Here is a 112,328-nt window from a genome sequence, read left to right on the forward strand (position 1 = left end):
GGCGCCGGGCGACCTACGAAGAACGATCGAACGAACGAACCGGCCTACGAAAACCTAACGAACGAAGCCGCTTACGAAGAAGAACAAGAAGAAACGCCCCGCCCTACGCCAGCACTCCCCGCCCCCGAGCCCCCGCATGCTCCTCCGGCAGCCTCCCCCTGCCCGCCCCAAACAGCTTCTCCCGCAAAGACCCTTCCGCATACGCCGTCTTATAAGACCCCCGGCTCTGCAACTCCGGAATCACCAGATCGATGAAATCCCCGTAGCACTCCGGCGTCACCGTCCGCGCAAGATTGAAGCCGTCGATGTCCGTCTCGGCCACCCAGGATTCCAGTTCGTCCGCGATCTGCGCGGCGCTGCCGACCAGCGCGGGGTAGCGCCCCCCCAGCGCCATGTCGGCCAGCAGATCGCGCACCGTGCGGTCCGTCCGCGCGACCGTCAGGTTCTTCACCGCCGACTCGATTGCGTTGTTCTTCACGTAGCGGATCGGCTCGTCCTGCGCGTAGCGCGAGAAATCGATGCCCGTGGAGCTGGCGTAGTGCGCCAGGCCCGCCTCGGGATTCGCGTAGCGCAGGTATTCGGCGTGCTTCTCGCGGGCTTCGGCTTCCGTTTCGCCTGCCACCGCCGTGACGCCCATGAAGAACTTGATGTCGCGCGGGTCGCGGCCTTCGCGGGCGACGGATTCGCGCACGCTTGCCACCAGCTTGCGCAATCCCTCCTTCGTCTGGCTGGACACGAACACGCATTCGGCGTGGCGCGCGGCGAAGGCCTGGCCGCGGCCGGAGGACCCGGCCTGGTAGAGCACGGGGGTGCGCTGGCGCGAAGGTTCGGACAGGTGGTAGCCCTGGACACGGTAATACTTGCCGGCGTGGTCCACGCGCCGCACCGCCTCGGGGTCCGCGTAGATGCGGCCGCGCTTGTCGGCGCGGACGGCGTTGTCGTCCCAGCTTCCTTCCCACAGCTTGTACGCCACCTCCAGGAATTCGTCGGCGCGGTCGTAGCGCTCGTCGTGCGCGATCTGTTCCGACAGGCCCATGGCGCGCGCGGCGCTTTCCAGGTAGCCGGTGACGATGTTCCAGCCGATGCGGCCGTCGGTCAGGTGATCCAGCGTGGAGAAGCGGCGCGCCAGCAGGTAGGGGGCTTCGTAGGTGAGGTTAACCGTCACCCCGAAACCCAGGTGGCGCGTAGCGGCGGCCATAGCCGATACCGTGAGGAGCGGGTCGTTCACCGGAAGCTGGATGGATTCGCGCAGCGTCAGGTCGGCAGAGGCCTGGTAAACGTCGTACACGCCGACGATATCCGCCAGGAAGAGGCCGTCGAACAGGCCGCGCTCAAGCAGCCGCGCCAGGTCCGTCCAGTAGTCCAGCGTCTTGTACTGCACGGACGTGTCGCGCGGATGCGTCCACAAGCCGTGGTTGATGTGCCCGACGCAGTTCATGTTGAACGCGTTCAGCAGGATTTTCTTCTTCGCCATGGCGGACCTCCGACGGGTTCAGGTGGTGCCCACGCGCGCGGGCGCGGCATCGTTCAGGTAGTAGTTGCCGACGGCGTGCAGCTTCCAGCGCACGGGGTCGTGCAGCGTGTGCGTGCGCGCGTTGCGCCAGTGCCGGTCCAGGTTCAGGTGGTCCAGCGTGGACTGGGTGCCGGCCAGCTCGAACAGCTTGGTGCCGGCGGCCAGCGAGGATTCTGTGGTCAGCGCGCGGGCCTCGGCCACCGCGATAGCGGCGGCGGCCACGCGTTCGGGCGACGGGTCGGCGGTAGCGATGTCCAGGATCTTGCCGGCGCGCGCGACCAGCGCCCGGGCCGCTTCCAGCCGGACGGACAGGCGGCCGAACTCGCTGATCGTCAAGGGATCGTCGGAGGCCCGCTCGACGCCGGCGTCGATCCAGGGCCGCGAGCGTTCGCGCACGAAGGCCGCCGCATCCGCCAGCGCCGCCTGCCCGATGCCCAGGTCGATGGCCGCATGGATGATCTGCGCCAGCGGCTTGATCGTGTTGGCGGGCGCGGACGGGTCCGCGAGCAGCAGCACGTCCTCTTCCGGCACCGCAACGTCCTTGAACACCACCGTGCCGCTGCCGGTCACGCGCTGGCCGAAGCCCGACCAGTCGTCGATGACTTCCACGCCCGGACTGTCGCGGCGCACGAACGCCAGGCGCTGGATGCCGTCCTCGCCGACGGTGGCCGTGGGGATCCATTGGGCGTAGAGCGCGCCCGTGCAATAGAACTTGCTGCCGCTGATGCGCCATCCGCCCGCGGCGTCGGCGGTCAGGCGCGTGCGGCGCTCGGCCGCGGTGCGCGTGCCGATCTCGGCCAGCGCATTGCCGAAGCGCTCGCCCGCCAAGGCCCGGGCGTAGAAGCGCTTCTGCTGGCCGGCGTCGCCGTTGACGCGCAGCACTTCCAGCGCGTAGTAATGGTTCTGCGGGATCTGGCCCAGCGAGCCGTCGGCGCGCGAGATGATTGCCGTGACCTCGGCAAGCGTCACCCGCGACACGCCGGCTCCGCCGTGCTCGCGCGGCACCGTGATGCCCCACAGGCCGGACTGGGAGTAGCGCTCGAGCTCCGGCAGGGGCAGGCGCCGCTCGCGGTCGCGCTGAGAGGATTCGCGGGCGAAGTCGGCCGCCAGCGCATGGGCCGTCTCTAGCGCCTGCGCGTCGGACTCGATGATGGCGGCGCGGCGCGGCGCCAGCGTGGAGATGTTGTCGTGGGACATGGCCTCAGATCCAGGAATGGCGGTTGGGACGCTGCCCGTTCAGCACATGGTTGCCGATCGCGTGATACTTCCAGCGCACGGGGTCGTGCAGGGTGTGCGTGCGCGCATTGCGCCAATGGCGGTCGAGATTGAACTCGGACAGCGACGAGCGCGCGCCCGAGAGTTCAAACAGCTTCTCGCTGGCGGTCAGCGCGATTTCGGTCGTCAGGGCCTTGGCGCGCGCCACCACGATGGACGCGGCGGCCACGCCGTCCGCATCCAGCGCGCGGGCCGCGGCCTCGTCCAGATGGCTGGCGGCTTCGGCCAGCAGGGCTTCGGCGGCGTGCAGGTCGGTGTACAGCCGGCCCACGTCTGCGATCACATAGGGGTCTTGCGTGGCGCGCTCCACGCCCGCCTCCACCCATGGGCGCGAGCGCTCGCGCAGGAACGTCACCGTGTCGCGCAGGGCGCCCCCGGCGATGCCCGCGTCGATGGCCGCCTGCATCAGCTGGGCGTAGGGCCCCAGCAGCACGGGGCTTTCCTGCACGGACCAGGCGGGCAGGATGCTGTCCGCTTCCACGCGCACGTTGTCCAGCAGCACGGTGCCGCTGGCGGTGGTGCGCTGCCCGAAGCTGGACCAGTCGTCCACCACCGTCAGGCCCGCCGCGCCGCGCTCCAGCACGACGGTCGCCAGGCGGCCTTCGGCGTCCAGCACCTTGGACGGAATCCAGTGCGCAAAGAGCGCGCCGGTCGAGTAGAACTTGCGCCCACTCAGGCGGAACCCGTCGCCGTCGGGCGTCAGGCGCGCCTGGATGTCGCGGGTGTGGCGAGTGTGGCGCTCCGGCCCCGCGTTGCCCAGCCGGCGGCCGGCCAGCACGCCGTCGTAGTAGCGACGCTTTTGCACCGGCGTGCCGGTCAGCCGCAGCAGGTTGAGCGAGCCGAAGTGGTTCTGCGGAATCTGGCCCAGCGACGGGTCCGCCGCGCTGATGATGCGAAAGACCTCGGCGAGCGTCACATGCGAGACCTCGGCGCCGCCGAACTCGCGGGGTACGGTGATGCCGCCCAGCCCGCTGGCCGAATAGCGTTCGATCTCGCGCCACGGCAGGCCGCGTTCCAGGTCGCGCCGCGCCGCGCCCTGCGCGAAATCGGCGGCCAGCGCATGCGCGGCCTCGATGGCTTGCGCGTCGTCCTGGATGCGGGCGGCCGGCACGACTCTGGGCGCTTCGTCGCCTTCGTGCGTGGAATAGGTGCTTGAAGCTTGCGGCATGTGGCGCCCCGGCGTTGAGGAAAACATGCAGCCTACGGCCGCGGCCGGCACCGCGGAAGAACTGATTTCGCATGGGGATATTTGAAATCGGTATATGTGGAGCGGGCCTCTGCGCCCCTCTGTTAGCGGCGCGCGGAGCGCATAACGAAATCACCAAAGAATGTTTGTGGCGCGCCCCGGCGCTTGCTTAGAGTCGAGACTTTCCGCTCATGGCGGCCGCCAGAGAGCGGTTTCGCCAGCAACCACCCCGCCGCCATGCCCGAACTGGATCTGCCTCTTTCCCTGCATTACGACGGCGCGCTTGAGACGCAGCTGTTCGACAACATCCGGATTGCCGTCGCGCCCAACATTCCCGCGGCGCGCATCGACGCGCCGCGGGACCTCGCCGACGCCGTCGAACGCGAGGCCGCGGGCCGCTATGCCGTCTGGAACACGGTCCATGACCTGTTCATCGCGCAGGTGGCGGCGCAGGCCATCGCGGGCCTGTTCAAGGACGACACGGAATTCCAGTTTGCCCTGGCGCGCCAATTGGGCGACGACGCCGCGCATGCGGAATTCTCGCGCGGCCGCGCCGCCGCGCTGCTGGGCGCGGACCCCCTGCCGCAGGTGGAGCAGGGCGTGCGGGACGCCTGGGACCTGATCGGCGGCTTTGCGCTGCGCAACTGGCAGAACTTCCTGGCCTGGCAATTCCATTACGAGCACTACATCCTGGCGCGCCTGTTCGTGAACCGGCGCACGGCGCGGGTGCTGGACTTCGGCCACCGCGAATTTGGCGAGAACCGCATCCTGCCCGACGAGGAGGCGCATCGCATCCGCATCACGCAATGGTGGCTCGCGAAGCTGGAGCGCGCGGCCCCCGCCGACCGCGAGGATTGGGTGGAGGGCCTGATCCAGGCCGACGAAGACGCCCAGCGCATCCTGGGCCCCTACCTGCTCGACTCCTGGCAATTGAACCAGCGCGCCACGGGCCTGGACACCCGCAACCACGTGGCGCTGTACGACGCTTGGCGCCGCGAACTGCTGGCCACCCTGCTGCGCCGCGATTCCGTCGATCTTCCCGCCCTGACCAGCCTGGCCGCCTGAGACGTCCTCCCCATTTTTCCGAACGCCCTCCCTGACAGAAGGACACCTTCATGACGCAGTCTCCTCCCCCCGCCGCGGACGAACACGACTCCCCCGCCAGCCCGCTGCGCCGCTGGCTCATGAGCGCGGGCGCGCTGATGGGCGCGGGCGCCCTCTTTCCCAATGTGATCTTCGCGCCGGCGCATGCCGACACGCAGAGCCTGCCCAACACCGTGGAGGGCGCCACGCGCGGCGGCGTGCTCAACGCGGTGGTGCACCCGGAGCCGCCGACGCTGGCGTTCTACCTCAACTCGTCCACGCCCACCGGCGCGGTGGTCAGCAAGATCTTCGACGGCCTGGTGGAGTACGGCCCCGATCTGAAGCCGCGCCCTGTGCTGGCCGAAAGCTGGACCGTGTCCGAGGACGGCAAGACCATCACGTTCAAGCTGCGCCAGGGCGTGCTGTGGCACGACGGCAAGCCGTTCACCGCCGCCGACGTCAAATGGTCCGCGGAAGAGGTGTGGCTCAAGCACGCGCCCAGCGCGCGCCGCGTGTTCCAGCACCTGCGGAAGGTCGACACGCCAGACGACCACACCGTGGTGCTGCACCTGTCCCAGCCCACGCCCGTGGCGCTCAACGCCATCGACTCGCTGGGCGCGCCCATCCTGCCGCGCCATCTGTTCGAGGGCACGGACATCCAGAACAATCCCTACAACAACAAGCCCGTCGGCACGGGGCCCTTTGTGTTCAAGGAGTGGAACCGGGGCAACTACATCGTGCTGGAGAAGAACGAGAAATACTGGCAGCCCGAGCGCCCATACCTGGACCGCATCGTCTGGAAGATCATCCCCGACGTATCCGGCCGCGCCACGGCGCTGGAGACCGGCGGCGTCGCCTACGGCGAGCGCAACCCGGTGGCGTTCACGGACGCCACCCGCCTGTCGAAGCTGCCCAAGCTTTCTGTCGACACCTCGGGCTACAACGGATTTGCCGCATGGCTGTGGCTGGAAGCCAATCTGCGCGACCCGATCCTGTCCAACCTGAAGGTTCGCCAGGCCATCGCCCACGCCGTCAACAAGCAGGTGCTGGTGAAGACCGTGTGGAACGGCTACGCGGAGCCCTTCGTCAGCCCGGTGCCCTCGCTGGTCAAGCCCTATCACAACCCCAACGTGCAGCAGTATCCCTACGACCCGGCGCTGGCCGAGAAGCTGCTGGACGAGGCCGGCTATCCGCGCAAGGTGGACGGCTGGCGGTTCGCGCTGACGCACGACTACATCCCGTTTGGCGACGACTACCGCCGCACCGGCGAGTTCGTGCGCCAGGCGCTGCGCAAGGTCGGCATCGACGTCACGCTGCGCGGGCTGGACCTGGCGACCTGGACCCGCAACGTCTTCACCGACTACAACTTCCAGCTCATCAGTTCCTGGGGCACCGTGCTCATCGACCCGCAGCTGGGCGTGGAGACGCGCTACTGGAGCAAGGCCGAGGCCAAAGGCACGCCCTGGTACAACGTGTCGGGCTACAACAACCCCGACATGGACCGCGCCATTGAAGCGGCGCAGGTCGAGACCGATCCGAAAAAGCGCATCGAGCAATACAACGAGGTGCAGCGGCTGGCGCAGCGCGACCTGCCGCTGATCGGCCTGTTCGAGTTCCGCTGGTTCGGCGTCTGGGACAAACAGGTGCGCAACGTGACGGACGCCTCGTCGCACTCGCGCAACAACTTCGCCAACGTCTGGCTGGGCAAGGCCTGACGGCCCCGGGAGTCATCGCCATGTCCCTGCGCCTGCCCCGCCCGTTGCGCTATCTGCTGCAAGTCCTGTTCGTGGTGGGCGTGACCGCCGTGGCCAACTTCTTCCTGCTCAAGCTCGTGCCCGGCGACCTGGTGGACGTGATCGCCTCCGAGAACAGCGGCATCACGCCCGAGCATGTGGCGCAGCTGCGGCAGGCCTACGGCCTGGACCAGGGCCTGCTTGCGCAACTGGGCTACTACCTGAAGAGCCTGCTGTCCCTGGACCTGGGCTATTCGTTCCGCTATGGCGAGCCGGTGGCCGACCTGATCTTCGGGCGGCTGCCGGCCACGCTGGCGCTGATCGGCGCGGGGCTGGCGCTGTCGGTGGCGCTGGGGGTGCTGCTGGGCGTGCTGGCCGCGAGACGGCCGCAGGGCCTCCTGGACACGCTGCTGTCGGCGCTGGCCACGGCGGGCTATTCCGCCCCCATGTTCTGGACGGCGCTGATGCTGATCGTGGGCTTCGGCGTGCACCTGAACTGGCTGCCGGTGGGCGGCATCCGCGATGTGGGCGCGGCCCACCAGGGCTGGGCCCTGTGGCTGGACTATGCGCGCCACCTGGCGCTGCCGGTGGCCACCGTGGCGATCTACTACGTCGCCATCTATGCGCGGCTGTCGCGCGCGTCCATGATCGAAACGCTGCAGGAAGACTACATCCGCACGGCGCGCGCCCGCGGCAATGGCGAGGCGCGCGTGATCTGGCGCCATGCGCTGAAGAACGCGATCCTGCCCGTCATCACCATGCTGGGCCTGCAAAGCAGCGCGCTGCTGGGCGGCAGCATCGTGGTGGAGACGGTGTTCGCCTGGCCCGGCCTGGGGCAGCTGTCGTTCGAGGCCATCGCCAGCCGCGACGTCAACCTGCTCCTGGGCATCCTGCTGATGAGCGCGGCGCTGGTGGCCCTGATGAACATCGCCGTGGACGCCTGCTACGGCCTGCTCGACCCCCGTGTGAGAAAGACATGAAGAGGCTGTTGCTTGCCGCCCTGCGCCTGTTGCGCGCGCCCTCCGCCGCCGTGGGCGCGGCCATCCTGCTGGTCGTGCTGGGCGCCGCGGCCTGCGCCTCGTGGCTGTTCCCCGACGACCCGCTGGAAATGGTGGGCGCGCCCTTCACCTGGCCGGGCGAGGACCCCGCGTTTCCGGCGGGCACGGACCTGATGGGCCGCGACATCCTGGCGGGGCTGTTCCATGGAGCGCGGGTGTCCTTGCTGGTGGGCGGCGCCTCGGCCGCCATCGCGCTGGGCATCGGCCTGCTGGTCGGCGCGTTCGCCGGCTATGCCGGGCCGCGCACCGACGCCGTGCTGATGCGCATCACCGAGCTTTTCCAGACGGTGCCGTCCTTCCTGCTGGCCATCGTGCTGGTGGCGATCCTGGGCCCGTCGCTGTCCACCATCATCTTCGCCCTGGGCATCACTTCATGGACGGGCATCGCGCGCCTGACGCGCGGCGAGTTCATCTCCCTGCGCGAGCGCGAGTTCGTGCGCGCCGCCCAGACGCTGGGCGCGGGCCACGCCCGCATCATCTTCCGCGAAATCCTGCCCAACGCCCTGCCCCCCATCATCGTGACCACCGCGGTGCTGGTGGCCCACGCCATCCTGTCGGAGGCCGGCCTGTCGTTCCTGGGCCTGGGCGACCCCAACGTGGTGAGCTGGGGCAGCATGGTAGGCGCGGGCCGCGAAGCGCTGCGCACCGCCTGGTACATGACCGCGCTGCCGGGCCTGACCATCATGGCCACCGTGCTGGCCCTGAACCTGCTCAGCGACGCCATCAACGACGCGCTCAATCCGAAGCTGCGCCGCCGCCGCGTGGCGGCGCCCGCCCCGGCGGCCCCCAGGGCCTGAACCGGCCGCAACCCCGCAAGGACACATGACTACGCTGATCGACATCCAAGGACTGGACGTGGCCTTCCCCGGCCACCAGGCCGTGCGCGGCCTGGACCTGCAGATCCGCGCCGGGGAAACCCTGGCGCTGGTGGGCGAGTCCGGCTGCGGCAAATCCACCACCGCGCTGGCCCTGCTGGGCCTGCTGCCGCGCCATGCCCGCGTGGCGGGGCGCGTCCTGTTCGAAGGCCGGGACCTGCTGGCGCTGCCGGAACGCCAGCGCTGCGCCCTGCGCGGCGACCGCATCGCCATGATCTTCCAGGAGCCGATGACCAGCCTGAACCCGGTGCTGACGCTGGGCGACCAGATCGGCGAAGCCCTGCGCCTGCATCGCGGCGCGTCCGCGCGCGCCGCCCGCGCCCGCGCCATCGAACTGCTGGACCTGGTGCGCGTGCCCGAGCCGCAGCGCCGCGTGGACGACTACCCGCACCACCTGTCCGGCGGCCAGCGCCAGCGCGCCATGATCGCCGCCGCCATCGCCTGCCAGCCCGCGCTGCTGGTGGCCGACGAGCCCACCACCGCGCTGGACGTCACCGTGCAGGCCCAGATCCTCAGGCTGCTGGACGACCTGCGCGCCGAACTGGGCATGGGCCTGCTGCTGATCACCCACGACCTGGCCGTGGTCGGCGAATGGGCGGACCGCGTGGCGGTGATGGTGGGCGGCGAAAAGGTGGAAGAAGGCCTGGCGTCCGCGCTGCTGAGCCAGCCGCGCCATCCCTACACCCGGGGTCTCCTGGGCGCGTCCCTGCGCCTGGACGACGCCACCCACTACAGCACGCTGCGCCTGCCGGAAATCCGCACCCGGCTGGACCCCGCCTCGGGACGGCCGGTGTTCGGGCTGGTCACGCCCGCGCGCGCTGCGGCGGCCGCCAACGACCCCGCCCCGGCCGTGTCCGCCCCCCTGCTCCAGGTGCAGGACCTGCGTGTGCAGTATCGGACGAGCCGGGGCGTATCCACCGCGGTGGACGGCGTGTCGTTCCAGGTCGCACCGGGGGAAACCCTGGGCCTGGTCGGCGAATCCGGCTGCGGCAAGTCCACGCTGTCGCGCGCGCTGGTGCGCCTCTTGGCGCCGGCCTCCGGGCGGATCCTGCTGCGCGGCGAAGACACCGCCCGGCTGGACGCGCGCCGGCTGGCCGCCTATCGACAGAGCGTACAGATGATCTTCCAGGATCCATATGCCTCGCTCAACCCCCGCCATACCGTGCAGGACATCCTGGAAGCCGCGCTACGCATCCATCGCGTGGCGGACCGCCAGGAGCGGCGCCGACGCATCGCCCACATGCTGGACGCGGTGGGACTGCCCCGCGAGGCGCTGGCGCGCTACCCCAGCGAGTTCTCGGGCGGCCAGCGCCAGCGCATCGGCATCGCGCGCGCCCTGGTGCTGCGCCCGGCGCTGGTGATCTGCGACGAGCCGGTGTCCGCGCTGGACGTATCGGTGCAGGCGCAGATCCTGAACCTGCTGGTCGACCTGAAGGCGGAGTTCCGGCTTTCGTACCTGTTCATTTCGCACGACCTGTCGGTCGTGCATTACCTGGCCGACCGGGTGCTGGTCATGAATGCGGGCCGCATCGTCGAAGAAGGACCCAACGCCACGCTGTGGCGCGACGCCCGCCATCCCTATACGCGCAGCCTGATCGACGCCCTGCCCCAGGGACTGGCCACGCGCGACGAGGCGCTGCGCAGGTCCGCCTGAGCGCCGGCCGCCTCCTCCTTATGCGGGACTGGATTGCGTCCGGCGGCGAGCCTATACTGGATTCGCCGTTGCTCGACATTCCTTTTCCTAAAGGAGAGGCAACATGTACAGGCACTTGCTCATCGCCGTGGACGGCTCCCTGCTGTCCGAATCGGCATTCAAGCGCGCGCTCGTTTTCGCCAAGGAAATGGGCGCAACCATCACGCTCATCCGCGCCATTCCGGAGGACCACCTGCTGGTCTATCAGGCCGAGATGCTCGGCACCACGCAGACACACCACACCGACCAGGCGCGCAAGAACGCGCAGGCGTACCTGGACGGACTGGAAGGCGAGGCGCGCCACGCGCTGGTGCCTTGCGAGGCGGTCGTGGTGGTCAACGATCATCCGCACGAAGCCATCGTCGAGGCGGCCCAAAAGCTGGGCTGCGACCTGATCATCATGGGGTCGCACGGGCGGCACGGCATGACGGGCTTCCTGCTGGGCAGCGAGACGCAGCGCGTGCTGCACCGCACCCGCCTGCCGGTGCTGGTGTACCGCTAGCGGATCGCCGGACCGCCGGATCGCCGGCCGCCGGACCGCCTGCCGCCCGCTCGCCGGCCGGTCACCCCGCCGTCGCCAGCGCGTGCTGGAAGGTGAAGCTGTCCGCGTACATGTGGTCCAGGCTGGCGCCGCGCGCCGCGAGCAGGCCCTTGGCCTCGTGGATCATCGCGGGCGCGCCGCACAGGTAGATGGCATGCTCCGACAGGTCTTCGTGGTCTTCCATGACGGCCTGCTGCACATGGCCGCGGCGCCCCTGCCAGCCCGCGCCCGCGCGCGACAGCACGGGCACGAAATTGAATTCATACAAGCGCCCCGCCCAGCTTTCGATCACGTCGCGCAGATACAGGTCGGCCTCGGTGCGCATGCCCCAGTAAAGCGTGACGGGCGGGCAATCGTCGTTGTCCAGCAGGGATTCCAGGATCGCCTTGATCGGCGCGATGCCCGTCCCCGTGGCCATCATGATGAGCGGGCGCCAGTCTTGCTCGTGATAGCTGAAGACGCCCAGCGGCGCCTCGATCTCCACGTCCGCCCCCGCCTGCGCCTGGCCCAGCCAGTGGTCCGTGTAGCGGCCGCCGGGAATGCGCCGGACGTGGAAGTCCACCAGGTTGCCCGCCGGCGGCGAAGCCATGGAGAAGCTTCGCGTTTCGCCGTCGGGCAGGACGACGTTCATGTACTGGCCCGGCACATAGTCCATGTCTTGCGCGGACAGCGCCAGGGTCAGGTGGATGACGTCGTCGCAGTAGCGTTCGATACGGTGGATGGTGGCGGGGATGCGGCGCGGCTCGGGAAACGCCTGCCGGCTGCTGGCCACGCTGATGCACAGGTCGGCCACCGGACGCGCCTGGCAGGCCAGCGCATAGCCTTCTTCGGCCTCTTCGGGCGTCAGCGCCATGGGAAATTCCTCGTACCGCACCGCGCCCGAGGCGAGCTTGATGCGGCAGGTGCCGCAGCCGCCGAAGGTGCATTCGTGCGGCAGCTTCACCGCCGACCGCTCGGCGGCCTCCAGCACGGATTCGCCTTCTTCGACGTGAAAGGCCTCGTCGGTTTCCAGGATATGCACGCGGTATGCCATGGCGGCCTCGGCTATTTCTTGATGTCCGCTTCGACCAGCACCTTCATGCCGCGCGGCTCCAGCAGCGCGGCAAGCGCCGCCAGGGCGGCCACGCCCGCCTTGGTGTCCTGTTCGCCGTTGCCGCCGCTCAGGCCCACGCCGCCGATCACCTCGTTGTTCACGACAATGGGAAAGCCGCCCACGAACACCGCGAACTTGCCGTCAAAACTCCACTGGATGCCGAAGGCCTCGTTGCCGGGCAGCGCCGGGCCATTGGGCGGCGTATTGAACAGATGGGTCGAACGCTTGTGCCCCGCCGCCGTGAACGCCTTGTTCCACGCGATCTGCGGCCCCGTGATGCGGGCGCCGTCCATGCGCTCCAGCGCGATGGGATAGCCGCCGTCATCCACGATGCAGATGGTTTCCAGCACGCCGATCTCTTCCGACTTGGCGATGGCCGCGCGCACCATCACGCGCGCTTCTTCAAGTTCCAGGCGATAGATCTGTTTCATGGGTAAAGCCTCTAGTGGTGTGGACGCCGTCAGCCGGCGCGGTAGACGGTCTTGAGCTGGGTGTAGAACTCCAGGCCGACCCGGCCCGACTCGCGGAACGTGGACGTGCTGGAGTGCTTCAGCCCGCCGAACGGGGCGTTGATCAGGTTGCCGGTGGTGGTGCGGTTGATCTTCACCGTGCCCGCCTGGATGTCGCGGGCGAAGCGGTGCGCATAGCGCGCGTCGGTGGTGGCGATGGCGGCCGACAGGCCATACTCCGTGTCGTTGGCGCACGCGATGGCGTCTTCGTAGCCGTCCACCTCTATCAGCGCGATCACGGGGCCGAAGATTTCCTCGCGCGCAATGCGCATCCCACGGGTCACGCCGGTGAACAGCGCGGGCGACACGTAATAGCCGCGGTCAAAGCCCCCGCCCTTCAGGCGGTCGCCGCCGTGCAGATGCGTGGCTTCCTGCTTGCCGATCTCCACGTAGCCCAGCACGTTGTCCAGCTGCCTGGCGGTGGCCAGCGGACCCAGGTCGAAATTGCCTTCCAGGCCATTGCCGATGGTCAGCGTCCTGATCTTGGCCAGCAGCTTGTCGGTGTAGGCCTGGCGCACCTTGGCGTCGACCAGCACGCGGCTCGTGCCGGTGCAGGCCTGTCCGCTCAAGGAGAAACCGCCCTTCACCGCCAGGTCCACCGCGCGGTCCAGGTCCGCGTCGGCCAGCACGATCAGCGGGTTCTTGCCGCCCAGTTCCATCTGAGTGCGGGTGGTCAGGCCGGCGGTGCGATGGATCTGCTCGCCGGCGGCCGTGGATCCGGTAAAGGAAATCGCCCGCACCGCTTTTGCGCCGGTGATGGCTTCGCCCACCTTTGCCGCCGGCCCGGTCAGGAAGTTCAGCACGCCCGCGGGCAAGCCGGCCTGCACGAAGGCCTCGGTCAGGCGATAGCCGGACAGGGGCGCATCCGAGGACGGCTTGAATACCACCGTGTTGCCCATGATCAGCGCCGGGGCGATCTTGCGCGCCGGAATGGAGATGGGGAAATTCCAGGGCGAGATCACCGTCACCACGCCCAGCGGCTCGCGCTGGCTGTAGACGATCATGTCCGGATCGTCGTTGACGAAGGTCTCGCCGGTGAAGGACTGGCCCTCGACCGCGTAGAAGCGGATCGTCTGCGCCGAGCGCAGCACTTCGTCCCGGGCCAGGTTCAGGCTCTTGCCCTCTTCGCGGGTCAGCTCGCGCGCAAACGCGTCGGCGTGGTCTTCCAGGTATTGGGCCGCCCGGAACAGGATCGCCGCGCGCTTGGAGATCGGCGTGTCGCGCCACGCGGCAAACGCCGCGTCGGCCGCTTCCACCGCCTGCCTGGCGTCCTCGGCGTCCGACACCTGGAAATGGCCCACGATGTCGCCGGTATCGGCCGGGTTGATGTTCGGCGCCGTCTTGCCGGTGACGCTGGGCACCCAGGCGCCGCCGATGTGGTTCAAAAAGGCTTGCTGCGAGAGATCGTCCACGGGAGCGCTTCCTTGGTCTGGGTCCGGCTGCGCCGGACATGGGGCGTCTGAGCTAAGTTCAGAACATTGTATACTTTAATCAACTTGGGGCGATACGTGGAAACCCCAGTCGGAGCTCAAGAAAAAGGGCTCCCGGGGAGCCCTTTTCGACGGGCCGCGCGCCGCGCTCAGCTCCAGATCAGCACGGCGCAGATGGTGGACACGAACAGCGCCAGCAGCACCGGCAGCAGCAGGGCGCGCACCAGCGACAGCACATTCACCCGGGCAAAGCCCGCCACGGCGATCAGGGAAGACCACGCGATCAGGGTGCCGCCGCCCGTCCACACCGCGCCCATCTGGCCCACCGCCGCCAGCGTCGCGGGGTCCACTCCCACCACCGGGCCCAGCGCGCCCGACAGGGTGCCGGTCAGTGGCAGCCCCGCGAAGCCCGAGCCATCGATGCCGGTAATCATGCCCACGATGAGCACGCCGAACGCCACCAGATAGTGGTTTTCGGGTATCAGGTGCTGCGCGGCCGAGATCACCTCGAACAGCAGCCCCGGGGCCTGCGCCTGGGGCACGCCCAGGATCTGCGCCGCGGTTTCATTGGCGCCCACGAAGAAGAAGCCGGCGATCGGCAGCACCGAGCCCATGGCCTTGAAGGCGAACACGAAGCCGTCGGTCACGTGCTCCGGACAGACGTCCAGCATCTTGCGCGGCCCCTCGGCGGCCAGGGTGACCAGCATCATCACCACGAAGGCCACGCCGCCCACCAGCGCCGCCGCGTCGCCGCCGCGCAGGGCGGGCAGGGACGGGAACAGGCGGGGCAGCACCATCACCGCGATCACGGCCAGGAAGGCCAGCGGCGTCACCACCGCGAACGTCTTGGACCAGCGCACCCGGCGGCGCTCCTCCTCGCTCAGCTCGGGGCCGCGGGGCAGCGCGGGATCGGCGCCCATGGTGCCGCGCGCGAGTTCCGCCTTGTCGAAGGAGCCGGCCTGCTCCATGCGCGCCAGGCTGCCGTCCTGCGCGCGGGCCTGCCAGGCCGACAGCAGCGCCGGATCGGCCGGCACGATGTGCTTGCGCACCAGCAGGTAGGCGGCGACCAGCGCCACCGCCCCGGTGATCAGCGACAGCACCAGCGCCCGGTCGGCCACCACGGCCGCGCTGACCGCCGCCCCCGCCGCCTTGGCGCTGATGCTCGGCGCCACCCCGATGACGTAGTCCGAAGACAGGGCCATGCCCTGGCCGGCGATGGCGATGGCCATGGCGCCCGCCAGCGGCGGCAGCCCGGCCGCGATGGCCGCGGGCAGGAGGATGGCCGACACCAGCGGCACGGCGGGCGTGGGCCAGAAGAACAGCGAAATCACATACGTACAGAGCGCGATGATCACAAAGGAAGAATGCCCGCCCCGCATGACCCGGCGAAACGGCTGCACCATGCGCACGTCCGCCTGCAGGGTCTTGAGCGCATTGAGCAGCGCCGTCATGAAGGTGATGACAAGAAAGATGTTGAAGAGCTCCTTGGCCGCCACGAAGCTGGCCGAGAAGATGCCGATGAGGGCGCTGATCGGGTTGCCCGTAATGGCCAGCACCACCAGGAAGGTGCCGATGACCGAAGGCACCACCACATTGGCCCGCAGGATCATCGTCAAGATGATGGCGGCCACGCTGATCAGGTATATCCAATGAGCGGCATTGAGCACCACGTCCGATTGCATGCGCTATTCCCCTTGTATGCGTGGCTGTTGGGTCGCCACAGTCGGTATACTATATTTCGTTGTGAGCCATACCAACCGAAATATGCATCGCCTAGGGAAAGCGATAATTCTGAAATCTCGATGAATAATGCCTAAAAATCAGGGGATTACCCTAGGTTTTAGCGCGCTTCGTCCATTTGGTCGAAATCATCGATAGACTATCGTATACATAATTTACAAACGCGAAGCATGCCGTCACTTCTTTCGTCCCCCGATCTCTGGCACTACGCCGCCATGGCGGCGGTGGTGTTTGGCGCAGCCGTGGCGCAGGGCGTGGGCGGCGTGGGCTTCGCGATGTTCGCCGCGCCGGTGGCGGCCATGTATTTTCCTCAGCTGGCCCCCGGACCGCTGCTGACGCTGGGCGGCTTCATCTCGCTTCTGACCGCGCTGCGCGAGCGCGCCGCCATCGACTGGCCGGCCGTGTCCTATGCGCTGGCGGGCCGCGCCGTGGGCACCCTGATCGCCATCTACGCCATGGCGCGCTTTGCGCCCCAGGCGCTGGGCGTGCTGTTCGCCTGCATGATCCTGATCGCCGTGGCGCTCAGCGTGGCCGGACTGCGCTTTACGGCCACGCCGGGCCGCGTCTCCGGCGCGGGCGTGGCCTCGGGCATCATGGGCACGATGACCTCGGTGGGCGCGCCGCCCATCGCCATCGTGCTGCAGCATTCCGCGCCCCCGCGGCTGCGCGCCACGCTGGGCATGGTGCTGTTTCTGGGATCGATTTTTTCGCTTGCCATGCTCGCGCTGGCCAAGCGGTATACGGGTTACCACGCCGGGCTGGCCCTCAGCCTGGCGCCCTTCCTGCTGGCCGGTTTTGCGGTCTCCAACCGGCTGCGCACCCGGTTGCCTGCGCGCGCGGTGCGCGGCGTGCTGCTCGCGGCCTGCGCCCTGGGCGCCGTGGGGGTGCTGGTCAAAGCCTTCTCGGGGGCCTGATGCGTCACGCTCCCGACTGCGTTCGGCTACACCCGGTAATACAATGGAGACTGTATCCATTACGCCAACCCTGCTCGCCATGACAACTTCTCCCGTCAGCCCGCAAGCCGTAGAGACGCAGTCTTCCGCTCCGCTGAAGATCGGCGAGCAGCACCCGCAGTTGTTTGCCGTCATCCGCGACAAGCTGCGCGAACGCATCCTCAGCGGCGAGTTCACCCCCGGCGACCGCCTGGTCGAAGGCCGCCTGTCCGAGGAAATGGGCGTGTCCCGCATCCCCGTTCGCGAGGCGCTGCGCGCGCTGGCCGCCGAAGGGCTGGTCACGATCGAGCCGCGCCGCGGCGCGTCCGTGTCGGTGCTGTCCGACGCGGTCGCCTATGACATGGTGGAGGTGCGCGCCACGCTGGAAGGGCTGAACGCCAAGCTGGCGGCGCAGCGCCGCGACGAGAAGACCGTGGAACGCCTGCAGGCCTTCCTGCGCGAGGGCACGGAAGCCGCGCGCAGCGAGCAGCTGGACAAGTTCCTGGCGCTGAATTCGCAGTTCCACGAAATGCTCGCCACCATCGGCGGCAACGTGGTGCTGACCGACCTGATGCGTTCGCTACGCGACCGCACGGCGCTGCTGTTCGCGCCCAGCAACATGCGCCGCGCCAAGCAGAACTGGGACGAGCATTCGCAGATCCTGAACGCGGTCATCGCCGGCAACGGCGACCTGGCGGCGCTGCTGGCCAGCCAGCACGTGCACAACGCCGCGAAGGCCTACACCGAGGCCCAGCAACCGCAAGCGTCCGTGGCCTGAGGGGCCGCGGGCCGGGCTGCGGCGATCAGGTCGCCGCCGGCACCGGATCGGGCGCCGCGCCCACCACCACGCCCTTGCCGTTCTGCACCACCCACGACACCTTGACGTCGCCGTTCACGAAGGTCTGGCAGGCCATGCGGTAGCCGGCCTCGAAATCCTCGGGCCGCAGGTGCTTGCGCTCCTTGGGCTTGATCGCGTCGGTGTGCTCCAGCCCCTCTTCGATGCGGCACTTGCACGTGCCGCACAGGCCGCCCCCGCACTTGAACGGGATGCCGCCTTTTTCCTTCAGCGACACGCGCAGCAGATTGCTGTTTTCCGGGGCCGTCGCGACTTTGCCGCCGTTGGAAATGAAAGTGATCTGGACCATGTGTTCAGTGCTCCGCGGCGATGGCGCCGGACCTCAGCGTCAACGTCGACTCCATGCTGCCAAAGCGCGTCAGGTGGGCCAGCTCCTTGCGGGCGGCGTCAACCGACGCGAACTTCTCCAGGAACTTGGACGGCACGTGGTTCACCACGTACGGCGGCGTTTCCTCGGTGACGACCAGCTTGATGTCGCGGCGCAGCCGCGCGATGCTGAACACCGCCAGCGCCCGGCCGTAGAACACGTAGTCGTAGGTTTCGACGATGTCCGCGCCGTCGCCCGCTTCGGTGCGGAACACGCCGGGCTTGGTGGTGAGGATGACGTATACGGGTTCCATCGCCGCTATGCCTCCACGTCCTGGACCAGCTCGATATCGCTGCTGAGCCAGAGCTGGCACGCCAGCCGGTAGCCCTGGTCGATGCGGTCGCCGAGCTGCTTTTTTTCCTTCCAGTTCACCGGCGGCAGGTGCTCGGCCCCGGCCAGCACGCGGCAGGCGCACTTGGCGCACTTGCCCATGCCGCATTCATAGCGCAGATGCGGAAACGGAAACTGCTTGATGCCGGCCCGCACCACCAGGTTGGTGTTGTCCTTCACCACGTCGGTGTAGGTCTGGCCGCCTTTATGAAACACAACGGTAGGCATGGGTCTGTCATCCAGGATCTGCGGTCCGGCGGCCGCCCGGCGCCAGGCGCCGGACGGCATGGCCGGGGAATCAGGCGGCAAGGCCCAGTTCGGGCAGCTTGATTTCCTGCTGCACGTAGTCGGTGTAGAGCGCCGTGGTGTAGAGCAGCCGCATCTGCGCGCCGATCTCACAGATCTTCAGGCAGCGCTGCTGCAGCTCCACCGTGTTGGCGTGCTCCAGCACGATCTGGTAGCCGCGTTCGCCGTGGATCTCGTCGGACACGATGTGCAGGTCGAAGAATTCGACTTCCTCGTCGGTAAAGCCGTACTTCTCGCGCAGGGTTGGCGTCTGCTTGCGGTAGATGGACGGCACTTGCGACTCCAGGCCCACGACCAGGCCGGCCACCGCCACGATCGGATCCTCGCGCATGGCCACGGCGTAGCACCAGCTTTGCAGCGCGCGCGTCGTGGGCGACATGTTGTCGGGGTTCGTCACCCGTTCGCGGGTGGTGCCGCAGGCTTCGGCAAAGCGGATCAGCAGGTCCGTATGGCGGTCGCCGCCGATTTCCTCTTCGTACATGTTGGCCAAGAGGAAGTCCTTGGCCTCGGTGTAGGTGTCCGGCGTGCGGGCGTACAGGTAGCCCAGGTAGTCGGCGAACGGGCCCACGTAGTGATAGTGGTTCTCGGCCCAGCGCGACAGGTGCTCGCGGCTGAGCTTGCCCTCGGCCCAGGCAATCGAAAAGGGCGAGGCGTTCGCGCTCTTGCCCTTGATCGCGTTTTCCAACGCGGTACGGAATTCATCTCGGTTCATCAGTTCTGCCATGACGCGCTCCAGGTCCAGTGGGGAGGGATTCCAGGCCTGTGTCAGCCCGGGCATGATGAACATTGTATACCGTCTACTGTTTTGGACTGCTAGGGCAATCCCGAAGAAAGCCATTCGAAATAGGGACGGTCTCTTTTGGATCAAGCACTTGCGGGCCACGGGGTGGACTGGACCAGCCAGGCGGATCGACGTACAATGAATACACTTTCAATGCAATACGGAAATACCATGAATACCCGCCATCCCCTTGGAGACGCCCCCATCGGCCAGCAGCTGCTTGGCCATTACGCCCGCCGCGATGCCGTGCGCCACGCCACTCCCTTGTTCCCCTCGTCCTGGGCTGAATGCCTGGCGCCGTTCCGCAACGCGCGCCTGCAACCGCAGCGCGCAGCGGCGCCCGCCGCGCGCTCGCAGGGCGACGACACGGTTTGCCACGCAGGTTGACCCGATAGGATGACGTCCGGGGACGGCCGCCCCGGGCAGCGGCGCGGCCGCTAGCGCCTTGCGCGCAGGCTGGCCTGCATCCGGGCGTGCTGCAGCGCGGCGCCTTTCTGGCGGCGCGCGGCGCCCCCGGCCAGCACGAGCACCAGCGCGAAGCCCACGGTATAGGCCAGCACGTCCCACCAGTCCGGCACGCTGCCCAGGACGACGCGCAAGACCGGCTGCTCCAGGCGCCAGCCGAAATGCCGGGCCAGGTACTGGCCCAGCTCCACCGCATACCCCGTGAACAGCGCAGCCAGCGCCAGCGGCAGCACGCCCGCGCGGATGAAGCTGCGGTACAGCAGATACGCCCAGCCCACCGCCACCACGTCGCCCACGAATCCGCGCAGGAAAGGATGGGGCGCGCCCAGGGTGGCGATCAGCGCCAGCAACGCCGTCACGGCAAGCAGGGCGGCAAACGCGCGCCCATTGAAAGTCAGGGTCATCGAAACAGAAATCGCAAATAGTGGAACGGCGGCATGCGTCGGCGGACGCGCTGCCGGGTCAGGGCGTGCAGCCTTGAACGGCGGCACCCGGGGCAGGGTACTAGAAAAGCATGAGACGCCCCCAACCCCGCCCCCTTAGGCGTACCATTGTCCGACCCAGACTAAGCCCGGAAAGGGCGCCCCCGGGGCGCCCCGAACAAGCCCTTATGCTGCAACCCGTCTCGGCCACGACCGACCTGCCGGCCGACCCGCCGGCCGCCCCCGCACCTGTCCTGCAGGTCAGCACGCTTTCCCCCTTCGCTTTTCCCGCATTCCGCATCATCTGGATCGCGAACCTGTTCGCCAACCTGGGCACCTGGGCGCAGTCCGTCGCTGCCGCCTGGATCATCACCACCGAACAAAGCAGCCCCCTGATGGTCGCCATGATCCAGGTGGCCGCCGCCTTCCCGCTGGTCGCGCTGTCCATCCTGACCGGCGTGCTGGCCGACAACTACGACCGCCGCAAGGTCATGCTGACCGGCATGCTGCTGGAGCTGGCCGGCGGCGTCTTCATTACCGTGCTCGCCTTCGCCGGGCTGCTGCATCCCATCACGCTGATCGCCTCCGTGTTCTGCATCGCCATCGGCAGCGCCGTCGTCACCCCGGCCTGGCAGGCCGCCGTCGGCGAACAGGTGCCTCGCGCCCACGTCGGCAGCGCAGTGCTGCTCAACAGCGTGAACTTCAACGTGGCGCGCGCGGTGGGCCCCGCCATCGGCGGCCTGCTGCTGGGCGCCATGGGCGCGCCCTGGGTCTTCCTGCTGAACTGCTTCTGCTACGGCGGCCTGATCTGGGCGATCTGGCGCTGGAAGCGCGACCTGCCCCTGCGCCGCCTGCCGCCCGAAGGCATTTTCGAAGGCGTGGTGGCCGCGCTGCGCTACACCCAGCACTCCACCGTGACGCGCGTCGTGATGCTGCGCTCGTTCGCCTTCGGCCTGTCGGCCAGCGCGCTGTGGGCGCTGCTGCCCCTGCTGGCGCATGAACACGAAGACGGCAACGCGCTGCTGTACGGCTACATGCTGGGCGCGCTGGGCGTGGGCGCCATCCTGGGCAGCGCCCTGGTGCGCCGGGCGCAGGCCGCCTGGGGCGCGAGCGGGCTGATCAGCGTCGCCGCCGCCTTGCTGGCCGCCTGCCTGCTGGCGCTGGGCCTGACCGAGACCCTGTGGGTCGCGTTTCCGGCGCTGCTGCTGTCGGGCAGCTGCTGGATCGGCGTGCTGGCCACCTACAACACCACCGTCCAGATGCTGGTGCCCGACTGGGTGAAGGCGCGCGCCCTGGCGCTGTACCAGACGGCCATCTTCGGCGGACTGGCGGCCGGCTCGTTCATGTGGGGCCACTTCGCCGGCACCATGGGCGTATCCGGCGCGCTGTCGGCCGCCGGCATCATGCTGGCCGTTACCGTCGCCCTGCTGTACCGGTCGCGCCTGCCCGAGCAGGTCGACACGCAGTCGCTGGCGCGCGCCGACGATACGGAGCCCGCCATGGCCGCCGCCGGCTTCAACACCCAGCACGGCGCCGTGCTGGTGGCGGTGGAATACCTCATCAGCCAGGACAAGCTTGCCGCCCTGATCCACGCCGCCCGCCCGCTGCGGCTGCTGCGGCTGCGCAATGGCGCGCAGCAATGGCAGCTGTTTCGCGACCTGGAGCGGGAAGGCGTCTGGCGCGAAGTGTTCCTGGTGGAAAGCTGGATGCAGTATCTGCGCATGATCGACCGCATGACGCTGGCCGACAAGATGGTGCTGGACGAGGTGCGCGCGCTGCACGTCGGCGATAAGCCGCCCGTGGTGTCGCGCAACGTCAGCTATCTGGCCATGAACGAAGCGCAGGGCTTCTCGCTGCGCCGAGACCCCGAATCCCTATGAACCGCGAGGCCCGCCCATGCTCACCTCTCTCTGGCGCAGATGGCGGGCCTCGCGGCATGGCGGGCCCCAGCTCGACGTCATCCTGTCCAACGCCGACCCGCAAGCCCCGCTGGGCGAGCGCAACCTGTGGATGGTGGACCTGTGCCGCTGGCTGAACCGGCCGGGCAGCGAGCCGGCTGACAACGGCCGCCACCCCCAGCACGCGCGCCTGCGCTATCTGCTGCAAGTGCTTGAGCACAACCCGGGGCTGGCCGGCCCGGCCGCCGCCACGCTGCGCTCGCTGCTGGCCGACAACGACCCGACCTCGCTGCTCTGCGATACCGGCGTGGCCTCGCACCCGGGCTTCTGGGGCGAATTCTGGGAGCGCGCGCAGGCGCGGCTCTTGCCGCCGCCCCCGAACCGCGGCGACATGTTCAGCCTGTTCGCCCTGATCTTTCGCCGCGCCGGCGATGCGCAATGGATCGAGACCCTGGACGACGCCACGCTGATGCGCCTGCGCGCGCTGCTCCGCCTGGGCGACGGCATGGAACGCCCGGACCCCGCCGCGCCCGCGCCGGCGTCCCCGCGCCTGGAGGAGGCGCTGACCAGCAGCATCCAGGTGCTGGTCAGCCAGGTGCGCGCCACCGGACTCAGCCAGGACATCCGCTCGCGCCTGCCCGGCCGCGCGCAGGACACGCCGTTCTTTGCGCTGGCGGCCGCCGCCGCCGAACTGTGCGCCAGCCCGCCGGACACGCCTCGCGAGGTCTTCGGACGGCGGCTGAATGTGTTCCGGGCCCTGCTGGACGGCTGTCGCGCCGCCTCGCAGGGCGTGTATGACGAGCTGGAGGAGAACGGCGTCTCGGTCGAAGTGGTCTTCCAGATCGAACGCATGAAGCTGCGCCTGGCGCGCATCGAGCTGCTGCTGAGCGTGTGGGTGGATCCGACGCAGCGCCACAAGTACGTGCACCTGATCGCCGAACTGGTCCGCTCCACGCAGGCGCGCGGCAGCATCCGCCACCTGGCGGCCTCGTCCTTCGCCCAGCTGGCGCGGCGGGTGATGGAACGCACCGCCGAAACCGGCGAACACTACATAGCGCGCGACCCGGTGGAATACCTGGACATGCTGAAGGCGTCGCTGGGCGGCGGATTCGTCATGGTGTTCACGGTGTACCTGAAGTTCTTCGTCGTCTCGCTGCACCTGGACAAGTTCATCGAAGGGCTGCTGGCCTCGGTAAATTACGCGGGCGGCTTCCTCGTCATCCACTTCGCGCATTTCACGCTGGCCACCAAGCAGCCGGCGATGACCGGCCCGGCGCTTGCCCACCGGCTGGACGCGGCCCACACGCCGCAAGGGCGCGACGCTTTCGTCGACGACACGCTGTCCATGATCCGCTCGAACGCGGCGGCCATCCTGGGCAACCTCGCCGTGGTGTTTCCCATGGCGTGGGCGGTCCAATGGGTGGCCATGCATGCGCTCGGCCATCCGCTGATCGGCGCGGACAAGGCGCAAGAGACCCTGGACTCGTTCTCCATCTGGGGCCCGACGCCCATCTACGCGGCGGCGACCGGCGTGCTGCTCTGGCTGTCCAGCCTGATCGCCGGCTGGGCGGACAACTGGTTCGCGCTGCACCGGGTGCATGACGTAATGGCCTACGACCGGCGCGCGCGCCACCTGTTCGGCGAACGCGGCGCAGTCCGCTGGGCCGGGTTCTGGCAGCGGAATGTCTCGGGCATCGCCGGCAACGTGTCGCTGGGCCTGATGCTGGGCATCGGCCCGGCCATCGTGAGTTTCTTCGGGCCGCACGTGGAGGTTCGCCATGTGACGCTCAGCGCGGGCCAGATCGGCGCCGCGCTCGGCACGCTGGGCTGGGAGGTCGTGCATACGCACGCCTTCTGGATGGCCGTGGCGGGCGCCGCCGCGACCGGCGTGCTCAACGTGGTGGTGAGCTTTGCGCTGGCCTTCAACGTGGCGCTGCGCTCCCGGGACCTGCGCCGCGGCGACCGCGACTCCCTGTCGGCGGGCGTGCGGCAGCGCATCTGGCAGCGTCCCGCCACGCTGTTCTGGCCGGTCAAGCCGCGTCCGGCGCCCGGGCAACCCTAGACGCCGGCCTGCGCGCCGGATGCTGACGAAGCGTTGAATCCCGGCGCCGCATTAGAATCAGTGCTCACGATTCCGGACGCTCCGCCCGGACGCCCTCGCATCGCGGCCACTTCATGCTCTCGTTCTCCCGCAGTACCGTCTATCCGGCTGGCGTCGGCCTGCCTGCCGCGGAGCGCCTGGGCGCGCTCCTGGCCGTCATGCTGGCGGTCTGCATGGCCAGCCTGGATACGGCCATCGCCCACACGGCGCTGCCGACCATCGCGCGCGACCTGCAGGCCAGCGAGGCGGGCTCCATCTGGATCATCAGCGGCTATCAACTGGCCATGGTGGCGGGCCTGCTGCCCGCGGCCGCGCTGGGCGAGATCCTGGGGCACCGGCGGGTCTACATGGTGGGCCTGGCGGTCTTCACGCTGTCCTCGCTCGCTTGCGGCCTGGCGCCCACGCTGCCCACGCTGGTGGCGGCGCGCGTTCTCCAGGGCCTGGGCGCGGCGGGGGTCATGAGCGTGAACGGCGCGCTGCTGCGCTTCATCTATCCCTCGCACATGCTGGGCCGCGGCCTGGGGCTGAACGCCATGGTGGTGGGGCTGTCCTTCGCCGCGGGCCCCACGGCGGCGTCGGCCATCCTCTTGCTGGGCTCCTGGCACTGGCTGTTCCTGATCAACGTGCCCATCGGCATCCTGGCGGCGGCGCTGGCCCTGCGCGGCCTGCCCGAGACCACGCGGGCGCCGCATGGCTTTGACGGGCTGGCCGCGCTGCTGTGCGCGCTGGCGCTGGGCCTGTTCGTGCTGGGTTCGAATGAACTGGCGCACAGCGCCCCCTGGCCCCGGATCGCGCTGGAGTGGGGCGTCGCCGCGGTCTGCCTGTGGCTGCTGATGCGCCGGCAGGCGGGCCATCCCGCGCCCATCCTCGCGGTGGACCTGCTGCGCCGGCCCTTGTTCGCGCTGTCCGCCGCCACCGCCGTGTGCGCGTTCGCCGCGCAGGCGCTCGCGTTCGTCTCGCTGCCGTTCATGCTCCAGACCGTGCTGGGCTACAGCCAGGTGGAAACGGGCTTCCTGATCACCCCCTGGCCGGTGGTGGTGGCCGTGATGGCGCCGATTGCCGGCCGCCTGTCCGACCACTATCCCGCCGGCATCCTGGGCGGCGTCGGCCTGGCGCTGCTGGCGTTGGGCATGGTGCTGCTGGCGCTGATGCCCGCCGCGCCGTCCGTCTGGGACATCTGCTGGCGCATGGCGATCTGCGGCGCGGGATTCGGCTTTTTCCAGTCCCCCAATCTGCGCGCCATCATGACGTCGGCGCCGGCCTCGCGCGCGGGCGGCGCAAGCGGCATGATCGGCACGGTGCGCCTGCTCGGGCAGGCCACCGGGGCGGCGCTGGTGGCCGCCTGCTTCAACGTCTCGTCCACGCACGGCGCCGTCGTCGCGCTGTGGCTGGGCGGCTTGTGCGCCGCGCTGGCCTGCATTGCCAGTTTCTCGCGCCTGCGTTTTGACGCAAGCGAGCCCGCGCGGGCCCCGGCGGCCCGCTGAGGCGCAAGCGCGGACGGCTGCTCCCCGCCCGCGCCGCGGCCTCCCGCGCGGCCTCGCCGCGCCGTTACGTTTCCTATCAATTACGTGGCCGCCCCGGCCGCCGTTTGTAAGATGTGAAACGCCGGCTAAATAATCCGCCAGGCCCCGCCGTTGTCCTTGCACAGCACTCGCTGAACCTGGGAACGACGCGCATGAAACAGCTACTGAAGAACATCACCATCCGCCGCATGATCTTGTGCACGCTGCTCACGATCAGCGCCCTGATCACCGGGCTGTCGGCCATCAGCGTCAATGGCCTGCACAACGCCGGCGAAGCGCTTGCGGCCAGCAACGAACTCCTCCACGAAGTCTCCGCCCTGTCGCGGGTCAACGACCAGATCATGCGCGCCCGGCTGCGGCTGTCGCGCCAGCTGGAATACGCCGCCGAAGGCGACAAGGACAAGGCGGCCGAGGCGGGGCGCAGCGTCGACGCCGCGCTCGCCGAGGCGAGGCAGCAGCAAGCCTTGTTTGTCGAGCTGGCCGGCCAGGACTCTCCGCCGGGCATCCTCGACCCGATGCGGTCCGGCTTCGATGCGCTGGTCGCCGCCATCGCCGCGCAGCGCCAGCATCTGGAGGCCGGCGCCGTCGACCAGGCGCGCGCACAGGCGGCGGGTCCCGTCGTCATGGCCAGCCGCGCCTTCGGCAAGAGCATCGAGAACTACGAGGCCTACGCCAAGGAGTACGAGATCCAGCTCTGGGCGAACGCGGACGCCAAGCGCCGGCAGGCCTACGTCGGCATGGGCGTGGTGCTGGGCATCTGCCTGCTGCTGCTGGCGCTGGGCGACCGCTACGTTATGTTCGCCGTCAAGCGCCCGCTGGACATGATCCGGAACCATTTCCAGCGCATCGCCAATGGCGACCTGACCACGCCGATCGCCTCCTTCGGCAACAACTGCGTGGGCCAGATCATTCCCTATCTTCAAGAGATGCAGGCGAGCCTCGTGCGCACCGTGCATGCGGTGCGCGACGGCGTGGCCGAGATCAACACGGGATCCCGCGAAATCGCCGCCGGCAACCAGGACCTGTCCAGCCGCACCGAACAGCAGGCGGCCTCGCTGGAGGAAACCGCCGCCAGCATGGAGCAGCTGCTGTCCACCGTCACCAGCAATGCGGAAAACGCCCGCCAGGCCAACCAGATGGCTGTCGCCGCGTCCGACGTGGCGCAGCGCGGCGGCGAGGCCGTGCAGGCCGCGGTCAGCACCATGCGCGAGATCGCCCAGGACTCCGGCCGCATCGAGGACATCGTTGGCGTCATCGACAGCATCGCGTTCCAGACCAACATCCTGGCGCTGAACGCGGCGGTGGAGGCCGCCCGCGCCGGCGAAGAGGGCAAGGGCTTCGCGGTCGTGGCCGCCGAGGTCCGGTCGCTGGCGCAACGCAGCGCCGGCGCCGCCAAGGAAATCAAGCAGCTGCTCGAGGCCTCCGGCGCCACCGTGCAGGCCGGTTCCGCGCAGGTGGAGGCCGCGGGCCGCACCATGGAGGAAATACTGGCCACCATCGAACGCCTCACGCTGCTGGTGAACGAGATTGCCACGGCGTCGCGCGAACAGGTGACGGGCATCGACCAGGTGAACACGGCCATGAACCAGATGGACCAGGTGACGCAGCAGAACGCGGCGCTGGTCGAAGAGGCGGCGGCCGCCGCGTCATCGCTGGAGACGCAGGCCGAGCGGCTCCAAGGCGCCGTCAGCGCCTTCCGCCTGCCCCCGTCGGTTCAGGGCCGCCTGCAGCTGGCGCTGGCGGCCTGACGTGACGCCCGCCCGCGGGCGCGGCGCGCGCTATTCCCGCACGTAGCAGGGGTACAGCGCCTGCTGCGCCCGCGAGCGGGCGGGGTCCACCTCGATCGCAACGATGGACTCGGCGTCGGTGGATTGCGCCAGCGGCTCGCCATCGGGCTGGAAGGCAAACGCCATGCCCCCGAAGACCTGCCCCTGCGCCGTGCGCCCCGCCCGGTTCGAACTGACCACATAGCATCCGGACACAAGCGCCGCCATGGCGCCCGCCGTCAGCCAGCGGCTGGTGGAGGCGCCGCTGGCGCGCGGCGCCACGATCAGTTCGGCGCCGTCGCGCCCATAGCGGCGGGCGCGCTCGTTGAACATCAGCTCGGTGCACAACTGCACGCCGACGCGCACGCCGCCCACCTCGAAGACCTCGAAGCCGTCCATCGCGCAACGGAACCAGGTGGCCTCGAAGAACCCGGGCTCTTCCGGGAAGTACTGCTTGTGGTGCAGGGGGGTGTAGCGCCCGCCCTGCAGGGCAAACGCCTCATTGGCCAGCCGGGCGCCGGCGGGCACCGGCCGGGACGACACGATGGCGGGCAGCTTCAGCGCGGCCAGGGCCTCAAGCCCCGCCTCGTGCAGGCGCACGGACTCGGCCGCCAGCGCCGGGTCGTACGACGGGGACGCCGCCAGCCAGGGCCCGAAGGGCATTTCGTTGGTAACCAGCAGGTCGGGCGCCAGTTCGCCGATGCGATCGGCGATGCCCTCCCAGGTTGCGCCTTCCGGCGACAGATCGACCGGCCCTTCCATCATGCAGATCCGCATACGTCCCACCCCGCATCTCGACGTCCCCAACGGACGTCCCAGGCGAGCATCGTAAAACGCCCGCGGAGGAAACGGCGCTTTCGCGCCCGGGCGGGTCCGTATCGGGCGCGATCCTGTCCGGATCCGCCGCCCGTCAGCCCAAGGCCGCCACGTCCACCAGCGCGCCGTGCCGCACCACCTGCTTGGGCAAGTCGCCGCCGATCCAGTAGGCCAGTTCGGACGGATGCTCCACCTCCCAGGCCACGAAGTCCGCCATCATGCCGGCCGCCAGGACGCCGTGCGTGGCCTGCAAGCCCAGCGCCCTGGCCGCGTGCGCCGTGGCGCCCGCCAGCGCCTCCTCGGGCGTCATTCGGAACAGCGTGCAGGCCATGCTCAGCATCAGCCGCAGGGACAGGGCAGGGGACGTTCCCGGATTCAGGTCGCTGGAAATGGCGATGGGCACGCCGTGCCGGCGCAGCAGGTCCAGGGGCGGCAGCCGGGTTTCGCGCAGGGCGTAGAAGGCGCCCGGCAGCAGCACGGCCACGGTGCCCGCCGCGGCCATGGCAAGCACGTCGCTTTCGGTCAGGTATTCCAGGTGGTCCGCCGACAGCGCACCATGGCGCGCCGCCAGGGAGGCGCCATGCAGGGAGGACAACTGCTCGGCGTGCAGCTTGACCGGCAGCCCCAGCTGCGACGCAGCCTGGAACACGCGCTCTACCTGTTCGGGCGAAAACGCCAGGTGTTCGCAGAACGCGTCCACGGCGTCCACCAGGCCTTCGGCCGCCAGCACCGGCAGCATGCGCCGCGCGACCTCGTCGATGTAGTCGTCGGCGCGCCCGGCGAACTCGGGCGGCAGGGCGTGCGCCGCCAGGCAGGTCGCGCGCACGGTCAAGGGCAGGGTGTGCCCCAGCCGCCGGGCCACCCTGAGCATCTTGCGCTCGTTGGGCAGGTCCAGCCCGTAGCCGGACTTGACCTCCAGCGTGGTCACGCCATCGCGCAGCAGGTGCAGCGCCCGGCGCCGGGCGCTGGCGTAGAGCTCGTCCTCGGTGGCGCCGCGCGTTGCGCGCACCGTGCTGGCGATGCCGCCGCCCTGCGCCGCGATGCGCGCATAGTCCACGCCTTGCAGCCGCTGCTCGAACTCCTGGCTGCGGTTGCCGCCGAACACCAGGTGCGTGTGGCAGTCGATCAGTCCGGGCGTGACCCAGGCCCCGCGCAAGTCATGGACCCGGGCCGCGTCCACCGGCGGCAGCGCCGCTTCGGGGCCGATCCATTCGATGCGGTCGCCGCGCGTCAGGATGGCGGCGCGTTCGACCGCGGAATACTCGCCGCGCGCCATCGTGGCGGCATGGCAGTTGCGCCAGAGGATATCCATCACAGGCTCGGCAGCAAGCCCGCGGGCATCAGGGCGTTGAGCGCCTGCGCGCCGATCAGGCTGCTGGCCGCGGCGATGTCCGGCGCAAAGAAGCGGTCGTTCTCGTAGTGCGCCACCTGCTCGCGCAGCAGCCGGCGGGCCGCTTCGAGCTTGGGGGAGGACTTCAGCCCCTCGCGGAAATCCAGGCCCTGGCACGCGCCCAGCCATTCGATCGCCAGGATGTCGCGAACGTTCTCGGCCATGGGCCAGAGCCGCTTGCCCGCGTTCGGCGCCATGGACACGTGATCCTCCTGGTTGGCGGAGGTCGGCATGCTGTCGATGCTGGCGGGATGCGCCAGCGCCTTGTTGTCGCTGGCCAGCGCCGCCGCCGTCACCTGCGCGATCATGAAGCCCGAATTGACGCCGCCGTTGCTGACCAGGAAGGGCGGCAGCTGCGACATGTGCTTGTCCATCATCAGGGCGATGCGGCGTTCGGACAATGCGCCGATCTCGGCCAGGGCCAGCGCCAGGTTGTCGGCCACCAGCGCCACCGGCTCGGCGTGGAAATTCCCGCCCGATATCACGTCGCCCTGCTCCAAGAACACCAGCGGGTTGTCGGACACGGCGTTCGATTCGATCTCCAGCACGTCCGCGGCGTGCCGGATCTGCGTCAGGCAGGCGCCCATGACCTGCGGCTGGCAGCGCAGCGAGTACGGGTCCTGGACCTTGTCGCAGTCCGCATGCGAATGCCCGACCTCGCTGTCCTGGCCAAGCAGTTCGCGGTAGACGGCGGCAACGGCGATCTGGCCGGGCTGGCCGCGCGCCGCGTGGATGCGGGCATCAAAGGGCACGCGCGAACCCAGCATGGCTTCCACGCTGAGGCTGCCGCACACCAGCGCCGCGGCCAGCAGGTCCTCGGCCTCGAACAGGCCGCGCAGCGCGTAGGCCGTGGACACCTGCGTGCCGTTGAGCAGCGCCAGGCCTTCCTTGGCCGCCAGGGTCAGGGGCTCCAGGCCAGCGCGGGCCAAGGCCTCCCGGGCCGGCAGCCATTCGCCCTGATGGCGCGCGCGGCTTTCGCCCAGCAGCACGAGGGACATATGGGCCAGGGGCGCCAGGTCGCCCGATGCGCCCACCGACCCTTTAAGCGGGATGTGCGGATAGACACCCGCATTCACCATCGCGATCAGGCCGTCGATCACCTTGCGGCGTATGCCCGAATAGCCGCGCGCCAGGCTGTTGATCTTGAGCACCATGACGAGCCGGACCATGGCGTCGTCCAGCGCCTCGCCCACGCCGGCCGCATGCGACCGCACAAGCGAACGCTGCAGGGCCTCCAGGTCTTCGCGCGCGATCCGGGTCGAAGCCAGCAGCCCGAAGCCCGTGTTGACCCCGTAGACCGTGCGCCCCTCGGCGATGATGCGCTCGACGGTCGCCACGCTGGCGTCGATAGCGTGCGAGGCGCCGGGATCCAGGGTAAGGCTGACGGGTTCCTGGTAGACGCGGCGCAGGTCCGCAAGCGTCATGTGGCCGGGTTTCAGGTGCAAATCCATGCTCGGACTCCAGTCTTAACGCTTGCCGGTGATCATGGGAAGGTTCAGGCCCTGCTCCCGCGCGCACTCGACGGCAAGCTCGTAGCCGGCATCCGCGTGGCGCATGACGCCCGTGCCCGGATCGTTGGTCAGCACGCGGGCGATGCGCTCGGCGGCGGCGTCGGTCCCGTCGCACACGATCACCATGCCCGCATGCTGCGAGAAGCCCATGCCCACGCCGCCGCCGTGATGCAGCGACACCCAGGTGGCGCCGCCCGCGGTGTTCAGCAAGGCGTTGAGCAGCGGCCAGTCGGACACGGCGTCGGAGCCGTCGCGCATGGCTTCGGTTTCGCGGTTGGGGCTGGCGACCGACCCGGAATCCAGGTGGTCGCGTCCGATGACCACGGGCGCGGCCAGTTCGCCGCTGCGGACCATTTCGTTGAACGCCAGGCCCAGCCTGGCCCGCTGCCCCAGGCCCACCCAGCAGATGCGCGCCGGCAATCCCTGGAAGCTGATGCGCTCGCGGGCCATGTCCAGCCAGCGATGCAGGTGGGCGTCGTCGGGGATCAACTCCTTGACCTTGGCGTCGGTCTTGTAGATGTCCTGGGGGTCGCCCGACAGCGCGGCCCAGCGGAACGGACCCACGCCCCGGCAGAACAGCGGCCGGATGTACGCCGGCACGAAGCCGGGAAAGTCGAAGGCATCGGCCACGCCTTCGTCCTTGGCCATCTGGCGAATGTTGTTGCCGTAGTCGAAGGTCGGCACTCCGCGCCGCTTGAACTCCAGCATGGCGCGCACGTGCGCGGCCATCGACTGCTTGGCCGCCTTGACGACCTCGGCGGGTTCGTGCCGGGCGCGCTCGCGATAGTCGCTCCAGGTCCAGCCCGCCGGCAGGTAGCCGTTCAGCGGATCATGCGCGCTGGTCTGGTCGGTGACCATGTCGGGACGCACGCCCCGGCGCACGAGCTCCGGCAGGATCTCGGCGGCGTTGCCGCACAGCGCCACGGAAACGGCACGCCCTTCCTTCGTGTACCGGGCGATGCGGGCCAGCGCGTCGTCGAGGTCATGCGCCTGTTCGTCGACGTAGCGCGTGCGCAGGCGGAAGTCGATGCTGGCCTGCTGGCATTCGATGTTCAGCGAGCATGCGCCGGCCAGGGTGGCGGCCAGCGGCTGCGCGCCGCCCATGCCGCCCAGGCCCGCGGTCAGCACCCAGCGGCCCGCCAGCTTGCCGTCGTAGTGCTGGCGGCCGGCCTCGACGAAGGTCTCGTACGTGCCTTGCACGATGCCCTGGCTGCCGATGTAGATCCAGCTTCCCGCCGTCATCTGGCCATACATCGCGAGGCCGCGGGCATCCAGCTCGTTGAAGTGTTCCCAGGTGGCCCAGTGCGGCACCAGGTTGGAATTGGCGATCAGCACGCGCGGCGCGTTGGAGTGGGTCTTGAACACGCCTACCGGCTTGCCCGACTGCACCAGCAGCGTTTCGTCGTCGTTCAGTTCCTTGAGCGACGCGACGATCTGGTCATAGCAGTCCCAGTCGCGCGCAGCGCGTCCGATGCCGCCATACACCACCAGTTCCTTGGGGTTCTCGGCCACGTCCGGATCCAGGTTGTTCATCAGCATGCGCAAAGGCGCTTCGGTCAGCCAGCTCTTGGCGGTCAACTGATTGCCGCGCGGGGCGCGGATTTCGGCGTCGCGGTAACGCTTCGATTTTTCCAAGACACTCTCCCTGGTCGGTTCGGCCGCGCGCCGGTAGCACGCGCAACGATGCCTGCATCATAGGATGCCTATGCTTGTATATACAAGATAGGAAGACCAGAATCCGGACCAGGGATTTCCCCTAGAAAGGACCGGAACCGGCCTCTCAGGCCTGGCGCGCAAGCAGTTCGATGACGCAGGCGTCCAGCGCGCCGGCGGCGCTCAGGCGGTAGTGGGCCAGCCGGTCCTGTCCCTCGATATGCAGGCAGTCGTAGCGCGAGGGCAGCGCATGCTCCGCATCGTCGACCCGCAGCGACAGGGCGTCGCCGGCGTTCAGCACCAGCACGCTGCGGGCGCTGCTGTGGAAGGTCCACGGGCCGGGGCCCGCCACCCATTGCAGGCGGGCATGGTGGCGCGCCGGCGAGTAGATCAGGTTGAAGTCGCGGATCGGGCCGTCCAGCAGGCGGCAGTCGACCTGGGCGTCGCCGGAAAACGCATATGCCGCGCGCGGCGCCAGGGGCGCCTGCCGGCGCCCGTCCACGGTGAGCTCGATGCCCCGTCCTTCCAGCACGGTGATGATGCGCTGATAGCCCGTGAAGGCGGAAAACGCCCCGTCCTGCCCCACGTCGGCCAGGGACAGCCGCCAGTCGAACGCGGCGGTGCTGCCGCCCGGATTGCAGGCGACCTCCTGGGTCGTGCCTGCGCCGTTGCGCCACGGCATGCGCGGGTAGTCCGCGGCCCGGTATAGCCGCACTTCAGGATGATTCATGTCGAGAATTTTCCTTCCAGGCGATGACGGGACCCCGGATGGATCAGGCGCGCCAAGGTCACGGCGCGTTCGCCCGACCAGGTGCGCCGCCGGATCAGCAGGCAGGGCTCGCCGCGTTCGATCTGCAGCAGCTGGCACTCGCGCGGCTTGGCCAGGATGGCCTCGACGACGTGCTCGCCTTCGGTCAGGGGGGCCACGCGCGTCAGGTACTCGTAGGGGGTGCCCTGCGTGAAGTCCTGCTTCAGGTAGTCGGGCGCCAGGTGCACATTGACGTAGCGGTCCTCCAGCTGGATGGGCACGTCGTCTTCGTAGTGGACGATGACGGAGTGGAACACCGGCTGGCCCGCGCGGATGTCCAGCGCCAGCGCCTGCTCGCTGCCGGCGGGTTCCTCGGCCAGCCGCAGCACGCGGCTGTGGTGGCGATGATTGCGGCCCGCGATCTCGTCCGCGATGTTGTTGACGGCGAACAGCGCCGACCGCGCCTTCGGCTGGGCGACAAACGTGCCCACGCCCTGCATGCGCACCAGCAGGCCTTCGGAGGTCAGCTCGCGCAGGGCCCGATTGATGGTCATGCGGCTGTAGCCAAGCTCGTCGACGAGCTCGGCTTCCGAAGGCACGCGGTAATGGGCGGGCCAGGCGCCGCTGCGGATCTGCTGCGCGATCATCTGCTTGACCTGCGCGTAGAACGGCGCGGGCGGGGCGTTGTCCTGGACCGGCAATCTGGGCGGAGTAGTGGCCACGGGGGAAGTCCTATTGTGTGCCGCTGGGCTGACGGGGAAATTATAGGACGCAGTATAGACAGGTACAGATGGCTGTCGCCGGCAGACGCGCCAGGCGCGCGCCCTGGACGCGGCCATCCGGATTCCGTATACTCCCCCCCTGTATCTAATCGGAGCCTGCCGTGCCGCACTCCCCGGAAGAAAAGAAACGCGTAGTCACCCGCTTGCGCCGCATCCAGGGGCAGGCGTTAGCATTGGAACGCGCGGTCAACGAAGGCACGGAGTGCGGCGCGCTGCTGCAGCAGCTGGCCGCCTTGCGCGGCGCCACCAATGGCCTGATGGCCGAGGTGCTGGAGGGCCATCTCCGCGAGACATTCCTGCAATCCGCCCGAGGCGGTCCGCAAGACGCCAGGATCGAACCCGAAGCGCAGATCGAAGACTTGATGCGCATCGTCCGGTCCTATTTGAAATAACCCCACCTGACCTTCGTGGAGCAACGCTATGAAATCACGCGCAGCAGTCGCATTCGGACCCGGCAAGCCGCTGGAAATCGTTGAGATCGACGTCGCGCCTCCGCGCCGCGGCGAGGTGCTGGTGCAGATCACGCACACCGGCGTCTGCCACACCGACGCCTTCACGCTCAGCGGCGACGACCCCGAAGGCCTGTTCCCGGCCGTGCTGGGCCACGAAGGGGCGGGCGTGGTGGTCGAAGTCGGCGAAGGCGTGACCTCGCTCAAGCCCGGCGACCACGTCATCCCGCTCTACACGGCCGAATGCCGCGAGTGCAAGTTCTGCCTGTCCGGCAAGACCAACCTGTGCCAGAAGGTGCGCGCCACCCAGGGCAAGGGCGTCATGCCCGACGGCACCTCGCGCTTCAGCTACGAAGGCAAGCCGCTCTACCACTACATGGGCTGCTCGACGTTCAGCGAGTACACGGTCGTCAACGAGATCTCGCTGGCCAAGATCAATCCGGCCGCCCCGCATGAAAAGGTCTGCCTGCTGGGCTGCGGCGTCACCACCGGCCTGGGCGCCGTCCACAACACCGCCAAGGTCAAGGAAGGCGATACCGTGGCCGTGTTCGGCCTGGGCGGCATCGGCCTGGCGGTGATCCAGGGCGCGGTGCAGGCCAAGGCCGGCCGCATCATCGCCGTGGACACGAACCCCAACAAGTTCGTGCTGGCCAGCGCCATGGGCGCCACCGACTGCATCAACCCCAAGGACCACGACAAGCCCATCCAGGAAGTCATCGTCGAGCTGACCGACGGCGGCGTGGACTTCTCGTTCGAGTGCATCGGCAACGTCCACGTGATGCGCGCCGCCCTCGAATGCTGCCACAAGGGCTGGGGCGAGAGCATCATCATCGGCGTGGCCGGCGCCGGCCAGGAAATCAGCACCCGCCCGTTCCAGCTGGTCACGGGCCGCGTGTGGCGCGGTTCGGCCTTCGGCGGCGTCAAGGGCCGCACCCAGCTGCCGGGCATGGTGGAAGACGCCATGAGCGGCAAGATCGACCTGGACCCGTTCGTCACGCATACGCTGCCGCTGGACCGCATCAACGAGGCCTTCGACCTGATGCATGAAGGCAAGTCGATCCGCACGGTGATCCACTACTGAGGCGGGCATCCCCCGCGGCCCGTACACAGCCGGGGCGTAGGGGATTTATTGCGCGCAAACGATGGCGCCCATATTATGCAAGACTTTACTTGCATAATATGGGCGCCGTTTCATGAATCCGAACACCGCCGTCTGGCTGTTCCTGTCCGTCCAGGCCGTCGGCATCGCGCTGTGGCTCACGCTTGCCGCATTGAACAACCTGCGGGACTTCGCCGGATCGGCCGCGGCGGTCGGAGCCACCATGGCCATGCAACCCCTGGCGCAAGAACCCCGCATTCCCACTCCCTTGTTCAGCCGCGCATTGCGCTCAGCCAGCCTGCACCGCGGCGCCCTGGCCGCGCTGCTGCTGCTGCAGGCGCTGGGCGCGGCGCTGGGCTGGATCGGCTGCCACGCCTTGCTGATCCAGGGCGACCTGGCCGCCGCCCGGCCCTGGCTGAACGGCGCGCTGGCCTTCATGTCCGCCGCCCTGCTGGCCATGCACCTGAGCGGCCTGTGGTTCGGCTACTGGATACGGCAGGAAACGCTGCAGCTGACCCACATCGCGCTGCTGCTGTGGACGGGAGTGGCGTTCCTGCTGTTCAACCTGATTCCCTGACGCGCGGGCGCCGGGCCGCGGACGGGGAAGCGGGATGCGACAGGGAGGGCGGCCGCGAATTCCGCTCGCGGTAGACGCGCTCGGTGTCGGCGACAAAGGTCGTCAGCGAGAACTCCCTCAACGCCCTGCTGCGCGCATCCGCGCCCATCGCCGGGAGAACGGCGCGGTTCTCCAGTATCTCGGACAAGGTCCGGGCCACGCTTTCCGCGGACTCGGGCGGCACGATCCAGCCATTGCGGCCTTCGGTGACATTCTCCGTCAGGCCGCCCATGCTGGTGACGATCACCGGCTTGCCCGCGGCCATCATCTCGCGGCAGGCGAACGAAATCGTCTCCAGCCTCGACGACAGCACAAAGCCCACGTCCAGCGCGGCCAGCACCGGCGCGACGTCGTCCAGCAGGCCGGTGAACACCACCTGGTCCGACATGCCCAGCGCGGCGACCTGCCGCAGCCTCTCTTCCCCCGGCATCTCGCCCGCGATCAGCACCGCGATCTGCCCGCGCTGCTCCGCAGGCAGCATCGACACGGCAGCCACCATGTCGATCCAGTTCTTGTAGTCCGCGGTGCCGGCATTGCTGCCGACGACCAGGCGGCCTTGCAGGGCCGGCGGCAGCAGCGAGGCGCGCGCGCGCGCCGATTCGTCCTGGCCGGCGGGACGGCACTTGTCGGTGTCCACGCCGTTGTGCACGACGCGCAGGTCCTCCTCCCGATACACGGACTGCTTCATCCGGCGGAAGGTGTGCCGGCAAACGCAAATGACGCGATTGGTGCCCCATCTGGCGCGCACGCGCACGCCCAGGCTGGTGGCTTCGCGATCATTGTGCTGGGTGTACACGATGAACGGGCGCCTGGCGCCCATGCCTATCGTCGCCAGCATGCACAGGCGATGGTCGGCCGAACCGTTGACGTGGAGGACGTCGAATTCTTCCTTGCGCAGCAAGGCGCGCAGGCGGCGCAGCGCGCTGAGCTGCTGGAGCGGGCGCCCCTTGAACTCCAGGTCGATGGAGCGCAAGCCGGGCAGGGCCTCGGCCTCGGCCTGCAGGCGGCTGCCGCGAGGCGCGGCGACCGTGACCTGCGACTTGCGGCGCAGCATGCGCGCCAGCGACATCACGTAAGTGGTGTGGCCGCCGCCATCGCCCCGGTGGAAATTGGTGTAGAGGATCTTCATCATTTGGCCCTCGGTAGGGATTGCGGAAAAGCCTCCAGCAGGCAGCTCCAATGGCGTTTCTGAAACACGTCGTCGCCCAGGCGGCTGGCGAGCGAAAGGTTGTAGACCTTGATTCCGCGCGCCTTGAGCAGCCTGCTGGCCTGCCGGAACGCGGGCTCGATGTGCCCTGAAAACTGCCGGTCCAGCGCGGTGGGCAGTTGCGAATCCGCGCTTTCATAGAAACGGGGCCCCGCGGCGGCCGTCAGGTCCAGGCCATGCAGGTAGATCGTCTTCGCGCCCAGCCAGGCCAGCAGCTGCAAGGACGTGTAGGCGACGGTGCCCCCGCCGAACAGCCCGCGCGCCGCGTTCAGGCTGAAGCCATGCGCGTGCATGGGGTGGCGCGCGTCGAACAGGACCAGCTCCGGATCGGCGCCAAGCTGCGCTTCGAGCTGGTCGGGCCGCACGCGCGGCTGCATGGCGCGCTGGTGGACCTCTTCGAACACCGCGATGCGGCAGCGGACGGTCCGGTTGTCGAACAGCACCGCGATCCAGCGATACACCTCGGGCGTCACGAACAGCAGCAGGTCCTGGGCCAGCACCTCGGCCACGAGATCGCGCCGGCGCTTGACGAAGCCCGCATCCAGCATCGCGTAGTAGTCAAAGCGCAGCGTGGCATGCTTGCGGCGCAGGGCGATGGAGCCGTTGACCCCCATGACCGCCCCCAGCCTGCACTGCGCGTAGTCGATCAGCCCCACGGACGGCCCGCTCAGGATCAGGTGCGCATCGCCGCCAATGCCGCGCGGCAGTTGGCCCAGGGGGATGGTCGCCGGGCCGCGCACGCCATGCAGATCGCAGCCGGCAAGCTGGTCCCGCGCATCGCGCCGCACCCTCACGAATGGCCAAAGCGCCTCGTTGTGCCGATGCGCCCTGGGCCGTGTATAGCGATAGAAATAGCGCAGGCCCTTGGTCAACGGGCGCGAACGCAGCAAGCGGGGAACGAGCGCAAAATGCGGCATGAATGGTTGCGCGGGTACCGCGGCAAAGCTTGACGAGGGGCCGATTCTACGCAGCCCCCCACGCGAAAAAGCGAGAGAAGAATTTGAGATGTAACGCTTTGACGAGCATGCCCATACGCCCCCAAATAGTTCGCGCAAAGGCCGCGCCGGAGCGGTTTTCACATTACGGGAAGGGAAGCGGGCGCGAGCCCGTGCAACGCGCCTGACCGCGCTTGAGCCCTGTCATTCGCACCGCGGGAAGCCCCGCCGTCGCGGCTTGCGCCTTCAATTACGTTTTGCGGCAAAGAATCCCCGGCGGCGCGGCGCAATGCGCCCGCCGGACCGGGTTGCGCCATTCATTCGCGAGGTTCTGATATCGTTCCCGCATCCCCTCGCATTCACGGCCACCACAGATGAGCGCACTCCGCCCCGACCACCCCGCATTGCAGGACGCCATCGCGGACGCGATCAGCACCGCGACGCGCGGCGCCGGCCGCGTCAACATCCTGATCGCCGGCAAGACAGGCGTGGGCAAGAGCACCCTCATCAACGCGGTGTTCCGCGGCGAACTGGCCAGGACCGGCTCGGGCAAGCCCGTTACCCAATCGACCCAGGAATTCACCAAGCCCGGCCATCCGCTCACCATCATCGACACCCGCGGCCTGGAGGTGGGCGACTACGAGCGCTCGCGCAAGCAGCTGGCGGACCTGATCCTGGAACGCTCGGCGTCGGACGACCAGGAAAAGCACCTGCACGTGGCCTGGCTCTGCATCCAGGACAGCAGCCACCGGGTCGAGGACGCGGAGATCGAACTGTGCGACATGCTGGCCAACGCCGGCATTCCTGTCGTCGTGGTGCTGACCAAGGCGCGCAAGAACAGCCCCTTCGTCGAAGAAGCGCGCAAGCTGCTGCCCCGGGCCAAGCAAGTCGTCGCCGTGCGAGCGCTGCCCGAATGGATCGAGGAGCTGGACGCGGAACTCCCGCCCATGGGGCTGGACAAGCTGATCGAAGTGACCGCGGAGCATATCCCCGAGGCGCAGCAAAGGGCCTACGCCAACGCGCTGTCCACCCGCAACAAGAAGGCCCTGGAAGTAAAAAAAAAGCGGGCTGAGATCGAGGTGAATGTGGCCGCCGGCCTGGCCGCATCGGCCGCCGCCGCGCCGATCCCGTTCTCGGACGCCTTTGCGCTGGTGCCGATCCAGGTAGGCATGATCGCCAAGATCGGCATCACCTTCGGCATGGAGCTGGACACCACGGCCATCACCACGCTGGTCACCTCCACCTTGGGCGCGTCCGCCGCCACGCTGATTGGCCGCTCGGTCGTATCGGGCCTGCTGAAGTTCATTCCGGGCGCGGGCAGCGCGGTGGGCGGCACCATCGCCGCCACGACGGCCGGCGCCATCACCAAGCTGCTGGGCAACGCCTATGTCGCGGTGCTGTACGACTTCTGCCTGAAGAACCCCGGCAAGGACATCGACATTGCGATGATCGCCCAGGCCTTGAAGCAGCGCGTCAAGTTCTGACCGCGCGGGCGCTTGCGGGGCCAGACCCCGCTAATCGGGGGCCTGCGCCGCCCCCCGCAGACCTATACTTTGCAGATCGCCGCCTGCGATGCGACGCGCCATCGCAAGCGGCGGCTTTCCGCGCTGCGCGCCGGATGTTCAATCACGCAACGCCCCTTCGCGGGGCCTGCGCAGGGAGAACCACATGACACGCAAATACATCGATTGCCGGGAGTATCCCAGCGAAATGAACTGCTCGGTTGCCTTGTCCGCGGATACGGACGACGAGCTGCTCGAAGCCGCCGTCCAGCACGCGACCGCGGTGCATAAGCACGCCGACACGCCCGAACTACGCACGCAGTTGAAGTCCCTGTTCCACGACGGCACGCCGCCCGCCGACGCGCCAAGCCGCGCCTGAATCGCCGGCGCCTTGGGCGGCCGCCGCCGCGCGCGGGTTGGCGCGGCGGCGGCCCTGGCCCTAGTCCGCGGCGATGTCGCCGACCGGCGCCGCCCGTCCGAACAGCCAGCCCTGGCCGACCGCGGCGGGCTCGCGCGCCAACAGGTAGCGGGCCTGCTCCTCGGTTTCTATGCCCTCGATGATCAGGCCGATGCGCAGCGCGCGGGAAATGCCGATGACATGATCGATGATGAGCGTGCCCGCCTCTTCGGCGCCGATGGCGCGCGTGAAGCGCCGGTCCAGCTTGATTGCGTCGGCCTGCATTTCGGCCAGGTAGTTCAGGTTCGAATGGCCGGTGCCGAAATCGTCGATGAACACCTTGAACCCCGTGGCGCGCAGCGCCTTGACCATCGTCAGGACATGGCCGTCGGACAAGGGCGAACCCTCGGTGACCTCCAGCGCAACGCTGGCGGGCGGGATGCCCCATTCGCTCACCGCGTCGAGCAGGAAGCTCCGGTATGCGGCGTCCTTCAGGTCGGCCGCCGACACGTTGATGCTGACGTATAGCGCCGGATTCGCCCGCAGGCGCTCATGCAGGTCGCGCAAGGCCTGCGAGGTGACCAGGCGCGTCAGGTCGCGGCCCAGCCCCATCGCCTCGGCCAGCGGCACGAAGAGGCCGGGCGACACGTCCCGGCCGCTGCGGGAGCGCCAGCGGGCCAGGGCTTCGAAGCCCGCCAGGCGGCGCGTCGCAAGCTGCCTCAAGGGCTGGTAGTGGACCTGGATGTCGCCGCCCAGGATGGCGCGGCGCAGCTCGGTCTTGGCGCTGTTCGCATGCAGGCGCCACATGACGCACAGGCCCGCGAGAAACGCCGCGGCCAGGGCGCCGGTCGCGGAGAGGATCATGGCGGGCAACTGGAACCAGGCGTGGGACCGGGCGCGCGACACCACGCAGAGATCCGCGTCCGCTTCGGGCGCGCATTCGGCCACGCGCCGCTCAGACCACAGGCTGTTGGCGGGCGGCCCGCCGCGCGGCGGCAGCTCCAGGTCGTGCGTGCGGCCGAAGCGCCGGAGCACATGCGCGCCGTCGCGCGTCACGATCTTGGCGTCGATGCCGGAACCCGGCTCCGGAAAGCCGTCGTAGGCGCCCGGCGCGGTGAACACCAGGACATCGTCGCGCGCCGCCATGTCGCCCACGATCCGGCGGTCGACGATGTTGGCCGCGCCCACCCAAAGCTGGATGCCGTTTTGCAGGGTGAAGGCGGGCGCAGGCAGCGGATGCCCCTCCTCGAATGCGCCCCAGGCCGCGGAACACGCCAGCAGGCCGTCCTGGATGCGGCCGATGTCCCTGACGAAGGTGGCGTTGAACAGCAGCACCCGCAAGGTCGCCACATCCGAATCCGAGCAGAGCGCAGCGCCGTGCGTCGCGGCGGCGATCAGCCGCTGGCTTTCCTGCGCCACGCGCTGCGCGTGGGCCAGCAGCCGGGAATTGTGCGCGGCGAGCTTGTCGTCGACCTGGCCAAGCTCGATCAGGCGTCCAGCCGCCACGCCCGCCAGGAACCCCAGCGCCGACATCATTAGGACAAAAGCCGCGATTCTGAAACGTGACATAGGGACCGGTGGGACACGGGCGGCGCATCTCAACGAAAGCCTGCGCGTAAGATAATGTAACCGGAACCTTCATTTCCTTAAAGAAAAAAAAACGCCCGTTCCACGGGACGGGCGTCTCTCTTTTTGGCGACTCGCGCCCGACAAGCTATCTCTGAACCAGGGCGGGCTGACCGGTCCGGGCAGTGCGCACCACGTTGAACAGGCCTTTCGGGTCCTGCAAGGCCGGCGCCACCTCGATGCGGGCGCCGATGCCGTGCCTGGCCGCGCTGTCGCGCAGCCAGCGCAGGGCCGAGAAATCTTCCAGCGCGAAGCCCACCGAATCGAAGATGGTCACTTCGCCGGCGCTCCGGCGTCCGCCGGCCTGGCCCGTCAGGACGCGCCACAGTTCGGTGACCGGGAAATCGGCCGGCATCTGCTGCAGGTCGCCCTCGATCCGCGTCTGCGGCTCGTATTCCACGAACACCGACCCCGCGCGCAGCACGTCCGCATGCAGCTCGGTCTTGCCCGGGCAATCGCCGCCCAGCGCGTTGATGTGCATCCCCGGCTCGATCATGTCGCCGGTCAGGATGGTGGCGTAGGCCTTGTCGGCCGTGACCGTGGTGACAATGTCCACGCCCTTGACGGCGCTGGCGACGCCGTCAAAGCGCACGATGCGCAAGCCCGGGACGGACGCCAGGTTGTGTTCCAGCTTGCGGGTCGCGCCGGCATCCACGTCGTACACGTGCAGCGTGTCGATGCCCAGGATGTAATGGAAGGCCAGCGCCTGGAACTCGGCCTGGGCGCCGTTGCCGATAAGCGCCATGCTGCGCGAACCGGGGCGGGCCAGCGCGCGCGCGGCCAGCGCGGAGGTCACGGCGGTGCGCAGCGCGGTCGTCAGCGTCAGCTCGCTGATCAGCAGCGGCTCGCCCGTGCTGACTTGCGCCAGGGCGCCGAACGCCATCACGGTGGAAAGGCCGGCTTGGGGGTTGTCGGGATGGCCGTTGACGAACTTGAAGCTGTAGAGCTCGTTGTCGGCGGCGGGCATCAGTTCGATGACGCCGGTGGCGGAATGGCTGGCTACGCGCGCGCATTTGTCGAATTCCTGCCATCGCAGAAAGTCGGCCAGCACATAGTCCAGCAGGTCGGTGCAGACCTTGCGCGGGCCTTGCAGGGCCACAATGGTTGCTACGTCCGAGGTCGTCAGCAGAATCGTCAATTTTTTCTCCCCAAGTTATGGAACAGAAATTCTGCGGGACGGGAAAGTCAATTCATAGTGACAACATTCCACACGAAACGCTAAGATCTTGGCATTCTGACAGCCATAAATAGCATTTTTTACAATGGACACGCTAGATCAGAACCTGCTTGGCCTGTTGCGCGCCAACGCCCGCCTCTCGGTCGCCACGCTGGCAAAAAAACTGGACGTCTCGCGCGGCACCATCGACAACCGCATCCGGAAGCTGGAAGAACGGGGCATCATCGTCGGCTACACCGTGCGGCTGCGCCCGGACGTCGAGACCGAAGACATCGTCGCCTGGATGAGCATCGCGGTCGAAGGCCACGAGACCCGCAAGATCGTGAACCTGCTGATGGGCGAGCCCAGCGTGGCGGGCCTGCACGACACCAACGGACGCTGGGACCTGCTGGCCGAATTGCGCGTGCCCACCATCGAGCAATTGTCCGAAGTCCTGGACCGCCTGCGCACGCTCAAGGGCATTTCCGCCACCGAAACCAGCATCCACCTGAAGACCTTCAAGGCCTTCTGAGCGCGAGCGGCGGGCAAACCCGATATAAAACTTTGCACAGCGTCCATGATCCAGCGTTATGCGCGGGCCCCGGGCGGCATCCGCGCCGCCTGTAAATAGCCAGTCGAATCAGGGGTTTAGCGAAAAACCCGGCGCGCCGCGCCGCGCGGCTTGCGGCGCCGCCGAGCGCTATCGCATTTGCCCGCGCGCATGCATGCTTGCATCTTCCGCAGCGACAAAACACCTGGAGACAGATATCGTGAGCACCTCAACCCCCGCCCGCAAGATGGGCCTGGCCGTTGCCCAGATGGGCGCCGTCAACCTTGCCGACACCCGCGCGGCGGTCGTGCGCCGCCTCGTCGAGATGATGCGCGAGGCTGCTGCGCGCAAGGCGGAGTTCGTCGTGTTTCCCGAACTGGCGCTGACGACGTTCTTTCCGCGCTACTGGATGGAAGACGCCGAGGCGGTGGAGCGCTACTTCGAGAAGACCATGCCCAATGCCGACGTGCAACCGCTGTTCGACACGGCGCGCGAGCTGGGCATCGGCTTTTACCTGGGCTATGCCGAACTGACGCCGGAAGGCCGCCAGTTCAACACCGCCATCCTGGTGGACCGCAGCGCCAGAATCATCGGCAAGTACCGCAAGATCCACCTGCCGGGCCACTCGGACCACAAGGTCGATGCGCCGTTCCAGCATCTGGAGAAGAAGTTCTTCGAAGTGGGCGACCTGGGCTTCGGCGTCTGGGAGACCAACGACGTCAAGATCGGCATGTGCCTGTGCAATGACCGCCGCTGGCCCGAGACCTACCGGGTCATGTCGCTGCAAAGCGCCGAACTGATCGTGCTGGGCTACAACACCCCGTCCCTGAACATCCACTGGAACGAGCCCGCGCACCTGCGCACCACGACGCACGAGATCGTGCTGCAGGCCAGCGCCTACCAGAACGCGGTGTGGGTCGGCGCCGCCGCCAAGTGCGGCCATGAAGACGGCCACCACATGATCGGCAGCTCCATGATCGTGGCTCCGTCCGGCGAGATCGTGGCGCGCGCAAGCGGCGAGGAAGACGAGGTCATCGCCGCCAACATCGACCTGGCCATGGGCCAGACGTTCCGCGACCACGTCTTCAACTTCGCCAAGCACCGCAGCCCGCATCACTACAAGCTGATCGTCGAGCGCACCGGCGCGGGCGAACCCCTGCCCGTGCCCGAAATCGTCTAGGCCCGGTTGATGATTGCCTGCGTCATTGCAGGCAATTCCTTTTTGACGACCTGGGAAAACTGGGCCAGGAACGCGCGGGCGATGGACGGCGGCGGTTCGATCCGGGAATGGGACACGTGCACCGGCAGCGCGATCGCGGGCGCGATGCGCCGCACCGCCATGCCGTGCGTCAGCCCGTCGGTGAGGCCGTAAGAGTCCACCAGGGCCACGCCCACGCCCTGGCGCACGAACGAGCACGCCGTCTGGGAAGAGCGCACCTCGATGGCCGGCTCGAACTCGCGTCCCAGCTGCTGCCAATAGGAATGGAGCGTCTCGCCCAAAGGCGTGTCGCGGCCATAGCCCACCAGCATCTCGCCGGCAAGCATGGCGGGGTCGATCACGCTTTCGCGCGCCAGCCGGTGGCCGGCAGGCAGCACGCAGACGATCTCGCCCTGGGTCAGCTCGCTGGTGATGAGGTTGGGGTGCTCGGGCTTGAAGGTCGAGATCGCGATGTCCGCGTGCCCCAGCAGCAGCTGGGGCAGCAGCGCATCCATGCCCAGCGGGCGGTAGCGGATGCGCACGCCGGGATTGCGCGCGCAGAACTTCGCGGTGGCGGCCGGGATCAGCCATTCGCCGAAGCTGGGGCTGGACACCACGCTGACCAGTCCGCCGCCGTGGCCCGCCATGCCGGCGGCCATGTCGTTCAGCCGGTGGACCCCCGCCTGGATGGACTCCACTTCCTGGAAGAGCTTGCGCGCTTCCTTGGTGGGATGCAGGCGGCCCTTGAACCGTTCGAACAGCGCGTAGCCCAGGCGCAGTTCCATCGAGGCCAGCACGCGGCTGATGGCGGGCTGGGTGACGTGCAGCAGCCTGCCCGCGGCGCTGAGCGATCCCGTGATCATGATGGCGTGAAACACCTCGATCTGCCGCAGATTCAGCGGCCCAGACCGGACCTTCCCGGGTAATTCCGACATGCGGCGTGCTTTCCTTTAGACCTGCGCGCCGCGCGACTGCCATCGGGGCGCCTCAATTTCGCGAATTCTACCCAATCGCCCTGCGCCGCCGCGCGCGGGCCGTTCGCCGCGCCGCCGGCGCTGCTAGACTGCCCGTGGCCCTTTTTGATTGACCGACTGATTGACCGACCCAATGCAGGCAACGATCCGATGCGCTTAATCGACACCGAACAAACCCGCGACGCCCTGTCCTTCGACACCGTCATCCCCGCCCTGCGCGACGCCTTCCGCGGCGGCGCCACGGTGCCCGCGCGCCATGTCCACGCCATCCGGTCCGGCAATGCCCACGGCACTTCGCTGATCATGCCGGCCTGGAGCGACCGCGGCTACTTCGGCGTCAAGATCATCAACATCTTTCCCGAGAACACGCACCAGGGCCTGCCCGGCCTGCACGCCACCTACAACCTGTACAGCGCCACCACCGGCGTGCCGATCGCGCAGGTGGACGGCGACATCGTCACCGTCTACCGCACGGCCGGCGCAGCCGCGCTGGGCGCGGACTACCTGGCCCGCGCCGACGCCGCCACGCTGCTGATCGTCGGGTCCGGCCGCATCGCTGGACTGGTCGCGCAGGCCATGCGCACCGTGCGCCCCATCCAGCGCGTGCTGGTGTGGAACCTGCGGCCGGCGGGCGCGGACGCCCTGGCCCAGCGCCTGCGCGAACAGGGCTTTGACGCCCAGGCCGTGACCGACCTGGAAGCCGCCACCCGCCAGGCCGACATCGTCAGCTGCGCCACCTTGTCCACCGAGCCGCTGATCCGCGGCGCCTGGCTGCGCCCGGGCACGCACCTGGACCTGATCGGCAGCTTCAAGCCCGAGATGCGCGAGACCGACGCGGCCTGCTTCGACGGCACCACCGTCTATGTGGACACCGATGAGGCGCCCACCAAGTCGGGCGACCTGCTGTCCGCGTTCAAGGCCGGCGTGCTGACGCCCGCGGGCATCCAGGGCGATTTGCACCAGTTGACGGCGGGCGAGCGCCCCGGCCGTCGCAACGACCAGGAAATCACCGTGTTCAAGGCCGTGGGCAGCGCGCTGGAAGACCTGACGCTGGCCACGCTGGTCTACGAATCGGTGAGGGATTCGGGCCAGCCGGCAAACTAGCCCTGGCGGTCGCGGTCCAGTTCGGCGCCCATCATCGCGCCCGCCGTCGAGGACGGGCGGGCAGGGCCTTGCATCGGTATCGACAGCTGCGCCGGCACCGGCTCCAGGTCCAGCACCTGGCGGATGAAGTCGCGCAGCGACACCACCAGTTCCGCGGTGTGCACCGGAAGCAGGTCCTGCCAGGAACTGAAATCCAGATTGCGCATGCGACGATCCTCCGGAAGACACCGATGGCGTCAGGATACTGGACAGGGCGCCCGGCGCGGGGACGATCAGGTCCCCGCCAGTTCCGCCGGCAGGTGCTCGCGCATGATCTCGATGAAGCGCCGCAGCCGCGCCGGCTGGAAACGCGACGGCGCGTACACCAGGAAGACGGGCAGCGGATCCGCCTGCCACTGCGGCGCCAGGTGCGCGAGGCGTCCCGCCGCCAGGTCGTCCGTCATGGCCCAGGCCGATCCCAGCGCCACGCCCAGGCCCAGCACGGCGGCATTGCGCAGCGCATGCAGGCCGTCGGTGGACAGCCGGGGCTGGATGCCGAAGCGTTCGGTCTGGCCCGAGCCGCAATGCGTGAGGCTCACTTCGGTGCGGTAGAAGGTGCGCAGCGCCAGCCAGGGCAGGTGCGCCAGTTCCGACGGATGCTGCGGCAGGCGCCCGTCCTGCAACAGCGCGGGCGACGCGACGACAATGCGCGGCACGACGCCCAGCTTCACGGCGATCACCGACGGGTCCGTCACGGCGCCGACCCGGATCGCGCAATCGACGTTCTCGGCGATCAGGTCGGGCATGCGGTCGTGCAGCAGCCATTCCACGCGCATGTTCGGGTACCGATGCAGGTACTTCGCCAGCGGCTCCACGAATTTGTCTTGCCCGAAGGCGTGCGGGGCCACCACGCGCAGCATGCCGGCGGGCTCATCGCCCGCGCCGCGCACCTCGCTCTCGAACGACTGCCAGGTGGCGATCAGCTCCTTGCCCCGTTCGTAGCAGCGCTGCCCGTCCTCCGTCAGGCGGATCGCGTGGGTCGAGCGCTGCAGCAGGCGCACGCCCAGGGTGCGCTCCAGCAGTTGCAGCCTGCGGCTGACCGTCGGTTGCGTGCCGCCCATCTGGGCGGCGGCCGCGGACAGGCTGCCGGCCTCCACGATGCGCACGAAGGTTTCGATCAGCAGCATGCGGTCGGTGCCGGCCGCGGCGGAAAGGGCGGAGGTGGTCATACGCCCATCGTATAACGGATGTACCCGCCGGCCGGCTACCAAAGCAGGGGGAGGGAGCCCAGAATCTGCCCCGTACCAAAGCCACCGGATACCCACCATGCAATCCCATTCCCCCGCCGCCCTGTCGCGCGGCCTCGTCTTCCTGCTTGCCATCGGCGCCGGCCTGGGCGTCGCGTCCCTGTATTACAGCCAGCCCATGCTGGGCGTGCTGGGCGCCGACATCCACGCCAGCGCCGAAACGCTGGGCTGGATCCCCACGCTGACGCAGCTGGGCTACGCCTTCGGCATCCTGATGCTGGCGCCGCTGGGCGACCGCTACGACCGCAAGCGCATCATCCTCATCAAGGCCGCCGTGCTGAGCCTGGCGCTGCTGCTGGCCGGCGCGTCGCCCACCGTCGGCCTGCTGCTGGCCGCCAGCTTCGCCATCGGCCTGTCGGCCACCCTGGCGCAAGACATCGTGCCCGCGGCCGCCCACCTGGCGCCGGCCGGAGCGCGCGGCAAGATCGTCGGCACGGTCATGACCGGCCTGCTGCTCGGCATCCTGCTGTCGCGGGTGGTCAGCGGCTTCGTGGCTGAACAGTTCGGCTGGCGCATGATGTTCGCGGCCGCCGCGGCGAGCATCGTGGCGCTGGGCGCCGCGCTGTGGCGCGGCCTGCCCCGGTTCGAGCCTTCGACGCGGCTGGCCTACAGCGCGCTGCTGGGTTCGCTGCTGACCCTGTGGCGCCAGCACCCCGGGCTGCGCCGCGCCGCCACGGCGCAAGGCCTGCTGTCGCTGGGCTTCAGCGCCTTCTGGTCCACGCTGGCCGTGATGCTGCACGGCGCGCCCTTCCACCTTGGCGCGGGCGCGGCGGGCGCCTTTGGCCTGGCCGGCGCCGCCGGCGCCCTGGCCGCGCCGCTGGCCGGACGGGTGGCCGACACGCGAGGCCCCCTGGCCGTCGCCAGCCTGGGCGCCGGCCTGACCATGGCGTCGTTCGCCGCCATGATCTTCCTGCCGCTGCTGTCGCCGCATGCCGCGCTGTGGCTGATCGCCGGCAGCGCCGTCGGCTTCGACCTGGGCATCCAGACCTCGCTGATCGCCCACCAGAGCATCGTCTACGGCATCGACCCTGCCGCCCGCAGCCGGCTCAACGCCATCCTGATGACCGGCGTCTTCATCGGCATGGCCGCCGGCGGCGCGCTGGGCAGCCTGGCGCTGGCCCGCTGGGGCTGGACGGGCGTCACGCTGGTGGCCACAAGCGCGGCGGCCGCGGCGCTGGCGCTGCGCCTGTGGCCGGGCGCGCGCAGCCGCAACGGCGAACCCGGCCGCTACGCCGCCTGAGGCCGGGCCCAGGGCCTGTCACCCCTAAACCAGCGTCGACACCGTCTGCGCGTTGGTGTATTCCAGCAGTCCGTCCAGGGCGTTCTCCACGCCCACGCCGGACTGCTTGTGGCCGCCGAAAGGCACGTTGGGCGACATGACATGGATGTGGTTGATCCACACCGTGCCCGTCTCCAGCCGCCGGGCAACCGACTGCGCCAGGGCCACGTCCCGGGACCAGACCGAACCGCCCAGGCCGTACTCGGTATCGTTGGCGCGGCGGATCGCCTCGTCGATGTCCCGGTACTTCAGCAGCGGCAGCACCGGGCCGAAGGCCTCCTCCACCACGCTGCGGGCGTCGTCGGGCGGATTGTCCAGGATGGCGACGGGCACGAAATAGCCCTTGCCTTCCGGCACCTCGCCCCCCGCCAGAAAGCGCACGCCGGTGCGGTGCGCGTCCGCGATCAGGTCCTTCACGCGCTCGAACTGCGCGCGGTTCTGGATGGGGCCGAGTCCCGTGCCGGGTTGCGCGCCGTCGCCCACCACCACGCCCGCGGCGTAGCCCGCCAGCGCGTCGGCGAACGCGTCGTAAATGGATTCGTGCACATACAGGCGCTTGGTGGCCAGGCAATACTGCGAGGAATTGCGGAACGCGCCCCAGAACAGCTTGCCCGCCGTCTCCTTCACGTCGACATCGGGCAGCACGATGGCGGCGTCGTTGCCGCCCAGCTCCAGCGTGACGCGCTTGAGCCGGGTCGAGGCGCTTTGCATCACGCGCCGCCCGGTGACGGTGGACCCCGTGAAGGCGATCTTGTCTATCCCCGGATGCTCGGTCAGCCAAGGCCCCAGCCGATCGCCGCCGCTGACCACGTTCAGCACCCCCGGCGGCAGCAGGTCGCGGAACAGCTCGCCCATCTTCAATGAGGTCAGCGGGGTGTAGGGCGAGGGCTTGAGCACCACCGTGTTGCCCGCCAGCAGCGCCGGCGCGATCTTCCAGATGGCGAGAGTCATGGGGAAGTTCCACGGCGCAATCGCCGCCACCACGCCGATGGGCACGCGCCGCGTTTCGAACAGATGGCCCGCGCCGTCGTCGTGGCGCTCGACCGGCAGCTCGCGCGCGGCGAACTCGCGCAGCCACACGACGCAGCGTCCGATCTCGGCCCGCGCATCCGCATGCGGCTTGCCCTGCTCGCGCGTCAAGAGGCGCATGAAACCTTCGGCATGCGCCTCCAGGCGGTCGGCCATCGCGCGCAGCGCCGCCTGGCGTTCGGCGATGGGGCGGTCGCGCCAGGGGACGAACGCGGCCCGGGCCGCGGCGATGGCGGCGTTCAGCTGGTCGAGCGAGGCGTCGGGCGCCGCCGCGATGCGCGCTTCGGTGGCGGGGTTGAGCACGTCGAACGTCTGCGCGGACGATTCCGCGCGGCCGTTCAGCGTCATCGTGTATTCGGAGTCCAGATTCAAGGTCATGGTTGCGTTGCCTGTGCAAGGGTGGCCGGGGACGGACTGAGCAGCAAGCGGCCGACGACACGTCCCGCCGCCAGGTCGGCCAGCGCCGACTGCGCGTCTTCCAGGCAGCGGCAGGCCGTGGGGATGGCCCGGGGCCGGCGTTCGCGGACTAGCGCCATCAGCGCGTGGAGCTCTTCCAGATTGCCGATATAGGATCCTTCGATGCTGATGGCGCGCATCGGCACCAGCGCGGGCGACAAGGAGAGCTCGCCGCCAAACAGCCCCACCAGGATAAGCTGGCCGCCTTTGGTCAGCAGGTCCATGCCTTGCTGCACCGTGCGGGCCGCGCCCACGCAATCGATGACCGCCCATACCTCGCCCGCCGCCCGCCTGGCCTCGTCCAGCGCGGCGGCCGCATTGGCGTCGACCACGGCATGCGCGCCCGCGGCCAGCGCCGCGCCCCGGCGCGCGCCGTCGGGTTCCAGCACCACGACATTGGAGCAGCCCATCGCGCGCAGCAACGTCACGCACATCAGACCCAGGCCGCCCGCGCCGATCACCACCACGGCTTCCTCGGCCAGCACCTCTGGCGGGATCTTGCGGATGGCGCTGTAGGTGGTCAGCCCCGAACACGCATAGGGCGCGGCCTGCTCGGGCCCCAGGTCGCCGATGCCGACCAGGTAGCGCGCATCCGGCACCATAATGTGGTCGCTGTAGCCGCCCGGCCGGAAGATCCCGAGAAAGCGCGGCGCGGCGCAGAGATTCTCGCGCCCACGGCGGCAGACCTTGCAGTCGCCGCAGCCGATCCACGGATACACCAGGAAGCGCTGCCCCGGCCGCGCGCCGCGCGCATCGGGGCCGGCCGCGACCACCTCGCCCACGGTCTCGTGGCCCAGCGTCAGCGGCAGGGCGACGCCGCGCTGCTCCATGCGCAGGCGCTTGTCGCCCCCCAGGTCGTACGACCCTTCCCAGGTATGGATGTCGGTGTGGCACACGCCAGCCGCCAGCACCCGCAGCAGCACCTGGCCGCCGGCGGGCGCGGGGGTAGGGCGGTCCGTGCGCGTCAGCGGTTCGCCAAAGGCAGTGACCTCGTAGCTGATCATTCGGCGCCACCCGACTTCGCCAGCGCGCAGCCGCCCTTGTCCAGCGGGCGGAAGGCCACGTCGCCGGGAATCACCGCGACCTGCTTGTACAGGTCCCATTCGCTCTTGGAGTCCGCCGGCTTCTTCACTTCGAACAGGTACATGTCGCGCACCACGCGCCCGTCCACGCGCAGCTTGCCGTTGTTCGTCATGAAGTCGTTGATGGGCGTCTCGCGCATCTTGGCCATGACCGCGTCGGCGTCCTTGGTGCCGGCGGCCTTCACGGCGTTCAGGTAATGCGTGACCGCGCCGTAGGTGCCGGCCTGGGTCATGGTGGGCTTGCGCCCGACCTTGTCCTGGAAGCGCTGCGACCATGCGCGCGTGGCGTCGGTCTGGTCCCAGTAGAAGGCTTCGGTCAGCAGCAGGCCCTGGCCTAGCGGCAGGCCGATGGACTTCACGTCGGACAGGAAGGCCAGCAGCGCCACCAGCTTTTGCTGGCTGCCCGGACGCCCGATGCCGAAATCCGCCGCCTGCTTGATCGCGCTGATCACGTCGTTGCCGCCCAGCGCCAGGCCGATGATGCCCGCCTTGGAGCTTTGCGCCTGCAGCAGGTAGGAGCTGAAATCGGGCGTGTTCAGCGGCGAACGCACGGCGCCCAGCACCTTGCCGCCGTTCCTCTCGATGACGGCCGAGGCATCCCCCTGCAAGGCGTAGCCAAAGGAATAGTCCGCCGTCATGAAGAACCAGTTCTTGCCGCCCTGTTCCGTGACCGCCGCGCCCGTGCCGTTGGCCAGCGCGTAGGTATCGTAGGTCCAGTGGACGGTGTAGGGCGAGCACGCCTTGCCCGTCAGCTCCGAGGTGGACGCGCTGGTCACCATGACGATCTTCTTCTTTTCCCGCCCCAGTTCGCTGATGGCCAGCGCCAGCGCGGAGGTGGGCAGGTCGGTGATCATGTCCACGCCGTCCTGGTCGAACCAGCGGCGCGCGGCGGCGCTGGCCACGTCGACCTTGTTCTGGCCGTCGGTGAACACCACCTCCACCGGCTTGCCCAGCACCGAACCGCCAAAGTCCTGCACCGCCATGCGCGCGGCCTCCACCAGGCCCTTGCCGCCGATGTCGGAATACGCCGAACTCATGTCGGCCATGATGCCTATCTTCACGGGGCCCGCCGCGGACTGGGCCTGCGCGCCGCCTGCGGCCAGGGCCGCGCCCGCCAGCGCGAGCGTCAGTTTCAGGATTGCCATGGACTTGTCTCCCTTATCGGTTTGCGCCGTCTTTGCGGCGGTTTGCGTATTGCTCCTGCGAGCGTCCTTTTGTATCGTAGGCACGCGTTTCCGCCTTCGTCCAAAGCGACGATTTTCTGGTCCCAAGCGGGTTTACCCGGAGCGATTCGCAAAGAACCGCATCCCCTACACAGGCAGCTCATGCGTCATTCGTTCTCGGTGGAACACGCGCTGGCCAGCGGCAAGTTCGGCGCCCCGGCGGCTCACGGCGACCATGTCGCCCGGCTGCGGCTGTGCGAACAAGCCTGCCGCGACCATGGCCCCAAGGTGGTGGTGGCGCGCGGGCCGGCCGGCTACGGCAAGACCACGCTACTGGCGCAATGCCAGGCGCGCTTGCAGGCCCGGTCCGTGCGGACAGCCTGGCTGACGCTGGACCGCGCCGACAATGACCTGTCCCGTTTCCTGCGCTGCCTGATGGCGGCGCTGGGCGCCCTGTCCGGGCCCGCCGCCTTGCCGCGCGACGGACACGATTCCGAAGACGCGCTGGCCCTGGCGCTGGTCGAGGCCGTCGCGTCGCGCGGCGCGCCCTTCGCGCTGGTGCTGGACGAATTCGAAGCCATCACCGCGCCCGCCGTGCTGGACCTGGTGCAGGATCTGATCGGCCGCCTGCCGGCGCACGGGCGGCTGCTGATCGGATCGCGGCACGCGCCAGGGCTGGCGCTGGGCCGCTTGCGCGCGGCCAACCAGTTGCTGGAGATCGACGCCGCGCAGCTTTGCTTCTCCATGGATGAGGCCAGCCATTTCTTCGCGCGGCGCAGCCCGCTCCTGACGCCGACCGAGGTCGGGCTGCTGCACCGCAAGACCGAAGGCTGGATCGCCGCCCTGTGCCTGGCGTCAGCCTCCCTGGCCCGGCAACCCTCGGCCGCCGCCTTCATCGAACGCTTCTCGGGCAGCGACCAGTCCGTCGCCGACTATCTGGCGCAGGACGTGCTGGCCAGCCAGACGCCGGCGTTGCGCCGCTTCCTGTTGCGCACCAGCATCCTCAAGCAATTGAGCCCTCCGCTGTGCCAGGCCCTGCTGCCCGACCTGGATTGCGCGGACCTGCTCGCCCAGCTCGAAAACGGCCACGTGCTGCTGACGCGCACCTCCATGGATGAGCCCCACTACCGCTACCACAGCCTGTTCGCGAGCTATCTGCAATCGCAACTGCGGGCGCAGGCGCCCGGCGACATCGCAAGCCTGCATCTGGCCGCCTCGCGCTGGTACGACGAACAGGGGCGGCCCGTGCCCGCCATCGACCACGCGATCGACGGCGGCGACTTCGGCCGCGCGCTGTCGCTGCTGCAAGCCCATGCCGACACCCTGCTGGCCGAGGGCCGCATGCGGCTCCTGTCGCGCTGGTTCGCGCAATTGCCGCCCGCAGTGCTGGCGACCCGGCCCTTGCTGCAGGCGGTGCAGGTATGGGCCACCTGCTTCACCCGCGGCCCGAGCGAGGCGTCCCTGCTGCTGGCCGACCTGGGATTGGCGGACAGCGCCGATCCCGGCGTGCGTGCCCACGTGCGCGCGCTGCAGCCCCTGCTGTTGTCCATGATGGACCGCCACGAAGAGGCCTATGCCGCCGGCATGTCCAGCGTCGCGGCGCTGGAAGACGCGCTGTCATTCACCGACACCGCGCTAGCCAACGCCATGGCCAACGTCACCGCCGTGCTGGGCCGCTACCACGAGGCGCGCGCGCTGCTGGACACCGCCAGGCGCGCGCAAAGCCGCAGCGCAAGCAGCTTCAACCTGATGTACTCCGAAGCGGTCGAAGGCATCATCGACCTGCAGGAGGGGCGCATGCGCCAGGCGGGCGCGCGCTTTCGCATGGCGGTGCGGTCCACGCGCAACGGCGCCTACGGGCAGGCCAACGGCAACGCCTGGGCCGGCGTGCTGTACGCCGCCTGGGTCTACGAAACCGGAGATCTACCCCAAGCCGCCAGGCTGCTGCACGTGTATGTCCCGCTGGGCCGCGACGTGGGCTTGCCGGACCACCTGATACTCGGCTACCTGATGCTCGCGCGCGTCGCCTTCTACGAGGGCGACGTGGAACAGACCTTCTACCTGCTGGGCGAACTGGAGTACCTGGGCCATCAGCGCCGCCTGCCGCGCATCGCCGCCAGCGCCCGCGTGGAACGCGCGCGCGTGCTGCTGATGCAGGGCCATCCGCAGGCCGCTCGCGAAGAGCTGCGCCGCGCCGACGACGCCGATCTCTGGAATCGCGTGCAAGCCTTGCGCCTGCCGGCGAACGACCTGCTGTATCCGCGCCTGGGCCGGTTGCGTTGCGAAGCCTATGAAGGCGACGCCGCCGCCGCGCTGCGCCAGCTCGACACGGACATTGCCCAGGCGCTGGACGCCCGCCGCGTCCGGCGCGCCTGCAAGCTGCAGCTGTTCCGCGCCGTGGCGCTGGCCAGGGCCAACGACGACGCCGGCGCCTACACGCAACTGGGACCGCTGCTGGAGATGGCGCAAGCCGAAGGCCTGTGCCGCGTGCTGGTCGACGAAGGCCTGGCCCTGATCCGCCTGATCCAGCGCTTTGCCGCCACGCCGGCGGGCAGCGCCTGGCTGGCCGCCGGCGCCGCGCAAGACTGGTGGCGGCGGTTCCAGGAGCAGGCGCGCATCGGATCCGCCCCGCCAGAGCCCACGCGCGCGCCCGACGCCGCGGGCGCGGAGGGGCTGACCCCCAAGGAACTCCGGGTGCTGCGCCTCCTGGCCGAGGGCCACTCCAACAGCGCCATCGCCAGGCAGCTGTTCGTTTCCGAAAGCACGGTGCGCACGCACCTGCGCCACCTGAACGTGAAGCTCAGCGCCGACAGCCGGACCCAGGCCGTGGCGCGCGCGCGCAGCGCGGGCCTGCTGTAAGGCGGCCCGGCCTATTCCGCGAACCCGTTCGGCCCCAGCGTCTCCAGCATGTAGTCGATGAAGGACTTGATCCGCGACGAGATCGCCGTGTTGCGGTAGTACACGGCGTTGATCGGCTGCCTGACATCCAGCGTCTGCTTCGCGAACAGGGGCAGCAGCGCGCCGGCCTTGCGGTCGCCGCGCGTCATGAAGTCCGACAGGCAGACGATGCCCCCGTCATTCAAGGCCAGCTGCCGCAGGGTTTCGCCGCTGTAGGACCGGACGGCCGGGCTGACGTGCAGGGGCTGGCCATCGGCATCCAGCAGGGGCCATTCGTTCAGCGATTCCAGCTGGCTGAAGCCCAGCAAGGCGTGCGCAGCCAGGTCCGCCACGCGCTTGGGCGTGCCGTGCTCCGCCAGATACCCGGGACTGGCCAGCACCCGCACCCGGCTGCTGCCCAAAGACACGGCGTGCAGCGACGAGTCCTTCAGGCGTCCGATGCGGATGGCCAGGTCGGTGCGCCGCTCCAGCAGGTCGATGTTGCCTTCGTTGCTGTTGAGCTCCAGCTCCACCTGCGGATAGCGCTTGCGGTAGCCGGGCGCCAGCGGCGCGATCACATGCAGCATGAAGGGCGATGCCGCGTCCACGCGCAACAGCCCGGCGGGCTGGTTGCGGCGCACGTTCATCAGCTCCTCGGCCTCCTCCACCGACGCGATGATCCGCCGCGCCTGCTCCAGATAGGTCTTGCCCTCTTCGGTCAGTTCCAGCCGCCTCGTGGTCCGCCGCATCAGCGTGGTCTGCAGCTTTTCCTCCAGCCGGCTCATGGTTCTGCTCGTGGCGGAAATGGTCTGTCCCAGCACCTCGGCGGCAGCGGTGATCGACCCGCTGTCCACGATGGCGATGAAGACCTGCATTTCGTCGAGTGTGGTTTTCATATTTGAAGTTATATCAAAAGTATTTCGCCAATACCTGTCTTTTTCCGCAAGTATCGGGCAGGCACACTACGTCCATCCCCAGACATTGCGCGTCTGGACCCGCGAATCCCCAAGGAGTTTTACATGAGCATTCCCGCCTTCGGCGTTGGCACGTTCCGCCTGCAAGGCCAGGTTGTCATTGATTCGGTGCGCAACGCGCTGGACCTCGGCTACCGCGCCATCGATACCGCCCAGATCTACGAGAACGAGGCCGAGGTCGGCCAGGCCATCGCCGAATCGGGCGTGGCGCGCGAAGACCTGTTCCTGACCACCAAGATTTGGGTGCCCAACTACGCAAAGGACAAACTCGTTCCCAGCCTGAAGGACAGCCTGGCCAAACTGCGCACCGACTACGTGGACCTGACCCTGATTCACTGGCCCGCACCGGACAACGGCGTGCCGGTCGACGAATTCATGAACGCGCTGGCCGACGCCCGGACGCAGGGCCTGACCCGCCAGATCGGCATTTCGAACTTCCCGATCGCGCAGACGCAGGCCGCCATCGCCGCCGTGGGCCGCGAGCAGATCGCCACCAACCAGATCGAGCTCAGCCCCTACCTGCAAAGCCGCAAGCTCACGGACTTCCTGAAGGAGCAGGGCATCCATGTCACGTCCTATATGACCCTGGCCTACGGCAAGGTGCTGAAAGATCCGGTCATCAACCAGATCGCCCAACGCCACAACGCCACGCCCGCGCAAGTCGCCCTGGCCTGGGCGCTGCAGCTGGGCTACGCCGTGATCCCGTCGTCGACCAGGCGCGAGAACCTGGCCAGCAACCTGCTTGCCCCGCAGCTTCGCCTGTCCGACGAGGACATGGCGCGGATCGCCGCGCTGGAACGCAATGGCCGCGAAGTCAGCCCGGAAGGCCTGGCGGCCGCCTGGGACTGAGGGCAGACGCCATGAAGACACGCGATCCCCTGTTTGAACCGCTCGCCCTGGGCGGCCTGCACCTGCCCAACCGCCTCGTGATGCCGCCGATGACGCGCTCGCGCGCCACGCAGCCGGGCGACACCGCCAACGCCTTGATGGCGCGCTACTACGCGCAGCGCGCCAGCGCCGGCCTGATCGTCAGCGAAGGCACCTATATCTCGCCCATGGGCAAGGGCTATGCGGGCACGCCCGGCCTCTGCACCCCGGCGCAAGTCGCCGGCTGGCGCTGCGTGACCGACGCGGTGCATGCCGCCGGCGGCCGCATCTACGCCCAGCTGTGGCACGTGGGGCGCCTGAGCCACGCCAGCCTGCTCGGCGGCCGCGCCCCCGTCTCCTCGTCGGCCATCCAGGCCGAGGGCGTCAACGTCTTCATCGAAAACGAAGACGGCAGCCCGAGCTTCGTGCAGGCCTCGGCGCCCCGCGCGCTGGCCATCGACGAGATCCGCGCCATTGTGGAGGAATACCGGCAGGCTGCGCGCAACGCCATCGTCGCCGGCTTCGACGGCGTGGAGCTGCATGCCGCCAACGGCTACCTGGTCAACCAGTTCCTGGACTCGCACGCCAACGCGCGCACCGACGAATACGGCGGCTCGCTGGAAAACCGCATCCGCTTCCTGGACGAAGTGGCCCGCGCGCTGATCGAAACCCTGGGCGACGCCTCGCGTGTCGGCATCCGCCTGGCGCCGCTGACCACGCTGAACGGCTGCGTGGACGCGGATCCCGTCGCCACCTACACCGCCGCGGCCAAGCGCCTGGGCGAGATCGGCGTGGGCTACATCCACATCGCCGAGGCGGACTGGGACGACGCGCCGGACATGCCGCTGGCCTTCAAGCAGGCGCTGCGCCGCGTCTATCCGGGCGTCCTCATCTACGCGGGCAAGTACACCGCGGAACGCGCCCGCGACGCGCTGGATGGCGGCTGGGCCGACCTGATCGCGTTCGGCCGGCCGTTCGTGGCCAACCCCGACCTGCCGGAGCGCCTGCGCAACGACGAACCGCTGGCCGAGCACGACCGCGCCACCCTGTTCGGCGGAGACGCGCGCGGGCTGACGGACTATCCGGCCTACATCAGCCCGCCTGCTGCTTGATCTCCCGCATGATCGCGACAAAGGCGTCGATGGACGGATTCGGATTGTCGGGATGGCGGGCGGCCGCCAGCTCCGCGCGGAAGGCGCCCGGCCCCCGGATGCCGACATAGGCCAGGATGTCCATGCGCATCCGCGCCAGCGACGCCGGCACCACCGCCGCGCCGAAGCCCGCTTCGACCAGGGTCAGGATTGTCGGGATCATGCTTTCCTGCACGATGTTGGCCGGCTTGCCGGCCGCCTCGACCATCTGCCGCAGCACCTGGCTGAAGTAGCGCGAACGTTCGCGCGCATAGCCCACCAGCGGCAGGTCCAGCACCTGCGCCATCGTCACCCAGCGCTTGCCGGCCAGGGGATGGTCGCGCCGCAGCGCCAGCACCATCGGCTCGGAATACAGCGGCACGGGCGCCAGGTCCGCGTCCGCGAACGGCGGGCGCAGCAGGGCCAGATCCAGCCGCCGCTGGTGCAGCGCGTCCGGCATCTCGCTTGAGTTCATTTCCAGCAGGTCCAGCGTCACGCCCGGATGGCGCTGGCGGAACACGAACAAGGCCTGGGGCACATTCGAGTACGCCGCGCTGGGCGTCAGGCCGATGGTCAACTGGCCGGCCTCGCCGCTGGCCGCCTGCCGCACGTGGCGGACGGTGGCCTCGTGTTCCATCGCCATCCGGCCGATGCGGCGCTGCAGCTCCGCGCCCGCCGCCGTCAGTCTCACCGTGCGCGTGGTGCGCTCCAGCAGCTGAACGCCCAGCGCTTCCTCCAGCTTGCGCACGCTTTGGCTCAACGGAGGCTGGCTCAGATGCAGGCGCTGCGCGGCGCGACCGAAATGCAGCTCCTCGGCAACCACGGCAAACACCTGGAGCAATCGGCTATCGATCAGCATTTATTTTCCTGGCGAATCAATAACTAGAGAATAAGGTATTAGACAACCTAATCCAGCCTTTCCTACTATGCGCTGACAATCAACGGCGGGGGTGTGCAAACCCTCCACTTCAAGGGAATTGCCATGCGTGCAGCATCCGGAACGATCAAACTCCTGGCCGGCGCCTTTGCCGCCAGCCTGTGCCTGGCCTCGGGCAGCGTCTGGGCGCAGGCCGCCTATCCCAGCCAGGCGATCAAATTCATCGTGCCCTACGCGGCCGGCGGCAGCTCGGACACGCGCTCGCGCCAGCTGGCCCAGAAGCTCAGCGACTCGCTGGGCGTGCCGGTGGTGGTGGACAACAAGCCCGGCGCCAGCGGCAACATCGGCACCGGCCAGATCGCCACCGCCAAGCCCGACGGCTACACGATAGGCCTGGGCAACTTCGCGCCCATGGCGGTCAACAAGGCGCTGTACGAGATGCCCTTCGACCCGGCCCGGGATATCGCGCCCGTCGCCCTCATCGAGCTTGGCCCCATGGCGCTCGGCGTGAGCGACAAGTTGCCCTACGCGAATCCGGCCGCGCTCATCCAGGACGCCAAGGCCAACCCCGAAAAGCTCAACTACGCGTCCACGGGCGCGGGCAGCGCCTCGCACCTGAGCACCGAGCTGTTCAAGGAACAGGCCGGCATGAATGCCACGCACGTGCCCTATCGTGGCGGCGCGCCCGCCGTCAACGACCTGATCGCCGGCAACGTGGACTTCTACATTGAACTGCCCAGCCTGTTCCTGCCGCACGCGACCGGCCCCGCGCCCCGCATCAGGATGCTGGCCGTCGCCGCCGACAAGCGCGTGCCCGGCCTGCCCGGCGTGCCGACCTTCAAGGAGCTGGGCCTGCCCGACATGGTCGTTTCCAACTGGTTCGGCGTGATCGCCCCCGCCGGCACGCCGCCCGACGTCATCAAGACGCTGAATGAACACATCAACCGCGCGCTGCAGGACAAGCAGTACCGCGACGTGGTCGAGTCGCAGGGCGGCGAGGTCGCGGGCGGCACGCCTGAACAGTTCCAGGCCTTCATCGCCAGCGAAAGCGAGCGCTGGACCCAGCTGATCCGCCAGAAGCAGATCCAGGTCCAATGATGCTGGGTGCGCATGAAGCATGGGCCCGCAGCAAGGCCCTGGATACGGAGATCAAGGCCTGGGCCTGCCTGGCCGACGAGGCCGGCTTGCCGCCGGCCGCAAGCGGGAGCGGCGCGCTGGCCGGCGCCGCGCTTGGCGTCAAGGATGTCATCGATGTCGCCGGCATGCCCACGCGGTCCGGCTCGCCCGCGACCTCGTCCGCTCCCGCCAGATGGGACGCCAGCTGCGTGGCGCAACTGCGCGCGGCGGGCGCCGTCCCCATCGGCAAGACCGTCACCGCCGAGTTCGCCTACGTGACGCCCGGCGGCACCCGCAACCCGCACAACCCGGCGCACACGCCCGGCGGCTCGTCCAGCGGTTCGGCCGCGGCGGTCGCGGCCGGCATGGTGGACATCGCGCTGGGCACGCAGACGGGCGGGTCGATGATCCGCCCGGCGGCGTTCTGCGGCGTGGTGGGCTTCAAGCCCACCTTTGGCCGCGTGCACCGGCTGGGCATGAGCGTGGTCTGCGATTCGCTGGACACCATCGGCTGGTTCAGCCGCACGGTGGAACAGTCTCAAGCGGTGGCGGGAGCGCTGCTGCCGGGCGAGGCCGCGAAGGAGCCATCGAAAGACGCGCCGCGCGTGGCGCTATTGCCTTGCGACGCCATCGGCGCGCTCAGCCCGGCCGCCCGGCAGGCGCTGGACGACTGCGCCGCGAGGCTGCGCGACCATGGCGCCGCCGTCGTCTCGCCCGCGCTGGACGCGGACCTGGAGGCCTTGCTGCACATACACGCGCAGACCATGCATGCCGAACTGGCCCGCGGCCTGCTGCCGGTGCTGCACAGCGCGCAAGCCGGGCTGCTGTCGCCCGCGCTGCGCGGCGCGATCGAACGCGGCATGGACATTTCCCACATGGAGTACGTGGCGCTGCAACACGCGCGCGCGCGCCTTGCGGGCGACTGGCAGGCGCGCTTTGGCGACATCGACTTCATCATCACGCCCAGCGCGCCCTGCGAAGCGCCGCGAGGCGTGCAGTCCACCGGTTCCTCGATCTTCAACCGGGTCTGGTCGCTGCTGGGCTGGCCCGCGCTGCATCTGCCCACGGGACGGGCGGAGAACGGTTTGCCCGTGGGCGTGCAGTGGGTGGCGCGGCCGGACGAGGATCACGCCTTGCTCGGCTGGGCCAGGCGATTGCACCCGCTGGTCCGGCGCGGCTGACGGCCTACTGCGCCTCGTAGCGCGGCGAACGCGGACCGTACAGGATGCCGCCGGGCTGGCCGGCGCTGAGCAGCATGTTGTTCGTCATGCCCGCCACGCCGTAGCTGCGGTCGGACAGTGTGTTGACGATCTGGTCCACCATGGCCTGCACCAGCATGCCGAGCAGGCCGCCGCTGCTGTTGCTGGCCTGCACCACCTGCTTGCTGCCGCTCCACAGTTTGGCGCCGTTGCGCAGGTCAAGCAGCTCCGCGTCGACAGACACCGTGATCGAACTCGACAGCACGGCATAGCTCGATCCGTATTGCTTGACCGTCATGTAGAGCGCGGCATCGGCGCCGAAGATCTCGCGCAGCTTGACCGCCGGAAGCTCGTGGATGTCGTCGGGCGAGGTCAGTCCGTTCTGCTTGAAGGTCTCGTCCATGACGCCCACGGGAATCACGTAGTAGCCGGATTCCGCCAGCGGCCGGGTGGCCTGCGACAGCACCGCCGCCGACGCGGCCACATCCACCGAGGTATTGAGCGGCGGCAGGACCAGGATGGAGGCCGGCTTGCTTTCGCGGAACGCCGTGTAGTCCAGGTTGTTCTTCTGAGGGGCGACGCAGCCCGCAAGCAGCGCAACAACCGCCAGCAAGCCCACGCGGAAAATTCTGCTGATCATCACGATCCCTTCTTCGGTGCGCTGGCTTGCGCGGGCGCCGCCTGCCCGGCGGACGAGGAAACGGCGGCAGGCGATCCTGCGGCCGGCGATCCGGCGGCCGGCGATCCTGCGGCCGGCGATCCGGCGGCAGGCGATCCGCCGGCAGGCTGCGCTTGCGGCTTGCCCGCGTTGCGCATCAGGAAGTCCATGAACGGGCTGGACTCGGGGAACGCCGCCTTCTCGCCCTGCAATTGCTCGACGCCCTTGTTGCCGTCGCCCAGTTTCAGGTACAGCATGCCAAGGTGGGCGCGAAAGCCGGGCGGCAGTTCGACATTGGCCGACCGCGCGGTTTCGACGTTCTTTTCCAGCGCCTGGGCCTGCACCGCGTAATCCGCCCCGTCGTCCTTGAGATAGGCGTAAACCGAGGGCTGGTAAGCCTGCCAGCTGTACATGGGCTTGGGCTGCTGCACGCATGCGGACAGCAGTCCGGCCAGCGCCGCAATCGCCAGCCCGCGGCCGGCGCGGGCAAGCGCCGCCGCGCGACGCATCGCCTGAGGGTTCGACATGAGGTTCCCCTTTAGTTCTTGGAAGGCTGCCAGGCGCCTTGCTCGATGCCGTCGACCAGGCGGTCGACGGCTTCGCGGATCGCAAGGTCCAGGACCTTGCCGTTAAGGGTGGAGTCGTAGCCGGCCGTGCCGCCAAAACCCACCACTTCGCGGTTCGACAGGCTGTATTCGCCCGCGCCCGAAGCGGAATAGACGACTTCCGACGTCGTGGCATCCACCACGTTCAGGTCAACCTTGGCGTAGGCCACCTGTTCCTTGCCGCGGCCAAGAATGCCGAAGAGCTGCTGGTCGCCCGTCACTTTGCGGCCAAAGGCCGTCACGTCGCCCGTGACCACGTAGCGCGCGCCCTTGATCTGGGCGGCCTTCTTGTTGAAGGCGGCCTCCTGGGCGATCTCCGAAAGGTTGTCGCGGTCCATCACCTGGAACCGGCCGCTGCGCTGCAGGTGGCTGACCAGAATCGTCTTGGCCTGGCCGCCCAGGCGGTCCACGCCGTCGGAGAACACGCCGCGCAGGTAGTTCGTGCGGTTGTCGAACTTGCCCACGGAAATCGGGCTGCGCACGCCTTGATACGGTTTGCTCGCGGCGGCAACGGCGGGCACGGCCAGGGCCTGCGAACGCTCAGTCGCGCAACCCGCGATAACCGTCGACAGAATCGCCAACGCCCCGATCTTTACGACCTTGTTCAACATTCTTTTCTCCAGCCCGCCCTGTCGCCCATGCGTGGGAAAGCATCCATAGCCATTGATTCGAACGCGAATTATATACACTGAATAATTCAGAAACGTATTGAAATACGCGGCCGAATCCGGCCTATTTGTGCGTTTCGTCAAGGTTTTCGCCGGCAGGAAGAGACCATCCATGCGCCGGATCGGACTACATCCCCCTAATTCAAATGCACCATTGCGCATTCAAGGAGTAGTGCTTCCGGATACTAGCGAGCCGGATGAGGTCCGCATATATATCGCAGCACGGGCGCAATCATCACCGTCGTCATGTCGTCTTGCTAAGAACACCGACGCCCGTTCCGAGGAGACAATCGATGGCACGATGCCCTTTTGCGACCTGGCGGCCCATTTCCGGATCATCCGGACCGCATCTTGGCGGCCCCTTCAAGATCGTCCACCACACCACCGAAGGCAGCAGCGCCCAGGGCGCCTTGGACGCGTTCCGCAGGAACCGCTCGGACCCGCACTTCACGGTCGACGCCAGCACGATCTTCCAGCATGTCGACACCGCGGAAGGCGCGCGGGCGCTGCGCAACAACGCCGGCGGCCCGCAGACCAACCGCGATTCCGCCGTGCAGATCGAACTGGTCGGATTCGCGCATCTTCCCAAGGACAGCCGCGCGCTCACCAACCTGGCGCGCCTGTGCCGGTGGATCGAGCAGGAACATGGCGTCCCCCGCGCATGGCCTTCCGGCCGGCCTTTGCCCGCCAAGAACGGCAGGGACCCCGGCGGCCACAATCGCGACGCCGCCGCCTGGGATTCGAAGAGCGGGCACTTCGGCCATTGCCATGTGCCGGAGAACACGCACTGGGATCCAGCCTACTCCGCGGCGGAAGCGGACTTTATCCTGGCCGCGACCTTCTCCGAGGACGGCGCGCTGCTGTCGCCGCAGCCGCCGCTCAGGCCGGCCGCCCGGCGCGCTGCCAAGAGCGCGGCGTCCGCGTCCACCATGCCCGATCATGGCGTGAATGCGGTGGGCATCCACGCCTACCTCGGCGAACTGCCGGTGCAGACGCTGGAACCGCCCGGGCTGCCGGTAGCAAAGCGGCGCGCGCCGGCCAGGCGCACCGGCGCCGTCTCGCGCGCGGGGCGGGCTTCAAAGGCCGGGAAACCGGCGACGGCTCCGCAGGCCAGCATCAACGCCGGCAGCCTGCTGTCCTTCGCGGCGGGCCTCGATGAACAGGAAAAGGCCGATGTGCTCTATTCCCTGCAGCTTGCGCAACGCGCCGCCAGCGCCGCCCATGACCGCTTCACCAAAACTCAGGCCTGGTACCAATCCTATGTGGAGGTGCTGGAGAACCTGGGATGGACCAGCGGGCAGATGACGTTCACCCATTACGCGCAGGACGAAAGCGAGTTCCGTATGGATCAGGTGGCCGTCGATATGCTGCTTTCCGTGGCCAGGCGCGACCAGCTCGCCGTCATGCAACAGGCGGTCGCGGCGCTGGGCAAGCTGGCCGATGACGACGCCACCGTGCAGCTCTTCGACTTTCACGCCTCGTCCCAGGCGGGCGGCAACTTCCAGCTCGGCGCCGTGCACCGCGAACGCGATGGCGGGCTGTCGATGGCCCTGGGGGCCTACTACTTCCGTTCGGTCGACAGCCGCAAGCGGTTCCTGTTTTCCCGCTGGGGCGCGCGCCAGGTGAATTTCTGGGCGTGCGCGCAGCGGCTGACCCTGAATTCCGCGCTGTACGAACAGATCCGCAACGACGTCCAGGCCAAGCTGGCGGCGGATGCGCCGCGGTACATCGCCGGCCTGAAGCTCGCGTCGTAGGGGCCCCGGACACGCATGGGAGACCGACATGGCAAGCAGCAAAGCAGCGGTGCGCGGGTCCAGAAAATCCACGCCAGGACGAAAGCCGGCGGCGAAACCAAAGCCGAAGCCGAAGGCGGCGGCGAAAACGGCGGCCGCGTCCGCTGAAAAAAAAGCGGAGAACGCGCGCCCAGGCGCCCGCAAGCGCAAGGCGCCCCAACGGCCGCCGGCCGAACCTGCCTTTCTCCGATCCGCCAAGCCCGATGCCTTTGACGCGCGCGACATCCTGTTTCGGCCCAACATCTCCGTCACGCCGAAAACCGAGATGATCCCCGTCATGGGACTGACGGTGAAGCACCAGGAAGAGACGTCCGCCTGCACGGGCTTCGCGCTGTCCACCGTGGTCGAGTACCTGCTGCGCAAATCGGAGCGCGATTCGCGCCCGGCGATATCGCCCTTCATGCTGTATTCCATGGCGCGGCGCTACGACGAATTCCCGGGATCCGTCGACGACAGCGGCTCCAGCCTGCGCGGCGCCCTGAAAGGCTGGTTCAGGCACGGCGCCTGCGCCCAGGGGTTGTTTCCCACGATCACGATGCCCCCCGCCGCCAAGAGAACAGAAGACGACTGGTGGCTGGACGCCGTCAAGCGCCCGCTGGGCGCGTATTACCGCATCGACACGCGCAGCATCGTCGAAATGCACGCGGCGCTCAACGAGGTCGGCATTCTCTACGCCAGCGCGGGATGCCACGACGGCTGGGACGCCGGCCATGGCGTCACGTCCCCGAGGGCGGCCGCCACGCCCGCCGCCCAGCCGTTCTGGGTCATTCCTGCCGGCGACCCGGACTCGGCCATCCAGGGCCATGCCTTCGTCATCGTGGGATATACCCAGGACGGCTTCCTGATTCAGAACTCGTGGGGCGAGGAATGGGGCACCAGCGGCATGGCCGTGCTGACCTACGACGACTGGATGCGCAACGCCATGGACTGCTGGGTCGTCCAGCTGGGCGTCGTCACGCACGAGCACGAGAGGATTTCCAACAGCATCAGCCTGCGCACCGACGGAAAGAAGGTCACCTTGGCGGCGGGCAAGGTGCTGCGCGACAGAGAGATATCGCCCTTCATCGTCAACGTCGGCAACAACGGGCAGCTCAGCAATAGCGGCGCATTCCGGACAACGCCGGACGATTTGCGCGCCATCGTCGACGTGCACATGAGCGCCGCCCGCGAACAATGGGCGCTCAAGGACAAGCCGATGGACGTCTGCGTCTACGCGCATGGCGGCCTGGTGGGCGAAGACGATGCCGCCGAAGCGGCCGCCGAATGGATACCTTTGCTCTACGAGAACCAGATCTTCCCGGTTTTCCTGATGTGGGAAACCGACTTCATCACCACGGTGAAGAACATCATCCGGGACGCGGCGAGCGGCGTCCCCCGGACCACCGGCGGCATCGGCGAACGCTTGGAGCGCTGGTGGAACCAGCGCCTGGAACGCTGGCTGGCCCGTCCCGGAACGGTAATCTGGGGCGAGATGAAGCAGAACGCGCAATCGATGAGCGAGCCGGCGCCCAAGGGGTTGGCGCAGGATAAGGCCGCCATGATCATGCTCTACGAGCACTTCAAGTCGCACGTCGCCCGCGGCCGCGTGCGGCTGCATATTGTCGGCCATTCCGCCGGCGCCATCGTCGCCAGCCACTTCGTGCATCGGCTTGCGGCCGACGGCGGCGAACTGGAGTCGCTCAGCCTGATGGCGCCGGCGGTGACGGTCAAGACATTCTCCGATCTGGTCGTCCCGCATCTGAAGACCCGGGTCAAGCGCTATCAGCAATTTCATCTTTCCGACCGCGCGGAAGAAGACGACCCCACCTGCGGGCCGTATCGCCGGTCGCTGCTCTATCTGGTCAGCGAGTCATTCGAAGGCGGCACCACCACACCGCTGCTGGGCATGGAGCGGTACTTCCGCAACGCCGGCATCCCTTGCGACGCCGTGCACGTCTCGCCCGCGGGCAGCCATTCCGCGGCGTCCCGGGTCCAGCCCATCGCATCAAGCACGCACGGCGGGTTCGACAACGACAAGGGCACGCAGCAGCAGGTCATTGCGTTCATCAAGCGCTAGCAATCCACAGGAGGGCTTTGACATGTTAGAGACCCAACCAGAACCAGGCCAGGAAACGCTGGAACTCGTGCGCAGGGCGGCCGGCCGGACTGACGGCGGGCAGGGCGCTGGGCACGCCGCCGACGTGCTGCGCGTGATGTCGCAGGTCGGCGTGCCGTGCATCATGCTGGACGAACTCGGCGATATCCGGGCCGTCAGCAATGCCCTGCCGCCGGGCCAGGAGACATTGGCGGGCCGCAGCGCCGTCCAGGCCTACGGCTTGCGCGAGCCCCTGCAAATGGGCTGCGGCCCGGCGGACGGCATCTATCGGGGCGCCGACGGCGCCCTCGTGCCGGTCCAACTGGTGCCCTTGTGCACGTTGGACAGCGGCGAGCTGGTCGTGCTGGTCAACGACGGCACACCCTTCCGGCGCGCCGAAGCGAACCGCTTCGAGCACACGCCGTACGCCGTGTTCCGGCTGGACCTGCAAGGCATCATCCGGTTTGCCAACCGCGAAGGCGCGCGAGCCCTGGCCCTTCCTGCCGCCGAAGCTTGCGGCACGCCCCTGGCCGCGCATTTCCGCAGCGGCGACGGTCCGCCTGTCCTGAACGCGATAAAAAATTGCACGCAGAATCGAGACGCCGGCGCAAGGGTGTCGGTGACCGTCGCCGTCCCCGCCGACGCGGACCGGCAGTACGAGCTGGTGCTGACGCCGGACCCCGCCCCCAACGGAGAGCTGCTGGGCGTGCTCGCCGTCATCCAGTCCCGCTTGCTGGAGTCCGCGCGCGAAGAGATCCGCCGCATCGCGCTGGACCCGGCCATCGCCGGCTGGGAGGACAAGCTGGACCGCATCCTGGAACAGATCCAGCTCCTGGTGCCCTTCGAACACGCGGTGTTCGGCATCTACGGCAATGATGTCTCGCTGTTCCGCGCCATCGCGGTGCGGCCGGAAGGCGAGGCGCTGTGGCCAGCGCGCTGGATGGACCTGCCGCCATCGATCCGAGAATATCTGGACAGCGGCAAGACCTGGGTGGATGAGATCGACGCCTTCGTCGAACTGAGGATGCCCGGGCTCCACAACGAAGTGGTGGACTGCTACCGGAACATGGGCATTCAAGCCTCCGTGACGCTGCCCGTCCCCCGCCCCGGCGGATACAGCTCGGCGCTGAGCCTGTGCACGCGCAAGCCCAACGCATACGGACAGGAGGATCTCGATATCCTGCGCGCGCTGGACCTTGAGCCCGTCCTGATGCGCTTCGAAAAAGAGCGCGACGACGAGCGTGCCGCATTCGCCGACGCGCTTGCGCGCATCGTGGCCACGGCCACCTCGCTGCGGCTGGCCGGCGACGAAGTCATCGCCAGGGTGGCGCCGCATTTCTTGTGGGACCACGTGGCGATGTTCCGCGTAAACCGCCTGGAAGGGCGTTTCGAAGTCGTAGCCCAGCACAGCCTGGATCAGGCCTATGCCATTCCAGCCGACTACCGGCAGCCTATCGACCGCGGCATGCTGGGCGCCACGCTGGCGGAGGATCGCCTGCTGGCGGTCGACGACATCGGCAACCCTGACCACGCGCAGCATGATTACACCGGCCCCAGCCGCAAGCTGCGCTCCGCGATGACGGTGCCCATCCACCTGAACGGCCGGGTACGCTGGCTATTGGACGTGGAGTCCTCCGTGTCGCATGCCTTCAAGGGCCCCGATACGGAAGACCTCCTGCAGATCATCACGTACCTGGAAGAGGGCCTGGGCCTGCGCCTGATGAAGGAGACCAAGCAAAGCCTCATGGCCGAGACCGAACAGGCGGTCGTGTTCGTGGGACGCGAGGGCTCGATCATTGAAATGAACCGCGTGGCCGCCGACATGCTCGGCACGGACCCCGGGCGTTGCTCCGAAGGCGACGCCCCGGTGTCGATCACCGCGTTCGCGCTGGAGGGCGACGCCGCGGCGCGCGCATTGCTCAACGCCGCCTCCCCGCCCCGGCGGGAACGCATCGAGCTGCGCGGCGTAGGCGGAAAGCCCCGCTCCGTGCTGGCCACCCGGACGGACCTGGACCCCAGCCTGGACATGTCGATCTGGTTCTTCACCGACATCGCGGACATGCAATGGACACGCGACATGCGCTTCCTGCGCGAAACCGTGGCGGAGGTGGCCGACCAGACCCGCACCTCGCTGGCGCTGGCGTGCAGCCTGACCTCGCAGACGGCGTCTCTGCATGAAGAAGCGGCGCAAGGGCAGCAACCGGAGATCGTCGCCAAGGCCCATGAACTCAGCGAGCGCATCGTCGCGGAAATCGGCAAGGCGGACATTACGTTCGAACGGCTGGCGAGCGCCAGCGAGACCCGCCGGCAGACGTTGGGCTCGCATGCCCCGATTGCGCTGCGCGAACTCCTGACGGGCGTGGTCGCTGCGCTACCGGCGCGCGACCAGAGCCGCATTCAGCCGCTGGGCGATGCCCGGGTGGATCGCGGACCGGTGGTGCAAGGCGATCCCGACGCGCTGTCCGCGGCCTTCCGATCCATTCTGGCCTACCTGCTGCGATGCCGCACCGATGACGCCAGCGTTGAAATCGATATCAGCGACGGCGGGGAGGGATGCTCGGTGCGCCTGGGCCTGAGCGCCGACCAGGCGTGGGATACCAGCGGCCGAGCGTATACCGTGCCCGACGACGCGCTGGTGAACGCCGAGCGGGCGGCGCACGATGGCGCGGGCCTGGCGATCGACCAGATCGTCCAGACGATGCGGGATCACGGCGGCGCATTGGCCACGGATCCTCCGCTGCCGGACGCCGCGGCGCGGCCATCGCAAGCCTATGAATCGGTGCTGCCGCCTTGGCGCTCGTTCACGATGCGCTTTCCCAGCCATTTCGAATGAAGGAGGCCGTCATGGAACAGCCTGCCTTGGAGCGCAATTGGATTCTGCTGGTCAGCCCCCACGATGTAGACAAGGAGTACTGGAGAGATCGCATACAGCTGTTGCCCAGATACGCGCAGAAAGACCCGAGGATCACGCCTTTCGTCGGCGCCCGCTTGCGCCAGCAGCCCACACTGGAAAAGGCGCGGCGAGAGGTTGAGCTTCGCACGGATTCCTTGCCGGCGCTGGTCATTGTCGATGCGGGGCTTACGTCCAAAACGGGACCTTCCGAACCCGGCACGGCCACGGCGGACTTCCTGAACTGGCTGGAGCGGATCGCGCCTGTTCCCGTGTTCGTCGTGACGGAGAATCCGCCCGAACCGGTGCTGCGCTGCGTCCTGGAACGGCCCGAGCGGCTCTTGTGGAGCAAAAGAATAGGAGAGTCCCAGTACGGAGGCGAGGGCCTTGCGATCGCGCTGGGCAGCGTGGCGACGGACAAGCTCACGCGCCATCGGCGACTGATCATCGAAGTCGCCCCGCACACGGTTACCTACCACCTGCATTTCGGGCAGCACCTCTTCTCATCGTCGGAAGTGCCTTATAAAAGTCCTAGCAGGATCGACTCGCTAGTCGACGAAATAGCGAAATTCAAGCCGTACGAAAGAAACAGGCGGGTGGAAAACTGGCTGGACGCCCTCAGCCGCATGGGAATCGACGCGTTCGACAACATGGTGACGAACTCCCTGGGCGAGGCCATCTCCACGCTGATCCAGCGCGCCCGCGACCACGGAATCCTCGCGCCTGACGGCGGCTTGACCTCCATGGACCTCAGGTTCCAGTTCAATCTGACAGACCAGCTCGGCGCGGCCTACTTCAGCCTGCCTTTTGAGCTGAGCTGCAACGCCGAATACCGCCTCGCCAGTCGCTTCTACTTGTGCCAGACGGTGCCAATGGCCAGACGCCTGCACCTCGGACCCACCAACTTCGCCCGCCGCTTTGAGCAGCCCGCGTCCGGCGACGAACGGCCGTCGAAGCTGCTCTTTATCGACGCGAACTTCAGGGGGAGCATTTCATTTCAGTCGGAAATCGGAGGAGACGACCACCCAAGCGTGTCGCTCGACAGACTGCAAGCCGTCGGCATGGAACTCGACGACCTGCGCACCCTGGAGGCGCAGCTGGACGGCCGCCTCGTCATAGAGGAAGCCCCTGCTCTGACTGGCTACCGGCTGCTCGACAAGCTGGAGGAAATGGTGACTCGTGGCGGATACGACATCGTTCATTTTTGCGGCCATTCCGCTTCGATGGGCGAGAGCACGATACTGGTATTGCCGGGCGAACGAGAGGGAATAGGCCTCGAACTGTCAATTCGCCTCGTTGGAAGCTGGATGAAAAGAGGGAACTGCAAACTGCTGGTCCTATCGTCCTGCAGCGGCGCGACGGCGCGCACCGCGCTGGAAGTCATGCGAGGAGGCGCGGCCGGCGTCCTTGCGTTCCGTTGGCCTGTCGAAGACAAGTACTGCGCCCGATTCATGAAGCGGTTTTACGCCGCGTACTTCGATGCCTCGAACACGCAGGGACTCCCGGAAGCCTACCGGAGCGCCTGCTCTGGCGCCCACGACGAGAACTACGGCGTGCCGACCTGGGCCTCCGCGATGGCGGTGGTCCGCGACTGAAATCCACGACAAGGAACCGACATCATGAGCATTTTTGGCATGCTGCGCAGGATCGGAGACTCGGGAACCATGGCGGACGGCGTCGGCGCCTTGATGCCTACCGTTCCCGCAGGACGCAACTATTACGCGGAGATCGATCCCTCGGAAACCGGCGGGGAAACCGCCGAGGCCGGGCTGAACGGAGAACCCTTTGTGCCCGGGCAATGCTACTTCAGCGTTCGCCTGGTCGAGATGCGGCTGACCGACGCCGGCAACTATATTGCCGCCTTTCTGCCCATGTGCGCATTCTTCCTGCGCTACAGCCAGGGCGGATCGCAGCGTGAAATCCCCTACGTCGTCGGCTACGACATGATCCAGCAGGCAATGGGCGCGACGGCCCCGAGTTCCGGCGCGAGCAAGGTGACTTTTCGCGACGTCTATATCGCGCGCAACGTCCCCTTCAACAGTGACGGCCTGGAAATGTTCGCCGCATTGTGCCGGTTCAGCGACAGCGGCCTCACCCGCAGCATCCTCGATTTCGTGGCGACGACTGTCACGATGTTCGGCGGTCCGGTGGGCGGCGCCATCGTCAAGACTGGAGAAAGCCTGCTCAAGCCCTTGAGCAAGCTGTTCGGCACGGACGGCGTCAGCGTTCGCTTCGGCATTTTCGATGGCAAAGCGCTGCGCCGCAGCGGCTACCGTGTGCTTGCGGGGGCTGATTCGCAGGACAGCTTGCAGGGATTGCAGCTCGTCGATGGCGTGCTGCATCGGTCCGGGGGAAATGGCGCGTCCGCGCCGGTGAACGACGTGGACTATTTGGTGCTGGCGTTCGAGCAGCGCCCCACGCTGGGAGACGATATGTTCCTCGCCGCCACGGCGCTGCCGTTTCATCAAAAATGGACGGAGGTGACCACGGCGCTGGCGGGCAGAAACAGCCTGGCGGCCAACGCCGCTTTCCAGTCGCTGGCGGTCGACGTGGCAGGCTCGCCGCTGCTGATCGAGAAAGACCGCTTTGCACTGCTGACTGCCTACACGAACGAAAGGGAAAAGTGGATCAGCAGGATGAGCCTCTTGAGATCCGCTACCCAACCCGATGTCATGGCCGCCCTGGCGGACAGGGGCCGGGCCGCAAGCGAGGCCCGGAGCCCCGCAGCCGCGCCGCTCGAGGCGGCAAGGCTTCTGCTCGTAAAATCAGCAACGGCCTACGGCGGGGACGCGCCCGTCGCCGGCATTTCCGCCGATGCGTCATTGGCGAAGACGTTCTCCTCGCTCGTGAACTCGCTGGGGAACGGCGAAAACGGCAGGGGCACGGCGAGCACGTCCGGCGTGGAACCTGCCCCCGCAGCCTTATCCGAGGCCTCTCGTGAACTCCTGTCCGTCGTCCTGAACGACAGGCCCTGACGAACCGGGCGCCTGGGGGCCTACCTCAACTCCAGCGTCGCCCCAATCACGCGCAGCGTAGGCATCAGCTGCCGCCAGGCATCCTTCGGCACGCAGGCCGGCCGCTTGAGCTCGGCCGCCCCCGGGTCGGCCAGCAGGTTTCCCTTGCAGGCGAACACGATGCTGTTGGTCATGTCGTCGTCGACCACTTCGAACATGGCCGGCCCGAACGACTCGCGCACGCGGTCCAGGTACTCATGGTGATCCGGGTGGTTCACGTGGAAATTGATCACCAGGATGCCGTCCTCGCGCAAGGCGCGATGGCAGCCGGCGTAGAACTCCGCCGAGCACAGCGCATCGGGTATGCCGCCCACGCCGAAGCCGTCCAGAAGGATCACGTCGGCGTGATCCGACAGGCCGCGCAGGTGGTCGGCGGCATCCGCCTGGATCACGCGGAACCGGCCGTCGTCCCGGGGCACCATGAAGGCCTCGCGCAGCGCAATGACGGCCGGGTCTATCTCGACCACCGAGATCTCGGCGCCCGCCAGATAGCGGTAGCAGAACTTGGGCAGCGAACCGCCCCCCAGCCCCACCATCAGGATATGCGCGGGTTCCGGCTTGAACAGCACAAAGCCCATCATCATCCGCGTGTACTCGATCTCCAGCGCGTCCGGATTGAGCGTGGACATGCTGCTCTGTATTTCCTGCTGCGTGAAATGCAGGGTGCGCCGGGTGCCGGCGTTCTGGATGAAAGGCCTGTGGATGCCCGCCGAGTCCTCGGAAAACGGAGGCTCGGCGGGAACGATGACATCGGACATGGGCAAAGGCGGATAGCGGGAAGATGCGCAGAAGATACCATCTCCCCGGCAGCGCGCCTCGGGCGGGGCCCTAGACCAGCAGCACCGGGCAGGGAGAATGCGCGAGTATCCGTCCGCTTACCGAGCCTCGGATCGCGTTCAGCAGCGGGCTGTGATGGTGCGAGCCGATCACGATCGCCGCGGCGCTGGCCTGTTTCGCATAGTCGACGATCTTCTCCGGCGTAAAGCCGACGAGCTCGTGGCATTCGAACCCCACATTGCCCGTGCGCAGGATGTCCACCACCGACTTCATCGCCTTGCCGCTTTCTTCGTGATGCCACGCATCGATGTCCGCCTTGCCGATGAAGGACTGGACATCCCCGCTCACCTCGGGCTCGCAATGCACCACGTGCACAACGAAATCGCGGCTCAACAAGGGGGTCTCGACCAGGTAGCGCGCGGCGGCGTCGCTGTACTTCGACCCATCGGTGGCAAGAATGATCGTGTTCATGGCAGACCTCCGGTTTGTGACTTCTTGACCTCCGGACGCGCGGCGTTTTCCGCCGTCCGTCTGGGCAGGACCCAGCTGGCTCCGACCGACGCCAGCAAGATCAGGCCCACCGCCCCAAGCGACCAGTGCACCGGCACGTGTACCCATGGCGCGGCCAGCATCTTGCCGCCGATGACCACGAGCACGGTGGCAAGGCCATACTTGAGATAGTGAAACCGCGCCACCATGTCGGCCAGCAGGAAATACAGCGCCCGCAAGCCCATGATGGCGAAGATGTTGGAAGTGAAGACGATAAACGGATCGGTGGTGACCGCGAAGATGGCGGGGATGCTGTCCACCGCGAAGACGACGTCGGTCACCTCGATCACCAGCAGCACGACGAACATGGGCGTGGCGTACCGCAATCCGTCGATGTAGACGAAGAACGCCTGGCCGTGATAGTTCTTGGTGATACGCATGGTGGACCGCAGGAAGCGGACCACCGGATTGCGGGCGATATCCGGCTGCCGGCCCGCCGTGAGCAGCATCTTGATGCCGGTAAACACCAGGAACACGCCAAACACGTAGAACAGCCACACGAATTTCGACAGCAGCCACACGCCGGCAAGAATCATGCTGACGCGCATCACGATGGCCCCGAGCACGCCGTACAGCAGCACGCGGCGCTGCAATTCCAGCGGCACCGCGAAGTACCCGAAGATGAGCGAGAACACGAACATGTTGTCCACGGACAGGGACAGTTCGATCAGGTAGCCGGTGAAAAACTCCAGCACCTTCTGATGCGCCACCGCGCGGCCCAGGGTGGCGTCCAGGAACCACCACATCAGGATGCCGAACAGCGTAGCCAGCGTCATCCACGCCAACACCCAGCACAGCGCCTCGCGCGAAGACACGCGGTGCGCGCGGCGGCCGCCAAGCGCATACAGGTCCACCGCCAGCACTGCCAGCACGAACCCCACGAATCCCACCCACATCGGCAGCGTGGCAAAGGTCTCGACCTGGTTCATCAGGCGTCTCCCGCCATCGCGCCAAGCCCGCTACGCGATGGCCAGTGATGCACGAAAAGTCACGACGCCAGTCTAGAGCACCTTAATTCTTCGAACAATTCGCATATGATGAACTGATAGACAGATTTTTTGGATTGATCAGCCATGGTCACTCTCAACTACAAGCATCTGCGCTATTTCTGGATGGTCGCCAAGGCTGGCAGCATTGCCCGCGCGGCGCAGCAATTGCAGCGCACGCCGCAATCCATCAGCGGCCAACTGCAGGAGCTCGAATCCATGCTGGGCACAGAGCTCTTCCGGCGAGCCGGCCGCGGCCTGGAACTAACGGACGTTGGCCGCCAGGCGCTGCTGTATGCGGACCGCATCTTCACCCTGGGCGACGAACTGCTCGACGACCTGCGCGATCGCCCCGCCCGGCGGGCGATGGAGTTCAAGGTGGGGGTCGCCGAGGGCATGCCCAAGGCCATGGTGTACAGGATGATAGAGCCCGCGCTGGAACTGAAGGAGGACGTGCGCCTCATCTGCCGGGAGGGCCGGCTGCCCTTCCTGCTGGCGGACCTGGCCGTGCACCGGTTCGACATGGTGATCGCCGACCGCCCCATGCCGAACAACCTGAATGTCCGGGGGTTCAGCCATCTGCTAGGCGAAAGCGGACTGACGTTTTTTGGATCGGCAGCCCTGCTTGAGCGTCTGCCCAAACGCTTTCCCGGCCTGCTCGACCAGGCGCCGTTCCTGCTTCCCGGGGAAGACGCCGCCGTGCGGCCGCGGCTGCTGCAATGGTTCGACGAACACAACATCCGCCCCCGCATCGTCGGCGAGTTCGACGACAGCGCGCTGATGAACTCGTTCGGCCAGACCGGCGCGGGCCTGTTCGTGGCGCCCACGGCCACCGCCGCCTATCTTTGCAAGCAATACCGCGTGCGCGCCATCGGCAGCACCGAGGCGGTCAAGGAACAGTTCTACGCCATCACCACCGAACAGCGCCTGCAGCATCCGGCCGTGGTGGCGCTCAGCAAGGCGGCCCAGGAAGACATCTTCAGTCCGGCGGGGCGCAAGGCGCGCCGCTGAGAAATGCCTCCCGGGAGACCGCCGGCAACCTCGTTGACAACAGCCCTACAGGAACGATTTGCCGTGCTTCAACACCTGGTCGCAGGCCTTGCGGGTGATTTCTTCCTTCAGCCCGCCGCCGCTCAGGTCGACCGACTTGCCGTCGCTGCCGTTGAGCATGCCTTGCACGCCCGCCAGGTAGCCCGAGTCGGATTTCGCCTTGGCCGATCCGCCGGACACCTTGCCCATCAGTTTGTCTTTCATCGCCTGCGCGTCGCCGCCGCTCAGGTAGTTGTTCTTCATGCAGAATTCCAGCACGCCGGCCGCGTTGCCGGCCGTGGCGGGACTCAGCGACGACAAGGAGCCGCCTCCCAGGCCGGGCAGGGCGTTGCCGGCCGCGCCGCCCTGATTCCCGCCGCCCATCTGGCCCTTCACGGCATCCAGCAATTGCGCGTGCGCAACCACCGAAACGCACTGCGCGGCGACGAGGGCGGCCGCGCTGATGACATGGCGGGCACGGATATTCATGGCTTGCTCCTGATGCGGTTTTGACTGGAGCCATCGTAGCGGCGGGCGCCGGGGCCAATGCGACAAATCGTGTGGGTCGGCCTGCGCCTGCCGGGGGAGCCGTAGCAATTGAATTCGTAACGTCACGTCTTTGATACGTGGGGAATGTTGATTTCCAGCGATGCCGGATCGATCCGGCATCAGCGCTTGCGCTTCGCATCGAAGCGCGGGGCTTGCGCAAGGCAATGCGCTCCAAACGGGGCCGGAGCCGCGCGGCCTACGCTACTATTCCGGTCAGCCTTCACGGCTGCCCGCCGCCGGCCATGGCGGCAGGCGTCGTATCCACAAGCTTCGTGCGCCACCCATTTTGTGAGAACCAGCGATGTCGTCCGTCGAGACCCAAGATGTCCTCATCCCTGCCGAAGGCGGCCGCCTTTTCGCGCGGCGCTGGACGCCCGGCGCACCCGATGCGAATGCCGTGCCCATCGTGCTGCTCCATGACTCCCTGGGCTGCGTCGAACTGTGGCGCGACTTTCCGCAACAGCTTGCCGGCGCCACCGGACGCACCGTCATCGCCTATGACCGCCTGGGCTTTGGCCGTTCGGACCCGCACGCAGGCAGCTTGGGCATGGATTTCGTGGATCGCGAGGCGCATGAGGGCTTTCTCGCCGTGCGCCAGGCGCTGGGCGTGGACCGGTTTGCGGCCTTCGGCCACAGCGTGGGGGGAGGCATGGCGATTGCCTGCGCCGCGGCCCATGGCGATTCCTGCCGCGCCCTGGTCACCGAGTCGGCGCAGGTGTTTGCCGAGGATCGCACGCTGGAAGGCATCAGGCAGGCCCGGGTATCGTTCGCGCAGCCGGGGCAGCTCGATCGCCTGAAGAAATACCACGGCGAGAAGGCGGCCTGGGTGCTCAGCGCGTGGATCGATACCTGGCTGTCGCCCCACTTCGCCGACTGGACGCTGGACGCGCAGCTGCGCGGCGTGCGCTGCCCGGCGCTGGCCTTGCACGGCGACAGCGACGAATATGGATCGACCCGGCACGCCGAGCGCATTGAAGCGCTTGCGGGAGCGCAGCGAGTGATTTTCGCGGATTGCGGCCATGTGCCGCATCGCGAGCTGCCCCAAGCGGTGCTTGAGACCATCTCGGGCTGGCTCGCGCGCCCCGTGTAAGCCCCGGCGCTACAGCCGCGCGGCCCGCAGCACCGCATCGGCAAAGGCCTTGGGCGCTTCCTGCGGCAGGTTGTGCCCGATGCCGCCGCCGACGTCCACATGCTGGTACTTGCCCACGAACTGGCCGGCGTAGGCGGCTGCGGGCGGGTGCGGCGCGCCATTGGCGTCGCCTTCCATCGTGATCGTCGGGACGCGGATCTTGGGCGAGGCCGCGAGGCGCTGCTCAAGCTCGTCGTACTGCGCCTCGCCGCGAGCCAGTCCCAGGCGCCAGCGGTAGTTGTGCACCACGACCGCGACATGGTCGGGGTTATCGAAGGCGCGCGCCGATCGCTGGTACGTGGCGTCGTCGAACTTCCATTGCGGCGACGCGAGCTGCCAGATCAGCTTGTTGAAGCCGGCGACGTTGGCCGCATAGCCGGCCGCGCCGCGCTCCGTGGCGAAGTAGAACTGATACCACCACTGCAGTTCCGCCTGGGGCGGCAGGGGCTTGCGGTTGGCCTCCTGGCTGCCTATCAGGTAGCCGCTGACGGACACCAGCGCCTCGCAGCGCTCGGGCCACAAGGCCGCCATGATGCAGGCGGTGCGCGCGCCCCAGTCAAAGCCGGCGACGACCGCCTTGCCGATCTTCAGCGCATCCATCAGCGCGATGATGTCCACGGCCACGACGGCCTGCTCGCCGTTGCGCGGCGTGTCCGGCGACAGGAACCGGGTCGAGCCGTACCCGCGCAGGTAGGGCGCGACGACCCGGTAGCCTGCGGCGGTCAGCCGCGGGATGACGTCGATGAAGCTGTAGATGTCATAGGGCCAGCCGTGCAGCAGGATCGCGACCGGGCCTCCGGCGGGGCCGGCGTCCACATAGCCGACGTCGAGCGTCCCGGCCTTGATCTGCCGGATGCTGCCAAAGAGCGGCGCTCCGCCCGCGGCGGCCGGCGTCGCGGACTGGGCCAGCGCATTGCCGCCCAGCGCAAGGCCGAGCAGGCTGGCGCCCGCAAGGGAGGAAGTCGTGCCCAGCAGGCGGCGCCGCTGGACGTTTACGGGATCCGACATGATGATGCTCCGAAGAAGTCGTGTTCAAGGGGGAGGACTGCTGAACGGGACTGTGTCGGAAACCGCGGCGCGTTGGGTGTGCGCATGTACGGGCCGCAAGGCCAGATACACAAGGACATAAAAAAACTGAAAAAAACCCCGATAAATGGCTAGAGGCGGCGGAAGGCCGCTTTTACTATCATCCCTAGCCGGCAACCCGCCGGCCCGGAGCCTATCCTCATGAGCACTCAATCAGGTCTGCCGAAACCCGTTTCGCGCCTCAACACGCTTATGGACGCGCGCCGCCTGCTGCCCTGGACGGTAGTGGTGCTTGTGGCGGTCGGGCTCGCGTTGTACGGGCCCATCGCCCAGCTTGAGCACTACCATGACTTTGCCGATCACCGCGCCTGGCTGGGCATTCCCAACGCGGGCGATGTCCTGTCCAACCTCGGATTCGCGGTGGTGGGCTGGTATGGCTTGTCGCTCGTGCTGCATAGCCGCTACAACAAGGCGCTGGACGTCATCCGGCCCGGCTACGCCCTGTTTTTCTTCGCCCTGGTGCTTACGGCATTTGGCTCGGGCTGGTATCACCTGCTGCCGGACAACGCCCGCCTGATCTGGGACCGCCTGCCCATCGCGCTCGCGTGCGCGGGCATCCTGTCGGCCGTCTGGCGCGACACCCTGGGAGACGGCCGCTGGGTCGACTGGCTTTGGGCCGCCGTCGCGGTCGTCAGCGTGATCTGGTGGTGGTACACGGACAACCACATGACGGGCGACCTGCGCCCCTACCTGTATGTGCAGTTCATGCCGCTGTTGCTCATCCCGCTGCTTCAATGGCAGAACAAGACGCCCGCCAGAGAGCGCCTGTACTTCGCTGCGGCGATCGGGTTCTATGTGCTGGCCAAGGCCTCGGAGCTGCTGGACCACCAGATTTTCCAGAACATCGCGTATCTCAGCGGCCATACGATCAAGCACCTGTTTTCCGTGGTGGCGGGCCTGATGGTCACGCTCAACTATGCGCACAGGAAGAGGGAAGCGGGCAACTGATCTGAAGCACCCGCCCAATTTGTCGGACCCGTCTCATAGACAGGTTCAGTGTCTTTTGCCCACTATCTGTTTTCCCGATAGTTGGCAGGAGACCGCAGATGGGCTTACGCAATCCTTCCCCCGCCCTGTACAACGAGGATCTTGCCCCCACCAAGGAGCGCACCTGGGGGGCATTCAGCATCTTCAACGTCTGGACCTCGGACGTGCACAGCCTCTGGGGCTACTACCTTGCCGCCAGCCTGTTCCTGCTGTGCGGCAGCTTCACCAACTTCCTGATCGCCATCGGGCTCGGTTCGCTGGCGATCTTCTTTCTGATGAACCTCATCGGCTACGCCGGCGAAAAGACGGGCGTGCCGTTTCCGGTGCTGGCGCGCGCGTCCTTTGGCGTCTGGGGCGCCAATCTGGCGGCGCTGGTCCGGGCCGTCGTGGCCTGCTTCTGGTATGGCGCGCAAACGGCGGCGGCCTCAGGCGCGATGGTCGCGCTGCTGATCCGCAGCGACAGCCTGATGGCGCTGCACAAAGGCACGCACCTCTTCGGCCACTCGGGGCTGGAGGTCATCTGCTACGTGGTCATCTGGGCGCTGCAGCTGCTCATCATCCAGAAGGGCATGGAGACCGTGCGCAGGTTCCAGGACTGGGCCGGTCCCGCCGTGTGGATCGCGATGCTGATCCTGGCTGTCGGCCTGTGCGTCAAGGCAGGCGGCTTTTCCTTCGACCATGGCATTCCGATGAATGTGCTGCTCGAAAAAACCAAGGACGCCGGCGTCAGCGGCGAACCGGGTTCGTTCTGGGCCCTGACCGCGGTCGCTGCAACCTGGATCACCTATTTCGCCGCGCTGTACCTCAACTTCTGCGATTTCTCGCGCTATGCCAGGAACAAGGACGCCGTGAAGAAAGGCAACCTCTGGGGCCTGCCGGTCAACCTGATCGCCTTCTCGCTGGTCGCGGGCATCACCACCATCGCCGCCTTCAAGGTGTATGGCGAAGTGCTGCTGCACCCGGAACAGATCTCCGCCAAGTTCGACAGCTGGGTGCTCGGCCTCATTGCCGCGCTGACGTTTGCCGTCGCCACGCTGGGCATCAACGTAGTGGCGAACTTCGTCTCGGCGGCGTTCGACATCTCAAACGTGTTCCCCAGGCAGATCAGCTTCAAGAAGGGCGGCTACATCGCCGCAGTGATTGCCCTGGCGCTCTATCCGTTCGCCCCGTGGGAAGGCAACGCCGCCAACTTCGTCAATGCCATCGGCGCCACCATGGGGCCGATGCTGGGGATCATCCTGGTCGACTACTACCTGGTGGCCAAGGGCAACATCAATGTGGCCGCGCTCTACCAGGAGCACGGCGAGTACCGCTACGAAGGCGGCTGGAATGCCAACGCGCTGGTTGCCGCGGCGGCCGGCAGCCTGTTCTCGACATTCCTGCCCAACTTCACCCGCCTGCTGCCCGCCTGGTGGAACACGTACGGCTGGTTCTTCGGCGTAGGCATCGGCGGCAGCGTTTACCTGATCATGGCGACGCTGCGCCCGCGCGCGGCCATCGCGCCGGCGCGCATGTAGCAGCGCGCGCCGTCAGACGTAGCAAGGCCCTTCTATCAGCGGATGAGCAGCGATGAAATCCTCGTCTATCCGCAGACCGATTCCCACGCCATCCAGCGGCTGCACGCAGCCGTCCGCATCAAGGGCATAGGGCAGCCGGTCGGCCATCTGATCCCTGAACGGATTCAGCACCGTCACGTCGGCCTCGAAATAGCCGGGGTTGTCGACGGCGCACAGGTAGTGAATGCTCGTCGCCATGTTGATGGCGGTGGCCGAAGTATGCGGATTGACGCTCAGCTTCAGCGCGGCCGCCATGCCCGCAATCCGCATGGCCTCCGTCACGCCGCCCGTCTTGGACAGATCGGGCTGTATGAACGTGACGTTGCCCGCCTGCAGCAACGGCCCGAACTCGTAGCGCGTGTAATGGTTCTCGCCCGCCGCCAGCGGCACCCGGCCCAGCCGCGCCGCCCGCGCGTAAGCGTCGTGATCGTGCGCGGGAAACGGCTCTTCCAGCCAGCCCACGCCCAGCGCCTCGAAGGCCGGCATCACCCGGCGCACGTCGTCCAGGCTGTAGCCCGTATTGGCGTCCACCAGAATATCGACGTCATCGCCCAGCGCCTTGCGCACCGCCTGCACCCGCGCCACGTCGCGGCGCGGCCCGTCGCCCACGCGCAGCTTTACGGCCCGGTAGCCCTGCTCGACCAGCCCGCGCGCCTCGTCGGCCAGCTCTTCCGGCGGCTGCCAGCCCAGCGCTATCCCGCCGGCATACGCCTTGATGGGTTTGCTGGAGCCGCCCAGCAGGCGGTACAGCGGCCACTGCGTCGCCTGCGAGCGGATGTCCCACAGCGCCAGATCCAGGCCGCTCAACGCCAGCGCCGCCGCCGCGCCCATGCCATGGCTGGCGAATTGCATCTTCAGCACGCGGGCCGTCACGCCGACATTGTCCAGCGCATCCATGCCCACCACCAGTTCGCGCAATGTGGTGTCGATCAGCCGCGCGACGGCGCCCGGACAGCGGCCGTGATGCGCCTCGCCCCAGCCCGAGATGCCTTCGTCGGTCGTTACGCGCACCAGCACCGCGTCCCGCTTGACGCTGCGGCCGATGCCCAGGCGCACGGACCGATTCTCCGGAACGGGAAACGAGATGGGGACGGCCTTGATATCTACTATTTTCATGACGGCTCCAGGAACAGGGTTCAGAAAGTATTGACGGGATGAGAGGGGGCCTCGCCGCGCAGCAGGCGCAGCATGTCGTCCACGGCGCCGGCGCTCATGCGGCGCATGCTGGTGGCGGTGCTGCCGGCAACGTGCGGGGTCAGCAGCACGCGCGGCGCGCGCCGGATGGCGGCATCCTCGGGCAGGGGCTGCACGTCATGCACGTCCAGCGCCGCGCCGCCCAAGGCTTGGCGCGCCAGGGCGTCGGCCAGGGCCGCCGTATCCACCACGGGACCGCGCGCCACGTTGATCAGGATTGCAGTGGGTTTGGCCAGCGCGAGCGCGGCGGCGTCGATCAGGCCCCGCGTCTGCGGCGTCAGCGGGCAGCACAGTACGATCACGTCCGACTCGCGCATCAGGGCCGCCTTGTCCACCGCCTGCACGCCGGCGGGCAGCGCGTCGGGCCGGCGCGTGAGTCCCACGGTGCGCATCCCCAGGGCCTGGGCCAGGCTTGCCAGCTGCGCGCCTATGGTCCCGACGCCCACGATGCCGCAGGTCGTGCCGCGCAGCTCCGTGCCGCTATCCGCCATCGAACGCGCCGGCGCCCACCCTTGCGCGCGCAAGACTGCGTCCATGTCGGCCAGGCCCCGCCGCAGATGCAGCATGGCGCCCAGGCAGTACTCCACCACCGCGGTGGTGTTGGAGCCCGGCAGGTTGGCGACGGCGATGCCGCGCCCGGTGGCCCGCTCCACCGGAATCATGTCCAGTCCGACGCCATGCCGCACGACGGCTCGCAGCCGCGGCGCATGATCGAAGATGTCCTCGGGCAGATGGTTGCGGACGATCAGGCCCTGCGCCTCGCGCACGACGGCGCGCAGGGAATCGGCGCTGCCGTCCGCCGCCACATGCACTTCGCAGGCCGAGGCCAGTCTGGCGTGAGCCTCGGGGTGGATAGGGGAGGTCAATGCAACAACAGGCAAGGCGGACATCGTTTAGTGATCCTCTATGACGGGGGTGGTCAACGTTCCCAGGCCGGGCAGCGCCACGCGCATGACGGCTCCGGGCCGCAGCCACGCGGGCGGATCATGCGAGGCGGCCACGCCTGCCGGGGTGCCCGTGGCGATGATGTCGCCCGGATCCAGCGGCATTTGCGCCGACGCATGGGCAATCAGGGCGGGGATATCGAACACCAGGTCGGCGGTCGAGCCCCGCTGGCGCAGGACGCCATCCAGATGCAGCGTGATGGGCACGGCGTGCGGGTCGGCCAACTCGTCGGGCGTGGCCAGCCACGGCCCCAAGGGGCAGAACGTCGGCTGGTTCTTGCCCCGGACAAACCCCTTGTCCGCGCGCACCATGTCCGTGGCGCTCACGTCGTTGACAATGACGTAGCCCGCGACATGGTTCATGGCGTCCTCGCGCGCCACGCGCAGGGCGGGACGGCCGATCACCACGCCCAGCTCCGCCTCGTAGGTCACGTTGCCCGCGTCGCGATGCAGGCGCACCGCGACGCCGGGGCCGATGACGGTACGTCCGGACTTGATGAACAGAACCGGCTCGGCGGGCGGCGCCATGCCCCGCTCGCGCAGCGCATCGTGGAAGTTGAAGGCCGCGCCCACGACCTTGCCGGGCCGCGGCAGCGGCGCTGCCAGGCGGACCTCTTCGGCCGGCAATCGCGTAGTCCGCGGATAGGCGCTGTCCGCCAGCCTGGCCGCAATCGCCGGCAGATCCATGCTTACCCATTCAAGCAGGGACGGCGGCAGGCGCCTGGCCCACTCGGGCCCGTCGGCATGGAGGGCATCCACGACCTCGCGCCCATCCGCCGACAGAAAGCCGGGACGTAGTTGGCCATCGCGGCCATGGAAGGTGACAAAGCGCATGCGTCAGGCGACCCGGTAGCGATCGATCACATCGCGCTTGATCTCGATGCCCAGCCCGGCGCCGGTCGGAATCTGGACCACGCCCCGGTTCTGCACGATCGGATCGACGGTCAGCAGATCGCGGAAAGGGTTTTCGCACTGCTCGAACTCCAGCAGCGGCGGCATGGGACGGAAGCTGGGCGGCTGGTCCGGCAGGGCCGCCAGGAAATGCAGGGTGGCGGCCAGCCCGATGGCCGACCCCCAGGCATGCGGCACGCACTCGACCCCATGGGCCGCCGCCAGCGTCGCGATCTTGCGGCACTCGCTGATGCCGCCGGCCGCGCACACGTCGGGCTGGACGATGTCCATGGCCTTGCGCGCGACGATGTCGCGAAAGCCCCATCGGGTGAATTCGTTCTCCCCTCCCGCCACGGCCATGTCCAGGGCGCGTGTCACCTCGACATAGCCGTCCAGGTCCTCGGGCGAGATCGGTTCTTCAAACCATTCGACGTCCAGCTTCTCCAGCTCCCGGCCCAGCCGTATGGCGGCCGGCACGGTAAAGCAGTGGTTGGCGTCCACCATCAGGCGCACGTCTGCGCCCACTGCCTCGCGCACCGCCCGCACCCGCTCCAGGTCGAGCTTGGGCGAACCCAGGCCGATTTTCATCTTGATCGCGGTAAAGCCTTCGGCCACATAGCCCTGGGCTTCCTCGACCGCCTCTTCGATCAGCCTGTCCATGTCGATGAAGTACAGGCCGGTGGCGTAGGAATGCACTTCCGTCCGATGGGCCCCGCCGATCAGCTTGTGTATGGGCTTGCCGCAGATTTTTCCGATGATGTCCCACAGCGCGATGTCGATCCCGCTCAAGGCCGAGATGGCCATGCCCTTGTTGCCGTAGTCCTTGATGCGGTTGTAGAGGTCTTCCCAGATGACCTCGACATCGAAGGGATCGCGGCCGATGATGCGCGGGCCGTACTGCGATTCGATGTAGGCGCGCGCCACTTGCGAGGGGCCGTAGCACTCTCCCCAGCCCACCACGCCATCGGCGGTCTCGATCTCTACGATGCACGACCCGCGCTGCTTGTACAGCCAGCCGCGCGAGGAAGTGAATGGCCGTTCTACCGGTGCGCTCACGACGTGGCAGGTGACTTTCTTTATCTGGCTCAACGTATTGCTCCCTTGGAGGCGGTTTATTTCGCGGAAACGAAAACTCTTTTGGCGACATCGTTCAGGGTGGCCTGGACGTTCTGCACTTCCTTGTCCAGCGCCTGGCCCGTCAGGTCGTCGACCAGGAAGCCGTTCTGCGCCGCGAAGGCCTTGAACTTGTCGCTGCGTATGGCCTTGTCGAAGATCTCGATAAGGCGCTTGCGCACGTCATCGGGAATGCCGGCGGGCGCCACCACGTAGGCCATCTGCACCAGGGGGCCATAGGGAAAGACGTCGTAGCCCTTTTCCTTGAACGTCGGCACATCGGGATACAGCGCCAGCCGCTCGTTGGCGAAGACGCCGATCGGCTTGACGTACTTGGCGTCGATCTGGGCCTTGCTCTCCGAGGGCTTGAGCACCCCCGCGCTGATCTGCTTGCCCGACAGGTCGGCGATGACGCGCGAGCCGCCGGGGTACGGAACGTTCACGTAGTCCGTGCCGGCCGCGCGCGCCGTCATCTCGGCAAAGATGTGATTGAGGTTATTGTTGCCGGGCGTGCCGATGGACACTTTGCCCGGGTTCTTCTTCATCTCGGCCAGGAACGCTTCCAGGGTGTCCGGGCCGTCGGCCGGCACCAGCAGCATCAAGGGGTCGGTGGACACCCGGGCGATGTGCGAGAACTGCTCGTTCTTCAGCGGCGTGATGTTCTGCGCGATCTGCGCCAGCGTCGAGCTGGTGCCCATGCCCACCACATAGCCGTCCCGGTCGGCGTTGGCCACTTTGGTCATGCCGATGGCGCCGGTGGCGCCGGGCGCGTTCTCCACCACCACGTTCACGCCCTGTTCGCTGATCAGCTGCTGCAGCATCCGCGCGGCGATGTCGTTGGAGCCCCCCGCATTCCAGGGCACGATGAACCGGATCTCGCGCGCGGGGTACGTCTTGTCCGCGGCATGCGCCAGCGGGATGCTGCAGGCCAGGGCGGCAGCGCCCAGGATGAGCTTGGACAGAACGGACATTTTCGGTCTCCTCCGAAAGTCGCCATGAGGACGCTTCGAGAACCGCCTCTCAGGGCCGTTTTAGGTAATTTTGCGGTACTCTATCATTCGTTATAACGAATAACAATGGCTATTTATCCTACGGCCCCAGCACGCAAATGCGAGAATGCGGGGTCAGCGGTCTTATCTGTAGAGGATGTTCTGTGCCCGATTTTTCCAGTTCGCCTGGTGCCCCCACCGATGTCCGCACGGCGATCCTGCGCCCCCTGGAGCGCGAGACCCTGTGGGACCGCGCCTATGCGGCGCTGCGGGAGGCCTTGCTGAATGGGCGCTACGCGCCGGGACACCGGATCGTGCTGCGCGAGGTCGCGGCCGAGCTGGGCATCAGCCTGACGCCGGTGCGCGACGCCGTGAACCGCCTGATTGCCGAACGGGTGCTCGAACGCGGCACCGGCGGCCAAGGCGGAGGCGCGATCGTGCCGCATGTGGATGCGCGCATCTTCCAGCAGCTGGTGATCATGCGCGCCGAGATCGAGTCCCGCGCGGCATTCGAAGCCGTGGCGCATGCCACGGACGCGGATGTGCAGACGCTACGCGGCCTGCATGCCGGGATGGCGCAGCTTATCGACGCCGAGCCGCGCCAGGGCTACCTGGACGTGCACCGGCGCTTTCACTTCCATCTGTATGCCTTGAGCGGACTGGATGTCATCCAGGACAGCATCGAGACCTTGTGGCTGCGCTGCGGGCCGGTGCTGAACATGGTGCTGCCCGAGTACGTCCCGCACCTGAAGGCGACGGACCACCACGCCGCCGCCGTGCAGGCGCTGGCGGCGCGCGACGCCCCGGGCGTGGCGCAGGCCATTCGCGACGACATCGTCGAGGCCGGCAAGTACATCCACGGACTGTTGATGCAAGAGACGGGAACGCACTGAGCAGGGTGGATGCCCGCGCCGCCTAAAGGCTCGCCCCTCCATCCACCACGAGCAGCAATCCGGTCACGTAAGAGGAATCGTCGGCCGCCAGGAAAAGGGCCGCATTCGCGATATCCCAGGGCGAACCCTGGCGGCCCATGGGGCAGCGCGAGTCCCTGAATTTGTGGCCTACGGCGGCTTCGGCCTCGCTCGCGTAGAGCGCATCCGCGTGGGGCGTGCGGATCATTCCTGGAACGATGCAATTGCAGCGGACCTGGTCCGCCGCATACTGCCGCGCAATCACTTTGGTCATGTGGTTCAGGCCCGCCTTGGCGGTGCTGTACGACAGGAACTGCATGGGACTCCACTTCAGGCTCGCGGTGGACGAAACATTGATGATGGACCCGCGCTTTTGCCGCTGCATGTAGGGCAGGACAGCTCGGGATGCCGCCATGGCGCCCCTGACATTGACCTCCATCACCTTGTCCCATTGATCATCGTCGACCGCGAGCAGATCCCCCTGCACCTCGATCCCGACGTTGTTATGCAGCACATCGATGCCGCCGAAGGCTTGCGCCACCTCTTCGATTACGCGGTTCACCTGGGCCGATTGCGTGACGTCCAGCTCGTAGGCGTGCGCGCTTCCGCCCTCCGCCTTGATCAGCTCGGCCGTTTCCTGGGCTGCCGACAGGTCGCGATCGGTGCAGATCACCACGGCTCCCTCGCGCGCGAACGTGATCGCGCAGGCCGCCCCATTGCCGACCTGGTCGGCCTGCGTGAACGGCTTCTTGAACGTGCCCGCGCCGGTAACCACCGCAACTCTTCCAGCCAGCTTCATCTTTGCTCCCAGGTTTTGCATATCGGATCAGGTCGAATCGATTCAGTTCATCGACGCGCCGCCGTTGATGTCGAGCGTCGTTCCGGTGACATAGCTGCTCAGCTCGCTGGCCAGGAACAGGCAGCCGTTCGCGATTTCTTGCGGCCTGCCCGCGCGCTTCAAGGGCCAGTCCCGCGCGGCTTCGTCCTTGCTTTCATCGGACCGGCCGGTGCGCGAGAAATCCGTGGTGATCAGGCCCGGCGCGATGGCGTTGACCCGGATGCCGCTGGGGCCGAACTCCTTGGCCATTGCCCGCATCATGCCCAGCACGCCGGCCTTGGCGCCGCAGTAATGCGCGCCCCCGAAGATGCCGCCCCCATTCTGGGCCGACAAGGAGGAAATGCAGACGATGCTGCCTGAGGACCGCGCAATCATGAACGGCATGACGGCTTTCGAGAGAAAGAACACGCCGTTGAAATTGACGCTCGCGACCCGGTTGAAGTCCGCCTCCGATATCTCCTGAAAAGCGGCCTTCTGAGTGATCGCCGCGTTGTTCACCAGGATGTCGATCTGGCCGGACGACCACTCGGCGACCTGGTTCACGGCGGCGCTGCACTGCGCCATGTCGCTCACGTCGCAGCGCAGCGCAAGCACCCGCGCGGGGTCGGGATCGATCTCTCTGGCCGCCTCTTGCGCCAGGGGTTCGTCCAGGTCAAGAATGGCGACGCGCGCGCCATGCTCGACAAAGATCCGCGCCGTGGCCTTGCCGATCCCTTTCGGGTGAGAAGCGCCGGAAATGATGGCGACCTTGCCTTCCAACAATTTCATATGAACCTCGGGATGCAAGCCGGGCGCCCGGTGTTTCCGGACGCCCGGCAACTGGAACACGGATTATTGAGGCTTGATTCCGGCCTCTTGCGCCACGGCCTTCCAGGCCTTGATATCCGCCTCGTTGGCCTTCTCGTGCGTGGGGCCGGCGATGTAGTGCGCGGTAATTCCCAGGCCCAGCAGCTTCTCCACGACCGCGGGTTCAGCCAGAGTCTTCTCCAGCATCGACGACAGCTTCGCCACGACCGGCTTTGGCGTTCCGGCGGGGACGTACATCGCCCAATTGAGCTCGCGATCGAAGTCGACCCCCTGCTCCTTGTAGCTGCGCACGTCGGGCACGCTCGGCGAGCGCTGGGTACAGACCGCAAGCGCCTTGACCTTGCCCTGCGTGACCATGGGCGTGGCCGTGGCCATGTCGACAAACCCCACGTCGACGTGGCCGCCGATCACATCCGTGATGACCTGCGTCGTCCCCTTGTAGGGCACATGCTGCAGCTTGAGATTGCCCTTCTGCACCAGCACTTCGCCGCAGAAATGGCCAGTCGACCCCATGCCCCAGCTGCCGTATTGGATGGGCTCCTTGCGCGAGGACGCCAAGGCTCTCAAGCCGGCGATGTCATTGGCGGGAAAATCGTTGGCGGCGACCACCAGGATCGAGGACGTGCCAATCGCGCCGATGGAAACGAAGTCCTTGACCGGGTCGTACGGCAGATTGCTGTAGACCGAAGGAGAGAGCACGTGCGTCGACATGCCGCCGATGGTGATGGTGTAGCCATCGGGCGTGGATCGGGCAACCGACTGGATGCCTATCGTTCCGCCGGCGCCCGGCTTGTTCTCCACGATGACGGGCTGCTTGAGCTCCGCGGCGAACCGCTCCGCCAGGATCCGGCCCAGCGTATCCCCGCCGCCTCCGGCGGAGAAGGGCAACAGCATGCGGACGGGGCGATTTGGATAGTCTTGCGCCTGGACCGCCGGCGCGGCAAGGACGGCCGACAGCAGCATCGGCAATAGAACGTGCTTCATTTAGTCTCCTTGGATGGTCTGCCCTGGGCGGGGACTCGTTATTGTGAAAACGTTTCTACAATTCTGCTACGTTGATCCAAGGAAATGTACTAGGGTTTACTCCATAAGCAGAGATAACGTTTACGCAAAACGTGAATCGCCGCCATCCGGGCGGCGTCCCTGCCGCCTGCGCCCTAGGGGTATGCCGGAATGGAGCCCTGGACACGCGGTCCGGATAATGCCGCACAGATGCAGCCCTCTTTTTCCATCCGATGACTTCCCCCCTGGCCGAAACCATAGTTGGCGATCACCCGTCCATCATCGCCCTGCGCGACCTGGTGCTGCGCGTGGCGCGCAGCCGCGCCAGCACCGTGCTGATCTATGGCGAGACCGGCACCGGCAAGGGACTGGTGGCCCGGGCCCTGCACGATCACTCCAGCCGGGCCGAGAAAGGCTTCACCGAGATCAATTGCGCGGCCATTCCCGGCAATCTGCTGGAATCGGAACTGTTCGGCCATGAACGCGGCGCGTTCACGGGCGCGGTGACGCGCAAGGAAGGACTATTGGAGATCGCGCATGGCGGCAGCGTGTTCCTCGACGAGGTGCGCGAACTGGAGCCCATGATGCAGGCCAAGATCCTGACCCTGCTGGACAGCAGGCGGTTCCGGCGCATAGGCGCCGTGCGCGAGTTGTCCACCGATGTGCGCTTCATCGCCGCCACCAACAAGATTCTGCTGGGCGAGGTCAATGCCGGCAAATTCCGCGACGATCTCTACTACCGGCTGCAAGTCGTATCGATCAATCTGCCGCCGCTGCGCGAGCGCGGCGATGACGTCTTCGTGCTGGCCGAACGCTTCCTGGCGCGCTTCAACCGCACCCACGCCAGCGGCTTCAAGCGCATCGCCCCCGCGGTCGAACAGGCCTTCCGGCGCTATGCCTGGCCAGGCAATGTGCGCGAGCTGGGCAACCTGCTGGAGCGCATCTGCATCCTGGAGTCCGGGGATACCGTGGGCCTGGAGCATCTGCCCGCGCGCATCGTGAGGGGCACGCCCATGCCGGAAACGGGCGGGTATGCGGAGCGCACCGCCCATTTCCAGCGCGACATGATAGAAACGGCGCTGGCCGCCGCCGCGGGCAACGCCGGCCGCGCCGCCGGGTCGCTGGGGCTGTCGCGCCATGCGTTGCGGCACCAGATGGCCAAGCTTGGATTGATCCAAAGCGACGACCCGGCCTGAAATGAGCCCAGCCGGCCTGGATCGGCGCGAGTGGGCTTGAAGCCGCTTATTCCACGCTGATGTGATGGCTTTGCGCGACCGTGCGCCATTGCGCAAGGTCGTCGGCCACGCGGCGGCCGAAGTCCGCGCTGCTCAGCGCGGCCGGCGCCGTGCCGTCCATGTCCAGGAGCGCGGTGGTCTCCTTTGATTTCGCGATGCGGTTGATCGCGTCGTTGTAGGTATCGATCAGGTCTTGCGGCGTCCCCGCCGGCGCGAACACGCCCACCCAGATCTCGACGGCATAGCCGGGCAGCACGCTGGCGGCGGGCGGCAATGCCGGAAAGGCCGGATGCGCGCCAGGCGCGGTCGTGGCGACCAGCCTCACCTTGCCGCCCTGCACCAGCGGCGCAAGGGAACTGTAGTTGGCCAGCATCAGGTCGATCTGTCCGCCGGCCAGGTCCGACGCCGCATTGGCGGCGCCCTTGTAGGGCACATGGGTCATGGCGACCTTGGCCGCCTCGTTCATCATCGCCGTGGCCAGATGCGCCAGCGAACCAATGCCGGCCGTGCCATAGTTCAGCGCCTCGGGCCTGGCGCGCGCGGCATTCAGCAAGGCCGGCAGATCGGCATACGGCTTGGCGCCGGAGACCGCCAGCACCAGCGGACCCTGGCCCACCATGGCGACCGGCGCGAAGCTCTGGACCGGATCGTAGGGCATGCGCGGCTGCGTGGCCGCCGACGTGAGGAACGAAGACGAGGTCAGCAGCAGCGTGGCGCCATCCTTGGCCGACTTCGCCACATACTCCGAACCAATCACGCCCGCCGCGCCGACGCGGTTCTCGACGATGACGATGGTCTTGAGCCGTTCGGCCAATTGCGGCGCAATGGCGCGCGCGATCGCATCGTTGCTGGCGCCGGCCGAGAACGGCACGACGATCTTGATCTGCTTGGGCACCGCGCTCTGCGCGGCCGCCGGACCCGCCAGGGCGCAAGCCAGCAGCGCCATGCCGCGAATCAGGTTTTTCATGTGTTTTCCCCTTGTCTTGTAGGCCGGCCGCGCCCTGCAGGCGCGGCCGGCGCATCCGCTTAAAGCGCCACGGGCAGATCCAGCAGCGGCGCATACTGCTGCGCGCCGAAGATGTCTCCGTCGCCGGCCGAGCCGCTGGGCCGCAGGCGGTAGATCGTGAACTTGATCGCCAGGCCGGGATCGTATTCCACAAAGTCGGAGATGCGCTCCTGGTCGATCCGGTATAGCGCGGCCATGGCGTCGCGCGTCAGCGCGCGCGAACGCCTGACGGCGTCATAGGTGTCGCGGTCGCGGAAGATGATGTCGAACGTGATCTTGTTCACGCCCGCGTTCTTGCTGCGTATGGTCTTGGCGAGTTCGCTCAGTTTGCGGGTGTTCATGCTCTCAGGCCTCGGTCATGTGGGTTTGGAACAGTTCGAACACATCGTCCACGGGAATGGTGTGATTCAGCGTCCAGCGGTAGGCGGCGCTCACGCGCACCACCTCGTCCAGCGGAAAGGCCACCGAACCCGCCGTGCCCTTCACATCGGGCAGGCGCGCATAGAACATCTGGCGCAGGCCGATAAGGGTCAACTCTTCGGCCATCTCGGCCGTGGGCGCCACGCCCTGCACCATCACGCACAGTTCATGGCCCGGCTGGTCCCGCAGCGGCTCCAGCTCGCCCATCACGCCGTCGCGGCCATAGACCTTGTAATGCAGCTCGTAGCCGCCATCGCCGAAGCGCTCGCGCACCTTCTCGCGCGCCCAACCGATGACGCGGTCCACATTGGCGATCGTGTACGGATCGCGGATGCCGCACAGGCCGATGTAGCGTTCGCCCACCTTGCCTGAGCCTTCGAGCTTCACGGTGATCTTGCCGGCGGGCACGAAGCGCGACCCGGTAATGCGGGTGGTCTTCTCGCTGATCTGCTCATAGCGGCATTCGCTCATGTCGAGCTTGCCGCCCGCGAAGAACTCCTCGTAGGGATTGGAGCGCTCATACATTGCGTGGCCTGCCACCGACGCGATGGTGCAGCGCTGATCGGGATGCATGGCCGTGACCCGCACGTCTTCATGGCTGATCTCGCCCAGCACGGTCTCCTTGCCGCCGTAGGGCTCGGCGCAGAACGACGCGCACTCCAGGACCTTTCCAAGGTAGTAGGCCTGGTCGGCCGCAAAGCCGTGGTGCAGCGCCGGGGCGGCGAAGACCGCCGCATCCGAGCTGCGCCCGCCGATGATCACATCGGCGCCGGCCTCCAGCAGTTTCAGGTAGGGCTGCACGCCCGCCACCGCCACGATGCGGTCCGTGGCGTCCAGCTCCGCTTCGACCAGATCGGCATAGCCGTCCAGGCCGGCAATGGCGGCGCCGGCGCGCATCTTGCCGCGCACGAACTCCGGGTCGACTTCGGAATAGAAGTAGCCGATCTTGAAAGGCTTCAGGCCATGCTGCTTCGCCAGTTCCTTGATGATGCGGACGTACAGGTCAACCCGGCTGTTCGAGCCGGTGTCGCCGGCGGACCCGATGATCATCGGCACGCCCTGCGCGCGCGCGGCCAGCAGCATCTGCTCCAGGTCGTGGCGCTGCCAAGCTTCGGGGCTGGTGGAGGTGTCGGAGCCCAGGGGCACGGGGCCGACATCGTCGCTGCCCGAATCGGCGGCAATGTAATCGGGCTGCCCACGCACGCCGGCCTGGAAACTCTCGGTACGCAAGGGCGCGAAGCCCAGGTGTCCATTCGGACAAATAATTCTCAAGGAGCGCATCTGTCTGACTCTGGTGTAGTGATACAAGGCCACGCGGACCGTGGCCTTGTAATCAATGCAAACACCGTGCCAGATTGGCGGAGGGAAGAAACTTCCAATAAATCAGGGGATTGGCAGTTCAGTCCGGCCGATTGCACGCAGGAAAATGCGTGAAAAGCGCGCAGTTGGCGTGAAAATAGCGCTTTTTGTTGAGCGTTTTCACCGTGAAAGAGAGAAATAAAGTCGGTCGCGGACGGTCGCTGCAACTCCTTGATTTTGTGAGACTTCGAAGATTAGAAAACTAGGCTCAAAGTCGGTCGCGGAGTTTGGCGTTCGTGGCGTTAGGGCAGTCGAAGCGCGGGAGATGGGGTGTGCCTGCGTTTCACCTTAGACAGGACGATGCCGCAATCCCAAAGGGTCTAACACGGGTGTCCGGAACGCCGCCCTGGGCGGGGGCGGCCGTCGGGAGACCGCTCGCTTTCGGCCATGCGCGGACGGTAACAACGCCCAGATTAAGCCGAGCCGCGAAGTGGCCGGGGCTCGGACGAATTGTTAGCCGACAGATCTCTAGCGTGCATATTGAGTCACATAGTCCTGCTTCTTGTCGTTCCAGTGAAAACTTAGTTTGGTAACTATTGAGGTGTCATTGGCAATGATACTGAAGAAGCCTATCAGATCCTCAATTAGAAACTCATAAGCCCACTTGTGACGCATAAAATCAGAAAATACGAGCATGCTCTTGAAGGCGGTGCCTTCCGACCATGTTTGCATCCAGTAGTAGTGAATAAGTTGATTGCAAACTTCAACGACGGCAAGTTCTGATGGCTCTGGATTGTTCAAGTCAAATCGGTCTTCAGGGAAACCTGCCCCGATAAAAGTGAAAGGCCTACTCCCGATTTTCTTGTATCGAATTACGGGAATTCTTGCGCCACGAGCGCGGTCATTTGCCTTCGGTCGCTCGAGGAGAGAGCGTACTTGAAACGCAACCAGCATCAGGCGCCGCTCGTACAGCACAAGCTGTTTCTCCGACCATCTACGGTAATTGCGATGCTTCTTGAGCCACGCCAACTCGGCTCGCAGTTCCTGGCGCCAATAGGTTGATTCAATCATCTTCTATATAAAGATGTCAGACTACAGTTCCGCAATTTGGGAGGCGGAATTGTAGTCTGACACCATTTTTTCATGGATTAGGCAACTCGTCTGCTGCGGTATCAGCCAATTTCAACTTCGCCGCTTGCGAGGGCATAGCTCGCCACCCCATCGGCGCGCTGGCGGGCGCAGCCATTTTGCAAGCGCTCGATTCCCTTTGTTTGGCCCCTAGTATGTTCTCATCCCATTCTTTACCCAGGCATCCAGTGCGTCCACTCGAATGAACTTGGCAGGTACCTCATAGGGAGGGTGCACCATCCAGTAGTGAAGCTCGCGGCTAACATAAACCTCCACGTCCCTCGGCGGTACTTGCTCAGGCTGTGGCCACTTCAGCAGCTCGAGCATCCGCTCACGATTCTTGACTAGGAACTCCCGACGGCCACGAATCCGGCTGTATTGGCCGTTTCTATCTGTCTCGCTCGCGCCGAATATGCGGTCTCGCAACCGCCGAGAATCTTTCATGGAGTGCGCAGTCTGGTTGTACTTGCACTCAGCGAACAACACTGTGTTAGTGTGCGGCCAGTAGGCGAGGACATCATAGTCTCCGACGTCCTCAAAGGCCTCTTTGCGGAAGCGACGGTAAAAGTCGACTCCGGCTTCAACGTACGCCGTATGACGCCTGAGAATTTCTTCCGTGCGGTCTTCAAGCGCCTTCTCGATGGATTCCTTAACTGCTCTGACCGCGGTCTGGACGTTCGACCAGGGAAAGTCAGCAGGTAGAATGCCGTCGCGCACGGCCGACAGCCATATAAGTTGGGATCGACTCGCGTGTTCAGCACCCCAGACTACCTGCCTCCCAACAGGTACAAGAGGCCGGATGGCGTAGCGATGTAAGCGCTTGCTGTGCTCCCAGAAAGGCACATCGGTTTCGTCGATTGGTCGGCCGGGAAGCCTCCTGATGTCCGGACCCGAGAGCGTCAAAAACGCCACAACAGCAGCAGCCTCAGCTGGCGCGATTGTCTCGAACGCTGAAGCAATGGCTTGCGCGAGACGGTCAGGGTCTGCCAGATAAACCAGCGCGAGATCGTCTGCCAAACCATGGCGCGCAGGCTGGGTGAGGACCGTGAGTGCCTGCAAAAGCTTCTGCAGTTCGAAACCCAGGTCGATCCGGAATGCCTTCTGCAGCTGTTCGCTTACTAGATGCTTCTCAGCTGCGCCTTCAACCGAGTCGGCATTCTCAATGCCCTCGCCGAGCCGGATTCGCGCTAACTCGCGCGTGTACTCTTCCTCTCGTTCCTGCCAAGTCTCCGAATAAAAGACTTCGGGGACGAACTGATCGTCGATGTCGACGCCGCCTACATCGACTTGATTATGCAGAACGTCGCTGGCGCCTGCAAGAACCATGTACCAATCGACCACGCCGATGAGCTCTCGCAGGAGTTGCGCGGTGATTCGGCTCTGGCCACTCGTGGCGGAATTGACTGTCTTCTCCAGCAGATATCGGTAGTTCCGAGCGGAGCTTTCGAATTCCTTGCGGGCTTCGGAGAGAGCTTCCAGGCGGTCGTAGTCGACCTGGTGGACGCGGCTCTGATGCACTCGGGTCTCTCGGATGCGCCTGGCAAGAAGTAAACCGTCGTGCTGCTCGACACAGGCCATGACCAGCATCTCGCTATCCAGGGGTGCAAGCCGCTTTTCGAGGTGGAGGCGAAGGCGCTCTCGAGCGGCGTCAATACGGACCTTTGCCTCCTGTAGCTCGTAGCGACCCGGTTTGAGCCCACTTTCCTTCATCACCACGGCCAGCGCTTTGCGTGCGAGCTTGTACTCCGTTGGCGTCGGCACGACGGGGTCGGCAAAGTCGGGCACGTCTATCGTCCGCTCCACCACCTGCAAGTGGTACCGCGCGGGGCTTGCCGCGAGGGCCGCCAGTCGGATTGCAAGGTTCTGCGGGGCGGTGACGCCAAGTGACGCTGTACAGGCAGAAACTGTCTCTTGAAGACAGCGGGCCTCGAAGGCTGCGTTCAGCGCCCCGTGCAGGCCAGCTTGTATGGCAGTTGCATGCAGCCTCAGTTCAACGCGAGCTGGACTCCCCACGTTTCCGGTGGCGGTCAGCACTATTTTCTCGAAGGTCTCCAGAGGTGCCGGGGACTGCTCTCTGTCAACAAGCCCCTCATCTGCGACGCGGCACGCCAAGACCAACTGCTGTCGTTGAAATAGCGCTTCCGACTGGAGGTCGCCTGCACACTCATGAAGCGCATCGATGACCATCTGCGCGAACATGTCCGCCATTTTGGCGTCTTCGACCTCCAGCCCGGACTCCATCGTCACTGTTGTTTGGACGGTGCAGGAGCCGACCTGGGTGGAGTAGGCCATTGCAGCATGGTGACGCGAGCGAAGTTCAACCACCCCCTTGGCAGTCCGGCTCACGTGCCATCCGGGCGACCCATCCGGGAAGCGCTCGGGCGCCGACGCCCAGAACTCGCTCAAGCTGCGGAAGCGCCACCCACTGCCCCAATGCGGGTCCAGGGCAATCATCGTCGGGGTGATGGCCCCCTCGACTAGCACACCGTGCGTGTCCTTGAACGTCGCGAAGAGGTCAGTAAGCGCGCGGGAGAACGGCGACAGCGTTCCCCGTTGTACGTCCGCAAAGCTCCAGAACTGCTCAAGCTCGCGCATGTCTTCCAGGCCATCGAAGATGCTGACCAAGTCACTCAGGGGCATGACCTTCGTGGGCCGCTTGGGCGCGTCAAGCATGTTGAAACCGGTACCGGACTGCGTCAGGACGATGACTATCTGCACATCGTCAGTCCCTGGGCTGCCCTGCTCACCTCGGCCGAAAGTTAGACCCCGTCCATCGTCCATTCGCAGGTTCAGGACGCCGCCGTTGCGAAGAGCTTCATAGAGCGCGGAAGCCGCGGCGCCAGCGGCCTCAAGCGACCGATGATCACAAGCGCAAAACAGATGTACTTTTGAGCCTCCAGTGGTGGCGCAGCTGACGGTCAGGGCGGGGAACTCTTGCCGACTAACCATCAGCTTCATCGGACCGATGACCACATGCCTCAGTCGGTCGGCAATGTAGCGACCGAGAGCCTTGTGGGTTTGCGTGGTGATGCCTAGCGCCCCGACCTCAGCCCAGTGGTCGATGATGACTCCTGGTCCGCTCCGCAACGAGACTGGAATCCACGTTTCGCCCTGCGCTACGCCCAGGAACGGCAGGGCTCTGCCCATGAGGACAGCGTCCCCAAACGACGCCCAAGTTAGCGGCGCCTTGTACGCGCCCATGGAAGTGACAAGCTTGGCGCTCGCGTTGGCTCGCCATTTGGCGACTCGAATGCCTGTACTTAAGAGCGCCGCACGGCAGAAGGCCCAGAAATCCTCGGGTGGCACCTCGACGTGGCCGTGGACAGGCTCCTGAAGTACAGCGCCGATCTGACCCGGAGCTGCCAAGATCAGGTCAGCGTGCAGGGCGACTGCCAGGTCCATGTCGGCCAGTGCTGCCTGGTTGCCGGCATGCGTGATGCGAAACGCCTGCACGAAGTCCGGAAGCCGCTCGACGCAGCTTCCGTAGAACATCGGCACGTAGCTATCGCCCAGGGGCGCGAAAACTTGACCCCAATCTGCTTCAATGGAGCAGTCTTCCAGCATCGGGAACTCCGGCCAAACCGCATGGAGCTCTGACAGAAAGCGAGCGAAGTCTTGGTAGGTCTGTATGGACTGCGCGCCGTCCGAATCTCTCTCCAGACCCAGAAGCACAGCCCAGGCGAAGAGGTGCTTGACCGGGCTGCTCACATTGGGCGGCCATATGTCTGATACGCTGAGTGCTAAAGCTGCATCGAGGCGGACGTACTTGCGCAATACTGACTCCACGGCGGAAGCGTCGCGCTGGAAGACTGCGTCGACCTCCGCCTGTAGTTTTGAGCGCTCGCGGAACTCATACATTGTGTTGAGCAGCAACTCTGTCGCCTTCTTCGGGTGGGCGAGCTCCCGACGTTCACGCTTCTTCCTCGACTTCTTCCCCATCATGCCCCCTGTTCTATTCCACTTTGCCTTTATAACCGCCCAGCCGATACCAAGGCGCTCGGAGAAGATCGCTTTAAACTCTTCGCGGCATTGAATGCAGGGCCGCTTAAGAGCTGCATGCAAAATAAAGGTGTCAGACTAAAATTTCAGAAGCGGAATTGTAGTCTGACATCATTTTTTCGAGGTGTTTGTTATGCACCTCACGTCATCGAGCTTCCGTGTCTTCCATCCTCACTCCTTTCTCGAGCGTTCCCAAGACATGAAAAGCATCTTTCACAGTTACACGAGTGGGACTTAACCCTTCGTTCAAGCGGAGGTCTGACGGCCCCGCTTAACTCAAACTTTAGATCTATGAAGACCATCGCGGCATGCCCAGATTGCATTCACGAGGCATCAAAGGACGGGAGGCAGCCCAAGTTCAATCCCATAGCGGGTGAACTTGATGACAATGGCATGATTCATGTCACCTGCGACCGAGGGCACAATGGAGTTGTTCTATACAACGCGCGCAGATACGAAGTACTCGTCAAATCAGCCGCTCGAGCAGCGCTCGACGGATATACAAACGAAGTCGTAGCCGTTATGTCCACGGCATTAGAACGCATGTACGAGTTCTACATCCGTGTCTCGTCCCGGGCAAAGGGCATACCGGAAGAAACGGTTGAGGTGGCTTGGAAGAATGTCGCTGCGCAGTCAGAGCGCCAATTTGGTGCATTTCAATTCCTCTACATGCTTGACCAGAGCCGCCCGTTTAAGCTTGAGTCACGCATTACTGAGACGCGTAACAGAGTGGTCCACCGAGGCAAGATTGTGCGAGAGGTTGAGGCACTTGAATTTGCTGAAAACGTCTATGGCGTAATCCAGCACCTTCAAACAGAGCTTCAATCGAAGTTTCCCCAATTCGTAGCCGAAGAGGCCGAGCGGGAGATGAAAGTCCAGCAGTCGCAGATTCCTGAGGGTGTTAATCACATTAAATTGTCCACCGCCACCGTGAACGTGGACAAGTCTAAAAGCGAGGTCACCGGAGTCGCGACCAAGTTCATTGAGCTTGTTGCTGCCATACATCAGGCGCGCGCGCGCGGTTTTCCTGCATAGCGTCAAGAATTCGTCCAAGTCGACCACCACTTCGTGGCGGTGGTTTAGCTCAGGCGTTAGTCGAATGTCCGCAACGGGTCGAAAGCGGCCATGTTCGCCTCCGGAGAGAGCACGTGGACGGCGTAGCGCGCCGGGCCCACGAGGTGAGACCGTTGCCAAGAAAGAACCCCTGCACCGCCGACGCGACGGAAGACGACCAGACCGTGCGCAAATGTCGGGGCTTTACTCGGACATCACCAAGCTGTCGCGCGTGCCGGCGGTCTGCGGGCCGGATCATCAGCGCTACATCCAGGAAATCATCGCCGAGGCCGACATCCTGGCGCCGTGCTGGGGCAGCCGCAGCAAGGTGCCGCGCGCTGCACCCCCAGCTGGACGAAATGTTGGCCATCCTGCGCGACAGTGGCAAGCCGATGAAGCACCTGGGCCTGACCAAGTCGGGAGCCCCCCGGCCATCCTCAAATGCTGGGCTACGCCACCCCGCTGGTCCTCTGGCGCTAACCTGCCAGTTTGTCGGCGGCCTCTTGCAGGCCGTTGAGGATGCAGTCGGCCATGTGCATGGGGAATCCAGCCGGCAGTAGCGCGCGGACGGTCTTCACGACCCCGGGCGTGCGCGCCACCAGGTCGTCGAGGACATGCTCCACCCCCTTACCGTTGTGATTCACTACGCCATGCTCGGTGCCCACGGCAATCCAGTGCCGACGCAGGATGTCGTGCATGACCCAGTGGGGGTTTTTCGAGCGCACGGCCATGGCCATCTTGGCGTCGTACGGAGACAGCTGATTCGCACCCTTGCCGATGACGGGGTAAGCGGAAAGCACGTCGTACAGCGGGGTGAGTTCGTAGGTGCCACCCTGGCGCAGGAAAATGCTGAAGTTCTTTGCGTGGCCATCCGTGGCACGCAGCATCCAGAAGAGGACCTGGGCCTGGAAGAACGTGCGGCGGTCGCGGTCAGGAGCGCGCGACGTGGCCAACAGCTTCATGATTTGGCGCACACCCGGCCCGCCGTCGGACTCGTACTTCAAATGCGGCGGGGTTCCCGTCGCCTGGCACATGTCTTCCTGCGGCAGCCGGATGAGCCAGCGCTTGCCCTCTGGGTTCTCCCACCACATCCGGTCGAAGCGCTCGACCGCCAGCACCTTCATGTCCTCGAACATCAGGGGCTCGGTGCGCGCCACAGGCATTTGGTAGGCGCGCAGGATTTCGGAGCACAGCCACTCGTTTTCGACCGAATCGCTCATGTCGAACTTCATGTTTGCGACCAGGCCCAGTGGCAGCTTGAAGATGTGAGTGGTCGGTGTCGCGCCATGCGGCCGGCACCACCGCCCGTCGTACCAGAGCATGGCCGACTTTTCCTGTGCTCCGGCAATAGAGATGCGGAAGTCTTCATCCTCGGCAGCGTTCCGGCCCAGGGGGCCTGGCGCCAGGGTGTTGCGAAGCAGCTGGGCAATCTCGGCGTCGGTCATCGGAACCGCGTTCACCTCTTGAACGCCGTCCGGCGCCTCGGGGCCCGGCACCACCTGCAGCGCGCCGACACAGTCCCGACCGACTTCAGCCAGCAGGGCGAACGCGTTGGTCGAGCCGGCCTGGTACCGACGTGCGACGCGCTCGCGGATTTCCTTGCTGTCCGGCAGCAGGTTTTCGAAGTAGGTGCGCACGGCTTCGCCACGGTGCGGCGGATTGCCCGGGGTGAAGGGAAGGGACAGCGACAGCGGGCGCCCCTGGCCGGAAGCCACCCAGGCGTCGGCATACTGCAGGACTTCTCCGACTTGCGGTTGCACGCTCCAGGTGCCAACGAATTCGCCGTTCATCCAGAGATTCAGGGTGCGGGTGTGTGAGCGTCGACCCATGGGCTCACCAGTTGGGGCCAGCCGACGCCTTGGGCGACAGCGATTCGCTGGTCTTGCGCAGCACGAGCTCGACGCCCAGGATGCTCAGAAGCTCCAGCAGGCGGTCGGCGCTGACCTTGTCGGCATGGCGCTCGAGATTAGACAAGGCCTGCTGGCTGACGCCCAGGCGCATAGCCGTATCCGCTTGGGTCAGGCCGGACTGTTTGCGAAAACCCTGGAGCAGTGCTGGCAGCTGCTCCGCCGTGCGGACGGTGAAGTCGGGCATACAAGCCTCACGTTGTTTTGCTGATTTACAAATTCTACTGAGTAAAATTGAAATACGCAACGGAGGTTGTAAAACAAGAATACAACATCAGAATTGTGTTTGCGTTTTACAATCCAGGAGTTGTAAAACGCCCAGGCGACGCTGCGCGCGACGGCCTTCAGTGCACAGGCCGTTGGCGCCATGGCGCCGGGCTCCGGGCGGAAGTTGTACGAGCTCGGTCTCAATACACCGGAGCGAAAAGAAGGGCCGCTTTACGGCCCTTCTCCACTTTCGAAGTTTGAAGTGGCGAAATAAAGTCCGTAAAAACATCGCAACGTAAACCACTGATAACAAGGGCTTTTCAAAATAAGAAATGCCCAACCAAAGTCTGTCTTGCGAATAGGCCCCCACCACCCACAGAGCAGTTTTGAACAAAAGTCTGTATTGGAGCGGCGGATGGCAGCGGCTATTGCGCTATCTTGTCGACGAATGAGACTGCACCTTCCTCAGCCGCGAGAACGGGTGTTCACGCAGTCCGACTAGTCGTGTCGGCTCTGCTCTCCGCTGAAGTGCAGCTTCAGTACCGCGGTTTCGCTCTGCGCTGAGAGGCTAGGTCTGGGATCGTGTACTGCCTTGCACGTACCTTCTCGTCATAGCGGCGCTGAGCCACAGGGTCCGCTTCGTTATAAACGACGTCTGCCTCGGTCGCGTGCGCCGCTCCGTCGAGGCCCGCAAGCTTACCCAGTTGCTCGACCCAGTCATATCCCGCGTTCAGCGGCTGTACGAGCGGCAAGAGGTACGCATCGAGATGCCGCTCATGTGGCACGTCCAGCTCATGACTAAGTGCGGTCAGATATGCATCCTTTTGAGAGGCCGCCCAATTCACCATGACGCCTGCGCGCGCCATCAGTTCTGCGTGCACCACGACCATGGTCCGCCCGTTTCCATCAAGAAATGGGTGCCCCCAGGCGAAGAGGCCCATTACCTCTCCCGGTCGTTGGATCAAGTAATCGGGATCGTTGCCGAGTCGCAACCCATGTTGCACGGCTCGTCGCGAGTCAAGAGAATCGCAGAAGTCGACCTGGCCGCCTTTGCTGATGCGCCGCCCCACATCCAGCGATTGTCGATCACGCCCCGCCCAAGGATAGAACCCGGAAAAGAGAATCTCGTGAACTTTGCAAAAATCCTCGTAGGTGATCTCTTCCTGACGCTGTAAATAACTTGCCGCCTCCGCCACGCCGCCAGTGAAGGCCAAATGTTCTTGCACCTTCACTCGATCCAAATCGCTTAGACCAAGGACATTGCGGAGATATCCGACAGTCTCAAAATCGCCGAATGGATCAAACACTAGAGGCTGCCCCGCATTTCTCATCCATGTAATTATTCATGAGATAAGCCATCTGTTTGCCGTCAATGACATGCTGTTGCTTCAACCTAGCCAAAAGCCGGCCGATACTATCAAGCTGAACGGAGTCTCCAGCAGCTCGACTGACCGCCTCAGCCCAACCATCCAGTGCTGTGCGCTCTGAAGATAGGCCGTGCACACGGGCGAGCACCTTCACGTATTGGTCAACGTTGCGACGAGGCAAGGCTTTGGGGTCTTCCGGCGGACTAAATGACTTGGTCAGGGCCGCTTGCGACACAATTTCCACTGAGCGGCCCCCCATCGTGAGATGACGGCAAAGCCTGCGGGTTTGCGCGTTCACAATGATTCGCACAGAAACACCCTGGTTCTCGGTGCACGCTTCCTCAGGTTTGACGCCCAACTTCCGAAGCAACTCATCAATCAAGGATTCAAATTTCGTGGCTGGCTTCACGACTCCGGACTCATCTCGAGACGCTTTCGAGTAGATCCCGTCACCGAGTCGCATCAACGTGCCCTCTCGAATGAGCTCTCGAAGGGCAACCCCCACCTGGGTTGACCCACCCAAGCCGTCAAGATCAGCACGAAAGACGATGCTTCCCTTCCGTCTATTGACGGAACTTCTCACTCGCTGAGTAAGCAGCATGTGGCCTCCAAAGATCAACACTATCAGTATACTACATAGCGCTTTTTAACGAAATATCAAGGGCTTGCGCACCCAAAGTTTGACGGTTAGCCGTCAATATATGTGGACCGATTGATGGAGCACGGAAGCAGCTACCGCCCTGAAAGGCCTGCCGCCATGTCCATGATGTTCGTTCGCGGCGGGCCAACCCGATCAAGCATGACGGCTCACGGTCGTACCGTTTGCTCAAAACGCATAAACTCCGCTAAGTTCCTGTTTTGTTTGACTATTGGATGAATCTTCGAAAGAAGTGTCGGCTCATCCAAAAGACGGAGTCAACACGACATGCATCCCCTGTTTTTTGAGGTAGTCCCCGAATGGAAGTTGAAGCAGATAATTGACGCTCAACAGCTCTACTCCGGCTACCGGTCCGCCGTGCAGGAGGCCGAGGAGTATCGCGGCCGACTCAACTGGGAGAAAGCGAACGGCACTCAGTATTTGGTGAGCACTCGCTATGATGGCGGCGTGCGCCAGCGCAAGAGCCTCGGCCCTCGAAACGATCAAACCGAGGAGATTGCCCGCCTCTACACGGAACGCGCGACCGCGGTTCGTGAGCGGCGCGCTGCATTAGCGGAGCACATGGACCGACAAGTGCGGATCAACCGTGCGCTGCGCCTCGGCATCGTGCCTCCCAACATCACTAGAGTGTTGGCTTTGATCGACAAGGCGGGGGCCGCAAAGCACGCCCTTGTCCTCGGCGCGAATGCGATGTTTGCCTATGCCTACGCTGCGAGTGTCACCTTCGCGGAATCCATAATGCCCTCTGGAGTAGAGGGTCCACTCAGAGACAGCCGATCATTGCTTCGAATCGCGACCTGCGACCCGAAAGGCCTACATCGCATTGTCCAACGCCGCATCCCTTCATTCGCAAGGGTAGAGGGAGCACCTTCATTGCTGCTGAACCACGATGGCTTTGGAGTGGAGGTGATACGGCGTGACGCGGGCTATTTGCCCGAGGGGCCGGATCGGATTCTGGGAGGAGACGATGACTTCTGGAAAGCCGAGGTCCACGACCTAGGTTGGCTGTTATCTGCACCAAAATTTGAACAGACCGTCATCAGCACAGACGGTCGCATGGCGGTGCTAACTACAGTCGATCCGCGCGCGTTCGGCTTGTTTAAGACTTGGTTGAGCGAGCAAACAGCAAGGGATGCGGCCAGTCGCCAAAGAGACTACGCTCAGGCGACTGTCGTGTTTCGACTAATCGAAGAGTGGCTGCCGCAGTTCGCGCTCGAGTGCAGTGGACAAGTACTGGAGCGCGCTGAACGAGCGGTGCGCGATGCATAAAGCCGAGCGAGAACGATTTGAGCTCATCGTGAAGTCATGAACATTGACGTATTTTTTCGTGGCGAGTTGCTGGGAACACTAGAGCGTCGTGCCGATGTGGGATTTGTATTCACCTACGCACCTCTCGCTTCCGAGTCACACCGCCTCTCCATTCACATGCCGTCCACTCAACGCATGTGGACCAGCCGTACGCTGTTTCCCATCTTCCAGGTATCGCACCCAGAAGGCTTCCTTGAGAAGCTGCTCGAGCAACGTCTTCAATGCGAAGACAGCACAGCAGCCTGTCCACTGCAGCTTCTTCTCGAATCAGGCGTTGAGCGGGTGGGAGGGCTGACACTCATTCCGCACGGCCATCACCTATCGGCGGCGGATTTGCCATGGGCAACAGGCGAGGTACCTCGCAACGCCGATGATCTGAGAAGCCACCTACAAAGGGTTCCAGCTGGTCGCCTGCCCGGGATATCTGGCGGATTCCCGAAGTGTCTACATCGTCGCCCCAACACCGGTATGGAGAGCGGCGACAATAGTTGGATCATCAAACTCAACGATGAGGATCACCCCGAACTCACGATCTTGGAGTTCTTCGGAATGGAGGTGGCGCGCCGAATGGGATTGCCAACGGCCGAAGTGCACCTCAACGAAGACGCGCAGATCCTGTACGTTAAACGGTTCGACTTGGCGGAGGACCGAACTTTGCAGTTTGAGGACATGTGTTCGCTGCTGGGCCTTCCCTCGCGTGACAAATACGCTAGCTCGATCGAGCGAGTCGCCAACGCCTTGAAGAGCCTTCCACCGACTGATGAAAACCGGGGAGATTGCGCGACGCTCTATGCGCAGTACCTCCTGGCAGCGACCATACGCAATGGAGATGCTCATCTTAAAAATTTCGGCCTGCTCTATGAACCCGGTGTCGCACCGCGTCTGAGCCCTGTATACGACATGCTATCCATGGGCGTCTACGCTCCCCCCGCCAACAACGGCGACGCCTTCGATGGCATGGCGCTGACACTCCGCGGCTCTCGCCGTTGGCCACGGGAGGCAGACCTAAGTTCACTCGCAGCGCTTTGCGGCGTTTCACGGCAAGAACACGATCTGTGGTGCGATCGAATGAGTCATGCAGTGATTACGGTCAGCGCTCAGGTCGTGCAGTTCTGTCGAACACCCCCCGCCATTGCTGCTATACCTAAACTGGTTCGGATGATAGAGCTCTGGGCGTTCGGCTGCACTTCTCTCGCTCCGAAAGCAGCGGCAGCTGCATTGTCGAACAGTCGCTTGATCCGCGATTTGCCATAGTCAATTTAGCAACGCCAATGGCACGTCGAATGCACTCGCCCAGTCTTGACGCGCCGAAAATGACCGATATGCCGCCTCCCGCGCATGCTAGGCGCCTGGTGACGAGGGCCGCCTCGGCAAAATTCTCCCGCCTGTCGCTCACCTCGCCTACCCTAACCACGCTGCGGACTTCGCGGCAGGTCAAACTTATCTGGGAGTGTGACAGTGACCAGCGACGAATTTGATGCCGTGATCGAAGCGACTATCGATAAAGTGAAAGCGCGCTTCAACCAGTCTGAAGCGGAAGCGGACAGGCTCGTGAGCCGAGTCATCGCCAACTTGGCAGCCGCGGGGAATCCGACTCCCACGGTCGAGCAGATCTTGGAAGAGGTCGCCAGGATTCTGGGAGTACCTTACGAGCCACGTTCAGACGACGACTATGAACCGTTCTGATCCTGATCGCCGCGCGGCTGTTACGCATAGAGTCGGCTAGCCAGCGCAAGCAAGTTGCGCACGGTAGTGGGCTTAACTCTTAGAGCGCAACCAAGCGGCGACCGCTAGGTTGCGCACCCGGAGGTAGCCACCAGTTTCATGGCCGCACCACCTGCATGATCACCGGCAAACTACGCCTGCGTAGGTTCAGTCGTGTGGGCGGCTTCGGAGGTCTCTGTCGAACGTCTTAGAGTTGAGTCTCCACTGGACAGTACCTGCCACACAGCTTCGAAACTGGGCGCCAATGCGCAGAGGTAGAGAAGGAGTAGCCCGTCCGTCCAGCCGCGATCATTTATGACGCCGCCTTCCGCTTGCCGGAAAATGTGCTCCTTCATCCAGTGTCTAGGCAGAAGCGGCGATACCAATCGTGTCAGTGACGCATGAGTGCCGAGCTCATATCGCCTGGTCTGAAGCGGACCGCCGAAATCTCTAAGGGCTAGCCAGATGTGATTTCTGTTACGGCAACATTGCGGACGCCGCAATGCCTCTGCGCAAACGCGAAGATACCGCTGGATAACGGGCGAGGACTCATCGCGCAACACTGCCGAGGAAGCAAATTCCCCCATCGATTCCTCTGGGTTTGGAACCTCGTGGATCGTTGCGTGAGGGAAGTGCATCAGCGGGATACCGTGCCTCGCACATGTCTCCTGACCTGGGAGCTGATGCGCCCGATGCCAATATGCAACGTCGAACCTCTCAATGTCTTCTTGCCGGCAAAATTGACATAATTTCCACGGACATGTCGCCGCGCGCGTTCCAGGCAAAAAAATGAACGGCCTGGTAATTCGATTTCTCGCGTCTGTACCCTCACTTACGACCGCCTCAACTGCCAAGAGGTCGAGGAGTGGGACCATGCTGTGGCTTTCGGCATAGCTCCCGGCCGGCGACGCCACTTGCTGCTCAATCAATTCGCATCCGTTCCTGAAGGTGCGTGAGCGACGGTCATTGTGCTGACGCAAGATATGACGCCTGAGATGCCCATAATCGAGGAACTGATTCAGGCGAACTATCCGCGCAATGTGACCCGAGACGTACTCATCAGGGAATGGCAAAGGTACAACAAAGGTCATTTATGCTTCCGAGTCATTTATGCTTCCGAGTCATTGTTGTTTCCGATCTAAGGTATTCGCGAAAGAGATCTTGGCTGACTGGCAGCTTGTGAAGTTTTCGTTCCCATCTGCGCAGATTAGGTAGCTGAGAGAGCAGCGCCTGACGGGCCGTTCGTGCACCTTGAACGCCAACACGGGCCGCAATGGCCGCCCGAAGCTCGCTTGCAAGCAGTGAGTCGCGCTCCGCCCAGCTCACCCGGTCCACGCCCCGTTGATTCATCGCACATTTCGGCTGGCATGCCTGCAGCCAGATTCGATCGTTTCTGTACAGCCACGCATACACGGCTGGCTCCCGCCGACGAAGTTCGCTGTATCCTAAGTTCGGGCACTGCTCCAGCAGCGATTCCCACTTGCCATGAGCTTCACGCGAGCGTCTTTCACTGCATGCGGCAATCCACTTTTCTCGCAGTCCAACCTGTGCGTGAATGAATCGCACGACGGTCTGCACAGGCACCCCAGCAGCGCGGGCCACATCAACCGCACGTGCGCCTTCAAGTAGTCGCTCAGCGAGTTCACGGCGCACAGCGTCAGGGCCCCGAGAGAGGCACATCCCCGCGCGAGCGGCCCAGCGAATCACAGTCTCAGTGCTGTAGCCAAGATCCGCAGCGACTCTACGAGCAGATCCTCCTTGTCGGACCCGCTCCACCGCTTCCGCTCTGTCATGAAGTCGAGAATTTCGCAGCGGAGGGTCTGTCTGAACGTCTCCGACTGAACACGATAGGCCATCAATGCTCAGCCTCGAAACAAAGCGGGACCAAGTTCCAAAAAGCCAAGCAATGAACAGGAGATGACGCAAAGGGTGTCGACTCTCCCTGTCTTCGCGAAGCACAGCCCGCACTAGATACTCAAACTCTTGCTCGCAAGAGAGGATTTGCCGAAACTCCGGCAAGTTTTGCAGCAGATGCATAGTGAAAAGGCAATCCCGAGCAGCCGCGTGCACTTTGATGTCCGAGTTCGCGTTGGCGTATCCGTGCTTTATCAGTTCGGCGCCATAGACGCGGCGAAGCTGACCATAATCAACTCGACGATCTCTTAGAAAATGCTCCGCCTCAGCAACCAGTCGAGAGAACGTTAGCCATGCCGTCGACACCGTCACAGCAGCCGAGCATTTCACCGCTCGTGGTGGCAGGATCCACATGAAACGACCGATTCCGTTGGCTTTAACGTGAGCCACCTGTAGCATGCAGAGGTGAGTGCTACAGCACCAAATCCCAGGAAGCTGGTGCTCTCGGTGCCAATAAGGCGTGCCGTACTGAGCCAGCTCCTCTTGCCCGCAGGCGTAGCAGAACTTCAGGGGATGGTCTGCTCCGAATCGGCTACTAAGCAGCCCAAGACTGCTTTTGATACGTCCGGACGCGCCAGAGCAAATTGCATGCAACGCTTCACTCTCCCGTCCGGGCGGTTGCCAGGGCAGATAGAAACCCAGAACAGTTCTGTCTCGACACAGTCGCTCCTCCGACTCGGAAAACTTGCCCAACGTGTTTCGCTGAAACGCGGTCAGATTGGCAGGAATGTCGTGCCTTGAGCCGTGATAGGGGTGCCCGAAGATACGCTGCGACGTCTTGGCAGAGGGGTGGCGGCCAGAGAATGCATGATCTCGAGCGCAGAGGCTGTAGAGAGTCTCATCAGGCAACCACGTGAGCACTTCACATCGTTGCGCGGCTGAGGTTGGCAAGATAGTCTGACCCATAGGTGCTCCACGCGTTATCGCTCCGGGGGGTAGAGGCCGCGTCGGCGGGAGTTCGTTCGGATGAGTTCGTCGACCGACAGCTTGGCCGCGCGTCGCGCCTGGACCGCGGTCTTCTCAGCGGTTCCAGAATGCAGAGGTTGTGGTGCCCCAGCGGTGCCACCTTTGGCCTGATCTGAGATCTTCTTGATAGCAGCCGCCGCCTTGCGTTTCGAGGGCAGCAACACGTCCTGCTGGACCAGCTCAGCCAGCTCTTTGCTTCGCATGCTGGCACGCAGATCGGCAACAGCACTAGCGCCTTCGGCTTCCACCGGAAAGGGACAAACGTACTGCGCGTGTGCTCGCAGCGTTGGCCCTGCCAACATCTCGTATGCCTGCTTCCGATTGGAGGCGTAAAGCGTAGACTCGTAGGCCTGTTCAATGTCCTCCTCGCTCACGCGCCGTCTTCCACTCGACCACGCAACTGCATGGGCCGCTGCGACAAGACCGATCAGCAAACGCTTTAAGCCTGCGGTTTTCTCGTAGAGTTCGCTCTCCATCCCGACGAGGTTCACATCGAGAGTCGCGGCAAGCGTGCGCCCGACTTCACGAAGGTAACGCATCCACGCGCCAGAATGCGGAGGGGATGGGAAAAGCACATGGACGCGACTCAGCAGT

The 112,328-nt window shown here is 66.3% G+C and carries 100 protein-coding genes (1 of these 100 running past the window's edge); 42 read left to right on the forward strand and 58 right to left on the reverse strand.

The window, feature by feature from the left end:
• Positions 1-103: 103 nt before the first annotated feature.
• The 3 genes from ACFWP0_RS11685 to ACFWP0_RS11695 are packed head-to-tail and all read right to left on the reverse strand — an operon-like array spanning position 104 to position 3,956.
• Positions 104-1,474 carry an LLM class flavin-dependent oxidoreductase gene (locus tag ACFWP0_RS11685; RefSeq protein WP_377842148.1) on the reverse strand — a complete coding sequence of 457 codons (1,371 nt, stop codon included), beginning with the start codon at positions 1,472-1,474 and terminating at the stop codon, positions 104-106.
• Positions 1,475-1,492: 18 nt separating this feature from the next.
• Positions 1,493-2,710, reverse strand: a complete 1,218-nt coding sequence (locus ACFWP0_RS11690; RefSeq protein WP_377842149.1) for an SfnB family sulfur acquisition oxidoreductase — start codon at positions 2,708-2,710, stop codon at positions 1,493-1,495.
• 4 nt (positions 2,711-2,714) lie between these two features.
• Complete coding sequence (locus ACFWP0_RS11695) at positions 2,715-3,956, reverse strand: SfnB family sulfur acquisition oxidoreductase (protein ID WP_377842151.1); 1,242 nt, start codon at positions 3,954-3,956, stop codon at positions 2,715-2,717.
• 255 nt (positions 3,957-4,211) lie between these two features.
• On the opposite strand from ACFWP0_RS11695, the gene ACFWP0_RS11700 reads away from it, so the two are divergent.
• The 6 genes from ACFWP0_RS11700 (at position 4,212) to ACFWP0_RS11725 (ending at position 10,918) form a co-directional block, all read left to right on the forward strand.
• A complete protein-coding gene (locus ACFWP0_RS11700; RefSeq protein WP_377842152.1) occupies positions 4,212-5,039 on the forward strand; it encodes a hypothetical protein in 828 nt (275 codons plus the stop codon).
• Between the two features lie 50 nt (positions 5,040-5,089).
• On the forward strand, positions 5,090-6,772 hold the full coding sequence (locus ACFWP0_RS11705) for an ABC transporter substrate-binding protein (RefSeq protein WP_377842154.1): 1,683 nt from the start codon (positions 5,090-5,092) through the stop codon (positions 6,770-6,772).
• 20 nt (positions 6,773-6,792) lie between these two features.
• Positions 6,793-7,770, forward strand: coding sequence for an ABC transporter permease (locus ACFWP0_RS11710; RefSeq protein ID WP_377842155.1), 978 nt, complete (start codon positions 6,793-6,795; stop codon positions 7,768-7,770).
• Positions 7,767-8,645, forward strand: a complete 879-nt coding sequence (locus ACFWP0_RS11715) for an ABC transporter permease (RefSeq protein ID WP_377842156.1) — start codon at positions 7,767-7,769, stop codon at positions 8,643-8,645. The genes ACFWP0_RS11710 and ACFWP0_RS11715 overlap by 4 nt, the downstream gene beginning before the upstream one ends.
• Positions 8,646-8,670: 25 nt before the next feature.
• A complete protein-coding gene (locus ACFWP0_RS11720) occupies positions 8,671-10,377 on the forward strand; it encodes an ABC transporter ATP-binding protein (RefSeq protein WP_377842157.1) in 1,707 nt (568 codons plus the stop codon).
• A 103-nt stretch (positions 10,378-10,480) separates the two neighbouring features.
• Positions 10,481-10,918: a universal stress protein gene (locus ACFWP0_RS11725; protein ID WP_377842159.1), complete on the forward strand. Its 438-nt coding sequence runs from the start codon at positions 10,481-10,483 to the stop codon at positions 10,916-10,918.
• A 61-nt stretch (positions 10,919-10,979) separates the two neighbouring features.
• Here the strand turns inward: ACFWP0_RS11725 and ACFWP0_RS11730 are convergent, their stop codons facing one another.
• The 4 genes from ACFWP0_RS11730 to ACFWP0_RS11745 form a co-directional block, all read right to left on the reverse strand.
• Complete coding sequence (locus tag ACFWP0_RS11730) at positions 10,980-11,990, reverse strand: 2Fe-2S iron-sulfur cluster-binding protein (RefSeq protein ID WP_377842161.1); 1,011 nt, start codon at positions 11,988-11,990, stop codon at positions 10,980-10,982.
• A gap of 11 nt (positions 11,991-12,001) precedes the next feature.
• Entirely contained in the window at positions 12,002-12,481 is a 480-nt protein-coding gene (locus tag ACFWP0_RS11735) for a heme-binding protein (protein ID WP_377842162.1), read from the reverse strand.
• A gap of 29 nt (positions 12,482-12,510) precedes the next feature.
• On the reverse strand, positions 12,511-13,971 hold the full coding sequence (locus ACFWP0_RS11740) for an aldehyde dehydrogenase family protein (RefSeq protein ID WP_377842164.1): 1,461 nt from the start codon (positions 13,969-13,971) through the stop codon (positions 12,511-12,513).
• A 167-nt stretch (positions 13,972-14,138) separates the two neighbouring features.
• Positions 14,139-15,671, reverse strand: coding sequence for a hypothetical protein (locus tag ACFWP0_RS11745; RefSeq protein WP_377842166.1), 1,533 nt, complete (start codon positions 15,669-15,671; stop codon positions 14,139-14,141).
• Positions 15,672-15,899: 228 nt separating this feature from the next.
• Between ACFWP0_RS11745 and ACFWP0_RS11750 the strand changes: the two genes are divergently transcribed.
• Both ACFWP0_RS11750 and ACFWP0_RS11755 read left to right on the forward strand, forming a co-directional pair.
• Positions 15,900-16,643, forward strand: a complete 744-nt coding sequence (locus ACFWP0_RS11750; protein WP_377842167.1) for a sulfite exporter TauE/SafE family protein — start codon at positions 15,900-15,902, stop codon at positions 16,641-16,643.
• Positions 16,644-16,722: 79 nt separating this feature from the next.
• Positions 16,723-17,439: a GntR family transcriptional regulator gene (locus tag ACFWP0_RS11755; RefSeq protein WP_377842169.1), complete on the forward strand. Its 717-nt coding sequence runs from the start codon at positions 16,723-16,725 to the stop codon at positions 17,437-17,439.
• A gap of 25 nt (positions 17,440-17,464) precedes the next feature.
• On the opposite strand, the gene ACFWP0_RS11760 is transcribed toward ACFWP0_RS11755, so the two are convergent.
• The 4 genes from ACFWP0_RS11760 to ACFWP0_RS11775 form a co-directional block, all read right to left on the reverse strand.
• Entirely contained in the window at positions 17,465-17,806 is a 342-nt protein-coding gene (locus tag ACFWP0_RS11760; RefSeq protein ID WP_377842171.1) for a 2Fe-2S iron-sulfur cluster-binding protein, read from the reverse strand.
• Positions 17,807-17,810: 4 nt separating this feature from the next.
• Positions 17,811-18,137, reverse strand: a complete 327-nt coding sequence (locus ACFWP0_RS11765) for a ferredoxin (RefSeq protein ID WP_377842172.1) — start codon at positions 18,135-18,137, stop codon at positions 17,811-17,813.
• Positions 18,138-18,142: 5 nt separating this feature from the next.
• Complete coding sequence (locus ACFWP0_RS11770) at positions 18,143-18,442, reverse strand: 2Fe-2S iron-sulfur cluster-binding protein (protein WP_377842174.1); 300 nt, start codon at positions 18,440-18,442, stop codon at positions 18,143-18,145.
• A 70-nt stretch (positions 18,443-18,512) separates the two neighbouring features.
• Positions 18,513-19,244, reverse strand: coding sequence for a TenA family transcriptional regulator (locus ACFWP0_RS11775; protein WP_057286253.1), 732 nt, complete (start codon positions 19,242-19,244; stop codon positions 18,513-18,515).
• A gap of 228 nt (positions 19,245-19,472) precedes the next feature.
• On the opposite strand from ACFWP0_RS11775, the gene ACFWP0_RS11780 reads away from it, so the two are divergent.
• On the forward strand, positions 19,473-19,688 hold the full coding sequence (locus ACFWP0_RS11780; RefSeq protein WP_377842176.1) for a hypothetical protein: 216 nt from the start codon (positions 19,473-19,475) through the stop codon (positions 19,686-19,688).
• 50 nt (positions 19,689-19,738) lie between these two features.
• Here the strand turns inward: ACFWP0_RS11780 and ACFWP0_RS11785 are convergent, their stop codons facing one another.
• A complete protein-coding gene (locus ACFWP0_RS11785; RefSeq protein WP_377842177.1) occupies positions 19,739-20,170 on the reverse strand; it encodes a DUF2809 domain-containing protein in 432 nt (143 codons plus the stop codon).
• A gap of 206 nt (positions 20,171-20,376) precedes the next feature.
• Between ACFWP0_RS11785 and ACFWP0_RS11790 the strand changes: the two genes are divergently transcribed.
• The 4 genes from ACFWP0_RS11790 (at position 20,377) to ACFWP0_RS11805 (ending at position 27,458) form a co-directional block, all read left to right on the forward strand.
• The gene (locus tag ACFWP0_RS11790) at positions 20,377-22,068 is read left to right on the forward strand and encodes an MFS transporter (protein ID WP_377842178.1); all 1,692 of its coding nucleotides are present in this window, start codon (positions 20,377-20,379) and stop codon (positions 22,066-22,068) included.
• 16 nt (positions 22,069-22,084) lie between these two features.
• Positions 22,085-24,148: a site-specific recombinase gene (locus ACFWP0_RS11795; RefSeq protein ID WP_377842180.1), complete on the forward strand. Its 2,064-nt coding sequence runs from the start codon at positions 22,085-22,087 to the stop codon at positions 24,146-24,148.
• Between the two features lie 113 nt (positions 24,149-24,261).
• Positions 24,262-25,671, forward strand: coding sequence for an MFS transporter (locus ACFWP0_RS11800; protein ID WP_377842182.1), 1,410 nt, complete (start codon positions 24,262-24,264; stop codon positions 25,669-25,671).
• 191 nt (positions 25,672-25,862) lie between these two features.
• Positions 25,863-27,458 (forward strand): methyl-accepting chemotaxis protein, encoded by a 1,596-nt coding sequence (locus ACFWP0_RS11805; protein ID WP_377842183.1) that lies wholly within the window; start codon positions 25,863-25,865, stop codon positions 27,456-27,458.
• Positions 27,459-27,488: 30 nt separating this feature from the next.
• Here ACFWP0_RS11805 and ACFWP0_RS11810 read toward each other — a convergent pair whose 3' ends face one another.
• The 6 genes from ACFWP0_RS11810 to hutC all read right to left on the reverse strand — a co-directional run bounded on the left by ACFWP0_RS11810 (position 27,489) and on the right by hutC (position 34,316).
• Positions 27,489-28,241, reverse strand: a complete 753-nt coding sequence (locus tag ACFWP0_RS11810) for a carbon-nitrogen hydrolase family protein (RefSeq protein ID WP_377842185.1) — start codon at positions 28,239-28,241, stop codon at positions 27,489-27,491.
• A 145-nt stretch (positions 28,242-28,386) separates the two neighbouring features.
• Entirely contained in the window at positions 28,387-29,604 is a 1,218-nt protein-coding gene (gene hutI, locus ACFWP0_RS11815) for an imidazolonepropionase (RefSeq protein WP_377842186.1), read from the reverse strand.
• Positions 29,604-31,133 (reverse strand): histidine ammonia-lyase, encoded by a 1,530-nt coding sequence (gene hutH / locus ACFWP0_RS11820; RefSeq protein WP_377842188.1) that lies wholly within the window; start codon positions 31,131-31,133, stop codon positions 29,604-29,606. Before hutH ends, hutI begins: the two co-directional genes overlap by 1 nt.
• A 15-nt stretch (positions 31,134-31,148) precedes the next feature.
• Positions 31,149-32,828 (reverse strand): urocanate hydratase, encoded by a 1,680-nt coding sequence (gene hutU / locus ACFWP0_RS11825; protein WP_377842189.1) that lies wholly within the window; start codon positions 32,826-32,828, stop codon positions 31,149-31,151.
• Between the two features lie 145 nt (positions 32,829-32,973).
• On the reverse strand, positions 32,974-33,576 hold the full coding sequence (locus ACFWP0_RS11830) for a HutD family protein (protein WP_377842191.1): 603 nt from the start codon (positions 33,574-33,576) through the stop codon (positions 32,974-32,976).
• Entirely contained in the window at positions 33,573-34,316 is a 744-nt protein-coding gene (gene hutC, locus ACFWP0_RS11835; RefSeq protein ID WP_377842193.1) for a histidine utilization repressor, read from the reverse strand. The genes ACFWP0_RS11830 and hutC overlap by 4 nt, the downstream gene beginning before the upstream one ends.
• A 161-nt stretch (positions 34,317-34,477) precedes the next feature.
• Here hutC and ACFWP0_RS11840 point away from each other — a divergent pair, with 161 nt between their 5' ends.
• From ACFWP0_RS11840 to ACFWP0_RS11850, 3 genes are all read left to right on the forward strand, one after another.
• Positions 34,478-34,768 carry a metal/formaldehyde-sensitive transcriptional repressor gene (locus tag ACFWP0_RS11840; RefSeq protein ID WP_377842195.1) on the forward strand — a complete coding sequence of 97 codons (291 nt, stop codon included), beginning with the start codon at positions 34,478-34,480 and terminating at the stop codon, positions 34,766-34,768.
• A 28-nt stretch (positions 34,769-34,796) separates the two neighbouring features.
• The gene (locus ACFWP0_RS11845; protein ID WP_377842196.1) at positions 34,797-35,906 is read left to right on the forward strand and encodes an S-(hydroxymethyl)glutathione dehydrogenase/class III alcohol dehydrogenase; all 1,110 of its coding nucleotides are present in this window, start codon (positions 34,797-34,799) and stop codon (positions 35,904-35,906) included.
• Between the two features lie 112 nt (positions 35,907-36,018).
• A complete protein-coding gene (locus ACFWP0_RS11850; protein ID WP_377842197.1) occupies positions 36,019-36,501 on the forward strand; it encodes a DUF2165 family protein in 483 nt (160 codons plus the stop codon).
• Here ACFWP0_RS11850 and ACFWP0_RS11855 read toward each other — a convergent pair.
• Positions 36,485-37,669 (reverse strand): glycosyltransferase, encoded by a 1,185-nt coding sequence (locus ACFWP0_RS11855; protein ID WP_377842347.1) that lies wholly within the window; start codon positions 37,667-37,669, stop codon positions 36,485-36,487. The genes ACFWP0_RS11850 and ACFWP0_RS11855 overlap by 17 nt on opposite strands.
• Positions 37,669-38,664 (reverse strand): hypothetical protein, encoded by a 996-nt coding sequence (locus ACFWP0_RS11860; protein ID WP_377842199.1) that lies wholly within the window; start codon positions 38,662-38,664, stop codon positions 37,669-37,671. The genes ACFWP0_RS11855 and ACFWP0_RS11860 overlap by 1 nt, the downstream gene beginning before the upstream one ends.
• 392 nt (positions 38,665-39,056) lie before the next feature.
• On the opposite strand from ACFWP0_RS11860, the gene ACFWP0_RS11865 reads away from it, so the two are divergent.
• The gene (locus ACFWP0_RS11865; protein WP_377842200.1) at positions 39,057-40,166 is read left to right on the forward strand and encodes a YcjF family protein; all 1,110 of its coding nucleotides are present in this window, start codon (positions 39,057-39,059) and stop codon (positions 40,164-40,166) included.
• A gap of 184 nt (positions 40,167-40,350) precedes the next feature.
• Positions 40,351-40,563, forward strand: a complete 213-nt coding sequence (locus ACFWP0_RS11870; protein WP_377842202.1) for a DUF1059 domain-containing protein — start codon at positions 40,351-40,353, stop codon at positions 40,561-40,563.
• Positions 40,564-40,623: 60 nt separating this feature from the next.
• Here ACFWP0_RS11870 and ACFWP0_RS11875 read toward each other — a convergent pair whose 3' ends face one another.
• Complete coding sequence (locus tag ACFWP0_RS11875; protein WP_377842203.1) at positions 40,624-42,150, reverse strand: EAL domain-containing protein; 1,527 nt, start codon at positions 42,148-42,150, stop codon at positions 40,624-40,626.
• A 145-nt stretch (positions 42,151-42,295) separates the two neighbouring features.
• The gene (locus tag ACFWP0_RS11880) at positions 42,296-43,345 is read right to left on the reverse strand and encodes an ornithine cyclodeaminase (RefSeq protein WP_377842205.1); all 1,050 of its coding nucleotides are present in this window, start codon (positions 43,343-43,345) and stop codon (positions 42,296-42,298) included.
• 124 nt (positions 43,346-43,469) lie between these two features.
• Here ACFWP0_RS11880 and ACFWP0_RS11885 point away from each other — a divergent pair, with 124 nt between their 5' ends.
• A complete protein-coding gene (locus ACFWP0_RS11885; RefSeq protein WP_377842207.1) occupies positions 43,470-43,895 on the forward strand; it encodes an Lrp/AsnC family transcriptional regulator in 426 nt (141 codons plus the stop codon).
• A gap of 265 nt (positions 43,896-44,160) precedes the next feature.
• Complete coding sequence (locus tag ACFWP0_RS11890; RefSeq protein ID WP_377842348.1) at positions 44,161-45,093, forward strand: N-carbamoyl-D-amino-acid hydrolase; 933 nt, start codon at positions 44,161-44,163, stop codon at positions 45,091-45,093.
• Here ACFWP0_RS11890 and ACFWP0_RS11895 read toward each other — a convergent pair.
• The gene (locus ACFWP0_RS11895; protein ID WP_377842208.1) at positions 45,090-46,046 is read right to left on the reverse strand and encodes a LysR family transcriptional regulator; all 957 of its coding nucleotides are present in this window, start codon (positions 46,044-46,046) and stop codon (positions 45,090-45,092) included. The two genes, ACFWP0_RS11890 and ACFWP0_RS11895, sit on opposite strands and share 4 nt — an antisense overlap.
• A 189-nt stretch (positions 46,047-46,235) precedes the next feature.
• On the opposite strand from ACFWP0_RS11895, the gene ACFWP0_RS11900 reads away from it, so the two are divergent.
• On the forward strand, positions 46,236-47,189 hold the full coding sequence (locus tag ACFWP0_RS11900; RefSeq protein WP_377842210.1) for an ornithine cyclodeaminase family protein: 954 nt from the start codon (positions 46,236-46,238) through the stop codon (positions 47,187-47,189).
• Here the strand turns inward: ACFWP0_RS11900 and ACFWP0_RS11905 are convergent.
• Positions 47,186-47,395, reverse strand: a complete 210-nt coding sequence (locus tag ACFWP0_RS11905; protein ID WP_377842211.1) for a hypothetical protein — start codon at positions 47,393-47,395, stop codon at positions 47,186-47,188. The two genes, ACFWP0_RS11900 and ACFWP0_RS11905, sit on opposite strands and share 4 nt — an antisense overlap.
• A gap of 66 nt (positions 47,396-47,461) precedes the next feature.
• Positions 47,462-48,397 (reverse strand): LysR family transcriptional regulator, encoded by a 936-nt coding sequence (locus ACFWP0_RS11910; RefSeq protein WP_377842212.1) that lies wholly within the window; start codon positions 48,395-48,397, stop codon positions 47,462-47,464.
• Between the two features lie 97 nt (positions 48,398-48,494).
• Here ACFWP0_RS11910 and ACFWP0_RS11915 point away from each other — a divergent pair, with 97 nt between their 5' ends.
• Positions 48,495-49,715 carry an MFS transporter gene (locus tag ACFWP0_RS11915; protein WP_377842213.1) on the forward strand — a complete coding sequence of 407 codons (1,221 nt, stop codon included), beginning with the start codon at positions 48,495-48,497 and terminating at the stop codon, positions 49,713-49,715.
• A 24-nt stretch (positions 49,716-49,739) separates the two neighbouring features.
• Here ACFWP0_RS11915 and ACFWP0_RS11920 read toward each other — a convergent pair whose 3' ends face one another.
• From ACFWP0_RS11920 to ACFWP0_RS11930, 3 genes are read right to left on the reverse strand one after another with little or no spacing between them, the layout of a single operon-like run.
• Positions 49,740-51,161 (reverse strand): aldehyde dehydrogenase family protein, encoded by a 1,422-nt coding sequence (locus ACFWP0_RS11920; RefSeq protein WP_377842214.1) that lies wholly within the window; start codon positions 51,159-51,161, stop codon positions 49,740-49,742.
• The gene (locus ACFWP0_RS11925) at positions 51,158-52,243 is read right to left on the reverse strand and encodes an alcohol dehydrogenase (RefSeq protein ID WP_377842215.1); all 1,086 of its coding nucleotides are present in this window, start codon (positions 52,241-52,243) and stop codon (positions 51,158-51,160) included. Before ACFWP0_RS11925 ends, ACFWP0_RS11920 begins: the two co-directional genes overlap by 4 nt.
• Positions 52,240-53,466 carry an ABC transporter substrate-binding protein gene (locus ACFWP0_RS11930; RefSeq protein ID WP_377842217.1) on the reverse strand — a complete coding sequence of 409 codons (1,227 nt, stop codon included), beginning with the start codon at positions 53,464-53,466 and terminating at the stop codon, positions 52,240-52,242. The genes ACFWP0_RS11925 and ACFWP0_RS11930 overlap by 4 nt, the downstream gene beginning before the upstream one ends.
• A gap of 180 nt (positions 53,467-53,646) precedes the next feature.
• Here ACFWP0_RS11930 and ACFWP0_RS11935 point away from each other — a divergent pair, with 180 nt between their 5' ends.
• Positions 53,647-56,343, forward strand: coding sequence for a LuxR C-terminal-related transcriptional regulator (locus tag ACFWP0_RS11935; protein ID WP_377842218.1), 2,697 nt, complete (start codon positions 53,647-53,649; stop codon positions 56,341-56,343).
• Between the two features lie 11 nt (positions 56,344-56,354).
• On the opposite strand, the gene ACFWP0_RS11940 is transcribed toward ACFWP0_RS11935, so the two are convergent.
• Positions 56,355-57,257: a LysR substrate-binding domain-containing protein gene (locus tag ACFWP0_RS11940; RefSeq protein WP_377842219.1), complete on the reverse strand. Its 903-nt coding sequence runs from the start codon at positions 57,255-57,257 to the stop codon at positions 56,355-56,357.
• Between the two features lie 123 nt (positions 57,258-57,380).
• On the opposite strand from ACFWP0_RS11940, the gene dkgB reads away from it, so the two are divergent.
• Positions 57,381-58,184 carry a 2,5-didehydrogluconate reductase DkgB gene (gene dkgB, locus ACFWP0_RS11945; protein ID WP_377842221.1) on the forward strand — a complete coding sequence of 268 codons (804 nt, stop codon included), beginning with the start codon at positions 57,381-57,383 and terminating at the stop codon, positions 58,182-58,184.
• Positions 58,185-58,195: 11 nt separating this feature from the next.
• Positions 58,196-59,314: an alkene reductase gene (locus ACFWP0_RS11950; RefSeq protein WP_377842223.1), complete on the forward strand. Its 1,119-nt coding sequence runs from the start codon at positions 58,196-58,198 to the stop codon at positions 59,312-59,314.
• Here the strand turns inward: ACFWP0_RS11950 and ACFWP0_RS11955 are convergent.
• Entirely contained in the window at positions 59,295-60,191 is an 897-nt protein-coding gene (locus tag ACFWP0_RS11955) for a LysR family transcriptional regulator (RefSeq protein ID WP_377842224.1), read from the reverse strand. The genes ACFWP0_RS11950 and ACFWP0_RS11955 overlap by 20 nt on opposite strands.
• A 123-nt stretch (positions 60,192-60,314) precedes the next feature.
• Here ACFWP0_RS11955 and ACFWP0_RS11960 point away from each other — a divergent pair, with 123 nt between their 5' ends.
• Positions 60,315-61,307: a Bug family tripartite tricarboxylate transporter substrate binding protein gene (locus ACFWP0_RS11960; protein WP_377842226.1), complete on the forward strand. Its 993-nt coding sequence runs from the start codon at positions 60,315-60,317 to the stop codon at positions 61,305-61,307.
• Positions 61,304-62,506: an amidase gene (locus ACFWP0_RS11965; protein WP_377842228.1), complete on the forward strand. Its 1,203-nt coding sequence runs from the start codon at positions 61,304-61,306 to the stop codon at positions 62,504-62,506. The genes ACFWP0_RS11960 and ACFWP0_RS11965 overlap by 4 nt, the downstream gene beginning before the upstream one ends.
• A gap of 4 nt (positions 62,507-62,510) precedes the next feature.
• On the opposite strand, the gene ACFWP0_RS11970 is transcribed toward ACFWP0_RS11965, so the two are convergent.
• The 3 genes from ACFWP0_RS11970 to ACFWP0_RS11980 are packed head-to-tail and all read right to left on the reverse strand — an operon-like array spanning position 62,511 to position 64,398.
• Positions 62,511-63,164: a DUF799 domain-containing protein gene (locus ACFWP0_RS11970; protein ID WP_377842229.1), complete on the reverse strand. Its 654-nt coding sequence runs from the start codon at positions 63,162-63,164 to the stop codon at positions 62,511-62,513.
• The gene (locus tag ACFWP0_RS11975) at positions 63,164-63,709 is read right to left on the reverse strand and encodes a DUF4810 domain-containing protein (RefSeq protein ID WP_377842231.1); all 546 of its coding nucleotides are present in this window, start codon (positions 63,707-63,709) and stop codon (positions 63,164-63,166) included. Before ACFWP0_RS11975 ends, ACFWP0_RS11970 begins: the two co-directional genes overlap by 1 nt.
• 11 nt (positions 63,710-63,720) lie before the next feature.
• Positions 63,721-64,398, reverse strand: a complete 678-nt coding sequence (locus ACFWP0_RS11980; RefSeq protein ID WP_377842233.1) for a CsgG/HfaB family protein — start codon at positions 64,396-64,398, stop codon at positions 63,721-63,723.
• 350 nt (positions 64,399-64,748) lie between these two features.
• Between ACFWP0_RS11980 and ACFWP0_RS11985 the strand changes: the two genes are divergently transcribed.
• From ACFWP0_RS11985 to ACFWP0_RS12005, 5 genes are all read left to right on the forward strand, one after another.
• Complete coding sequence (locus ACFWP0_RS11985) at positions 64,749-66,209, forward strand: N-acetylmuramoyl-L-alanine amidase (RefSeq protein WP_377842235.1); 1,461 nt, start codon at positions 64,749-64,751, stop codon at positions 66,207-66,209.
• A 304-nt stretch (positions 66,210-66,513) separates the two neighbouring features.
• Complete coding sequence (locus tag ACFWP0_RS11990) at positions 66,514-68,304, forward strand: hypothetical protein (protein WP_377842237.1); 1,791 nt, start codon at positions 66,514-66,516, stop codon at positions 68,302-68,304.
• A 22-nt stretch (positions 68,305-68,326) separates the two neighbouring features.
• On the forward strand, positions 68,327-71,155 hold the full coding sequence (locus ACFWP0_RS11995) for a PAS domain-containing protein (RefSeq protein WP_377842238.1): 2,829 nt from the start codon (positions 68,327-68,329) through the stop codon (positions 71,153-71,155).
• Positions 71,156-71,166: 11 nt separating this feature from the next.
• Positions 71,167-72,807, forward strand: coding sequence for a CHAT domain-containing protein (locus ACFWP0_RS12000; protein WP_377842240.1), 1,641 nt, complete (start codon positions 71,167-71,169; stop codon positions 72,805-72,807).
• Between the two features lie 24 nt (positions 72,808-72,831).
• Entirely contained in the window at positions 72,832-74,187 is a 1,356-nt protein-coding gene (locus tag ACFWP0_RS12005) for a hypothetical protein (protein WP_377842241.1), read from the forward strand.
• A 20-nt stretch (positions 74,188-74,207) separates the two neighbouring features.
• On the opposite strand, the gene ACFWP0_RS12010 is transcribed toward ACFWP0_RS12005, so the two are convergent.
• From ACFWP0_RS12010 to ACFWP0_RS12020, 3 genes are all read right to left on the reverse strand, one after another.
• Complete coding sequence (locus ACFWP0_RS12010) at positions 74,208-74,984, reverse strand: fused MFS/spermidine synthase (protein WP_377842243.1); 777 nt, start codon at positions 74,982-74,984, stop codon at positions 74,208-74,210.
• 70 nt (positions 74,985-75,054) lie between these two features.
• Positions 75,055-75,474, reverse strand: a complete 420-nt coding sequence (locus ACFWP0_RS12015; RefSeq protein ID WP_377842244.1) for a universal stress protein — start codon at positions 75,472-75,474, stop codon at positions 75,055-75,057.
• Positions 75,471-76,481 carry a TerC family protein gene (locus tag ACFWP0_RS12020; RefSeq protein WP_377842245.1) on the reverse strand — a complete coding sequence of 337 codons (1,011 nt, stop codon included), beginning with the start codon at positions 76,479-76,481 and terminating at the stop codon, positions 75,471-75,473. The genes ACFWP0_RS12015 and ACFWP0_RS12020 overlap by 4 nt, the downstream gene beginning before the upstream one ends.
• 144 nt (positions 76,482-76,625) lie before the next feature.
• On the opposite strand from ACFWP0_RS12020, the gene nhaR reads away from it, so the two are divergent.
• Positions 76,626-77,549: a transcriptional activator NhaR gene (gene nhaR / locus ACFWP0_RS12025; RefSeq protein WP_377842247.1), complete on the forward strand. Its 924-nt coding sequence runs from the start codon at positions 76,626-76,628 to the stop codon at positions 77,547-77,549.
• A 45-nt stretch (positions 77,550-77,594) separates the two neighbouring features.
• On the opposite strand, the gene ACFWP0_RS12030 is transcribed toward nhaR, so the two are convergent.
• The gene (locus ACFWP0_RS12030; RefSeq protein ID WP_377842248.1) at positions 77,595-78,056 is read right to left on the reverse strand and encodes a DUF2501 domain-containing protein; all 462 of its coding nucleotides are present in this window, start codon (positions 78,054-78,056) and stop codon (positions 77,595-77,597) included.
• 361 nt (positions 78,057-78,417) lie between these two features.
• Between ACFWP0_RS12030 and ACFWP0_RS12035 the strand changes: the two genes are divergently transcribed.
• The gene (locus tag ACFWP0_RS12035) at positions 78,418-79,206 is read left to right on the forward strand and encodes an alpha/beta fold hydrolase (protein ID WP_377842250.1); all 789 of its coding nucleotides are present in this window, start codon (positions 78,418-78,420) and stop codon (positions 79,204-79,206) included.
• Between the two features lie 9 nt (positions 79,207-79,215).
• Here the strand turns inward: ACFWP0_RS12035 and ACFWP0_RS12040 are convergent, their stop codons facing one another.
• Positions 79,216-80,253 (reverse strand): alpha/beta fold hydrolase, encoded by a 1,038-nt coding sequence (locus ACFWP0_RS12040; protein ID WP_377842251.1) that lies wholly within the window; start codon positions 80,251-80,253, stop codon positions 79,216-79,218.
• A 219-nt stretch (positions 80,254-80,472) separates the two neighbouring features.
• Between ACFWP0_RS12040 and ACFWP0_RS12045 the strand changes: the two genes are divergently transcribed.
• Together ACFWP0_RS12045 and ACFWP0_RS12050 are read left to right on the forward strand one after the other, a co-directional pair.
• Positions 80,473-81,279, forward strand: coding sequence for a hypothetical protein (locus tag ACFWP0_RS12045; protein ID WP_377842252.1), 807 nt, complete (start codon positions 80,473-80,475; stop codon positions 81,277-81,279).
• Between the two features lie 98 nt (positions 81,280-81,377).
• A complete protein-coding gene (locus ACFWP0_RS12050; protein ID WP_377842254.1) occupies positions 81,378-82,835 on the forward strand; it encodes an NCS1 family nucleobase:cation symporter-1 in 1,458 nt (485 codons plus the stop codon).
• Positions 82,836-82,847: 12 nt separating this feature from the next.
• Here ACFWP0_RS12050 and ACFWP0_RS12055 read toward each other — a convergent pair whose 3' ends face one another.
• Genes ACFWP0_RS12055 through ACFWP0_RS12075 form a run of 5 tightly spaced genes read right to left on the reverse strand, consistent with a single transcriptional unit; the run spans position 82,848 to position 87,987 of the window.
• Complete coding sequence (locus ACFWP0_RS12055; RefSeq protein ID WP_377842255.1) at positions 82,848-83,990, reverse strand: mandelate racemase/muconate lactonizing enzyme family protein; 1,143 nt, start codon at positions 83,988-83,990, stop codon at positions 82,848-82,850.
• 20 nt (positions 83,991-84,010) lie between these two features.
• Positions 84,011-84,958, reverse strand: a complete 948-nt coding sequence (locus ACFWP0_RS12060; RefSeq protein WP_377842257.1) for an NAD(P)-dependent oxidoreductase — start codon at positions 84,956-84,958, stop codon at positions 84,011-84,013.
• 3 nt (positions 84,959-84,961) lie between these two features.
• Positions 84,962-85,846, reverse strand: coding sequence for a fumarylacetoacetate hydrolase family protein (locus ACFWP0_RS12065; RefSeq protein ID WP_377842258.1), 885 nt, complete (start codon positions 85,844-85,846; stop codon positions 84,962-84,964).
• A 3-nt stretch (positions 85,847-85,849) separates the two neighbouring features.
• Complete coding sequence (locus ACFWP0_RS12070; RefSeq protein ID WP_377842260.1) at positions 85,850-86,959, reverse strand: mandelate racemase/muconate lactonizing enzyme family protein; 1,110 nt, start codon at positions 86,957-86,959, stop codon at positions 85,850-85,852.
• A 56-nt stretch (positions 86,960-87,015) separates the two neighbouring features.
• A complete protein-coding gene (locus ACFWP0_RS12075; RefSeq protein WP_377842262.1) occupies positions 87,016-87,987 on the reverse strand; it encodes a Bug family tripartite tricarboxylate transporter substrate binding protein in 972 nt (323 codons plus the stop codon).
• A gap of 182 nt (positions 87,988-88,169) precedes the next feature.
• Here ACFWP0_RS12075 and ACFWP0_RS12080 point away from each other — a divergent pair, with 182 nt between their 5' ends.
• Positions 88,170-88,898 (forward strand): GntR family transcriptional regulator, encoded by a 729-nt coding sequence (locus ACFWP0_RS12080; protein WP_377842263.1) that lies wholly within the window; start codon positions 88,170-88,172, stop codon positions 88,896-88,898.
• Between the two features lie 22 nt (positions 88,899-88,920).
• Here the strand turns inward: ACFWP0_RS12080 and ACFWP0_RS12085 are convergent, their stop codons facing one another.
• The 3 genes from ACFWP0_RS12085 to ACFWP0_RS12095 all read right to left on the reverse strand — a co-directional run bounded on the left by ACFWP0_RS12085 (position 88,921) and on the right by ACFWP0_RS12095 (position 91,545).
• A complete protein-coding gene (locus ACFWP0_RS12085; protein WP_377842264.1) occupies positions 88,921-89,715 on the reverse strand; it encodes an SDR family NAD(P)-dependent oxidoreductase in 795 nt (264 codons plus the stop codon).
• Between the two features lie 42 nt (positions 89,716-89,757).
• Positions 89,758-90,522 carry an SDR family NAD(P)-dependent oxidoreductase gene (locus ACFWP0_RS12090; RefSeq protein ID WP_377842266.1) on the reverse strand — a complete coding sequence of 255 codons (765 nt, stop codon included), beginning with the start codon at positions 90,520-90,522 and terminating at the stop codon, positions 89,758-89,760.
• A 63-nt stretch (positions 90,523-90,585) separates the two neighbouring features.
• Positions 90,586-91,545: a Bug family tripartite tricarboxylate transporter substrate binding protein gene (locus ACFWP0_RS12095; RefSeq protein ID WP_377842267.1), complete on the reverse strand. Its 960-nt coding sequence runs from the start codon at positions 91,543-91,545 to the stop codon at positions 90,586-90,588.
• Between the two features lie 251 nt (positions 91,546-91,796).
• Between ACFWP0_RS12095 and ACFWP0_RS12100 the strand changes: the two genes are divergently transcribed.
• Entirely contained in the window at positions 91,797-92,759 is a 963-nt protein-coding gene (locus ACFWP0_RS12100; RefSeq protein WP_377842269.1) for a sigma 54-interacting transcriptional regulator, read from the forward strand.
• Between the two features lie 46 nt (positions 92,760-92,805).
• On the opposite strand, the gene ACFWP0_RS12105 is transcribed toward ACFWP0_RS12100, so the two are convergent.
• The 5 genes from ACFWP0_RS12105 to ACFWP0_RS12125 form a co-directional block, all read right to left on the reverse strand.
• Positions 92,806-93,765 (reverse strand): tripartite tricarboxylate transporter substrate-binding protein, encoded by a 960-nt coding sequence (locus tag ACFWP0_RS12105; RefSeq protein WP_377842271.1) that lies wholly within the window; start codon positions 93,763-93,765, stop codon positions 92,806-92,808.
• A 59-nt stretch (positions 93,766-93,824) separates the two neighbouring features.
• A complete protein-coding gene (locus tag ACFWP0_RS12110) occupies positions 93,825-94,145 on the reverse strand; it encodes a DUF4387 domain-containing protein (RefSeq protein ID WP_377842272.1) in 321 nt (106 codons plus the stop codon).
• Positions 94,146-94,149: 4 nt separating this feature from the next.
• Positions 94,150-95,505, reverse strand: a complete 1,356-nt coding sequence (locus ACFWP0_RS12115; protein WP_377842274.1) for an acyclic terpene utilization AtuA family protein — start codon at positions 95,503-95,505, stop codon at positions 94,150-94,152.
• Between the two features lie 546 nt (positions 95,506-96,051).
• Positions 96,052-96,594, reverse strand: coding sequence for a hypothetical protein (locus ACFWP0_RS12120; RefSeq protein ID WP_377842275.1), 543 nt, complete (start codon positions 96,592-96,594; stop codon positions 96,052-96,054).
• A gap of 207 nt (positions 96,595-96,801) precedes the next feature.
• Positions 96,802-100,593, reverse strand: a complete 3,792-nt coding sequence (locus tag ACFWP0_RS12125) for a hypothetical protein (RefSeq protein WP_377842277.1) — start codon at positions 100,591-100,593, stop codon at positions 96,802-96,804.
• Between the two features lie 450 nt (positions 100,594-101,043).
• Here ACFWP0_RS12125 and ACFWP0_RS12130 point away from each other — a divergent pair, with 450 nt between their 5' ends.
• Positions 101,044-101,685, forward strand: coding sequence for a hypothetical protein (locus ACFWP0_RS12130; RefSeq protein WP_377842279.1), 642 nt, complete (start codon positions 101,044-101,046; stop codon positions 101,683-101,685).
• A 494-nt stretch (positions 101,686-102,179) separates the two neighbouring features.
• Here ACFWP0_RS12130 and ACFWP0_RS12135 read toward each other — a convergent pair whose 3' ends face one another.
• From ACFWP0_RS12135 to ACFWP0_RS12150, 4 genes are all read right to left on the reverse strand, one after another.
• Positions 102,180-103,493, reverse strand: a complete 1,314-nt coding sequence (locus tag ACFWP0_RS12135; RefSeq protein WP_377842281.1) for a type II toxin-antitoxin system HipA family toxin — start codon at positions 103,491-103,493, stop codon at positions 102,180-102,182.
• A gap of 43 nt (positions 103,494-103,536) precedes the next feature.
• The gene (locus ACFWP0_RS12140) at positions 103,537-103,797 is read right to left on the reverse strand and encodes a helix-turn-helix domain-containing protein (protein ID WP_377842283.1); all 261 of its coding nucleotides are present in this window, start codon (positions 103,795-103,797) and stop codon (positions 103,537-103,539) included.
• 556 nt (positions 103,798-104,353) lie between these two features.
• On the reverse strand, positions 104,354-105,124 hold the full coding sequence (locus ACFWP0_RS12145; RefSeq protein ID WP_377842286.1) for a Fic family protein: 771 nt from the start codon (positions 105,122-105,124) through the stop codon (positions 104,354-104,356).
• A complete protein-coding gene (locus ACFWP0_RS12150; RefSeq protein ID WP_377842287.1) occupies positions 105,117-105,593 on the reverse strand; it encodes a hypothetical protein in 477 nt (158 codons plus the stop codon). The genes ACFWP0_RS12145 and ACFWP0_RS12150 overlap by 8 nt, the downstream gene beginning before the upstream one ends.
• Before the next feature lie 516 nt (positions 105,594-106,109).
• Here ACFWP0_RS12150 and ACFWP0_RS12155 point away from each other — a divergent pair.
• The 3 genes from ACFWP0_RS12155 to ACFWP0_RS12165 all read left to right on the forward strand — a co-directional run bounded on the left by ACFWP0_RS12155 (position 106,110) and on the right by ACFWP0_RS12165 (position 108,836).
• Entirely contained in the window at positions 106,110-107,111 is a 1,002-nt protein-coding gene (locus tag ACFWP0_RS12155) for a GSU2403 family nucleotidyltransferase fold protein (protein ID WP_377842289.1), read from the forward strand.
• 36 nt (positions 107,112-107,147) lie between these two features.
• Positions 107,148-108,404 carry a type II toxin-antitoxin system HipA family toxin gene (locus ACFWP0_RS12160; RefSeq protein WP_377842291.1) on the forward strand — a complete coding sequence of 419 codons (1,257 nt, stop codon included), beginning with the start codon at positions 107,148-107,150 and terminating at the stop codon, positions 108,402-108,404.
• Positions 108,405-108,608: 204 nt separating this feature from the next.
• A complete protein-coding gene (locus tag ACFWP0_RS12165; RefSeq protein WP_377842292.1) occupies positions 108,609-108,836 on the forward strand; it encodes a hypothetical protein in 228 nt (75 codons plus the stop codon).
• 170 nt (positions 108,837-109,006) lie between these two features.
• On the opposite strand, the gene ACFWP0_RS12170 is transcribed toward ACFWP0_RS12165, so the two are convergent.
• The 3 genes in view from ACFWP0_RS12170 to ACFWP0_RS12180 are tightly spaced (at most 14 nt apart) and all read right to left on the reverse strand, a layout consistent with a single transcriptional unit that may run on beyond the window.
• The gene (locus ACFWP0_RS12170; RefSeq protein ID WP_377842294.1) at positions 109,007-109,945 is read right to left on the reverse strand and encodes a TniQ family protein; all 939 of its coding nucleotides are present in this window, start codon (positions 109,943-109,945) and stop codon (positions 109,007-109,009) included.
• 13 nt (positions 109,946-109,958) lie between these two features.
• On the reverse strand, positions 109,959-111,674 hold the full coding sequence (locus ACFWP0_RS12175) for a TnsD family Tn7-like transposition protein (protein ID WP_377842295.1): 1,716 nt from the start codon (positions 111,672-111,674) through the stop codon (positions 109,959-109,961).
• A 14-nt stretch (positions 111,675-111,688) separates the two neighbouring features.
• A protein-coding gene (locus ACFWP0_RS12180; protein WP_377842297.1) for an AAA family ATPase crosses the window boundary here: on the reverse strand, positions 111,689-112,328 show its 3' portion. Its footprint extends 623 nt past the window's final position; 640 of the gene's 1,263 nt are visible here — the last part of the coding sequence; its start codon lies beyond the right edge, outside the window — the gene reads right to left on this strand; it ends in the stop codon at positions 111,689-111,691.

This window comes from Achromobacter sp. NPDC058515, from assembly GCF_042721735.1.
In the GTDB taxonomy this organism is placed as follows: Bacteria; Pseudomonadota; Gammaproteobacteria; order Burkholderiales; family Burkholderiaceae_B; genus Achromobacter.

What these genes read in the sequence shown, in the direction of transcription:
- ACFWP0_RS11990 (WP_377842237.1), top strand. Translation starts at nt 66,514, where the DNA reads ATGATCCCCGTCATGGGACTGACGGTGAAGCACCAGGAAGAGACGTCC.
- ACFWP0_RS12035 (WP_377842250.1), top strand. Translation starts at nt 78,418, where the DNA reads ATGTCGTCCGTCGAGACCCAAGATGTCCTCATCCCTGCCGAAGGCGGC.
- ACFWP0_RS12155 (WP_377842289.1), top strand. Translation starts at nt 106,110, where the DNA reads ATGCATCCCCTGTTTTTTGAGGTAGTCCCCGAATGGAAGTTGAAGCAG.
- ACFWP0_RS11950 (WP_377842223.1), top strand. Translation starts at nt 58,196, where the DNA reads ATGAAGACACGCGATCCCCTGTTTGAACCGCTCGCCCTGGGCGGCCTG.
- ACFWP0_RS11955 (WP_377842224.1), bottom strand. Translation starts at nt 60,191, where the DNA reads ATGCTGATCGATAGCCGATTGCTCCAGGTGTTTGCCGTGGTTGCCGAG.
- ACFWP0_RS11960 (WP_377842226.1), top strand. Translation starts at nt 60,315, where the DNA reads ATGCGTGCAGCATCCGGAACGATCAAACTCCTGGCCGGCGCCTTTGCC.
- ACFWP0_RS11755 (WP_377842169.1), top strand. Translation starts at nt 16,723, where the DNA reads ATGACAACTTCTCCCGTCAGCCCGCAAGCCGTAGAGACGCAGTCTTCC.
- ACFWP0_RS11865 (WP_377842200.1), top strand. Translation starts at nt 39,057, where the DNA reads ATGAGCGCACTCCGCCCCGACCACCCCGCATTGCAGGACGCCATCGCG.
- ACFWP0_RS11995 (WP_377842238.1), top strand. Translation starts at nt 68,327, where the DNA reads ATGTTAGAGACCCAACCAGAACCAGGCCAGGAAACGCTGGAACTCGTG.
- ACFWP0_RS12020 (WP_377842245.1), bottom strand. Translation starts at nt 76,481, where the DNA reads ATGAACCAGGTCGAGACCTTTGCCACGCTGCCGATGTGGGTGGGATTC.
- ACFWP0_RS11805 (WP_377842183.1), top strand. Translation starts at nt 25,863, where the DNA reads ATGAAACAGCTACTGAAGAACATCACCATCCGCCGCATGATCTTGTGC.
- ACFWP0_RS11810 (WP_377842185.1), bottom strand. Translation starts at nt 28,241, where the DNA reads ATGATGGAAGGGCCGGTCGATCTGTCGCCGGAAGGCGCAACCTGGGAG.
- ACFWP0_RS11745 (WP_377842166.1), bottom strand. Translation starts at nt 15,671, where the DNA reads ATGCAATCGGACGTGGTGCTCAATGCCGCTCATTGGATATACCTGATC.
- ACFWP0_RS11855 (WP_377842347.1), bottom strand. Translation starts at nt 37,669, where the DNA reads ATGAAGATCCTCTACACCAATTTCCACCGGGGCGATGGCGGCGGCCAC.
- ACFWP0_RS11875 (WP_377842203.1), bottom strand. Translation starts at nt 42,150, where the DNA reads ATGTCACGTTTCAGAATCGCGGCTTTTGTCCTAATGATGTCGGCGCTG.
- ACFWP0_RS12030 (WP_377842248.1), bottom strand. Translation starts at nt 78,056, where the DNA reads ATGAATATCCGTGCCCGCCATGTCATCAGCGCGGCCGCCCTCGTCGCC.
- ACFWP0_RS12170 (WP_377842294.1), bottom strand. Translation starts at nt 109,945, where the DNA reads ATGACCTTTGTTGTACCTTTGCCATTCCCTGATGAGTACGTCTCGGGT.
- ACFWP0_RS11770 (WP_377842174.1), bottom strand. Translation starts at nt 18,442, where the DNA reads ATGCCTACCGTTGTGTTTCATAAAGGCGGCCAGACCTACACCGACGTG.
- ACFWP0_RS12085 (WP_377842264.1), bottom strand. Translation starts at nt 89,715, where the DNA reads ATGAAGCTGGCTGGAAGAGTTGCGGTGGTTACCGGCGCGGGCACGTTC.
- ACFWP0_RS11900 (WP_377842210.1), top strand. Translation starts at nt 46,236, where the DNA reads ATGCGCTTAATCGACACCGAACAAACCCGCGACGCCCTGTCCTTCGAC.
- ACFWP0_RS11935 (WP_377842218.1), top strand. Translation starts at nt 53,647, where the DNA reads ATGCGTCATTCGTTCTCGGTGGAACACGCGCTGGCCAGCGGCAAGTTC.
- ACFWP0_RS12005 (WP_377842241.1), top strand. Translation starts at nt 72,832, where the DNA reads ATGAGCATTTTTGGCATGCTGCGCAGGATCGGAGACTCGGGAACCATG.
- dkgB (WP_377842221.1), top strand. Translation starts at nt 57,381, where the DNA reads ATGAGCATTCCCGCCTTCGGCGTTGGCACGTTCCGCCTGCAAGGCCAG.
- ACFWP0_RS11760 (WP_377842171.1), bottom strand. Translation starts at nt 17,806, where the DNA reads ATGGTCCAGATCACTTTCATTTCCAACGGCGGCAAAGTCGCGACGGCC.
- ACFWP0_RS11970 (WP_377842229.1), bottom strand. Translation starts at nt 63,164, where the DNA reads ATGATCAGCAGAATTTTCCGCGTGGGCTTGCTGGCGGTTGTTGCGCTG.
- ACFWP0_RS12010 (WP_377842243.1), bottom strand. Translation starts at nt 74,984, where the DNA reads ATGTCCGATGTCATCGTTCCCGCCGAGCCTCCGTTTTCCGAGGACTCG.
- ACFWP0_RS12130 (WP_377842279.1), top strand. Translation starts at nt 101,044, where the DNA reads ATGATTCATGTCACCTGCGACCGAGGGCACAATGGAGTTGTTCTATAC.
- hutI (WP_377842186.1), bottom strand. Translation starts at nt 29,604, where the DNA reads ATGGATATCCTCTGGCGCAACTGCCATGCCGCCACGATGGCGCGCGGC.
- ACFWP0_RS11785 (WP_377842177.1), bottom strand. Translation starts at nt 20,170, where the DNA reads ATGACCCTGACTTTCAATGGGCGCGCGTTTGCCGCCCTGCTTGCCGTG.
- ACFWP0_RS12100 (WP_377842269.1), top strand. Translation starts at nt 91,797, where the DNA reads ATGACTTCCCCCCTGGCCGAAACCATAGTTGGCGATCACCCGTCCATC.
- ACFWP0_RS12115 (WP_377842274.1), bottom strand. Translation starts at nt 95,505, where the DNA reads ATGCGCTCCTTGAGAATTATTTGTCCGAATGGACACCTGGGCTTCGCG.
- ACFWP0_RS11915 (WP_377842213.1), top strand. Translation starts at nt 48,495, where the DNA reads ATGCAATCCCATTCCCCCGCCGCCCTGTCGCGCGGCCTCGTCTTCCTG.
- ACFWP0_RS11765 (WP_377842172.1), bottom strand. Translation starts at nt 18,137, where the DNA reads ATGGAACCCGTATACGTCATCCTCACCACCAAGCCCGGCGTGTTCCGC.
- ACFWP0_RS11690 (WP_377842149.1), bottom strand. Translation starts at nt 2,710, where the DNA reads ATGTCCCACGACAACATCTCCACGCTGGCGCCGCGCCGCGCCGCCATC.
- ACFWP0_RS12060 (WP_377842257.1), bottom strand. Translation starts at nt 84,958, where the DNA reads ATGTCCGCCTTGCCTGTTGTTGCATTGACCTCCCCTATCCACCCCGAG.
- ACFWP0_RS11985 (WP_377842235.1), top strand. Translation starts at nt 64,749, where the DNA reads ATGGCACGATGCCCTTTTGCGACCTGGCGGCCCATTTCCGGATCATCC.
- ACFWP0_RS11725 (WP_377842159.1), top strand. Translation starts at nt 10,481, where the DNA reads ATGTACAGGCACTTGCTCATCGCCGTGGACGGCTCCCTGCTGTCCGAA.
- ACFWP0_RS12055 (WP_377842255.1), bottom strand. Translation starts at nt 83,990, where the DNA reads ATGAAAATAGTAGATATCAAGGCCGTCCCCATCTCGTTTCCCGTTCCG.
- ACFWP0_RS12160 (WP_377842291.1), top strand. Translation starts at nt 107,148, where the DNA reads ATGAACATTGACGTATTTTTTCGTGGCGAGTTGCTGGGAACACTAGAG.
- ACFWP0_RS11910 (WP_377842212.1), bottom strand. Translation starts at nt 48,397, where the DNA reads ATGACCACCTCCGCCCTTTCCGCCGCGGCCGGCACCGACCGCATGCTG.
- nhaR (WP_377842247.1), top strand. Translation starts at nt 76,626, where the DNA reads ATGGTCACTCTCAACTACAAGCATCTGCGCTATTTCTGGATGGTCGCC.
- ACFWP0_RS12000 (WP_377842240.1), top strand. Translation starts at nt 71,167, where the DNA reads ATGGAACAGCCTGCCTTGGAGCGCAATTGGATTCTGCTGGTCAGCCCC.
- ACFWP0_RS11800 (WP_377842182.1), top strand. Translation starts at nt 24,262, where the DNA reads ATGCTCTCGTTCTCCCGCAGTACCGTCTATCCGGCTGGCGTCGGCCTG.
- ACFWP0_RS11775 (WP_057286253.1), bottom strand. Translation starts at nt 19,244, where the DNA reads ATGGCAGAACTGATGAACCGAGATGAATTCCGTACCGCGTTGGAAAAC.
- ACFWP0_RS12040 (WP_377842251.1), bottom strand. Translation starts at nt 80,253, where the DNA reads ATGTCGGATCCCGTAAACGTCCAGCGGCGCCGCCTGCTGGGCACGACT.
- ACFWP0_RS11925 (WP_377842215.1), bottom strand. Translation starts at nt 52,243, where the DNA reads ATGATCAGCTACGAGGTCACTGCCTTTGGCGAACCGCTGACGCGCACG.
- ACFWP0_RS11790 (WP_377842178.1), top strand. Translation starts at nt 20,377, where the DNA reads ATGCTGCAACCCGTCTCGGCCACGACCGACCTGCCGGCCGACCCGCCG.
- ACFWP0_RS11705 (WP_377842154.1), top strand. Translation starts at nt 5,090, where the DNA reads ATGACGCAGTCTCCTCCCCCCGCCGCGGACGAACACGACTCCCCCGCC.
- ACFWP0_RS11780 (WP_377842176.1), top strand. Translation starts at nt 19,473, where the DNA reads ATGAATACCCGCCATCCCCTTGGAGACGCCCCCATCGGCCAGCAGCTG.
- ACFWP0_RS11975 (WP_377842231.1), bottom strand. Translation starts at nt 63,709, where the DNA reads ATGTCGAACCCTCAGGCGATGCGTCGCGCGGCGGCGCTTGCCCGCGCC.
- ACFWP0_RS11905 (WP_377842211.1), bottom strand. Translation starts at nt 47,395, where the DNA reads ATGCGCAATCTGGATTTCAGTTCCTGGCAGGACCTGCTTCCGGTGCAC.
- ACFWP0_RS11980 (WP_377842233.1), bottom strand. Translation starts at nt 64,398, where the DNA reads ATGTTGAACAAGGTCGTAAAGATCGGGGCGTTGGCGATTCTGTCGACG.
- ACFWP0_RS12045 (WP_377842252.1), top strand. Translation starts at nt 80,473, where the DNA reads ATGAGCACTCAATCAGGTCTGCCGAAACCCGTTTCGCGCCTCAACACG.
- ACFWP0_RS12015 (WP_377842244.1), bottom strand. Translation starts at nt 75,474, where the DNA reads ATGAACACGATCATTCTTGCCACCGATGGGTCGAAGTACAGCGACGCC.
- ACFWP0_RS12110 (WP_377842272.1), bottom strand. Translation starts at nt 94,145, where the DNA reads ATGAACACCCGCAAACTGAGCGAACTCGCCAAGACCATACGCAGCAAG.
- ACFWP0_RS11685 (WP_377842148.1), bottom strand. Translation starts at nt 1,474, where the DNA reads ATGGCGAAGAAGAAAATCCTGCTGAACGCGTTCAACATGAACTGCGTC.
- ACFWP0_RS11795 (WP_377842180.1), top strand. Translation starts at nt 22,085, where the DNA reads ATGCTCACCTCTCTCTGGCGCAGATGGCGGGCCTCGCGGCATGGCGGG.
- ACFWP0_RS11750 (WP_377842167.1), top strand. Translation starts at nt 15,900, where the DNA reads ATGCCGTCACTTCTTTCGTCCCCCGATCTCTGGCACTACGCCGCCATG.
- ACFWP0_RS11920 (WP_377842214.1), bottom strand. Translation starts at nt 51,161, where the DNA reads ATGACCTTGAATCTGGACTCCGAATACACGATGACGCTGAACGGCCGC.
- ACFWP0_RS11735 (WP_377842162.1), bottom strand. Translation starts at nt 12,481, where the DNA reads ATGAAACAGATCTATCGCCTGGAACTTGAAGAAGCGCGCGTGATGGTG.
- ACFWP0_RS12090 (WP_377842266.1), bottom strand. Translation starts at nt 90,522, where the DNA reads ATGAAATTGTTGGAAGGCAAGGTCGCCATCATTTCCGGCGCTTCTCAC.
- ACFWP0_RS11850 (WP_377842197.1), top strand. Translation starts at nt 36,019, where the DNA reads ATGAATCCGAACACCGCCGTCTGGCTGTTCCTGTCCGTCCAGGCCGTC.
- ACFWP0_RS12050 (WP_377842254.1), top strand. Translation starts at nt 81,378, where the DNA reads ATGGGCTTACGCAATCCTTCCCCCGCCCTGTACAACGAGGATCTTGCC.
- ACFWP0_RS11860 (WP_377842199.1), bottom strand. Translation starts at nt 38,664, where the DNA reads ATGCCGCATTTTGCGCTCGTTCCCCGCTTGCTGCGTTCGCGCCCGTTG.
- ACFWP0_RS12175 (WP_377842295.1), bottom strand. Translation starts at nt 111,674, where the DNA reads ATGGGTCAGACTATCTTGCCAACCTCAGCCGCGCAACGATGTGAAGTG.
- ACFWP0_RS11885 (WP_377842207.1), top strand. Translation starts at nt 43,470, where the DNA reads ATGGACACGCTAGATCAGAACCTGCTTGGCCTGTTGCGCGCCAACGCC.
- ACFWP0_RS11890 (WP_377842348.1), top strand. Translation starts at nt 44,161, where the DNA reads ATGGGCCTGGCCGTTGCCCAGATGGGCGCCGTCAACCTTGCCGACACC.
- ACFWP0_RS11720 (WP_377842157.1), top strand. Translation starts at nt 8,671, where the DNA reads ATGACTACGCTGATCGACATCCAAGGACTGGACGTGGCCTTCCCCGGC.
- ACFWP0_RS11695 (WP_377842151.1), bottom strand. Translation starts at nt 3,956, where the DNA reads ATGCCGCAAGCTTCAAGCACCTATTCCACGCACGAAGGCGACGAAGCG.
- ACFWP0_RS11710 (WP_377842155.1), top strand. Translation starts at nt 6,793, where the DNA reads ATGTCCCTGCGCCTGCCCCGCCCGTTGCGCTATCTGCTGCAAGTCCTG.
- ACFWP0_RS12075 (WP_377842262.1), bottom strand. Translation starts at nt 87,987, where the DNA reads ATGTCCGTTCTGTCCAAGCTCATCCTGGGCGCTGCCGCCCTGGCCTGC.
- ACFWP0_RS12140 (WP_377842283.1), bottom strand. Translation starts at nt 103,797, where the DNA reads ATGCCCGACTTCACCGTCCGCACGGCGGAGCAGCTGCCAGCACTGCTC.
- ACFWP0_RS11715 (WP_377842156.1), top strand. Translation starts at nt 7,767, where the DNA reads ATGAAGAGGCTGTTGCTTGCCGCCCTGCGCCTGTTGCGCGCGCCCTCC.
- ACFWP0_RS11940 (WP_377842219.1), bottom strand. Translation starts at nt 57,257, where the DNA reads ATGAAAACCACACTCGACGAAATGCAGGTCTTCATCGCCATCGTGGAC.
- ACFWP0_RS12135 (WP_377842281.1), bottom strand. Translation starts at nt 103,493, where the DNA reads ATGAACGGCGAATTCGTTGGCACCTGGAGCGTGCAACCGCAAGTCGGA.
- ACFWP0_RS11830 (WP_377842191.1), bottom strand. Translation starts at nt 33,576, where the DNA reads ATGAATCATCCTGAAGTGCGGCTATACCGGGCCGCGGACTACCCGCGC.
- ACFWP0_RS11895 (WP_377842208.1), bottom strand. Translation starts at nt 46,046, where the DNA reads ATGTCGGAATTACCCGGGAAGGTCCGGTCTGGGCCGCTGAATCTGCGG.
- ACFWP0_RS12125 (WP_377842277.1), bottom strand. Translation starts at nt 100,593, where the DNA reads ATGATGGGGAAGAAGTCGAGGAAGAAGCGTGAACGTCGGGAGCTCGCC.
- ACFWP0_RS12120 (WP_377842275.1), bottom strand. Translation starts at nt 96,594, where the DNA reads ATGATTGAATCAACCTATTGGCGCCAGGAACTGCGAGCCGAGTTGGCG.
- ACFWP0_RS11730 (WP_377842161.1), bottom strand. Translation starts at nt 11,990, where the DNA reads ATGGCATACCGCGTGCATATCCTGGAAACCGACGAGGCCTTTCACGTC.
- ACFWP0_RS11965 (WP_377842228.1), top strand. Translation starts at nt 61,304, where the DNA reads ATGATGCTGGGTGCGCATGAAGCATGGGCCCGCAGCAAGGCCCTGGAT.
- ACFWP0_RS11930 (WP_377842217.1), bottom strand. Translation starts at nt 53,466, where the DNA reads ATGGCAATCCTGAAACTGACGCTCGCGCTGGCGGGCGCGGCCCTGGCC.
- ACFWP0_RS11700 (WP_377842152.1), top strand. Translation starts at nt 4,212, where the DNA reads ATGCCCGAACTGGATCTGCCTCTTTCCCTGCATTACGACGGCGCGCTT.
- ACFWP0_RS11870 (WP_377842202.1), top strand. Translation starts at nt 40,351, where the DNA reads ATGACACGCAAATACATCGATTGCCGGGAGTATCCCAGCGAAATGAAC.
- ACFWP0_RS12105 (WP_377842271.1), bottom strand. Translation starts at nt 93,765, where the DNA reads ATGAAAAACCTGATTCGCGGCATGGCGCTGCTGGCTTGCGCCCTGGCG.
- ACFWP0_RS11845 (WP_377842196.1), top strand. Translation starts at nt 34,797, where the DNA reads ATGAAATCACGCGCAGCAGTCGCATTCGGACCCGGCAAGCCGCTGGAA.
- hutH (WP_377842188.1), bottom strand. Translation starts at nt 31,133, where the DNA reads ATGGATTTGCACCTGAAACCCGGCCACATGACGCTTGCGGACCTGCGC.
- ACFWP0_RS12095 (WP_377842267.1), bottom strand. Translation starts at nt 91,545, where the DNA reads ATGAAGCACGTTCTATTGCCGATGCTGCTGTCGGCCGTCCTTGCCGCG.
- ACFWP0_RS12065 (WP_377842258.1), bottom strand. Translation starts at nt 85,846, where the DNA reads ATGCGCTTTGTCACCTTCCATGGCCGCGATGGCCAACTACGTCCCGGC.